This is a genomic window from Pseudomonas sp. PDM26 (assembly GCF_019219185.1).
Lineage (GTDB): Bacteria > Pseudomonadota > Gammaproteobacteria > Pseudomonadales > Pseudomonadaceae > Aquipseudomonas.
On the sequence record NZ_JAHUWC010000012.1, the window covers coordinates 1 to 112,399 of the forward strand.

At 59.6% G+C, this 112,399-nt stretch carries 114 protein-coding genes, 4 tRNA genes, 1 pseudogene and 1 riboswitch (1 of these 120 cut by a window edge); of the genes and pseudogenes, 66 read left to right on the forward strand and 53 right to left on the reverse strand.

Annotated features, from left to right (window positions below; genetic code table 11):
* The first annotated feature begins 313 nt into the window (after nt 1–313).
* Both KW849_RS21975 and KW849_RS31460 read left to right on the forward strand, forming a co-directional pair.
* Nucleotides 314–1,051: a DUF599 domain-containing protein gene (locus KW849_RS21975; protein WP_108219050.1), complete on the forward strand. Its 738-nt coding sequence runs from the start codon at nt 314–316 to the stop codon at nt 1,049–1,051.
* 9 nt (nt 1,052–1,060) lie between these two features.
* Nucleotides 1,061–1,186, forward strand: a pseudogene (locus KW849_RS31460) (MAPEG family protein); the annotation flags it as partial.
* A gap of 67 nt (nt 1,187–1,253) precedes the next feature.
* Here KW849_RS31460 and KW849_RS21980 read toward each other — a convergent pair.
* Nucleotides 1,254–1,517 carry a hypothetical protein gene (locus KW849_RS21980; protein WP_108219049.1) on the reverse strand — a complete coding sequence of 88 codons (264 nt, stop codon included), beginning with the start codon at nt 1,515–1,517 and terminating at the stop codon, nt 1,254–1,256.
* A 158-nt stretch (nt 1,518–1,675) separates the two neighbouring features.
* Here KW849_RS21980 and KW849_RS21985 point away from each other — a divergent pair, with 158 nt between their 5' ends.
* The 4 genes from KW849_RS21985 to KW849_RS22000 all read left to right on the forward strand — a co-directional run bounded on the left by KW849_RS21985 (nt 1,676) and on the right by KW849_RS22000 (nt 5,382).
* Complete coding sequence (locus KW849_RS21985; RefSeq protein WP_218431249.1) at nt 1,676–2,152, forward strand: PaaI family thioesterase; 477 nt, start codon at nt 1,676–1,678, stop codon at nt 2,150–2,152.
* Entirely contained in the window at nt 2,149–2,601 is a 453-nt protein-coding gene (locus KW849_RS21990; RefSeq protein ID WP_008017871.1) for a PaaI family thioesterase, read from the forward strand. Before KW849_RS21985 ends, KW849_RS21990 begins: the two co-directional genes overlap by 4 nt.
* 81 nt (nt 2,602–2,682) lie before the next feature.
* Nucleotides 2,683–4,587 (forward strand): molecular chaperone HtpG, encoded by a 1,905-nt coding sequence (gene htpG / locus KW849_RS21995; RefSeq protein WP_218431250.1) that lies wholly within the window; start codon nt 2,683–2,685, stop codon nt 4,585–4,587.
* Between the two features lie 66 nt (nt 4,588–4,653).
* Nucleotides 4,654–5,382 carry a dienelactone hydrolase family protein gene (locus KW849_RS22000; protein ID WP_218431251.1) on the forward strand — a complete coding sequence of 243 codons (729 nt, stop codon included), beginning with the start codon at nt 4,654–4,656 and terminating at the stop codon, nt 5,380–5,382.
* A 115-nt stretch (nt 5,383–5,497) separates the two neighbouring features.
* On the opposite strand, the gene KW849_RS22005 is transcribed toward KW849_RS22000, so the two are convergent.
* The 5 genes from KW849_RS22005 to purM all read right to left on the reverse strand — a co-directional run bounded on the left by KW849_RS22005 (nt 5,498) and on the right by purM (nt 9,410).
* The gene (locus KW849_RS22005) at nt 5,498–6,358 is read right to left on the reverse strand and encodes a pirin family protein (protein ID WP_218431252.1); all 861 of its coding nucleotides are present in this window, start codon (nt 6,356–6,358) and stop codon (nt 5,498–5,500) included.
* 62 nt (nt 6,359–6,420) lie between these two features.
* On the reverse strand, nt 6,421–6,837 hold the full coding sequence (locus KW849_RS22010; RefSeq protein WP_218431253.1) for an OsmC family protein: 417 nt from the start codon (nt 6,835–6,837) through the stop codon (nt 6,421–6,423).
* A 142-nt stretch (nt 6,838–6,979) separates the two neighbouring features.
* Nucleotides 6,980–7,693 carry a DUF3108 domain-containing protein gene (locus KW849_RS22015; RefSeq protein ID WP_108219042.1) on the reverse strand — a complete coding sequence of 238 codons (714 nt, stop codon included), beginning with the start codon at nt 7,691–7,693 and terminating at the stop codon, nt 6,980–6,982.
* 8 nt (nt 7,694–7,701) lie between these two features.
* Nucleotides 7,702–8,352 (reverse strand): phosphoribosylglycinamide formyltransferase, encoded by a 651-nt coding sequence (gene purN, locus KW849_RS22020; RefSeq protein WP_218431254.1) that lies wholly within the window; start codon nt 8,350–8,352, stop codon nt 7,702–7,704.
* Entirely contained in the window at nt 8,352–9,410 is a 1,059-nt protein-coding gene (gene purM, locus KW849_RS22025) for a phosphoribosylformylglycinamidine cyclo-ligase (protein ID WP_053156858.1), read from the reverse strand. The genes purN and purM overlap by 1 nt, the downstream gene beginning before the upstream one ends.
* 386 nt (nt 9,411–9,796) lie before the next feature.
* Here purM and KW849_RS22030 point away from each other — a divergent pair, with 386 nt between their 5' ends.
* The 7 genes from KW849_RS22030 to KW849_RS22060 all read left to right on the forward strand — a co-directional run bounded on the left by KW849_RS22030 (nt 9,797) and on the right by KW849_RS22060 (nt 15,951).
* Nucleotides 9,797–10,843 (forward strand): DUF2066 domain-containing protein, encoded by a 1,047-nt coding sequence (locus tag KW849_RS22030; protein ID WP_218431255.1) that lies wholly within the window; start codon nt 9,797–9,799, stop codon nt 10,841–10,843.
* Nucleotides 10,844–10,879: 36 nt separating this feature from the next.
* Entirely contained in the window at nt 10,880–11,953 is a 1,074-nt protein-coding gene (locus KW849_RS22035; RefSeq protein WP_218431256.1) for an AI-2E family transporter, read from the forward strand.
* A gap of 230 nt (nt 11,954–12,183) precedes the next feature.
* The gene (hda, locus tag KW849_RS22040; RefSeq protein WP_007898944.1) at nt 12,184–12,888 is read left to right on the forward strand and encodes a DnaA regulatory inactivator Hda; all 705 of its coding nucleotides are present in this window, start codon (nt 12,184–12,186) and stop codon (nt 12,886–12,888) included.
* Nucleotides 12,889–13,110: 222 nt separating this feature from the next.
* Nucleotides 13,111–13,743 carry a C40 family peptidase gene (locus KW849_RS22045; protein ID WP_218431257.1) on the forward strand — a complete coding sequence of 211 codons (633 nt, stop codon included), beginning with the start codon at nt 13,111–13,113 and terminating at the stop codon, nt 13,741–13,743.
* 165 nt (nt 13,744–13,908) lie between these two features.
* Nucleotides 13,909–14,445 carry a C40 family peptidase gene (locus tag KW849_RS22050; protein ID WP_108219036.1) on the forward strand — a complete coding sequence of 179 codons (537 nt, stop codon included), beginning with the start codon at nt 13,909–13,911 and terminating at the stop codon, nt 14,443–14,445.
* An 18-nt stretch (nt 14,446–14,463) separates the two neighbouring features.
* Complete coding sequence (locus KW849_RS22055; protein WP_218431258.1) at nt 14,464–15,138, forward strand: class I SAM-dependent methyltransferase; 675 nt, start codon at nt 14,464–14,466, stop codon at nt 15,136–15,138.
* A gap of 192 nt (nt 15,139–15,330) precedes the next feature.
* Complete coding sequence (locus tag KW849_RS22060; RefSeq protein ID WP_218431259.1) at nt 15,331–15,951, forward strand: DUF1120 domain-containing protein; 621 nt, start codon at nt 15,331–15,333, stop codon at nt 15,949–15,951.
* Nucleotides 15,952–16,067: 116 nt separating this feature from the next.
* Here the strand turns inward: KW849_RS22060 and KW849_RS31465 are convergent, their stop codons facing one another.
* Both KW849_RS31465 and KW849_RS22065 read right to left on the reverse strand, forming a co-directional pair.
* Nucleotides 16,068–16,193 carry a hypothetical protein gene (locus tag KW849_RS31465; RefSeq protein WP_256357343.1) on the reverse strand — a complete coding sequence of 42 codons (126 nt, stop codon included), beginning with the start codon at nt 16,191–16,193 and terminating at the stop codon, nt 16,068–16,070.
* A 122-nt stretch (nt 16,194–16,315) separates the two neighbouring features.
* Nucleotides 16,316–16,900: a hypothetical protein gene (locus KW849_RS22065; protein ID WP_218431260.1), complete on the reverse strand. Its 585-nt coding sequence runs from the start codon at nt 16,898–16,900 to the stop codon at nt 16,316–16,318.
* A gap of 153 nt (nt 16,901–17,053) precedes the next feature.
* Nucleotides 17,054–17,294, forward strand: a riboswitch (cobalamin riboswitch).
* Between the two features lie 82 nt (nt 17,295–17,376).
* Here KW849_RS22065 and cobO point away from each other — a divergent pair.
* The 14 genes from cobO to KW849_RS22130 all read left to right on the forward strand — a co-directional run bounded on the left by cobO (nt 17,377) and on the right by KW849_RS22130 (nt 28,814).
* Nucleotides 17,377–17,988 carry a cob(I)yrinic acid a,c-diamide adenosyltransferase gene (gene cobO, locus KW849_RS22070; protein ID WP_108219032.1) on the forward strand — a complete coding sequence of 204 codons (612 nt, stop codon included), beginning with the start codon at nt 17,377–17,379 and terminating at the stop codon, nt 17,986–17,988.
* Nucleotides 17,985–19,382, forward strand: coding sequence for a cobyrinate a,c-diamide synthase (locus KW849_RS22075; RefSeq protein ID WP_218431261.1), 1,398 nt, complete (start codon nt 17,985–17,987; stop codon nt 19,380–19,382). Before cobO ends, KW849_RS22075 begins: the two co-directional genes overlap by 4 nt.
* Nucleotides 19,379–20,029, forward strand: coding sequence for a 5,6-dimethylbenzimidazole synthase (bluB, locus tag KW849_RS22080; protein ID WP_218431262.1), 651 nt, complete (start codon nt 19,379–19,381; stop codon nt 20,027–20,029). The genes KW849_RS22075 and bluB overlap by 4 nt, the downstream gene beginning before the upstream one ends.
* On the forward strand, nt 20,026–20,934 hold the full coding sequence (cbiB, locus tag KW849_RS22085) for an adenosylcobinamide-phosphate synthase CbiB (protein WP_108219029.1): 909 nt from the start codon (nt 20,026–20,028) through the stop codon (nt 20,932–20,934). The genes bluB and cbiB overlap by 4 nt, the downstream gene beginning before the upstream one ends.
* Nucleotides 20,927–21,919, forward strand: coding sequence for a threonine-phosphate decarboxylase CobD (cobD, locus tag KW849_RS22090; RefSeq protein ID WP_218431263.1), 993 nt, complete (start codon nt 20,927–20,929; stop codon nt 21,917–21,919). Before cbiB ends, cobD begins: the two co-directional genes overlap by 8 nt.
* A complete protein-coding gene (locus KW849_RS22095) occupies nt 21,916–23,367 on the forward strand; it encodes a cobyric acid synthase (protein ID WP_218431264.1) in 1,452 nt (483 codons plus the stop codon). The genes cobD and KW849_RS22095 overlap by 4 nt, the downstream gene beginning before the upstream one ends.
* A 61-nt stretch (nt 23,368–23,428) precedes the next feature.
* On the forward strand, nt 23,429–23,950 hold the full coding sequence (gene cobU / locus KW849_RS22100) for a bifunctional adenosylcobinamide kinase/adenosylcobinamide-phosphate guanylyltransferase (protein WP_218431265.1): 522 nt from the start codon (nt 23,429–23,431) through the stop codon (nt 23,948–23,950).
* Nucleotides 23,947–25,002, forward strand: a complete 1,056-nt coding sequence (cobT, locus tag KW849_RS22105; RefSeq protein ID WP_218431266.1) for a nicotinate-nucleotide--dimethylbenzimidazole phosphoribosyltransferase — start codon at nt 23,947–23,949, stop codon at nt 25,000–25,002. Before cobU ends, cobT begins: the two co-directional genes overlap by 4 nt.
* Nucleotides 24,999–25,574 (forward strand): alpha-ribazole phosphatase family protein, encoded by a 576-nt coding sequence (gene cobC, locus KW849_RS22110; RefSeq protein WP_218431267.1) that lies wholly within the window; start codon nt 24,999–25,001, stop codon nt 25,572–25,574. The genes cobT and cobC overlap by 4 nt, the downstream gene beginning before the upstream one ends.
* Nucleotides 25,575–25,576: 2 nt before the next feature.
* Nucleotides 25,577–26,308, forward strand: a complete 732-nt coding sequence (locus KW849_RS22115) for an adenosylcobinamide-GDP ribazoletransferase (protein ID WP_218431268.1) — start codon at nt 25,577–25,579, stop codon at nt 26,306–26,308.
* Nucleotides 26,309–26,401: 93 nt separating this feature from the next.
* A complete protein-coding gene (locus tag KW849_RS22120) occupies nt 26,402–26,806 on the forward strand; it encodes a MarR family winged helix-turn-helix transcriptional regulator (protein ID WP_108219022.1) in 405 nt (134 codons plus the stop codon).
* 52 nt (nt 26,807–26,858) lie between these two features.
* Nucleotides 26,859–28,067, forward strand: a complete 1,209-nt coding sequence (locus KW849_RS22125; protein ID WP_218431269.1) for an MFS transporter — start codon at nt 26,859–26,861, stop codon at nt 28,065–28,067.
* A complete protein-coding gene (locus tag KW849_RS31470) occupies nt 28,064–28,186 on the forward strand; it encodes a hypothetical protein (RefSeq protein WP_256357327.1) in 123 nt (40 codons plus the stop codon). Before KW849_RS22125 ends, KW849_RS31470 begins: the two co-directional genes overlap by 4 nt.
* A gap of 55 nt (nt 28,187–28,241) precedes the next feature.
* Nucleotides 28,242–28,814 (forward strand): glutathione peroxidase, encoded by a 573-nt coding sequence (locus KW849_RS22130; protein ID WP_218431270.1) that lies wholly within the window; start codon nt 28,242–28,244, stop codon nt 28,812–28,814.
* A gap of 182 nt (nt 28,815–28,996) precedes the next feature.
* Here KW849_RS22130 and KW849_RS22135 read toward each other — a convergent pair whose 3' ends face one another.
* From KW849_RS22135 to KW849_RS22145, 3 genes are all read right to left on the reverse strand, one after another.
* Entirely contained in the window at nt 28,997–30,268 is a 1,272-nt protein-coding gene (locus KW849_RS22135; protein ID WP_218431271.1) for an OmpP1/FadL family transporter, read from the reverse strand.
* Between the two features lie 146 nt (nt 30,269–30,414).
* Entirely contained in the window at nt 30,415–30,897 is a 483-nt protein-coding gene (locus KW849_RS22140; RefSeq protein WP_218431272.1) for a hypothetical protein, read from the reverse strand.
* 276 nt (nt 30,898–31,173) lie between these two features.
* Nucleotides 31,174–31,398, reverse strand: a complete 225-nt coding sequence (locus tag KW849_RS22145) for a hypothetical protein (protein ID WP_007898912.1) — start codon at nt 31,396–31,398, stop codon at nt 31,174–31,176.
* 1,006 nt (nt 31,399–32,404) lie between these two features.
* Here KW849_RS22145 and KW849_RS22150 point away from each other — a divergent pair.
* Together KW849_RS22150 and rmuC are read left to right on the forward strand one after the other, a co-directional pair.
* The gene (locus KW849_RS22150) at nt 32,405–32,728 is read left to right on the forward strand and encodes a sel1 repeat family protein (protein ID WP_371319170.1); all 324 of its coding nucleotides are present in this window, start codon (nt 32,405–32,407) and stop codon (nt 32,726–32,728) included.
* 175 nt (nt 32,729–32,903) lie between these two features.
* Nucleotides 32,904–34,268, forward strand: coding sequence for a DNA recombination protein RmuC (gene rmuC / locus KW849_RS22155; protein ID WP_218431408.1), 1,365 nt, complete (start codon nt 32,904–32,906; stop codon nt 34,266–34,268).
* A gap of 173 nt (nt 34,269–34,441) precedes the next feature.
* On the opposite strand, the gene KW849_RS22160 is transcribed toward rmuC, so the two are convergent.
* Nucleotides 34,442–37,912 carry a PAS domain-containing hybrid sensor histidine kinase/response regulator gene (locus KW849_RS22160; RefSeq protein WP_218431273.1) on the reverse strand — a complete coding sequence of 1,157 codons (3,471 nt, stop codon included), beginning with the start codon at nt 37,910–37,912 and terminating at the stop codon, nt 34,442–34,444.
* Nucleotides 37,913–38,134: 222 nt separating this feature from the next.
* The gene (locus KW849_RS22165; RefSeq protein ID WP_218431274.1) at nt 38,135–38,671 is read right to left on the reverse strand and encodes a TetR/AcrR family transcriptional regulator; all 537 of its coding nucleotides are present in this window, start codon (nt 38,669–38,671) and stop codon (nt 38,135–38,137) included.
* A 148-nt stretch (nt 38,672–38,819) separates the two neighbouring features.
* Here KW849_RS22165 and KW849_RS22170 point away from each other — a divergent pair, with 148 nt between their 5' ends.
* The 4 genes from KW849_RS22170 (at nt 38,820) to KW849_RS22185 (ending at nt 43,600) form a co-directional block, all read left to right on the forward strand.
* A complete protein-coding gene (locus KW849_RS22170) occupies nt 38,820–40,010 on the forward strand; it encodes an MFS transporter (RefSeq protein ID WP_218431275.1) in 1,191 nt (396 codons plus the stop codon).
* A gap of 48 nt (nt 40,011–40,058) precedes the next feature.
* Nucleotides 40,059–40,370: a cupin domain-containing protein gene (locus KW849_RS22175; protein WP_218431276.1), complete on the forward strand. Its 312-nt coding sequence runs from the start codon at nt 40,059–40,061 to the stop codon at nt 40,368–40,370.
* 105 nt (nt 40,371–40,475) lie between these two features.
* Nucleotides 40,476–41,627 (forward strand): TDT family transporter, encoded by a 1,152-nt coding sequence (locus KW849_RS22180; protein ID WP_218431277.1) that lies wholly within the window; start codon nt 40,476–40,478, stop codon nt 41,625–41,627.
* A 98-nt stretch (nt 41,628–41,725) separates the two neighbouring features.
* Nucleotides 41,726–43,600 (forward strand): MFS transporter, encoded by a 1,875-nt coding sequence (locus KW849_RS22185; RefSeq protein WP_218431278.1) that lies wholly within the window; start codon nt 41,726–41,728, stop codon nt 43,598–43,600.
* A gap of 125 nt (nt 43,601–43,725) precedes the next feature.
* On the opposite strand, the gene sugE is transcribed toward KW849_RS22185, so the two are convergent.
* The 3 genes from sugE to rdgC form a co-directional block, all read right to left on the reverse strand.
* Entirely contained in the window at nt 43,726–44,040 is a 315-nt protein-coding gene (sugE, locus tag KW849_RS22190) for a quaternary ammonium compound efflux SMR transporter SugE (RefSeq protein ID WP_007977599.1), read from the reverse strand.
* A gap of 118 nt (nt 44,041–44,158) precedes the next feature.
* Nucleotides 44,159–45,124, reverse strand: coding sequence for a bile acid:sodium symporter family protein (locus tag KW849_RS22195; RefSeq protein ID WP_218431279.1), 966 nt, complete (start codon nt 45,122–45,124; stop codon nt 44,159–44,161).
* Nucleotides 45,125–45,260: 136 nt separating this feature from the next.
* Nucleotides 45,261–46,181: a recombination-associated protein RdgC gene (rdgC, locus tag KW849_RS22200; protein WP_007969735.1), complete on the reverse strand. Its 921-nt coding sequence runs from the start codon at nt 46,179–46,181 to the stop codon at nt 45,261–45,263.
* A 159-nt stretch (nt 46,182–46,340) separates the two neighbouring features.
* On the opposite strand from rdgC, the gene KW849_RS22205 reads away from it, so the two are divergent.
* The 4 genes from KW849_RS22205 to KW849_RS22220 all read left to right on the forward strand — a co-directional run bounded on the left by KW849_RS22205 (nt 46,341) and on the right by KW849_RS22220 (nt 46,880).
* A tRNA-Val gene (locus KW849_RS22205) sits at nt 46,341–46,416 on the forward strand.
* A gap of 19 nt (nt 46,417–46,435) precedes the next feature.
* A tRNA-Asp gene (locus tag KW849_RS22210) sits at nt 46,436–46,512 on the forward strand.
* A gap of 200 nt (nt 46,513–46,712) precedes the next feature.
* Nucleotides 46,713–46,788: transfer RNA gene (locus tag KW849_RS22215), tRNA-Val, on the forward strand.
* A gap of 15 nt (nt 46,789–46,803) precedes the next feature.
* A tRNA-Asp gene (locus tag KW849_RS22220) sits at nt 46,804–46,880 on the forward strand.
* A gap of 190 nt (nt 46,881–47,070) precedes the next feature.
* Here the strand turns inward: KW849_RS22220 and KW849_RS22225 are convergent.
* Both KW849_RS22225 and KW849_RS22230 read right to left on the reverse strand, forming a co-directional pair.
* On the reverse strand, nt 47,071–48,207 hold the full coding sequence (locus KW849_RS22225; protein WP_218431280.1) for a catalase family protein: 1,137 nt from the start codon (nt 48,205–48,207) through the stop codon (nt 47,071–47,073).
* A 28-nt stretch (nt 48,208–48,235) separates the two neighbouring features.
* Nucleotides 48,236–50,038, reverse strand: a complete 1,803-nt coding sequence (locus KW849_RS22230; RefSeq protein WP_218431281.1) for a di-heme-cytochrome C peroxidase — start codon at nt 50,036–50,038, stop codon at nt 48,236–48,238.
* Nucleotides 50,039–50,307: 269 nt separating this feature from the next.
* Between KW849_RS22230 and KW849_RS22235 the strand changes: the two genes are divergently transcribed.
* From KW849_RS22235 to KW849_RS22255, 5 genes are all read left to right on the forward strand, one after another.
* A complete protein-coding gene (locus tag KW849_RS22235; RefSeq protein WP_218431282.1) occupies nt 50,308–51,024 on the forward strand; it encodes an FKBP-type peptidyl-prolyl cis-trans isomerase in 717 nt (238 codons plus the stop codon).
* Between the two features lie 293 nt (nt 51,025–51,317).
* A complete protein-coding gene (locus KW849_RS22240; RefSeq protein ID WP_218431283.1) occupies nt 51,318–51,773 on the forward strand; it encodes a YkvA family protein in 456 nt (151 codons plus the stop codon).
* Nucleotides 51,774–51,887: 114 nt separating this feature from the next.
* Nucleotides 51,888–52,229, forward strand: a complete 342-nt coding sequence (locus tag KW849_RS22245; protein WP_218431284.1) for a helix-turn-helix transcriptional regulator — start codon at nt 51,888–51,890, stop codon at nt 52,227–52,229.
* Nucleotides 52,226–52,597 (forward strand): hypothetical protein, encoded by a 372-nt coding sequence (locus tag KW849_RS22250; RefSeq protein ID WP_218431285.1) that lies wholly within the window; start codon nt 52,226–52,228, stop codon nt 52,595–52,597. Before KW849_RS22245 ends, KW849_RS22250 begins: the two co-directional genes overlap by 4 nt.
* The gene (locus KW849_RS22255) at nt 52,598–53,005 is read left to right on the forward strand and encodes a sel1 repeat family protein (protein ID WP_218431286.1); all 408 of its coding nucleotides are present in this window, start codon (nt 52,598–52,600) and stop codon (nt 53,003–53,005) included.
* Nucleotides 53,006–53,180: 175 nt separating this feature from the next.
* Here the strand turns inward: KW849_RS22255 and KW849_RS22260 are convergent, their stop codons facing one another.
* Both KW849_RS22260 and KW849_RS22265 read right to left on the reverse strand, forming a co-directional pair.
* Nucleotides 53,181–54,953 carry a bifunctional diguanylate cyclase/phosphodiesterase gene (locus KW849_RS22260; protein WP_218431287.1) on the reverse strand — a complete coding sequence of 591 codons (1,773 nt, stop codon included), beginning with the start codon at nt 54,951–54,953 and terminating at the stop codon, nt 53,181–53,183.
* A gap of 143 nt (nt 54,954–55,096) precedes the next feature.
* A complete protein-coding gene (locus KW849_RS22265) occupies nt 55,097–57,178 on the reverse strand; it encodes a carboxy terminal-processing peptidase (RefSeq protein ID WP_218431288.1) in 2,082 nt (693 codons plus the stop codon).
* A 138-nt stretch (nt 57,179–57,316) separates the two neighbouring features.
* On the opposite strand from KW849_RS22265, the gene KW849_RS22270 reads away from it, so the two are divergent.
* Nucleotides 57,317–58,279, forward strand: a complete 963-nt coding sequence (locus tag KW849_RS22270) for a zinc-binding dehydrogenase (protein WP_218431289.1) — start codon at nt 57,317–57,319, stop codon at nt 58,277–58,279.
* Nucleotides 58,280–58,374: 95 nt separating this feature from the next.
* Here the strand turns inward: KW849_RS22270 and KW849_RS22275 are convergent, their stop codons facing one another.
* The 6 genes from KW849_RS22275 to KW849_RS22300 form a co-directional block, all read right to left on the reverse strand.
* Nucleotides 58,375–59,028: an HAD family phosphatase gene (locus tag KW849_RS22275; RefSeq protein ID WP_218431290.1), complete on the reverse strand. Its 654-nt coding sequence runs from the start codon at nt 59,026–59,028 to the stop codon at nt 58,375–58,377.
* Nucleotides 59,029–59,062: 34 nt separating this feature from the next.
* On the reverse strand, nt 59,063–60,052 hold the full coding sequence (locus KW849_RS22280; protein ID WP_218431291.1) for an ABC transporter ATP-binding protein: 990 nt from the start codon (nt 60,050–60,052) through the stop codon (nt 59,063–59,065).
* Nucleotides 60,049–60,849 (reverse strand): ABC transporter permease, encoded by an 801-nt coding sequence (locus tag KW849_RS22285; RefSeq protein WP_218431292.1) that lies wholly within the window; start codon nt 60,847–60,849, stop codon nt 60,049–60,051. Before KW849_RS22285 ends, KW849_RS22280 begins: the two co-directional genes overlap by 4 nt.
* On the reverse strand, nt 60,836–61,672 hold the full coding sequence (locus tag KW849_RS22290) for an ABC transporter permease subunit (protein WP_218431293.1): 837 nt from the start codon (nt 61,670–61,672) through the stop codon (nt 60,836–60,838). The genes KW849_RS22285 and KW849_RS22290 overlap by 14 nt, the downstream gene beginning before the upstream one ends.
* A 5-nt stretch (nt 61,673–61,677) precedes the next feature.
* On the reverse strand, nt 61,678–62,484 hold the full coding sequence (locus tag KW849_RS22295; RefSeq protein WP_218431294.1) for an alkaline phosphatase family protein: 807 nt from the start codon (nt 62,482–62,484) through the stop codon (nt 61,678–61,680).
* A 127-nt stretch (nt 62,485–62,611) separates the two neighbouring features.
* A complete protein-coding gene (locus KW849_RS22300; protein ID WP_218431295.1) occupies nt 62,612–63,676 on the reverse strand; it encodes an ABC transporter substrate-binding protein in 1,065 nt (354 codons plus the stop codon).
* Between the two features lie 362 nt (nt 63,677–64,038).
* Here KW849_RS22300 and KW849_RS22305 point away from each other — a divergent pair, with 362 nt between their 5' ends.
* Nucleotides 64,039–64,752: a UTRA domain-containing protein gene (locus tag KW849_RS22305; protein ID WP_108218996.1), complete on the forward strand. Its 714-nt coding sequence runs from the start codon at nt 64,039–64,041 to the stop codon at nt 64,750–64,752.
* 78 nt (nt 64,753–64,830) lie between these two features.
* Here the strand turns inward: KW849_RS22305 and KW849_RS22310 are convergent, their stop codons facing one another.
* From KW849_RS22310 to minC, 7 genes are all read right to left on the reverse strand, one after another.
* Nucleotides 64,831–66,990, reverse strand: a complete 2,160-nt coding sequence (locus KW849_RS22310; RefSeq protein WP_218431296.1) for a mechanosensitive ion channel domain-containing protein — start codon at nt 66,988–66,990, stop codon at nt 64,831–64,833.
* 78 nt (nt 66,991–67,068) lie between these two features.
* Nucleotides 67,069–67,245 carry a hypothetical protein gene (locus KW849_RS22315; protein WP_218431297.1) on the reverse strand — a complete coding sequence of 59 codons (177 nt, stop codon included), beginning with the start codon at nt 67,243–67,245 and terminating at the stop codon, nt 67,069–67,071.
* 260 nt (nt 67,246–67,505) lie between these two features.
* The gene (locus tag KW849_RS22320; RefSeq protein WP_108218994.1) at nt 67,506–68,795 is read right to left on the reverse strand and encodes a M18 family aminopeptidase; all 1,290 of its coding nucleotides are present in this window, start codon (nt 68,793–68,795) and stop codon (nt 67,506–67,508) included.
* Between the two features lie 200 nt (nt 68,796–68,995).
* Nucleotides 68,996–69,631: an RluA family pseudouridine synthase gene (locus tag KW849_RS22325; protein ID WP_218431298.1), complete on the reverse strand. Its 636-nt coding sequence runs from the start codon at nt 69,629–69,631 to the stop codon at nt 68,996–68,998.
* 180 nt (nt 69,632–69,811) lie between these two features.
* Complete coding sequence (minE, locus tag KW849_RS22330) at nt 69,812–70,066, reverse strand: cell division topological specificity factor MinE (protein WP_218431299.1); 255 nt, start codon at nt 70,064–70,066, stop codon at nt 69,812–69,814.
* 3 nt (nt 70,067–70,069) lie between these two features.
* Complete coding sequence (gene minD / locus KW849_RS22335) at nt 70,070–70,882, reverse strand: septum site-determining protein MinD (RefSeq protein ID WP_060541535.1); 813 nt, start codon at nt 70,880–70,882, stop codon at nt 70,070–70,072.
* Between the two features lie 202 nt (nt 70,883–71,084).
* Entirely contained in the window at nt 71,085–71,822 is a 738-nt protein-coding gene (gene minC / locus KW849_RS22340; protein ID WP_108219058.1) for a septum site-determining protein MinC, read from the reverse strand.
* Nucleotides 71,823–71,940: 118 nt separating this feature from the next.
* On the opposite strand from minC, the gene KW849_RS22345 reads away from it, so the two are divergent.
* The 3 genes from KW849_RS22345 to KW849_RS22355 all read left to right on the forward strand — a co-directional run bounded on the left by KW849_RS22345 (nt 71,941) and on the right by KW849_RS22355 (nt 77,083).
* Nucleotides 71,941–72,873: a lipid A biosynthesis lauroyl acyltransferase gene (locus KW849_RS22345; protein ID WP_218431300.1), complete on the forward strand. Its 933-nt coding sequence runs from the start codon at nt 71,941–71,943 to the stop codon at nt 72,871–72,873.
* A gap of 178 nt (nt 72,874–73,051) precedes the next feature.
* The gene (locus tag KW849_RS22350) at nt 73,052–74,221 is read left to right on the forward strand and encodes a patatin-like phospholipase family protein (RefSeq protein WP_218431301.1); all 1,170 of its coding nucleotides are present in this window, start codon (nt 73,052–73,054) and stop codon (nt 74,219–74,221) included.
* A 72-nt stretch (nt 74,222–74,293) separates the two neighbouring features.
* The gene (locus KW849_RS22355; RefSeq protein ID WP_218431302.1) at nt 74,294–77,083 is read left to right on the forward strand and encodes an RHS repeat-associated core domain-containing protein; all 2,790 of its coding nucleotides are present in this window, start codon (nt 74,294–74,296) and stop codon (nt 77,081–77,083) included.
* A 46-nt stretch (nt 77,084–77,129) separates the two neighbouring features.
* Here the strand turns inward: KW849_RS22355 and KW849_RS22360 are convergent, their stop codons facing one another.
* The 8 genes from KW849_RS22360 to puuE form a co-directional block, all read right to left on the reverse strand.
* The gene (locus tag KW849_RS22360) at nt 77,130–77,915 is read right to left on the reverse strand and encodes an outer membrane protein OmpK (RefSeq protein ID WP_218431303.1); all 786 of its coding nucleotides are present in this window, start codon (nt 77,913–77,915) and stop codon (nt 77,130–77,132) included.
* Nucleotides 77,916–78,290: 375 nt separating this feature from the next.
* A complete protein-coding gene (locus tag KW849_RS22365) occupies nt 78,291–79,076 on the reverse strand; it encodes an outer membrane protein OmpK (RefSeq protein ID WP_218431304.1) in 786 nt (261 codons plus the stop codon).
* Between the two features lie 153 nt (nt 79,077–79,229).
* On the reverse strand, nt 79,230–80,588 hold the full coding sequence (locus tag KW849_RS22370; protein WP_218431305.1) for a nucleobase:cation symporter-2 family protein: 1,359 nt from the start codon (nt 80,586–80,588) through the stop codon (nt 79,230–79,232).
* Between the two features lie 214 nt (nt 80,589–80,802).
* Nucleotides 80,803–82,104: a urate hydroxylase PuuD gene (locus KW849_RS22375; RefSeq protein ID WP_218431306.1), complete on the reverse strand. Its 1,302-nt coding sequence runs from the start codon at nt 82,102–82,104 to the stop codon at nt 80,803–80,805.
* Nucleotides 82,105–82,154: 50 nt separating this feature from the next.
* Nucleotides 82,155–82,658: an ureidoglycolate lyase gene (locus KW849_RS22380; protein WP_218431307.1), complete on the reverse strand. Its 504-nt coding sequence runs from the start codon at nt 82,656–82,658 to the stop codon at nt 82,155–82,157.
* A 140-nt stretch (nt 82,659–82,798) separates the two neighbouring features.
* On the reverse strand, nt 82,799–83,794 hold the full coding sequence (alc, locus tag KW849_RS22385) for an allantoicase (protein ID WP_007988149.1): 996 nt from the start codon (nt 83,792–83,794) through the stop codon (nt 82,799–82,801).
* Between the two features lie 87 nt (nt 83,795–83,881).
* A complete protein-coding gene (gene uraD / locus KW849_RS22390; protein WP_218431308.1) occupies nt 83,882–84,397 on the reverse strand; it encodes a 2-oxo-4-hydroxy-4-carboxy-5-ureidoimidazoline decarboxylase in 516 nt (171 codons plus the stop codon).
* Entirely contained in the window at nt 84,394–85,320 is a 927-nt protein-coding gene (gene puuE / locus KW849_RS22395) for an allantoinase PuuE (RefSeq protein WP_007988146.1), read from the reverse strand. The genes uraD and puuE overlap by 4 nt, the downstream gene beginning before the upstream one ends.
* Before the next feature lie 434 nt (nt 85,321–85,754).
* Here puuE and uraH point away from each other — a divergent pair, with 434 nt between their 5' ends.
* Entirely contained in the window at nt 85,755–86,108 is a 354-nt protein-coding gene (uraH, locus tag KW849_RS22400; RefSeq protein WP_007988144.1) for a hydroxyisourate hydrolase, read from the forward strand.
* A gap of 209 nt (nt 86,109–86,317) precedes the next feature.
* On the opposite strand, the gene KW849_RS22405 is transcribed toward uraH, so the two are convergent.
* The 3 genes from KW849_RS22405 to KW849_RS22415 form a co-directional block, all read right to left on the reverse strand.
* Complete coding sequence (locus tag KW849_RS22405; protein WP_218431309.1) at nt 86,318–86,944, reverse strand: LysE family translocator; 627 nt, start codon at nt 86,942–86,944, stop codon at nt 86,318–86,320.
* A 72-nt stretch (nt 86,945–87,016) separates the two neighbouring features.
* Nucleotides 87,017–88,366 carry an NCS2 family permease gene (locus KW849_RS22410; protein ID WP_015096117.1) on the reverse strand — a complete coding sequence of 450 codons (1,350 nt, stop codon included), beginning with the start codon at nt 88,364–88,366 and terminating at the stop codon, nt 87,017–87,019.
* A 268-nt stretch (nt 88,367–88,634) separates the two neighbouring features.
* Nucleotides 88,635–89,078 carry a MarR family winged helix-turn-helix transcriptional regulator gene (locus KW849_RS22415; RefSeq protein ID WP_218431310.1) on the reverse strand — a complete coding sequence of 148 codons (444 nt, stop codon included), beginning with the start codon at nt 89,076–89,078 and terminating at the stop codon, nt 88,635–88,637.
* Nucleotides 89,079–89,160: 82 nt separating this feature from the next.
* Between KW849_RS22415 and KW849_RS22420 the strand changes: the two genes are divergently transcribed.
* Complete coding sequence (locus KW849_RS22420; protein WP_218431311.1) at nt 89,161–90,327, forward strand: PLP-dependent aminotransferase family protein; 1,167 nt, start codon at nt 89,161–89,163, stop codon at nt 90,325–90,327.
* Between the two features lie 173 nt (nt 90,328–90,500).
* On the opposite strand, the gene KW849_RS22425 is transcribed toward KW849_RS22420, so the two are convergent.
* The 5 genes from KW849_RS22425 to KW849_RS22445 form a co-directional block, all read right to left on the reverse strand.
* A complete protein-coding gene (locus KW849_RS22425; protein WP_150724597.1) occupies nt 90,501–90,872 on the reverse strand; it encodes a glutathione S-transferase N-terminal domain-containing protein in 372 nt (123 codons plus the stop codon).
* Between the two features lie 104 nt (nt 90,873–90,976).
* On the reverse strand, nt 90,977–91,522 hold the full coding sequence (folE, locus tag KW849_RS22430; protein WP_003204506.1) for a GTP cyclohydrolase I FolE: 546 nt from the start codon (nt 91,520–91,522) through the stop codon (nt 90,977–90,979).
* 77 nt (nt 91,523–91,599) lie between these two features.
* Entirely contained in the window at nt 91,600–92,157 is a 558-nt protein-coding gene (locus KW849_RS22435; RefSeq protein ID WP_218431312.1) for a Smr/MutS family protein, read from the reverse strand.
* Nucleotides 92,158–92,237: 80 nt separating this feature from the next.
* Nucleotides 92,238–92,558 carry a hypothetical protein gene (locus tag KW849_RS22440; RefSeq protein ID WP_218431313.1) on the reverse strand — a complete coding sequence of 107 codons (321 nt, stop codon included), beginning with the start codon at nt 92,556–92,558 and terminating at the stop codon, nt 92,238–92,240.
* Between the two features lie 131 nt (nt 92,559–92,689).
* Nucleotides 92,690–93,280 carry a cysteine hydrolase family protein gene (locus KW849_RS22445; RefSeq protein WP_218431314.1) on the reverse strand — a complete coding sequence of 197 codons (591 nt, stop codon included), beginning with the start codon at nt 93,278–93,280 and terminating at the stop codon, nt 92,690–92,692.
* A 238-nt stretch (nt 93,281–93,518) separates the two neighbouring features.
* Between KW849_RS22445 and prmB the strand changes: the two genes are divergently transcribed.
* Nucleotides 93,519–94,427 (forward strand): 50S ribosomal protein L3 N(5)-glutamine methyltransferase, encoded by a 909-nt coding sequence (gene prmB, locus KW849_RS22450; RefSeq protein WP_218431315.1) that lies wholly within the window; start codon nt 93,519–93,521, stop codon nt 94,425–94,427.
* 177 nt (nt 94,428–94,604) lie between these two features.
* Here the strand turns inward: prmB and KW849_RS22455 are convergent, their stop codons facing one another.
* Complete coding sequence (locus KW849_RS22455) at nt 94,605–95,396, reverse strand: hypothetical protein (protein WP_218431316.1); 792 nt, start codon at nt 95,394–95,396, stop codon at nt 94,605–94,607.
* Between the two features lie 94 nt (nt 95,397–95,490).
* Entirely contained in the window at nt 95,491–96,489 is a 999-nt protein-coding gene (locus KW849_RS22460; RefSeq protein WP_218431317.1) for an alpha/beta hydrolase, read from the reverse strand.
* An 83-nt stretch (nt 96,490–96,572) separates the two neighbouring features.
* Here KW849_RS22460 and aroC point away from each other — a divergent pair, with 83 nt between their 5' ends.
* The 5 genes from aroC to mtnC are packed head-to-tail and all read left to right on the forward strand — an operon-like array spanning nt 96,573 to nt 100,716.
* Nucleotides 96,573–97,664, forward strand: a complete 1,092-nt coding sequence (gene aroC / locus KW849_RS22465) for a chorismate synthase (protein ID WP_218431318.1) — start codon at nt 96,573–96,575, stop codon at nt 97,662–97,664.
* A 29-nt stretch (nt 97,665–97,693) separates the two neighbouring features.
* Nucleotides 97,694–98,845, forward strand: coding sequence for an MFS transporter (locus tag KW849_RS22470; RefSeq protein ID WP_218431319.1), 1,152 nt, complete (start codon nt 97,694–97,696; stop codon nt 98,843–98,845).
* The gene (locus KW849_RS22475; RefSeq protein ID WP_218431320.1) at nt 98,842–99,462 is read left to right on the forward strand and encodes a methylthioribulose 1-phosphate dehydratase; all 621 of its coding nucleotides are present in this window, start codon (nt 98,842–98,844) and stop codon (nt 99,460–99,462) included. The genes KW849_RS22470 and KW849_RS22475 overlap by 4 nt, the downstream gene beginning before the upstream one ends.
* 20 nt (nt 99,463–99,482) lie before the next feature.
* A complete protein-coding gene (locus KW849_RS22480; RefSeq protein WP_218431321.1) occupies nt 99,483–100,028 on the forward strand; it encodes an acireductone dioxygenase in 546 nt (181 codons plus the stop codon).
* A gap of 4 nt (nt 100,029–100,032) precedes the next feature.
* Nucleotides 100,033–100,716, forward strand: a complete 684-nt coding sequence (gene mtnC / locus KW849_RS22485; protein WP_218431322.1) for an acireductone synthase — start codon at nt 100,033–100,035, stop codon at nt 100,714–100,716.
* A gap of 138 nt (nt 100,717–100,854) precedes the next feature.
* Here the strand turns inward: mtnC and KW849_RS22490 are convergent, their stop codons facing one another.
* Nucleotides 100,855–101,133 carry a DUF3509 domain-containing protein gene (locus tag KW849_RS22490; protein ID WP_218431409.1) on the reverse strand — a complete coding sequence of 93 codons (279 nt, stop codon included), beginning with the start codon at nt 101,131–101,133 and terminating at the stop codon, nt 100,855–100,857.
* Nucleotides 101,134–101,488: 355 nt separating this feature from the next.
* Between KW849_RS22490 and KW849_RS22495 the strand changes: the two genes are divergently transcribed.
* From KW849_RS22495 to KW849_RS22540, 10 genes are all read left to right on the forward strand, one after another.
* Nucleotides 101,489–103,327 (forward strand): long-chain-acyl-CoA synthetase, encoded by a 1,839-nt coding sequence (locus KW849_RS22495; RefSeq protein WP_218431323.1) that lies wholly within the window; start codon nt 101,489–101,491, stop codon nt 103,325–103,327.
* 97 nt (nt 103,328–103,424) lie between these two features.
* Nucleotides 103,425–103,943, forward strand: coding sequence for an ankyrin repeat domain-containing protein (locus KW849_RS22500; RefSeq protein WP_218431324.1), 519 nt, complete (start codon nt 103,425–103,427; stop codon nt 103,941–103,943).
* A 246-nt stretch (nt 103,944–104,189) separates the two neighbouring features.
* Nucleotides 104,190–104,720: a hypothetical protein gene (locus tag KW849_RS22505; protein ID WP_218431325.1), complete on the forward strand. Its 531-nt coding sequence runs from the start codon at nt 104,190–104,192 to the stop codon at nt 104,718–104,720.
* A gap of 82 nt (nt 104,721–104,802) precedes the next feature.
* Complete coding sequence (locus tag KW849_RS22510) at nt 104,803–104,994, forward strand: PLD nuclease N-terminal domain-containing protein (protein WP_007993066.1); 192 nt, start codon at nt 104,803–104,805, stop codon at nt 104,992–104,994.
* A gap of 254 nt (nt 104,995–105,248) precedes the next feature.
* Entirely contained in the window at nt 105,249–106,124 is an 876-nt protein-coding gene (gene speE, locus KW849_RS22515) for a polyamine aminopropyltransferase (RefSeq protein WP_218431326.1), read from the forward strand.
* Between the two features lie 187 nt (nt 106,125–106,311).
* On the forward strand, nt 106,312–106,545 hold the full coding sequence (locus KW849_RS22520; protein ID WP_218431327.1) for a hypothetical protein: 234 nt from the start codon (nt 106,312–106,314) through the stop codon (nt 106,543–106,545).
* Between the two features lie 210 nt (nt 106,546–106,755).
* The gene (locus KW849_RS22525; protein WP_108218961.1) at nt 106,756–107,100 is read left to right on the forward strand and encodes a ribonuclease E inhibitor RraB; all 345 of its coding nucleotides are present in this window, start codon (nt 106,756–106,758) and stop codon (nt 107,098–107,100) included.
* A gap of 476 nt (nt 107,101–107,576) precedes the next feature.
* Nucleotides 107,577–108,986 carry a circularly permuted type 2 ATP-grasp protein gene (locus KW849_RS22530; RefSeq protein ID WP_218431328.1) on the forward strand — a complete coding sequence of 470 codons (1,410 nt, stop codon included), beginning with the start codon at nt 107,577–107,579 and terminating at the stop codon, nt 108,984–108,986.
* A 12-nt stretch (nt 108,987–108,998) separates the two neighbouring features.
* Complete coding sequence (locus tag KW849_RS22535; RefSeq protein ID WP_034150148.1) at nt 108,999–109,949, forward strand: alpha-E domain-containing protein; 951 nt, start codon at nt 108,999–109,001, stop codon at nt 109,947–109,949.
* Nucleotides 109,946–110,755, forward strand: coding sequence for a transglutaminase family protein (locus KW849_RS22540; RefSeq protein ID WP_218431329.1), 810 nt, complete (start codon nt 109,946–109,948; stop codon nt 110,753–110,755). Before KW849_RS22535 ends, KW849_RS22540 begins: the two co-directional genes overlap by 4 nt.
* 104 nt (nt 110,756–110,859) lie before the next feature.
* Here the strand turns inward: KW849_RS22540 and KW849_RS22545 are convergent, their stop codons facing one another.
* A complete protein-coding gene (locus tag KW849_RS22545; RefSeq protein ID WP_218431330.1) occupies nt 110,860–111,681 on the reverse strand; it encodes a cytochrome c in 822 nt (273 codons plus the stop codon).
* Between the two features lie 603 nt (nt 111,682–112,284).
* Here KW849_RS22545 and KW849_RS22550 point away from each other — a divergent pair.
* Nucleotides 112,285–112,399, forward strand: partial view of an acetyl-CoA C-acetyltransferase gene (locus KW849_RS22550; RefSeq protein ID WP_218431331.1) — the beginning only. 1,091 nt of this gene lie beyond the right edge of the window; 115 of the gene's 1,206 nt are visible here — the first part of the coding sequence; it begins with the start codon at nt 112,285–112,287; its stop codon lies beyond the right edge, outside the window.

Genomic DNA, 112,399 nt, shown 5'->3' on the forward strand with positions numbered 1-112,399 from the left:
GGAACGTCAGGCGCGACTCTCATCGTGGCGCGGGGCATGCCCCAGATAGACGCCGGATAGATTTAAGCAAGCCAACCACTTCACCCATTAATCAGTATTGCAAAAATGGGGGTGACCATAGATTTTTTTGTGAGGGATGCGGTGTCTTTTCCGTTGAGCTAACGTCGAAGCACTGCAACATCCTTTGTGGGAGCGAGCTTGCTCGCGATTGCGGCGGGTCAGTCGACAAACATGTTGAATGCAATACCGCCATCGCGAGCAAGCTCGCTCCCACAGGGGGTGTGTACTTCGTAAATACATCACAAGGACCTGCATGTCGTTCATCCAAGCCAACCTGATCCACATTCTTGCCGCTATCTGGTTCGTTATCTGCTGGGGCGGCTATACCCGCTATGCCACATGGAAGGGCCGTGATACGGCGTGCCTGGCCAGCGTTCTGCACCTTTATCGCGAAGACTGGATGCGCCGCATGCTGTTGCGCGACAACCGCATCGCCGATGCCAGCGTGATCGGCAATCTGGAGCGCAACGCTTCGTTCTTCGCCTCGAGTACGCTGATTATCCTGGCCGGTATTCTCACGGTGTTGGGGGCCTCGGAGCGGGCGGTATCGTTGCTGGCGGATATCCCGATGGTGCAGCAGGCTTCCCAGGGCATGTCAGAAATCAAGTTGCTGTGCCTGGCGCTGGTGTTTGTCTATGCGTTCTTCACGTTCAGCTGGTGCATGCGCCAGTACAACTTTGCAGCGATACTGGTGGGCTCGGCGCCGATGGTCGGTGAACGCCATGTGTCCGAGCAGGAGCGCAGGGCCTTTGCCGCCCGTGCAGCCCGTGTCATCTCCATGGCCGCCAACCAGTTCAACTTTGGCCTGCGCTCTTATTACTTCGGCATGACCATGCTGGCCTGGTTCGTTAGTCCATGGCTGTTCATGTTGATGAGTGCCGGTGTGGTTTTCGTATTGTATCGCCGCGAGTTTCACTCCGACGTTCTCGATGTGATGGTCTATACCCCTACAGAGGCGCCATCGTCCGAGGTGAATAAAGAAGCTGCCTGATCGGGCGTCCGCGTTGGCTATCCAATGTGTTACTGGAAGGATCTGTCCCGGCAGCGCAGTCTGGTTTGACTGGTGGGATTAATCTGTTTTTTGTTGTTGATGATTAGTCCGACTTTTCGCACGATTTTTCTCTAATCGCTTTTTTGCAGGCAAAAGAAAACCCGCACTTGGCGGGTTTTCTTTCATCACACAAAAAAACGGATTAGTACTTAGGCGCTTGTGGAGCGGCTGGAGCGGCTGGAGCGGCCTCTTTTGGCGCTTCTGCGTTCGATTCAGTCTGATCTTTGGCGGCTTCGGCGTTTTCTTTCGCCGCGTCGTTCACTTTATCCTGAGCTTCGTTCATTTTTTGCTGGGCTTGCTCAGCATGTTGGTTAGCATCTTGAGCTTTGTCCTCGGATTTTTTATCGCAGGCAGCGAGACCGAGGGAAGCGGTCAACATCAAGGCAATAGCTAAAGTCTTACGCATGGGGTGTTTCTCCTGATGAAAAGCATCTACTGGCCTTAAGAACCCAAGTATCAGCGTTAAGTTCCTTAATTCTTTCAGATATATAAGTTTGTTCTAATGCGGAACTTTTACCCGGACCGCCACTGCACTGTACGGATTTAAACAAGGGTTTTTATCAAATGGCTGAAAATCCCGTTTTTGAGCGTGCGACGCGCTTTCTGTCGGCGCTGCGACATTGTCAGGTACTTGGACTAAGCGTTCACAGCGCCAGCAGCGAAGGGCTGACGATAGTGCTGCCGTACAGCCCGCAGATCGTCGGCAATCCTGAAACCTGCGTGATTCATGGCGGGGCACTGACCTCGCTGATGGACACGGCCTGTGGCATGGCGACGCTCTGCGTACTCCCGGAGTTCGAGGTCTGCCCGACCCTCGACCTGCGCATCGACTACATGCACGCCGCCGAGCCGCATAAGAATGTCTACGGCTTTGCCCAATGCTATCGGGTCACCACTGACGTGATTTTTGCCCGTGGCTTCGCCTATCAGGATGACCCCGGGCAACCCATTGCCCATGTGGTGGGCACTTTCATGCGCATGGGCAAGGGCATCAAAGGTACCAAGGGCTTTGGTGGCGTGGTTGCCGGAGGTGCGCAATGAGTGAATCTCTGAAGGACCAATTGCAAAAGGCCCACGAGCAGGGCGATTACGCCTCGCTGCTGGATCTGATTCCCTATGCCCGGCTGATCGGCGTCGAATGTTCACGGGTGGGAGATGAGTTGCTGTTCAAGCTGCCTGCGAACAAAGACAACATTGGTAACCCTTTGTTGCCGGCGATTCATGGCGGTGTGATCGCCGGGTTCATGGAATTGGCTGCGGCACTGCACCTGTTGGTGTTTACCGGAACGCCCGGAGTGCCGAAGATCATCGACTTCTCCCTGGATTACCTGCGTGCCGGGCAGTTTCGCGATACCTGGGCCCGATGCCAGGTTTGCCGCCAGGGCCGCCGGGTCGCCAACGTGGCGATTACCGCCTGGCAAAGCACTGAGGCCGAACCCATTGCCACGGCCCGCGCACATTTCAAACTCGAAGAGCCCTTGAAATCCTGAACTCAGCCCCAAACTCTGAGGACAACCCGCCGTCGACCCTCAAGGTCGCGGCTTAAGCCATCTGATTGGAGTTTGATAACCATGAGTGTGGAAACTCAAAAGGAAACCCTGGGCTTCCAGACCGAGGTGAAGCAACTGCTGCATCTCATGATCCATTCGCTGTATTCCAACAAGGAAATTTTCCTTCGCGAATTGATCTCGAACGCCTCTGACGCTGTCGACAAATTACGTTTCGAAGCCCTGGCCAAGCCAGAGCTGCTGGAAGGTGGCGCCGAACTGAAAATCCGCGTGAGCTTCGACAAGGACGCTAAAACCGTCACCCTCGAAGACAACGGTATCGGCATGAGCCGCGAAGACGCGATCACCCACCTGGGTACCATCGCCAAGTCCGGCACCGCCGATTTCATGAAGCACCTGACCGGCGACCAGAAGAAAGACTCGCACCTGATCGGCCAGTTCGGTGTCGGTTTCTACTCCGCATTCATCGTCGCTGACAAAGTCGATGTGTTCAGTCGTCGTGCCGGCAGCGCTGCCAGCGAAGGCGTGCACTGGTCGTCCAAGGGCGAAGGTAACTTCGAAGTTGCGACCATCGACAAGGCCGAACGCGGCACTCGCATCGTCCTGCACTTGAAATCCGGTGAAGACGAGTTCGCCGATGGCTGGCGCCTGCGCAACATCATCAAGAAGTACTCCGACCACATCGCCTTGCCGATCGAGTTGCCCAAAGAAGTGGCAGCTGCCGAGGGCGAAGAGAAGCCTGCAGTTGAATGGGAAACCGTCAACCGCGCCAGCGCCCTGTGGACCCGTCCGCGTACCGAGATCAAGGACGAGGAGTACCAGGAGTTCTACAAGCACATCGCTCACGACTTCGAGAACCCGCTGAGCTGGAGCCACAACAAGGTCGAAGGCAAGCTGGAATACAGCTCGCTGCTGTACGTGCCGGCCCGTGCGCCGTTCGACCTGTACCAGCGTGAGGCGCCGAAAGGCCTGAAGCTGTACGTGCAGCGTGTGTTCGTCATGGATCAGGCCGAGTCCTTCCTGCCGCTGTACCTGCGCTTCATCAAAGGCGTGGTCGACTCTAACGACCTGTCGCTGAACGTGTCGCGGGAAATCCTGCAGAAAGACCCGATCATCGATTCCATGAAGTCGGCGCTGACCAAGCGCGTTCTGGACATGCTGGAAAAACTGGCGAAGAACGAGCCAGAGCAATACAAAGGCTTCTGGAAAAACTTCGGTCAGGTCATGAAAGAAGGCCCGGCCGAAGATTTCGCCAACAAGGAAAAAATCGCCGGCCTGCTGCGTTTCGCCTCGACCCTTGGCGACGATGGCGAGCAGGTTGTCGGCCTGGCCGAGTACCTGGCGCGCGCCAAGGAAGGCCAGGACAAGATCTACTACCTGACCGGCGAAACCTACGCGCAGGTCAAAAACAGCCCGCACCTGGAAGTCTTCCGCAAGAAAGGCATCGAAGTGTTGCTGTTGACCGACCGCATCGATGAGTGGCTGATGAGCTACCTCAACGACTTCGACGGCAAGAGCTTCGTCGACGTGGCGCGCGGTGACCTGGACCTGGGCAACCTGGATTCGGAAGAGGACAAGAAGGCTGCGCAAGAAGTCGCCAAGGCCAAAGAAGGTCTGGTCGAGCGTCTGAAGACCGCGCTGGGCGAATCCGTTGCGGAAGTTCGGGTGTCCCATCGCCTGACCGACTCCCCGGCGATCCTGGCCATCGGCGAGCAGGACCTGGGCTTGCAGATGCGCCAGATCCTGGAAGCCAGCGGCCAGAAGGTTCCGGATTCGAAGCCGATCTTCGAATTCAACCCGGCTCACCCGCTGATCGAGAAACTCGACAACGAGCAGAGTGACGAGCGCTTCGGCGACCTGTCGCATATCCTCTTCGATCAGGCGGCGCTGGCGGCCGGCGACAGCTTGAAAGATCCGGCGGCCTATGTGCGCCGTCTGAACAAGCTGTTGGTTGAGCTGTCGGCTTAACTAGGTTGCAGAAAACCCGCTTCGGCGGGTTTTTTCATTCTGGTGTTCAAAAATCAGGAGTCAGAAATGAGCCAAATCACTGTACGTTCCGTTGCCTATCAGATCGACGGCCAGGCTTACGAAAGCCGTCTGGCCTTCGATGCCGACCATAAAGGCCCGCGCCCGGGTTTGTTGATGGCGCCGAACTGGATGGGCGTCAGCGCCGGTGCCGAGGAGATCGCCAGGTCGGTGGCCTCCAAGGGTTATGTGGTACTGATCGCAGACCTTTACGGTCAATCGGTTCGTCCGACGAACAATGACGAGGCCGGCGCGGCCATGATGCCGTTGAAGAATGACCGCCCATTGCTGCGCAAGCGCATGCAGGTGGCGTTCGAGCAGCTGCAGAGTCAGGGTGAAGTGGCTGTCGATACTTCGAAACTGGCCACTTTCGGTTTCTGCTTCGGCGGTTGCTGCGCCCTGGAGCTCGCCCGTACCGGCGCACCAGTGAAAGTGACGGTATCGTTCCACGGCACGCTGGACACACCGAACCCGGCCGATGCGAAAAACATCAAGGGTAAGGTTCTGGTGCTGCACGGTGCCTCCGATCCATTGGTGCCGAAAGAGCAGTTGCCGGCGTTCGAAGATGAAATGAACGCGGCCGGCGTGGACTGGCAGTTGCTGAGCTACGGCGGTGCGTTCCATTCGTTCACCGACCCGCACGCCAACGTGCCGGGCATGATGATGTATGACGCCAAGGTGGCTGCCCGGGCCTTCACGTCGATGCATAACTTGCTGGATGAAGTGTTCAAGGGTTGACTACCCTTAAGGTCAAAAGATCGCCCGAGCGCGGACCGAGCCTTCGGCAGCTCCTACAGGGGTCGCGTATTACCTGTAGGAGCTGCCGAAGGCTGCGATCTTTTGATTTTTTAGCTTAAGGCAATTCGATCCGCTCGCTTTCCCCCGGCACCGTCGGCCAATCCCCGGCCGCCCAACGCCGGCGTGCTTCATCAATCGCCGCCGGATCGCTCGCGACAAAATTCCAGTTGATCCGCCGTGGCCCGTCCAGCGCAGCACCGCCGAACAACACGGCGTGACTGTCGCTTTCAGCAAACAGGGTCATCTCTTCCCCGGCAGGCAGTACCACCAGCGAATGCGGCTCCAGCGGCTCGCCATCCAGTTGCACCTCGCCGCTCAGAACATACAGCGCACGTTCTTCATGCTCGGTGGGGATCAGTAATGTCGTCGCCGTTTGCAGGTGCAGTTCCGCGTACAGCGTAGGAGAAAGCACCGGCACTGGTGATTCCAGGCAAAAGCCCGACCCGGCAATCATGCGGATCTTCACCCCCAGGTTTTCGCTGACCGGCAAAGTCGACGCCGGATGGTGACTGTAATGCCCCGGACCTTGCTCTTTGTCCTTGGGCGAAGCCAGCCAGATCTGCAAGCCGTGCATCGTGAAGCCGCTTTCTTTCAAGGCCTCAGGCGTGCGTTCGACGTGGGCGATGGCGCTGCCGGCCGTCATCCAGCTGACGTCGCCAGTGCCGACCACTTGATCGGAACCGAGGCTGTCCTTGTGCTGGATCTGCCCCTGGAACAAGTAGGTGAGGGTGGACAGGCCAATGTGCGGATGCTGGCGAATGTTCATGCCTTTGCCCGGTGGATAACGGGTTTCCAGCATGTGGTCGAAAAACACGAAGGGCCCGACGCTGCGGCACTTGGCCGATGGCAGCGGGCGAAGAATCGGCTGGCCCTCGACATCTTCGGTGCGGGGGCGGATCACGAGCGGAGTGTTCATGGTGCGTTCCAGGCTGAGCGGGTGATGCGTTCGAGCATAACCCGCTTGCGCAGCCCTTGCCGCTATTGGCTGAACGCGCCTTCGGACAAATGCGTTTCTATGCTGACTTCAGACGTGGTCATCAGCTTGTGGATCGGGCAGCGATCGGCCACGCGGTGCAGCTCTTCGCGCTGGGCGTCGGTGAGTACGCCCTTGAGGGTCAGTTTGACGTGCAGCGCGTATTGGCCTTTCTGTTCCTGACTGTTGTCGCGCTTGACCTCCACGCCGACACCAGTCAGCGGGATGTTCTTCTTTTTGGCATACAGCTTCAGGGTCAGGGCCTTGCAGGCGCCTAGCGCGGCATCGAAATAATCGTGCGGTTCCGGCGCAGAGCCATCACCGCCGGCCGTGACGGGCACGTCGGCGAAGAGTTCGTGGTCATCGATTTGTACGCTGTGGCGAAAACCTTCGGCAGAAACGGTGTTGACAGTAACGGTCATGGGAAACCTCGCAGGCGACAGGAGAACTCATTCGATCAAAAAAGACCTTGTAGGTATAGAACCATCGCGCTTGTCGGGTGTTCCAATTTTCGATCCCACAAAAAAGCCCCGCGATTGCGGGGCTTCATGGCATAGATCCGGATCAGCTGCCTTTGACTTCCTTGCCGTTGACCGTGCCGTTCAGGAGCATGATGTTGTACTCCTTGCCGTCTGTTTCGACTTGTTGCAGGCGGACCAGCAGGTAATCCCAATCCTTGGCGAACCACATCACGGTAATGCGTTTGTTCTGTGTCGGGTCGCGTACACGTTCAACCTTGATTGCATCGATCTTGCCGGCCTTGGTGTCGACCTTTTCCGGGCCCAGCACGCGGAAGTCATAGGTGTCGACTTCATCGCCGTCGACTACCTGATAGCTCATGCTTTTCTTGCCGGCAGCAACGTCCTGCTGCAAGGCCAGCTGGTAGGTGGATTTGTCGACCATGCCACGGTTCAGCGCAACCTTTACCGGATCACCGCGATCGGTGCCGGTGATCATCTTGGTGTTCCAGTCGAAATCCAGATCCGATTTCTTGGCTTTGCCCAGACCGCCGCGTTCAAAGTGGTACGACACGGGAAGGAGCGTGTCCTTGTCCTGTGTCAGGGTGCTTTCCTCGGACAGGCTGGCGATCATCATCGATGCCTTGAAACTCAGTTTCCATTTGCCATCACTGGTTTTTTCGAGGTTGCGCTCGGCAGTGCCACTCATGGGCAGCTGTTTCCAGTCGGCGGTGTAGCTGGCGGAGAAAGGTTGAAGTTCTGCCGCCTGGGCGAAGGGCAAGGCGAGCAGAGCGCAAGCGAAGAGCAGGGCGCGACGCATAAAATCTCCTAGGTTCGAATCAAGTGGCCGCTGGCCGCGAGTAACTGTCCGTCCAGTAAAGCACCTTGTTCACCGAGTGATAAACGACCTTCGGCAAACCAGCGTACGGCCATCGGGTAGATCAGGTGTTCCTGAACATGGACTCGCTGCGCCAGACTCTGCGGCGAATCCTGTAACTCTACCGGTATTACAGCCTGTACGACCAGTGGTCCGCCATCGAGTTCCTCGGTGACGAAGTGCACGGAGCAGCCGTGCTCGGTGTCGCCGGCCTCCAGTGCGCGCTGATGAGTGTGTAACCCTTTGTATTTGGGTAGCAGCGAAGGATGGATATTGAGCAGGCGACCCTGATAGTGGCGTACGAAGCCAGCGCTGAGAATGCGCATGAATCCGGCCAGTACCACGAGTTCGGGGTTGAAGGCGTCGATCAGTTCGATCAGCGCGGCGTCGAAGGCCTCGCGACCTTCGAAAGCCTTGTGATCCAGGGTGCGGGTATCGATACCCGCGTCCCTGGCGCGTTGCAGGCCGTAGGCGTCGGCGCGGTTGGAGATCACCGCAGCGATGCGAACCGGGCTGTCGCCGGTCCGTGCGCTGTCGATCAAGGCCTGCAGGTTGCTGCCGGTGCCGGACAACAGCACCACCACATCACAGGTCTGGGACATCAATGAGCCTTGAGGTTCTTCAGTTCGACCTGAGCCGCGCCTTCGGCAGCGGTGGAGATCTGGCCGATGACCCAAGGCTGCTCGCCCGCTTCACGCAGCACGTTCAGCGCGGTTTCAACGTGCTCTTGAGCAACGCAGATAACCATGCCCACGCCGCAGTTCAGCACGCGGTGCATTTCGTTTTCGTCAACGTTGCCTTTCTCTTGCAGCCAGTCGAACACGGCAGGACGGGTCCAGCTCGCAACGTCAACCACGGCTTGTGCGCCCTTTGGCAGAACGCGCGGGATGTTGTCCAGCAGGCCACCACCGGTGATGTGGGCCATGGCTTTGACCGCGCCGGTTTCCTTGATCAGCTTGAGCAGCGGCTTCACGTAGATGCGGGTCGGGGCCATCAGCAGGTCGGTCAGCGGCTTGCCGTCGAGCTGGGTGTTTTCGATGTCGGCGCCGGATACTTCGATGATCTTGCGGATCAGCGAGTAGCCGTTGGAGTGCGGGCCGGAAGACGGCAGGGCGAGCAGGGCATCGCCAGCAGCAACCTTGGAGCCGTCGATGATTTCGGATTTTTCCACGACGCCGACGCAGAAACCGGCCAGGTCGTAGTCTTCGCCTTCGTACATGCCCGGCATTTCAGCGGTTTCGCCGCCAACCAGCGAGCAGCCGGACAGTTCACAGCCAGCACCGATGCCGGTCACGACCTGGGTCGCGGTTTCGACGTTCAGTTTGCCAGTGGCGTAGTAGTCGAGGAAGAACAGCGGCTCGGCGCCGCACACCACCAGGTCGTTCACGCACATGGCAACCAGGTCGATGCCGATGCTGTCGTGCTTGTTCAGGTTCAGGGCCAGGCGCAGCTTGGTGCCAACGCCGTCAGTACCGGAAACCAGCACCGGCTGCTTGTAGCCGGCCGGGATTTCGCAGAGGGCGCCGAAACCGCCCAGGCCGCCCATGACTTCCGGGCGCGCAGTGCGCTTGGCGACGCTCTTGATGCGTTCGACCAATGCTTCGCCGGCGTCGATGTCTACACCGGCGTCTTTGTAGCTCAGGGAGGGTTGCTTGCTCATGATCCAGGCCTTTAGGGGGGGATTTCTGGGTAACGACCGAGTCCGTCGGGAACGCCGAAACTGCGTAGGCGAGAGCCATGCGCGCTATTCGGACACTACCCGGCTGTTGCCGGTCTGCGAAGGCGCGCGATTTTATCAGGCTTGAGCCGCAGCGGCCATCCTCAGGCCGACAGCAGGACCATATCCGTTCAAAAAAAACCGTTAATGCGTGGTGTCGGTGGCATCCTGCATGGCTGTATAAGGTGTCGCGATTAACCGTCTATCGTTATGACAGTGCGAAAACTTACCCGGTACGTGTGAATGTTTTGCGTCGGGCAATGGTCACAGCCTTGCTCGATCGCTTTCATGCGGTCTGTTCCAGCCGCTCTTGTCGTCAGGAATCCTCCATGCGTTTTTGTAAATTCTTGCTTGTGAGTTGTTTGTCAGTGGTCAGCCTGGCCAGTCATGCCGAAACCGTCAAAGGCCTTTACCAGGTACGCGAGCCGGTGAATGGCCAATCGCCCGAGGAGCGTGAACAGGCGACCCAACGTGCGTTGGATACATTGGTGTTGCGCCTGACCGGTGACCCCAAGGCCGCTCAAAGTCCGGGGCTGGCGGCGATTCGCAAAGACCCGCAACAGATCATCAGCCAATACGGCTTTGATGCCGGGCCGCCGGAAGTCCTGAAAGTCGATTTCGATCCGGGCACCACCGAGCAGGCCTTGCGCCGCGCCGGCCTGGCGATGTGGGGGGCCAATCGGCCGTCGATCCTCGGCTGGTGGTTGAATGACTCCACCGAGGGTTCAAGTCTGGTGGGCGACGGTCAGGCCAGCGCGGCGCCATTGCGTCGGGCTGCTCAACACCGTGGTTTGCCATTGCGCTTGCCATTGGCAGACCTGAACGAACAGATCGTCGCGACCGCGCCGAATCTGGAAGGCGCAGATCCCGCGCCATTGAATGCCGCTTCGGAGCGCTACAACGCCGACGCCTTGCTCGCGGTACACGCCAAGGAGGAGGGCGGGCAGTGGCAAGCCAAGTGGCAATTGTGGCTGGGGGATAAAAAAGAGGCCGGCAGCGTGCAAGGCGCCGATCAGGCCGCCGTGGCCGATGCGGTGATGCTGGCGGTCAACGAGCGCCTGGCGCCGCGGTTTGTTGCCAGGGCCGGTGCTTCGAGTGAGCAATTGCTGGAGGTGCAAGGCATGAATCTTGAGCACTACGCGTCCCTTGGGCGCTTGCTGGAGCCATTTGGCGGGCGTGTGCAAAGTGTCGACGGCGACCGGATTGTCTATAGGGTCAATGGCAGCGCCGATCAACTGCGTGCACAACTGTCGCTGGCGAGGCTGCAGGAAGCGCCAGCTGGTCAGGCCCCAGCCCCGGCAGTGCCGGTTCAACCTGCCGCCGGTGGTGCGGTGCCTGCCCCAGCCCCGACACCGCAGCTGCGTTTTCGCTGGTAGTTTTTCTTTCTTTATATAGAAGCAATGGAGTGGTTCATGGCCGATAGGCGGTGTTGGTTCTGGCTCGGTGGGGTGGTCCTGCTCTGTGCGTTTGTCTGGTTGTTGCATCCGATCCTGACGCCGTTCCTGGTGGCGCTGCTGTTGGCCTACCTGTTCGACCCGCTGGTGGATCGGCTGGAGAAGGCCGGCTTGTCTCGAACCTGGGGTGTCGTGGCGGTGTTTACCCTGTTTACATTGATCTTCACCGCGCTGCTGTTGGTATTGGTACCGCTGCTCGCCAGGCAGTTGTTTCGTTTGTATGAGCTGGCCCCGCAGATGCTCGACTGGCTACAACACACGGCGCTGCCCTGGGTGCAATCGAAGTTCGGCCTGTCGGAAGGTTTCTGGAAGTTCGACAAGTTGAAGGCAGCCATCAGCGAGCATATGAGTCAGACCACTGATGTTGTCGGTGTCGTGTTGAGCCATGCCACGGCCTCGGGGCTGGCGTTGATCGGCTGGCTGGCGAATCTGGTGCTGATCCCGGTGGTGAGCTTCTATCTGTTGCGCGATTGGGACTTGATGATGTCCAGGATCCGCAGCCTGCTGCCCCGTGATCGTGAAGCGCGCGCGGTATCCCTGGCGGGTGAATGCCACGAAGTGCTCGGAGCCTTCGTTCGCGGACAGTTGCTGGTGATGGTGGCCTTGGGTGTGATCTACGCAGCAGGCCTGATGCTGGTCGGATTGGAACTTGGCTTGTTGATTGGCCTGATTGCCGGTCTGGCGGCGATCGTGCCGTACATGGGTTTTATCATCGGCATTGGTGCGGCGCTGCTTGCGGGGTTGTTCCAGTTCGGTGGTGATCTTTACCCGATGCTCGGCATTGTCGCGGTGTTCATGGTCGGCCAGGTGCTGGAGGGTATGGTGCTGACGCCATTGCTGGTTGGTGACCGGATTGGCCTGCACCCGGTGGCGGTGATTTTCTCGATTCTGGCCGGTGGTGAGCTGTTTGGCTTTACCGGTGTGCTATTGGCATTGCCGATCGCGGCGGTGATCATGGTGCTGGTACGTCATGTGCATGATTTGTATAAGGATTCTGAGATCTACGGGAGTGTCGACGAGCCGGAGTTGTAAGGGGCGTCGAAGGGTGATGGCGGGTTGCCCGGGTTCATGCCGGGTCAGCCTGCTTGCATCGCGCGACTGTCACATGCACCGCCAAAGAAACTGTCATAAAACCGATGCATTAACGCAAACCTTTGATTTTGCTTGTGGTCTGTCGCATTGTGCGGCCCGGCTCACGGGTATAAACTTCGCAAACTTTACACAGAGGCCACTAACGGTTCCTTTGGAACTGTTCAGTCAGGATGAAACCGATTCAGCTGCCCCTAGGTGTGCGTCTGCGTGACGACGCCACCTTTATCAATTACTACCCAGGCGCCAATGCCGCTGCACTCGGCTATGTCGAGCGGCTGTGCGAAGCCGACGCCGGCTGGACCGAGAGCCTGATATACCTTTGGGGCAAGGATGGGGTAGGGCGTACGCATCTGTTGCAGGCCGCCTGCCTGCGCTTTGAGCAATTGGGGGAGCCTGCGGTCTATCTGCCGCTGGCCGAGCTGCTCGATCGCGGTATTGAAATTCTCGACAACCTTGAACAGTACGAACTGGTCTGTCTCGATGACCTGCAGGCGGTTGCCGGCAAGGCGGACTGGGAAGAGGCGCTGTTCCATCTGTTCAATCGCTTGCGCGACAGCGGCCGACGCTTGCTGATTGCCGCGTCGACATCCCCCCGTGAGTTGCCGGTGAAGCTGGCGGATCTCAAGTCGCGCCTGACTCTGGCCTTGATCTTCCAGATGCGCCCGCTTTCCGATGAGGACAAATTGCGCGCCCTGCAATTGCGCGCATCTCGTCGCGGACTACACCTGACCGACGAAGTCGGGCATTTCATTTTGACTCGCGGTACCCGCAGCATGAGTGCGCTGTTCGAGCTGCTCGAGCGTCTCGATCAGGCCTCCCTCCAGGCTCAGCGCAAGCTGACAATCCCGTTTTTGAAAGAAACCCTCGGCTGGTAAACCCGCTGAATCCGGGGCTTTTAGCCAGTTCGGCGAATTACAGGCAGCATAAACCCCGCTTTCCTGCCCGGATGCAGGCTGCGCGTATGTTTAAAATGGGCTTAAGCGCTTAGATGTAAACGGGAAACGGATAAGTCACAAAAAGATCGATTGAATTTGCAAATGAGGATGATAGCGGGCATAGTCTCGGCTTCTTTACAACTATCAGCCACGGTCGTGCCCATGCTAAACCGCTTCGCACCCCTCGTGCCTCTCGCACTCGTCACCCTGTTGTTCGGTTGTGCTGCCCACACTCCGGTGTCCCGGCAAGCCCCGCAACAACAGGTTCAAAACTCTGCTACCGCTCAGTCTTCCGCTCTTTATCAGGAAGAGCTTGTAACCGAAAAAGAACTGGCCGACTTCGCTGGCGGCAAGTCCTACCAGCTTCCGGTTCTGGCCGACAGCATCCTCGAACGTGGCATGTCCCTGATCGGTACCCGTTACCGTTTCGGCGGTACTTCTGAAGCCGGCTTCGATTGCAGCGGTTTCATCGGTTACCTGTTTCGTGAAGAAGCGGGCATGAACCTGCCACGCTCCACCCGCGAAATGATCAACGTGGACGCTCCCCTGGTCTCGCGCAGCAAGCTTGAGCCGGGCGACCTGCTGTTCTTCGCAACCAATGGCCGTCGTGGCCGTGTCAGTCACGCCGGGATCTACCTGGGTGACAACCAGTTCATCCACTCCAGCAGCCGCCGCAGCGGTGGTGTGCGGATCGATAGCCTGGGCGACAGTTACTGGAACAAGAGCTTCATCGAAGCCAAGCGCGCCCTGGCGATGGCACCTAACGCGTCGCCAATCGTCACTGCACGTAAATAAGCGCACAGACTGTAAGGTAAACTTAAAGTCTTACTTGAAGTTTGCCATATAACCGCTAAAATCCTGATGTATGAATGATGGCAAACCGCCTGCGTCCCGCGCAGGCGGTTTTCTTTTCTGCACTCCCGGCAGAAAAAGCCGCAGCCAGATCAGGATGCTCTGCTTATGACGACGTCGGCCCGCCTCGCAATCATGTTCTTCGCAGCACTGCTCAGTGCCTGCGCCAGCCGCACACCGCCACCAGCACAGGTGGTTCGCGCTCCTATCGTATTTGGATCCCCACAAGCTTTTTCGCCCGAGGCGGAAGACGTGCTGTTTCGCGCGCTCGGCCTGGTGGGCACGCCTTATCGTTGGGGTGGTAATACGCCGGATTCCGGATTTGATTGCAGCGGCCTTATCGGTTATGTGTATCGCGATGTCGCCGGTATTTCCTTGCCGCGCACCACTCGCGAAATGATCTCCATGCAAGCGGCGAATGTGGGCAAGGAAGGCCTGCAAACCGGTGACCTGATTTTCTTCGCCACCAATGGCGGTTCCCAGGTCAGTCATGCCGGCATCTACGTGGGAGAGGGGCGCTTCGTCCACGCACCGGCCACCGGCGGCACCGTGAAGCTCGACAGTTTGTCCAAGGCCTATTGGCAAAAAGCGTATTTGAGCGCCAAGCGTGTTCTGCAGCCTGAACATCTGGCGCGCAACCCGTAATGTCCGGAGCTGCTGATCATGACTGCTCGCACGCTTAATCTCGACGACGCCCTGTACCAATACCTGCTCGATGTCTCCCTGCGCGAAACGCCACTGCTCAAGCGCTTGCGCGATGAGACCCAGGCACTGCCGATGGCACGTTGGCAGGTGGCTCCGGAGCAGGGGCAGTTTCTCGCTTTGCTGGTGAAGCTGACAGGGGCCAGGTGCTTGCTCGAAGTCGGCACTTTCACCGGTTACAGCGCCCTGTGCATGGCGTCGGCATTGCCGGCTGACGGCTCGCTGATCTGCTGTGATATCCCAGGCGACTACAACGCCATCGCACGACGGTACTGGCAGGAGGCGGGGCTCGCCGGACGAATTGACCTGCGCCTGGCCCCGGCGCTGGAAACCCTCGCCGAGCTTGAACGGCAAGGGCAGGGCGGGCAGTACGACCTGGTGTTCATCGATGCCGACAAGGCCAACTACCCGAGTTATCTGGAGCACGCCCTGCGATTGCTGCGGGTCGGCGGGCTGGCGGTGTTCGACAATACGCTGTGGAGTGGTCGTGTGCTGGAGGACAATCCCGAAAGCGCTGACACCCGTGCCATCCAGGCGCTCAATCGTGCCTTGAAGAACGATGCAAGGGTGGATTTGTCGTTATTGCCGTTAGGCGATGGTTTGACGCTGTGTCGTAAACGGCAGTTATCCTTTTGAAAGCATCGGGCCAGATCCAACGGTGAATGACTTGGTTTCCATGCTGGCGTATTACGTGTCTTGATACTAAATGCGTTGCCTTTTCGTATTTGTTGCATTCCTTCCTTTTGCTCTGCTCTCTAGATTGCGCTTATCCAGCAGTCCGGTCGTATTGGCTCGAGCTGCAATCACCCCAAATACGAAGAGCAATACATGAATAAGACACTGACCCTACTTAGCAGCGCATTCCTTCTTGCGGGAGCGTCTTGCGCTTTCGCTGCCTCCAGCACGGACCTGACGGTCACCGGCACCATCACGCCGGCTGCGTGCACGCCGAGCCTGTCGAACGGCGGTCTCGTGGACAATGGCAAGATCTCGGCAAAGGACCTCAATCCAACCCAGAATACTGAACTTGGCAAGCACCCACTGCAATTGACCGTGGCTTGTGATGCATCGACTCAATTCGCGCTGAACCCGATCGATAACCGAGCTGGTACGGCATCAACCAGCGGTTGGTTTGGCCTTGGACTCACCGACGCGAACGAAAAACTCGGTTTTGTTTACGTCGCTGTCAGAAACGCTTTGGCGGATGGGCAACCGGCAAGCGCGATCAGCTCCGAAGACGAAGGTCTGACTTGGGAATCAACCGGCTGGACGATTGCCGGCGTCCTTTTATCAGTAGGTTCCGCCTCCGACTCCAGTGCACCGATTGCAGTAAAAGACCTGACGATGGATTTTGAGGTTCAAACCTTCATCGCCCCCGCCAACAACCTGACCCTGACCGACGAGGTGGACATGGACGGCTCGGCGACATTTGAAATGAAGTACCTGTAAGTTCCCAGCTCTAAGCCGCTCGTGGTGTCCATGCGAACAATGGTTCAGTGCTGTCTCTCGTCCCTTCGGAGCATTCACTGTTAGTTGCCGAACACCGCAACCTTTTTTGCCGTTGATTATCTGGCGGCCGACACCCGCCACACCTTGTTCCCTGCGTCATCGGCCACCAACAGGTTACCCTGCCGGTCGATCACCACGCCCACCGGGCGACCCATGGCGTGGGAGATCCAGGTCTTCGGCAAAAGCGGCGAGCCCTGTGCAGAGCGCGATAACGAGAGCGTGCAGGGGTGTGCGCATGCGGGTCTTCCCTATGAGTGCCTTGTTCCAATCATAGAGAAGCGTTGTCGTGCGATGGTTTAACGCCTCAGCCGCGAGCTTCCTTGAACAGCACCGCAATGCCGGGGTGATAGTGGCCGGCTTCGTTGCGCAATTTGCGATAGGCGTATGGGAAATACCAGGCGACCGCGCAGGTGTGCTCCTTTTGCAGGTCGTCGACCATGTCCTGGAGTTCTTCCGGCGTGGCGCCCTGCTGGGCTTTTTGCGGGGCGACGAACAGGCAGCCGAGTTTCAGGTCGCTGGCATGGCTCACGCGCTTCGCATCGCTGGCGATGTCGAGCAGGGCCTGGCTCAGGTTGAGGCTGTTGACCCGTGGCCAGCGCTGGGTGGTCTGGAGGTAGGCGCGGGTTTCGGGCGAGGCGAGGAACAGGTCGGCGCGGCTGTTGCGCTCGCCTTCTTCGGTCTGTTTGCGGGTTGGCGTCTGTTGCAGCGTGACCATCTCGGCCATCCAGGCCGCGGCAGACAGCAGTCCGAGATTGGCTTTCTCGTCGTGCCAGTACGGTGTGTCGCCATCACCGCGGACGGCGTTGTAGCGGTCGATGCATTCGAACCAGCGCTCGAGCACCGGGCGCAGGAATTCCAGCTTTGGATTGCTGATGATCATGCCTTGCATGGGCTCACCCTTATTGTTGTGTTGTGAGGTTGTGGCTCTTTGATATCACTGCTGAGAGCGTGGCACAAGATTGACGTCAGTTTATTGATTGATGGCAGTCAATCGGTCGATCGCCTCCCGGCTTTAATTGACGCTCCACCCCCAACCCTCTAACCTTCGCGGCTTGTTTCAGGTGCTCTGTGGCTTGGGTCGACAGGGTGAAACAGGGAAGCCGGTGAGTGAGTTCTTCTGATGGTCGAAGGCCCGCAATTCCGGCGCTGCCCCCGCAACGGTAAATGAGTGAAAACTGTGTCTGATGCCACTGTGTCGATTCGATTCGATGCGGGAAGGCGCACAGTCTGGCCCCTTGGGCCACTCATGAGCCCGGAGACCGGCCTGATTCATCCAGCGGCATCACGGTGGGCGATGCCAGGCTTAGTTGCCTTCTATTCTTGTGCCTGCCCGCCGTTATTCCTGCCTCAACGGAGAGCTCCCCCATGACTGATACCCCCGATCGTGACGAACGCCATCTGGCGCGCATGCAGCGCAAAAAAGCCGTGATTGACGAGCGCATCGCCAATGCCCCGAACGAATGTGGCCTGCTGCTGGTGTTGACCGGCAACGGCAAGGGCAAGAGCAGTTCGGCCTTCGGCATGCTTGCCCGCGCCATGGGGCACGGCATGCAATGCGGCGTGGTGCAATTCATCAAGGGCCGCAACAGCACCGGAGAAGAGCTGTTCTTCCGGCGCTTTCCCGAGCAAGTGCGCTTTCATGTGATGGGCGAAGGTTTTACCTGGGAAACCCAGGACCGCCAGCGCGACATCGCCGCCGCCGAAGCCGCCTGGGCGGTGTCGCAGCAACTGCTGCGCGATCCGTCCATCGGTCTGGTGGTGCTCGATGAGCTGAACATCGCCCTCAAGCACGGCTACCTCGATCTCGATCAGGTGCTCAGCGACTTGCAGGCCCGGCCGCCGATGCAACACGTGGTGGTCACCGGTCGTGCCGCCAAGCCGGAAATGATCGAGATGGCTGACACCGTCACCGAAATGGGCGTGATCAAACACGCCTTTCAAGCCGGGATCAAAGCGCAGAAAGGCGTCGAATTGTGAGTCAGCCTCGGCACTGCCCGGCGGTACTGATTGCCGCGCCGGCTTCCGGCCAGGGCAAGACCACCGTCACCGCGGCGCTGGCCCGACTGCATCGCAATCAGGGGCGCAAGGTCCGTGTGTTCAAGTGCGGCCCCGATTTTCTCGATCCGATGATCCTCGAGCGCGCCAGCGGTGCGCCGGTGTATCAGTTGGACATGTGGATGGTTGGTGAGCAAGAAAGTCGCCGGCTATTGTGGCAAGCCGCCGCTGAAGCCGACCTGATCCTGATCGAAGGTGTCATGGGGCTGTTCGACGGTACGCCGTCGAGCGCCGATCTGGCGCGGCATTTCGGTGTACCGGTGCTGGGTGTGATCGATGGCACTGCCATGGCCCAGACCTTTGGCGCCCTGGCCTTGGGGCTGGCGCGTTATCAGCCGGACTTGCCGTTCGCCGGCGTGTTGGCCAATCGCGTCGGCACGTTGCGCCACGCGCAACTGCTCGAAGGCAGCCTGACTGAAGGTTTGCGTTGGTACGGCGCGCTGTCCCGGGAAACCGGGATCGAACTGCCGAGCCGGCACCTGGGGCTGGTGCAGGCCAGTGAACTGAACGATCTCGACCTGCGCCTCGATGCGGCCGCCGATGCCCTGGCCAGCAGTTGCGAGGTTGCGCTGCCGCCGGCGGTCGAGTTCGCCGCCCCTGATGTCATCGCGGTCGAACCGCTGCTGGCCGGTGTGTGCATTGCCGTCGCTCGCGATGAAGCCTTTGCGTTCACCTACGGCGCGAGCCTGGATTTGCTGCGGGCGATGGGCGCCGAGTTGTCGTTCTTCTCGCCGATCCGCGACCGTGCATTGCCGGAGGCCGACAGCCTGTATCTGCCGGGTGGTTACCCGGAGCTGCACCATGTCGCGCTGGCGCAAAACACCGCGATGCTCGATGCGATCCGCGCCCACCATCGGGCAGGCAAACCGTTGCTCGCCGAGTGTGGCGGCATGCTGTATCTGCTCGACTCCCTGACCGATGTCGAGGGCACTCGCGCCGAACTGGTTGGCTTGCTGGCCGGTGATGCGGTCATGCAAAAGCGTCTGGCCGCGCTGGCGTTGCAGGCGGTGGAACTGCCGGAAGGTTCGCTGCGCGGGCACACCTATCACCATTCGCTGACCACCACAGAGCTGGCGCCGATAGCCCGTGGCTTGAGCCCCAATGGCGGGCGCGGGGCGGAGGCGGTCTACCGTGAGGGGCGGATGACCGCCTCTTACGTGCATTTTTATTTCCCGTCGAACCCTTCGGCGATTGCCGCGCTGTTTGCGCCGGACCTTGAAGCCGCCTTCGCTGCGATGCGGCGATCCGACAAGCCAGCTCCTACAATGGATCAGCTAGCCCCTGTAGGAGCTGGTTTGCCAGCGAAACGGCCATGACGGACAACGCATTCTCTGAAGCCGAACGCGCAGCGGTCTATCGCGCCATCGCCGAACGCCGCGACATGCGCCACTTCAACGGCGGCACCGTCGAGCCAGAATTGCTGCGGCGCCTGCTCGAGGCCGCACATCAGGCACCGAGTGTCGGCCTGATGCAGCCTTGGCGCTTCATTCGCATCAGTGATCGCGCCTTGCGTGGGCAAATCCAGGCCCTGGTGGAAGAGGAGCGTATCCGCACCGCCGAAGCCCTCGGCGAGCGCAGCGACGAGTTCATGAAGCTCAAGGTCGAAGGCATCAACGATTGCGCCGAGGTACTGGTCGCCGCACTGATGGACGATCGCGAGCAGCATATCTTCGGCCGCCGCACCTTGCCGGAAATGGACATGGCCTCGCTGTCCTGTGCGATCCAGAACCTGTGGCTGGCGTCCCGCGCCGAAGGGCTGGGCATGGGCTGGGTGTCGCTGTTCGAACCGCAAGCCCTGGCCGATTTGTTGAAGTTGCCACCGGGAGCCAAGCCTCTGGCCGTGCTGTGCCTGGGGCCGGTGAAGGAGTTCTATCCGGCACCGATGCTGGTGCTCGAAGGCTGGGCGCAGGCGCGTCCGCTACATGAATTGCTGTATGAAAATTATTGGGGAGTAAGTCAATGAGTGTGGCGTTGTTGAGTGTCGCCGCGGTTGCGCTGGATGCGCTGCTGGGCGAACCCAAACGCTGGCATCCGCTGGTGGCGTTCGGCCGTTTTGCCGACCGCATCGAGCAACGTTTCAACGGCGGCGGTCGCGGTTGGCGCAGTCATGGCGTCACCGCGTGGGTGATTGCCGTGTTGCCGCTGACATTGCTGGTCACGGCATTGTCCTGGGCGCCTTACGTCGGCTGGATCGTCGAGATTCTCGCGCTCTATTGCGCCCTCGGCATGCGCAGCCTCGGTGAGCACGTCACGCCTGTGGCCAAGGCATTGCGCGGCGATGATCTTGATGAAGCGCGCAAACGCGTGAGTTATCTGGTCAGCCGTAAAACCAGTGATCTGGATAAAACCGAAGTCGCCCGTGCCGCTACCGAGTCGGTGCTGGAGAACGGCAGCGACGCAGTGTTCGCGGCGTTGTTCTGGTTTGCCGTGGCGGGTGCGCCGGGCGTGGTGCTCTACCGCCTGAGCAATACCCTGGATGCGATGTGGGGTTATCGCAATGAGCGCTTCGAACGGTTCGGCTGGGCGGCGGCGAAGGTCGACGACGTGCTCAATTACATACCTGCGCGCCTGGTGGCACTGACTTACGCGCTGCTGGGCAAAACCCGGCTGGCGTTGAAATGCTGGCGCACCCAGGGCCCGACCTGGGACAGCCCGAATGCCGGCCCGGTGATGGCGGCAGGGGCGGGCGCGCTTGGTGTCGAGTTGGGCGGGGCGGCGATTTATCATGGCGAACTGCATCAGCGTCCGCAGTTGGGCGAAGGCGTGCCGGCGGATGCCGACTCCATTGATCGGGGCTGGCAATTGGTCCAGCGCGGGGTATGGTTATGGCTGCTGATTCTCTGCCTGGGGGCCGAATTTTATGCTTGAGCACGGGGGGCGATTGCGCAAGGCGGCGCTTGAATACGGCATAGATGAAGCCGACTGGCTGGACCTGTCGACGGGCCTTGCGCCCTGGCCGTTCCCGGTGCCGGATATTCCGTTGCGGGCCTGGGCCCGTCTGCCGGAAGCGGACGATGGCCTGGAGCAAGCCGCCTGTGATTACTACGGCACCTTGCAGGCATTGCCGGTGGCCGGTTCGCAAATGGCAATCCAGCTGCTGCCGCGATTACGTCGGGCGGGCAAGGTCGGCGTGCTGTCGCCGTGTTATGCCGAGCACGCTGAAGCGTGGCGTCGTAACGGCTACATCGTGCGTGAAGTACTGGAGCACGAAGTCGACTTCTTTATCGACAGTTTTGACGTGCTGGTGGTGGTCAATCCGAATAACCCCACGGGCCTGAACCTCACCCCCAGTCGCCTGCTCGACTGGCACGCGCGGCTGGCCCAGCGCGGTGGCTGGCTGGTGGTGGACGAAGCGTTCATGGATAACACGCCGCATCTGAGCCTGGCTCCATATGCCCATCAAGTCGGGTTGATCGTCTTGCGCTCCTTCGGCAAATTTTTCGGCCTGGCCGGAGTGCGCCTGGGGTTTGTGCTGGCCGAGCGCAAGTTGCTCAAGTTACTGGCTGAACAAGTGGGGCCCTGGGCCGTGAGCGGGGCGACCCGGGTAGTGGGTCAGGCCTGCCTGCGCGATACCGAGGGGCATACGCGGCAACGGGTGCGCGCCGATGAGGCCAGCGAGCGCCTTGCGTCGTTGCTGGCGCAACACGGCTTCGAGCCTCAGGGCGGCTGTGCGCTGTTCCAGTGGCTGATCACCGAGCGCGCCGAAGAACTGCATGAATTCATGGCCCGGCGTGGCATTCTCCTGCGGCTGTTCACGCACAACAGCAGCCTGCGATTCGGCTTGCCCGGTGACGAAATCGCCTGGGTACGACTGGCGCGGGCGTTCGAAGATTTCGCGAAGGAAAACCAATGACCACGCTGATGGTGCAGGGCACCACATCGGATGCCGGTAAAAGCACGCTGGTAACCGCGCTGTGCCGTTGGGTCACACGTCAGGGCATAAGGGTGGTGCCGTTCAAGCCGCAGAACATGGCACTCAACAGTGCGGTGACCGCTGACGGTGGCGAGATCGGCCGCGCGCAGGCGGTTCAGGCCCAGGCCGCGCACCTCGAACCGCACACCGACATGAACCCGGTGTTGCTCAAGCCCAACAGTGATACCGGCGCTCAGGTGATCATCCATGGCCGCGCCGTCACGACCATGAACGCCGTCGCCTATCACGACTACAAAACCATCGCCATGCAAGCGGTGCTGGCTTCCCACGAGCGCTTGAGCGCGGCGTATCCGGTGGTGATGGTCGAGGGCGCAGGCTCGCCGGCGGAAATCAATCTGCGGGCCGGCGATATTGCCAACATGGGCTTTGCCGAAGCGGTGGATTGCCCGGTGCTGCTGATCGCCGATATCAATCGCGGCGGGGTTTTCGCCCACCTGGTAGGCACCCTCGAACTGCTGTCGCCGAGCGAACAGGCGCGGGTCAAAGGCTTCGTCATCAATCGTTTTCGTGGCGACATCGCGTTGCTGCAACCCGGTCTCGACTGGCTCGAAGAGCGCACCGGGAAACCGGTGATCGGCGTGCTGCCGTACGTGATGGATCTGCACCTGGAGGCCGAGGACGGCATCGATCAACGCCAGACCGATAAAGCTGAACAGGTGCTGAAAGTGCTGGTGCCGGTGCTGCCGCGCATCAGCAACCACACAGATTTCGATCCGCTGCGCCTGCATCCGCAAGTGGACCTGCAATTCATCGGCCCCGGCCAGGCGATTCCACCCGCCGACCTGATCATCCTTCCTGGCTCGAAAAGTGTGCGCAGCGACCTCGCGTACCTGCGGGCCAACGGCTGGGACACCGCCATCGCCCGGCATCTGCGTTACGGCGGAAAACTGCTGGGGATTTGTGGCGGCCTGCAAATGCTCGGTGAGCAGGTGCATGACCCGCTGGGCCTCGAAGGTGCGCCGGGTTCCAGTGCCGGGTTGGGGCTGCTGGCGTTCCAGACCCAGCTCGAACAAGAGAAGCAGTTGCGCAATGTGCGTGGTCGCCTGGCGCTGGAAGATGCGCCGGTATCAGGCTATGAAATTCATGCCGGCGTGACTACCGGACCGGCGCTGGAACATGCCGCCGTGCATCTGGATGACGGCCGCTGTGATGGTGCGCAAAGTGCGGACGGGCAGATATTCGGCACCTATCTGCACGGACTGTTCGAGTCCCCGGCGGCGTGCAGTGCGCTGTTGCGCTGGGCGGGTTTGCAGGAGGTGCAGGACGTGGATTACCACGCCTTGCGCGAGCGTGATATCGAACGGCTGGCGGATCTGGTGGAGAAGCATCTGGATACCGGGCTGTTGCGGCAGCTCTGCGGGATATAAGGCGCCTGCCATGGCCTCATCGCGGGCCAGTCGCCTCACCGAAGATTTCAAGGAAACAACCATGCTCCAACTGATCCTCGGCGGCGCCCGCTCCGGCAAGAGTCGCCTGGCTGAAAAACTCGCCATCGACTGCGCGCTGGCCGTGACCTACATCGCCACCAGCCAGCCACTCGATGGAGAAATGAGCGAGCGGGTGGCTCATCATCGCGCCCGGCGCCCTGCCGAATGGGCATTGATCGAAGAACCGCTGGAACTGGCCCGGGTGCTGCGCGAATCCGCCCGTGCCGACGGTTGCCTGCTGGTGGATTGCCTGACCCTGTGGCTGACCAATCTGCTGATGCTCGACGATGCCGAGCGTTTGCAAATCGAGCGCGATGCCTTGCTGGACTGCCTGGCGTCGCTGCCGGGTGAAATCATTTTTGTCAGCAACGAGACCGGAATGGGTGTCGTGCCGCTGGGCGAATTGACTCGCCGCTATGTCGATGAAGCCGGTTGGCTGCATCAAGCTCTGGCTGAGCGTTGTCAGCGTGTCGTCCTGACCGTCGCCGGCCTGCCCCTGACTTTGAAAGGAACTGCGTTATGACTCAATCCTGGTGGCTGACCCCCTGCAAGCCGGTCGATACCCAAGCGGTCGAACAGGCGCAGGCGCGGCAGCAGCAACTGACCAAACCGGCCGGCTCCCTCGGCCAGCTGGAATCGGTGGCGGTGCAACTGGCGGGTTTGCAGGGGCGGGTCAAACCGAGTCTGGAACAAGTGTGGATCGCGATTTTTGCCGGTGATCATGGCGTCGTCGCCGAGGGTGTGTCGGCGTTTCCCCAGGAAGTGACCGGGCAGATGCTGCACAACTTCGTCAGCGGCGGTGCGGCGATCAGCGTACTGGCGCGGCAGTTGGGCGCTTCCCTTGAGGTGGTGGACCTCGGCACGGTGACGCCATCGCTGAACCTGCCGGGCGTGCGGCACCTGAATGTCGGCCCGGGCACGGCGAATTTTGTCCAGGGACCGGCCATGACCGAGGCCCAGGGGCAACTCGCCATGCAGGCCGGCCGTGACAGCGTGCAGCGGGCGATTGCTACCGGTGCGCAGTTGTTTATCGGTGGCGAAATGGGCATCGGCAACACTACCGCTGCCAGCGCCTTGGCGTTTGCGCTGCTCGATTGCCCGGTGGGCCACTTGACCGGGCCAGGCACCGGGCTCAACGCTGAAGGTGTCAGCCACAAAGCCCAAGTGATCGAACGCGCCTTGGCATTGCATGGCGCGCAGCGTGGCGATGCCTTGCAGACCCTGTTCAACCTCGGCGGTTTTGAGATCGCCGCGCTGGTCGGTGCCTATCTCGCCTGTGCCCAGGAGGGTGTCGCGGTGCTGGTGGATGGCTTCATTTGCAGCGTCGCAGCGCTGGTTGCGGTGCGCTTGAATCCTGAATGCCGTGAGTGGCTGTTGTTCGGCCATCGCGGCGCCGAGCCGGGGCATCGTCATGTGCTGGAAACCCTGAAGGCGCAGCCATTGCTCGATCTTGGCCTGCGCCTGGGCGAAGGCAGTGGCGCGGCGTTGGCTGTGCCGCTGCTGCGTCTGGCTTGCGACCTGCACGGGCAGATGGCGACTTTCGCCGAAGCCGCCGTGGCAGATCGACCGGTATGACCTTGCGCGTGGATCTGTTGCGGCACGGTGAAACCGAACTCGGCGGTGGTCTGCGCGGCAGTATCGATGATGCGTTGACCGATTTGGGCTGGGCGCAGATGCGCGCCGCCGTGGTCGGCCAAGGGCCGTGGGATCGGCTGGTCAGTTCGCCGTTGCAGCGTTGTGCGCGGTTTGCCGAGGAACTCGGTGCGCAGCAGGGTTTGCCGGTGCACCTGGATAAAGACCTGCAAGAGTTGCATTTCGGCGCCTGGGAAGGGCAGAGCGCGGCGGCGTTGATGGAAACCGACGCGCAGGCGCTGGGCTTGTTCTGGGCCGATCCGTATTCGTTCACGCCGCCTCAGGGTGAGCCGGTAGCAGACTTTTCGGCGCGGGTGCTGGCGGCGCTGGAGCGTTTGCACGCGACCTGTGCCGGTGAGCGCGTTTTGCTGATCAGCCATGGCGGTGTGATGCGCCTGTTGCTGGCACAGGCTCGCGGGCTGCCACGAGAGCAACTGCTCAACGTTGAGGTCGGGCATGGCGCAGTGTTTTCGCTGACGCTGGACTCTGCTGGCGTATTGAAGGAAGTGCTCTGACCATGCTGCCATTCTGGATCGCCCTGCAATTTCTCAGCAGCCTGCCGATTCGCCTGCCCGGCATGCCTGAGCCCCGGGAACTGGGGCGGTCGTTGCTGTTTTATCCGCTGGTGGGATTACTCTTTGGCGCGATTCTGTGGGCAGTCAACTGGCTGCTGCTGGGCACGCCGACCTTGCTGCACGCGGCGTTACTGCTGAGCGTTTGGGTACTGATCAGTGGCGGGTTGCATCTGGATGGCCTGGCGGACAGCGCCGATGCCTGGCTCGGCGGTTTTGGCGACCGCGAGCGTACGCTGACCATCATGAAAGACCCGCGCAGCGGGCCGATCGCGGTGGTGACGCTGGTGCTGGTGCTGTTGCTCAAGTTCACCGCGTTGCTGGCGCTGATCGGGCAACAGCATTCGTTGGCATTGATCATCGTGCCGTTGATAGGGCGCAGTGCATTGCTCGGCTTGTTCCTGACCACGCCCTATGTGCGCGCCGGTGGCCTGGGCCAGGCATTGGCCGATCATCTTCCGCGTTCGGCGGGCAGGCAGGTGCTGGCGGTCAGCGCGCTGGCTTGTGTGCTGATTGCCGGTTTGAGTGGTGTGGTGGCGGTGATGCTGGCGGCGCTGGGGTTTGTCTGGCTGCGCCAGGTGATGCTGCGGCGCCTGGGCGGCACGACGGGGGACACGGCGGGCGCGATGCTGGAGTTGATGGAGGTTGCGGTGCTGGTAGGCTTGGCGCTGGCCTGACAGTCCCCGATAGCGATCTTCAGGACGCCATCCAACCACTGAACAAAACCCAAGTAACTTGATTTAACCGACTCGCGGGTATATACACGCACCATGCTCGATTCCCAATGTTTATGCATCAACCTGCGTCGCGCCGCCCGCGGCGTCAGCAGGCATTACGACGGCGCTCTCGATGGCTTCGGGATCAACGTTGCGCAGTATTCTTTGCTGTGCAACCTGCAACGCCTGGATCAACCGAGCATCTCGACCCTGGCCGAGGCCATGGGCCTGGATCGCAGTACCTTGGGGCGCAACTTGCGGGTGCTGGAGGGTGATGGCCTGGTGACGCTGGTCGAGGGCGAGGACATGCGTAACCGCATCGTCCTGCTGACCGAGGCCGGGGCAGAGCGTCTGAAGGCTGCCTTGCCGGCCTGGGAAGCCGCTCAGCAACGTTTGATCGATCGCTTGGGCCCCGAGAAGCGCGAAACCTTATTGAAGCTGCTGGACGAACTGGCATGATGCCGGTTTTTTCGATCATAAGCGGGTATATACCCGCAACCGGAGAACAACAATGACATCGATGTGGCGTACATGTGGCTGGGTTCTGTTGGGGAGTGCGCTGATCCTTGCGTTGTCTCTGGGGGTTCGACATGGCTTCGGGCTGTTTCTGGCACCGATGAGCGCCGAGTTCGGCTGGGGCCGTGAAGTCTTTGCCTTCGCCATCGCCTTGCAGAACCTGATCTGGGGCCTCGCTCAGCCATTCACTGGCGCGCTGGCCGACCGCTTCGGCGCGGCGAAAGTGGTGCTGGTCGGTGGCGTCCTGTACGCGGCCGGGCTGATTTGCATGGGGCTCTCCGACTCGGCGGTGACCCTGTCCCTGAGTGCCGGCCTGCTGATCGGCATCGGACTGTCCGGTACTTCGTTCTCGGTGATTCTGGGTGTGGTCGGCCGCGCGGTGCCGCCGGAAAAACGCAGCATGGGCATGGGGATCGCCAGCGCTGCCGGTTCGTTCGGCCAGTTCGCGATGTTGCCCGGCACCCTCGGTTTGATCGGATGGCTTGGCTGGTCCGCGGCGCTGCTGGCGCTGGGCTTGCTGGTGGCGCTGATCGTGCCGCTGGTGAGTATGCTCAAGGACAAGCCGCTGCCCGTCCTGGGCCACGAACAGACCCTTGGCGAAGCATTGCATGAAGCCTGCTCCCACTCCGGATTCTGGCTGCTGGCGTTCGGCTTTTTTGTGTGCGGGTTCCAGGTGGTGTTCATCGGTGTGCACTTGCCGGCCTATCTGGTGGATCAACACCTTCCGGCGACGGTCGGCACCACGGTGCTGGCGCTGATCGGCCTGTTCAACATTTTTGGCACCTATACCGCCGGATGGCTCGGCGGGCGCTTGTCCAAGCCGCGTCTGCTCACCGGTCTGTACTTGCTGCGGGCGGTGGTCATTGCGTTGTTCCTGTGGGCGCCGGTGACGACCACCACGGCTTACCTGTTCGGCATGGCCATGGGCTTCCTGTGGCTGTCGACGGTGCCGTTGACCAACGGCACGGTGGCGACCTTGTTTGGTGTGCGGAACCTGTCCATGCTCGGCGGGATTGTTTTCCTGTTTCACCAGCTCGGTTCGTTTCTGGGCGGCTGGCTGGGTGGCGTGGTGTATGACCGTACCGGCAACTATGACTTGATCTGGCAGGTCGCGATTCTCCTGAGCCTGTTGGCTGCCGCCCTGAACTGGCCGGTGCGTGAACGGCCGGTGGCGCGCCTGCAAACACAAATGAGTGCGACATGAACAGTCTCTGGCCTCGTATCACGATTTTCGCTGTCTGCGCCTTGCTGCTTGCCCTGACGTGGTGGGGCTGGCATCAGGGCGGGCTGGCGCTTTTGCAGTTGGGCATGGGGACTTGCTAGCGTGCGGCGAGGGCGAGTAACGTTGCTTTTGACAAGTTTTCAAGGATGCACCGACATGCTGATGCGCGCGATTGCAGTCCCCGCGTTGCTGGTGGCGTTTACCGGGCTGGCCTACGCGGCCGAGTGCCCGGAGCTGTTGCAAGGATCACTGCAAAAGCTGCGCGCCAAGGAATCCATCGACCTGTGCCAACGGTATGAAGGTAAGCCGCTGGTGGTGGTCAATACGGCGAGCTTCTGCGGTTTCGCCCCGCAGTTCAAAAGCCTTGAGGCGCTGAATCAGCGTTACAAAGGGCAGGGGCTGGAGGTGCTGGGTGTTCCATCCAATGACTTCAAGCAGGAGTCCAGGGACAGCGCGGAGACTGCGAAGGTGTGCTATGCCAACTACGGCGTGACCTTCACCATGACCGAACCGCAAAAGGTTCGTGGCGACGACGCAACGCATTTGTTCAGAGTCCTGGCCAGTCAAACCAGCGCACCGAAGTGGAATTTCTACAAGTACGTGGTGGATCGCCAGGGCAAGGTGATCGCCAGTTTCTCCAGCCTGACCAAGCCGGATGATCCCGAGTTCATCGCCGCGGTGGAAAAAGCCCTGGCTTCGCCACCGCTCGTTTCACCCCCTGACCTGTAGGCGCGAGCTTGCTCGCGAAAACCTCAAGGCGCCTCGTTCATCCTGAAAGCACGCATCATCGTTCGCGTCCATCGCGAGCATTCGAGCGTCGACCGGCTGCTCCTACAAAAAGCCCCGCCTCTGTGAAGAGCGCGGGGCTTTTTTGATTCGGCTGGCGAGCGGTTCAGGCTCGCCGGGAATCATCAGAAGCGGTAGGTCGCACCGACACCGAAACCGTTGGCGCTGTTTTCGTACTTGGCGCTGTAACTGTCTACCAGATTGGAGCGATCCACCTTGACCGCTTCTTCCTTCAGGTAGGAGTAGGCGACGTCGATGGTCAGATCATCGGTGACGTTGTAGCCGGCGCCAAGGCTGAAGATTGTGCGGTCACCTGTAGGAATACGTGGGGATCGGTCGGTATTGTTGGTAGGCGACTGGTCAATGCTCAGGCCGGTGCGCAATACCCACTGCTTATTCAGCTGGTAGGAGGTACCGATGGCGTAGGCCCAGGTATCGTGCCAGTTCTGCTCTTCCGTAATGGTGCCGAACAGGGCCGGGGACAATGCACCGCCTTGTGCCGCCGTTACGCCGTCGTTGTTGACGGTGATGTCTTTCAAACGGCTCCAGCGAGTCCAGGTGGAACCTGCATAAAGGGTCCACGCATCCGTCAGCTGTTGTGTCACGGAGAAGTCGACAGATTCAGGTGTTTCGATTTTCAGCGAAGCATCGTATCGATTGCTTTTCAGGAAGGCGGAAGGTGAATTTGCGCCTGCGCTGATATCGGTATGACCTTCAATCTTGTATTTCACTTTCGAGTGATAGGTCAGGCCGACACGAGTGGTGTCTGTTGCTTGTACCAGGACCCCGAAGTTGTAGCCAAGAGCGACATCATCCCCTTTGATTTTGACGTGGGTATCGCCAAAAAGAGGTACATCCGACTCCAGAGTGCCGCCAATGCGGTTGATGGTCGGGCCGAAACCAATCGATACTTTGTCGTTAAAGGCGTAGCTGACGGTAGGCTGGAAGGTGACAACCTTGACTTCACTCTTGCTGCCGAAACCGGCACCCTGGAAGCCATTTTCATAGTCGGTAATCAGACCAAAAGGTGCGTAGACACCGAGGCCGAATGCCCAGTGATCATCAATCGGCTTGACGTAATAGCCCATCGGAACGGCTGTGAATGGCACCATGTCGCCTTTGTTGGTACCCGGGTGGGCGCCTTGGGCGTCTTTGATATCAGTCGAGGCATCGATAGCTGCGATCCCGCCAGTGACTTCCTGGCGCTTGATTCGCGACATGCCGGCAGGGTTGCCAAAAACAGTGCTTGCATCATCGGCAGATGAAGAGCGTCCCGCAAAACCAGTCCCCATTCCACTGATGCTCTGTTCGTTGAGGGCAAAGCCACTCGCGAAGATTTGGGTGGATGCCAAGGCAACGGCGAGGCTAATGGTGGTTTTGAGCATTACTTTTTTCATTATTAGAATTCCTGATGATCACCGGGGCGAAAATTACCAACATTTTCGTCCCGGCGCCATAGGCTGTATCGCTTGATTTAGAGCGGTTTTGTAGGACAATCCGACCAGAATCGCGACATGTTGCGCGATCTTTGGATCCAGATGTGTCAGCAGGCGACCTGATTCAGCGGTGAAACACAGATTTGCCAGGCGCTGGTGAAATCACGCAGACGTCCCTGGGGCTGAAAGGTCTGGCGCCAGATTCTGGCCATACCCAACAAATCATCAGGGGCGGGGAGGGGGGTATTCTGTTCTTCCACCAGCAGCCAGGCGATGGCTGTGGCGTAACGCAGGTTGACGGTCAATTCGAGGTGCGGGCCACTCAAAAACGCATGCTGACTGGCCAGGCCGCGGACCAGGCTTGCACGCTCCGGATCAAGGGCCAGGTAATGGTCCCAAAGGGCCTGGTGGCGGGGCTCGGCAATGCGATACAGGCCGTGCCCGCGGCGGTCATGCAGGGCGGAACCAAGAGCGGACTGGCTGGCGGCAATGCCCAGCAGCAGGGATTCGGCAGTAGCGCTATGACGTCCGAGGTAGATCAATGTCGGACGAATCACATAACGGCACAGTTCGCTGGCAGCGATACCCATAAAACCCTCGAGACCTGAATTGGACGGCGATACCTGAAGGGGGGGCTTGGCAGCTGTGAATCGGCTCAGGCTCGCCGCAAGCGGGTCAAGCCGCTTGAGTTGAAGTGTAGTGTCATATTCGCGCTGTAAAGGCCTGTTTTTAAAATATTTCCAGCGACCAGTTATAACCGTTATATCGGATCGTGCTTAGTCGTTGCGCGGGGGATGGGAAACATGGGGCAATAAAAAGCCCCGCTTTTCAGCAGGGCTTTTGAGGTTTTCAGCCTTTCTGGCGTCTCAGGCAACCAGTGCCTGGCGAGTACGCTCGATCACAGCCTGCAGCGGTTCTGCGCTGGAGTATTGATCCGGGTACAGGCGTTCGCTGTGACGAGCGATGCCGTGTTCGTTAACCAGAGTGAAGCTGAAGCAGCCTTTGCGAGCGGCCATGATCAGGCAGTTCATTGGAGCAAAAGCGTTGGTTAGGGTGCGGATGGCATCCTGAGTGTGGATTTGAGTGGACATAATTGGTGTTCCTACAAGCGACACGGATAAGAACCGTGCAAAGTTAAAACGTTCCAGTGACGACGACCACCATTGGTCGAACGAAGAACCCGACTGGAACAAAGCAGCCAGTTTGAAGCGCTGACAAGTTGGCGCGCTTGGGCTGGCAGGTAGGTACTTAGGAGGGCAGGCAACACATCGAGGGCAAAGGTTCTGGGCCCGGGGTGAAGATCCTGATCAATTTGCAGGTTGGTTCGAGCAGAGTAAGCAGGCGGAGCAACACCCTTTGCTTTCGATTCAAAGGTTGTGTCGGCGCAAGATTTACCTGGAAACCATCGAGGTGGTCGATCCCGCTTGCTCGGTGGAGGCTTCCGTTGGGAAGGCTGACCGGGGGATTTGTTCGACCAGAATTGACTTTCAGCTTGGTACTAACGCCGCGGATACTAACGGATTGAACTGGCCAAGGGAAGTGTGTTAGCAAAAAGAATTTCCCAGCAGGTGCCCGACCGGGCTGTTTTTATCTTGTAGCCAAGCGTATGAAGCTACGGTGCCTGCGATTGCTACGCCCTGTAGCAGAACAAAACCCGACCGTCGGTCATCGACCTTGGTAGCAACGCGGCCGTCTAAACACCGGGTTTGCCAAGGCTTATCCCCAGGCATGACCAAATAACGCGCCGAAAAAGTGCATCGATATAACCGTCGCGAAGGCACTTGTGCACATTAGTTGCGCACTCTGTCACCCCGCTGTCATCTCACGTTCAAGCGCGGTAGCTGCCTGTATCCAAAATTTAAGTCAATGAAAAACATCGCTTTTTTTTACTGGTGAAAAAATCGTCAGTTTGACTGCGAGCCCCATTCCACAGGGCTTTGAGCGGGTTCAGGAGCGGTTGTCCACTGAGTTATCCACAGCTTCTGTGGATTGTCCCGAGCGCTTGCTCTAGGACGGGCGTGCCGGGATATTTTCAGCTTTACCTGTAAGAAAAAGAGAGTAAAGTTGCGCGCCTTCCGATCTGCCCCACAGTGCTTTATGAAGTTTCGCTCAGCCTCTGTTTCCTCTTCCTCCACAGCACCTTCTGTTGCCCCTACCAAGCGCTTTTCCATGCGCGTGGCGGAGTGGCTGTTGGACAGTCCGCACCTGGGCGAAAACCCTAACGTCAAACACATCGCCGGACGTCTGCTCAAGCAACCGGCCCGTGAAGGCGTGGTGGCTGCACAAAGCCGTCTTGGCCAGTTGATGTGCCGCGAATGCGGGAATGCCCGGGACCGCCGGATCGGCCAGGACCTGCTGCGTCAGGCCGCTCGGGCAGGCGATCGCCGCGCTCAACAGGAACTGGGGCTGATCGAAGACTGAGCTGTCCAAGATCTGGCGCCTTGGTTAACCTTCAGGCTTTATCGGAATGGCAGGAGTGGCTATGGCAATGGACTTGACCAGCGTATTGCTGGGTCTGGCAGGGGCAGCGTTGCCGTTGCTGGTATTGGCCTGGCAACTTCAGCGTCGGGCCAGCGCCACGCAAGCCGATGTTGCACTGCTGCAAGAACGCCTGGCCATGGCGCAACTGGCGCAGGACGGATTGAATGCTCAGCTTGAGTCCAGTCGCGATGAAGCGGCTGATCTGACCCAGGCCAACGCCGCCAAACAGGCTGATCTGGCGGCGCTGCGTCGTGAAGTCGAGCTGCTGCAGATCGAGCGCGACGACGCCCGGGATGCCGCCCATGCGTGGAATATCGAACGCGCCGGCAAAGAAGCCGAATTGCGCCGTCTGGATGCCCAGGCCGCGTCGCTCAACGCCGAATTGCGCGAGCAACAGGACAGTCATCAGCAACGCCTCAACGACCTGCAAGGTTCGCGGGACGAGTTGCGCGCGCAGTTCGCCGAGCTGGCGGGGAAAATTTTCGATGAGCGCGAGCAGCGTTTTGCCGAAACCAGCCAGCAGCGCCTGGGGCAGTTGCTCGATCCTTTGAAGGAACGCATCCAGTCCTTCGAAAAGCGTGTCGAGGAAAGCTATCAGAACGAGGCGCGTGAGCGTTTCTCCCTGGCCAAGGAGCTGGAGCGCCTGCAACAGCTGAATTTGCGCTTGAGCGATGAAGCCACCAACCTGACCCGCGCCTTGAAAGGGCAGAAGACCCAGGGCAATTGGGGTGAACTGATTCTGGAGCGCGTGCTCGAGCATGCGGGACTGGAGAAGGGCCGCGAGTACCAGACGCAGGTCAACCTCAAGGGGCCGGACGGCGAGCGCTTCCAGCCGGACGTGATCATTTATCTGCCGGGCGACAAGCAGGTCGTGGTCGACTCCAAGGTCAGCCTGACGGCCTATCAGCAATACGTGGCGGCTGAGGACGACGCCATCGGCCAGATCGCCATCAAGCAGCACGTGCTGTCATTGCGCAATCACGTCAAAGGCCTGGCCGGCAAGGATTACAAGCGCCTCGATGGCTTGCACAGCCTGGATTTCGTGTTGCTCTTCGTGCCGATCGAGGCGGCGTTTTCTGCCGCGTTGCAGGCTGAGCCGACACTGTTTCAGGAGGCATTCGACCGCAACATCGTGATCGTCAGCCCCACCACGTTGTTGGCGACCCTGCGTGTCATCGACAGCCTGTGGAAGCAAGAGCGTCAGAGCCAGAATGCCCGGGAGATCGCCGAGCGGGCCGGGTGGCTGTACGACAAGTTCGTGCTGTTCATTCAGGATCTGGACGAGGTCGGCAATCGCCTGCAGCAACTGGACAAGGCCTACAGTTCGGCACGCAACAAACTGACAGAAGGGCGTGGCAACCTGGTCAGTCGCAGTGAACAGCTCAAGCTGCTGGGCGCACGGGCGAGCAAGAGCCTGCCGGCGGACTTGCTGGAGCGAGCGATGACGGATGTGGATGGATTGGTCGAATTGCCGGAGTAGCCCCGATTGAGCGTGGACCCTGTGGCGAGGGAGCTTGCTCCCGCTGGGCTGCGCAGCAGCCCCAATACCGAGCAATGAGTCTCTTCAGGTTAAGCGCATTGCCTGATTGACGACTGCTGCGCAGCCGGACGGGAGCAAGCTCCCTCGCCACAGGTTTTTTGAGTTGATCTTCGCTACAACGGCAGATACCGGCTCAACAACGCGCGCAACGCCGCCGGTTTCACCGGTTTGGCCAGATAGTCCAGCCCCGCGGCATGCACCTGGTCGACCGTTTCCGGCCGGCCATCGGCGCTGATCACCACCCCGGGAACCGGCTCGCCCATTTGCGTGCGCAACCAGGCCATCAAATCGGTTCCGGTCTCGCCATGATCGAGGTGGTAATCCACCAGCGCCAATTGCGGGCGCACGCCTTCGCCCAGCAGCGCTGCGCACTCCTCGCGATTGCGTGCGGTCCAGACCTGGCAACCCCAGCGGCTGAGCAGGCTGTTCATGCCGATCAGGATGCTGTCTTCGTTGTCGATGCACAGCACCTGCGCGCCATTGAGCAATTTGCCATTGAGCTCGGCGACCTTGACCGGCACTGCAGTTTGCGTCCGGGCCAGCGGCACGTTGACGCTGAACACGCTACCGCGTCCCGGCCAGGAGCGTACGCGCAAGGTATGACCGAGCACGCGACATAGCCCGTCGGCAATCGCCAGCCCCAGGCCGAGGCCTTTTTCGGCACGTGTCTGGTGGCTGTCGAGGCGCTTGAACTCTTCGAAAATCACCTGCTGTTTGTCTTCCGGAATACCCGGGCCACGGTCCCAGACTTCCAGGCTCAATCCTTCCTTGTGCCGACGAACCCCCAACAACACCGGCCCTTTGCCGTAGCGGAAAGCGTTGGTCAGGAAGTTCTGCAAAATCCGCCGCAGCAATTTGATGTCGCTGTCGACCCGCAACGTGCTTGCGCGAACCCGGAACTCCAGCCCTTGTTCCTGCGCCAGCACCTTGAACTCGGTACCGAGGGTGTCGAACAGTTCGTTGAGAGCGAACGGCTGGCGATTCGGGTTGATCTTGCCGTTCTCCAGGCGGGAAATATCCAGCAGGTCGCTGATCAAGTCCTCGGCCGAGCGTAGCGAGCTGTCCAGGTGCTCGACCAGTTTCTGCGCTTCGCCGGACAAACCATCGTTCTGATGGGAGAGGGCGGCGGAGAACAGCCGCGCCGCATTCAGCGGCTGCATCAGGTCATGGCTGACGGCCGCGAGGAAGCGGGTCTTGGACTGGTTGGCCGCCTCGGCGGTGCCCTTGGCGTCGGTCAGGGCGACGTTGAGCTGCGACAATTCGTGGGTCCGTTCGGTGACCCGTTGCTCCAGGCCTTCGTTGGCCTCGGTCAGCGCTTGCTCGGCTTCGCGGAACGCGGTGATGTCGGTGAAACTCATGACGAAGCCGCCGCCAGGCATCGGGTTACCGATCAGTTCGATCACCCGGCCGTTGGGGAACAGGCGCTCGGAGGTATGCGCGCGGCCCTGGCGCATCCAGTGCAGGCGGCGCGCGACGTGTACTTCGGCCTCGCCGGGGCCGCACAGTCCACGCTCGGCATTGTGACGGATGATGTCGGCAATCGGCCGGCCGACTCTGATCAGGCCATCCGGGTAATTGAACAAATCCAGATAGCGACGGTTCCAGGCCACCAGTTTCAGCGACTGGTCGACCACGCTGATGCCCTGGGTGATGTTCTCGATGGCGCCTTGCAGCAAGGCACGGTTGAATTGCAGCACTTCCGAGGCTTCGTCGGCGATGCGCACGACGTCTTCCAGTTGCATCTCCCGCCCTTCAATGGCGGCTTTTACCACCGCGCGGGTCGAAGAGGCACCGAGCACACCGGCCAGCAAGCGTTCGGTATGGGCGATCCATTCACTGTCCGCGTTCTGGTTCGGGTTGAAGCCTTTGCCCTGGCGATAGGCAAAACGGATGAAGCTTTGCCGGGCGCGTTCTTCGCCGACGAAGCGTGCCGCCAGTTGCAGCAGGTCGTCGATCTGCACTGCCAGCATCGAGCGTGAGCTGGGGCGGGCACTGATTTCCTGGCCGATGAAGCGGCCCGCTTGCCAGTGTTCGGAAACCCGGGTGCGGGACAGCACCGAGACCCAGGCGAACAGCGTGAAGTTGCCTGCCAGCGACAGCACCACGCCTTGGGTCAGCGGGGTGATCGGCAGGTTCAGTGGATTGCTGTGCAACCAGGCCAGGCCCGGGAATGTGCTCAGAGACAAACCGAGGCTATTGGCAGCAATCGGCAGGATCAGGGTGTAGAACCACAGGAAGGTGCCTGCGGCGAGGCCGGCGAACACGCCGCGCCGGTTGGCCTGTTTCCAGTACAGCGCACCGAGCATGGCGGGGGCCAGCTGGGTCACGGCAGCGAAGGCGATCTGGCCAATGGTCGCCAGGCTGGCGGTCGAGCCCAGCAGGCGATAGCTGACGTAGGCCAGCAGCAGAATGACGACGATGCTGACGCGGCGCACCGACAGCATCCACTGGCGGAACACTTCGAACGGGCGCTCGGCGTTGTTGCGCCGCAGCAGCCACGGCAACAGCATGTCGTTGGACACCATGGTCGACAGCGCCACGCTGGCCACGATCACCATGCCGGTGGCCGCCGATGCGCCACCGATAAATGCCAACAAGGCCAGCGCCGGGTGCGCCTGGGCCAGGGGCAGGCTGATGACGAACGAGTCTGGCAACACCGAGCTGGGCAGCATCATCTGCCCGGCCAGTGCGATTGGCACGACAAACAATGCCGCGAGGGCGAGGTAGGCCGGGAATACCCACTTGGCCAGGCGCAGATCCTGGGGCTCGATGTTCTCGACAACGGTCACATGAAACTGCCGCGGCAGGCAAATGATCGCCATCATCGCCACACCGGTCTGCACCACCATCGATGGCCAGTTGATGGTTTCCTTCCAGTACTGTTCCAGCCGCGGCGCAAGCATGGCCTGGTCGAACAGGTCGTCGAAACCGTCGTACAGGCCGTAGGTCACGAAGGCGCCGACGGCGAGAAACGCGAACAGCTTGACCAATGATTCGAAGGCAATCGCAAGCACCATGCCGCGGTGGTGCTCTGTGGCGTCGAGGTTACGGGTACCGAAGACGATGGTGAACAGCGCCAATACCAGCGACACAATCAGCGCGGTGTCCTGGGCGCGGGTGCCCATGGCGTCGGCGCCGGCACCGATCAGCAGGTTCACACCGAGCACGATGCCTTTGAGCTGCAGCGCGATGTAGGGCAGCACACCGACCAGGCAAATCAACGCCACCACCACCGCCAATGACTGGGATTTGCCATAGCGCGCAGCGATGAAGTCGGCGATGGAGGTGATGTTCTCCTGTTTGCTGATCATCACCATTTTTTGCAGGACCCACGGCGCGCCGACCAGCAACAGGATCGGCCCGAGGTAGATCGGCAGGAACGACCAGAGCTGTTCGGCGGCCTGGCCCACGGCGCCGAAGAAAGTCCAGCTGGTGCAATAGACCGCCAGCGACAGGCTGTACACCCAGGCACGCACTCGCGGCGGCAAGGGCGCGCTGCGACGGTCGCCATAGAAGGCGATGGCGAACATGATGGCCATATAGGCCAGGGCGACGGCGGCGATCAGCCCGGTGGACAGCGACATGGGGACTCCAGACAAAAGACTCCCGGGACTCCCGCCCGGACAGACAGTCTCGCACGACCGCCAGCGTTAGTCAGTGTCGACCAAGGTCGTGGCGTGGCGGGGTGTCGCAGGAGGATTTTCAGTGTCTGGACTGGCCCCTTCGCGAGCAAGCCCGCTCCCACAGGGGGGGGGGGGCGGCGAACACGGTCGATGTGGGAGCGGGCTTGCTCGCGAATGGCGGTATTACTGACTGAATGCAATCTCGATCAACCGATGCAACTCTTCAACCTCCAGCGGCGCCTCGGCAAACAGGATGCGAAACACCGTCGGTGCGGCGATCAGATTGATCAGCCGATCGACACTGGGCTTGGGCTGATCCGGATAGCGATCCAGAATCGTCTGCAGTTGCCCGCCAATGATGGTCGCGCAATAACTCGGCTTCAGCGCCGCCTGCACGTCGTACAGCATGTTGCGGCCGGGTTCGGAGCTCATCTCGTCCAGGTACTGCTCAGCCCAGGCCCGCACGTCACCGTGAAGGCTGCCGGTATTGGCCGGCTCGTTGTCGGGCTGCATGCGGGCGAGGGCGACGTCGGCCAGCAGCGCCGACACATCGCCCCAGCGTCGATAGATGGTGGACGGTGTGACACCCGCGCGCGCCGCAATTTGCGGCACCGTCACGCTGGCGCGGTCCTGCTCCTCAAGGAGTTGACGCACGGCCGAATGAATCGACTCTTGTACCCGGGCACTGCGGCCGCCGGGGCGTAATGTAGGGGCTGTCATCTTGTGTTTCCTGTATTGCGCCGGGTCTTGCGGCTGGCATCCGGTCCTGAAAGCCATGCATCGGACCTTAACACAAAGAATTTGCTTTAAGAGGGATCCAGTAGCACACTCCGCAAAAGCAAAAAATTAGCTTTTGTGGAGTGTGTCTATGCCCGATTCTCCTTCAAATCGTGCCAGCCTGTGGTTTCTGGCAATAACCTTACTCAGTTTTCTGGCGGCTTCCACCGCGCCGACGCCGCTTTATCACCTGTATCAGGAGCAGATGCAGTTTTCGCCAGCGACCCTGGCCCTGATTTTTGCCGTGTACGCCCTCAGCCTGTTGGCAGCGTTGCTGACGGTCGGCTCGCTGTCGGATTACCTGGGGCGCAAGCCGGTGATTTTTACGGCGGTGCTGCTGAACATCCTGGCGATGTTGCTGTTTATCTACGCCGACAGTGTCCCGTGGCTGATCAGTGCCCGGGTCCTGCAAGGGTTTGCCACCGGCATGGCGACTGCCGTGTTGAGTGCAACGTTGCTGGACACCGATCGCCAGCAAGGCCCGCTGGTCAATAGTGTCGCGCCCTTGCTCGGCATGGCTCTGGGCGGAATGGGCTGCGGTTTGCTGGCCGAGTTTGCTCCGGCGCCGTTGCACCTGACCTATTGGCTGCTACTTGCTCTGTTCGCAATGCAGGCCGTATTTGTCTGGTGTTTGCCGGAGAGCGTCACGCGCCAGCCCGGGGCTTGGGCATCATTGCGGCCCACCCTGCATGTGCCGGTCCAGGCGCGCGCGACGTTATGGCGGGTGTTGCCGCTCAACACGGCGACCTGGGCGCTCGGCGGTTTTTACGCGTCGCTGGCACCTTCATTGGTGCGCACGGCGACGGGTTCGACCTCGAACCTGATTGGCGGGGCGACCGTCGCCGCATTGACGGTGACCGGTGCCCTGATGATTTACACCCTGCGCAATCAGGCGGCGACCAAGGCGCTGCAGCTGGGCGCCAGTTCGTTGCCGGTGGGAGTAGGCCTGATTCTACTGGGCGTGCACAGTGCCAGTTTGCCGCTGTTTTTCCTCGGCACGCTGGTCGCCGGTTGTGGCTTCGGCGCCGGTTTCCTCGGGGCGGTGCGCAGTCTGGTGCCACTGGCCTTGCCCCATGAGCGCGCCGGGTTGATGTCGGCGTATTACGTGCTGAGTTATCTGGCGTTCTGCCTGCCGGCGCTGCTGGCCGGGAACCTGGCGCGGACCTTTGGTCTGGTGGCAACCACCGATGGTTATGGTGCAGTGCTGATGGTGCTGGCCCTCAGTGCAATGGCGGGTTTACTGCGATCACGTTCGGCCAGGGTCTGCGAGGCCAACCGGTAGAATAGAGTTAGCCTTGGCACCCACTCAGCTCACTCGAAGGATCGGACCATGAAGATCATCCGCAGCAAATCGTTCACTGGCGAGCGTGCCTGGGCCGCGCTGGATATCGCCAGCATGAACGGCATCACTACGCGGCTGCACTGGACCGATCAACCCTACAAGTGGCACGTCAACGATGGCGAGGAAGTGTTCGTGGTGCTCGATGGCCAGGTGCAGATGCGTTATCGCGAAGAGGGTTTAGAGCGGGAAGCTTTGCTGGAGGTCGGTGACATTTTTTATGCCTCGGTTGGCACTGAGCATGTGGCGCATCCGGTAGGACCTGCCCGGATATTGGTGATCGAATCAGAAGGGAGTGTCTGACGCTATATAAGTGATATCGATAATATATAGAGATATTACCCGTTATATAGATATTCGATTCGGATCTAACATGGGCTCTACCTCACGAGAGGACAGGAGTTCGCTATGACATGCGCCAATAGCATCAAGCCCGGTATCAAACCTTTCAGTCACCTGCAGCATCCCCGCGAGGTGATTCGCCAGTTCACCCCCAACTGGTTCGCGGCCACCATGGGCACCGGGGTGCTGGCGTTGGCGTTGGCGCAATTGCCGGTCGCCATGCCCGCCTTGCACGCCTTTGCCGAAGCTCTCTGGCTGTTCAACATCGCCCTGTTTCTGCTGTTTACGGCGGTATACACGGCGCGTTGGGTGCTGTTCTTCGACGAAGCACAACGGATCTTCGGCCACTCCACGGTTTCGATGTTTTTCGGCACCATCCCCATGGGCCTGGCGACCATCATCAATGGCTTCCTGGTGTTTGGCCTGCCGCGTTGGGGCGACGGTGTGGTTCACCTCGCCGAGGTGCTGTGGTGGCTGGATGTGGCCATGTCGCTGGCCTGCGGGGTGCTGATTCCCTACATGATGTTCACTCGTCAGGAACACAGCATCGACCAGATGACCGCTGTCTGGTTGTTGCCGGTGGTCGCGGCAGAAGTGGCGGCCGCCAGTGGGGGCCTGTTGGCGCCGCATCTGGCCGACGCGCATTCGCAACTGGTGGTGCTGGTGACCAGCTACGTGCTCTGGGCCTTTTCCCTGCCGGTGGCCTTCAGCATCCTGACCATTCTGTTGCTGCGTATGGCCCTGCATAAACTGCCCCACGAAAACATGGCCGCCTCGAGCTGGCTGGCCCTCGGCCCGATCGGTACCGGCGCGCTGGGCATGCTGGTACTGGGCGGCGATGCACCGCTGATTTTCGCGGCCAACGGTTTGCCGGGCGTCGGCGAGATTGCTTCAGGATTGGGGCTGGTGGCCGGCATCACCCTGTGGGGCTTCGGATTGTGGTGGATGTTGATGGCGTTGCTGATCACTGTGCGCTACTTGCGTGCCGGCATTCCGTTCAATCTCGGCTGGTGGGGCTTCACCTTCCCGTTGGGCGTCTATTCTCTGGCGACGTTGAAGCTGGCCAGTACCTTGAACCTGACGTTTTTCAGTGTGTTTGGCTGTGTGTTGGTGGCGTTGCTGGCCGTGATGTGGCTGATCGTCGGCAAGCGCACGGTGCTGGGCGCCTGGCGCGGCGAGCTGTTTGTCTCGCCGTGCATTGCCGGATTGAAGAAATAACCGGCAAAGATTAGGTAGTGTGTGGCCTGGATCGACGTTCGATACTCCAATTACAGTATCCAGGCCACTCGCTACCTATCATCAGGGACACATGGAAGATGAGTCACCCTTCACAGTTCACCTTGTTGCGCACCCGGCGCTTCCTGCCGTTTTTCATCACCCAGTCCCTCGGGGCGTTCAACGACAACGTGTTCAAGCAGTCGTTGATCCTCGCCATTTTGTACAAGCTGACCATCGAAGGTGACCGCTCGATCTGGGTCAACCTGTGTGCGCTGCTGTTTATCCTGCCGTTTTTCCTGTTCTCGGCCCTGGCCGGGCAATTCGGGGAAAAGTTCGCCAAGGACGCGCTGATCCGCCTGATCAAGCTCGGTGAGATCGCCATCATGGCGGTCGGCGCCGTCGGTTTCATGTTCGATCACCTGTCGTTGATGTTGGTGGCGCTGTTCGCCATGGGCACCCACTCGGCGCTGTTCGGGCCGGTGAAGTACTCGATCCTGCCGCAGGCGCTGCGTGAAGACGAACTGGTCGGCGGCAACGGCCTGGTGGAAATGGGCACCTTCCTGGCGATCCTCGCCGGCACCATTGGCGCTGGGGTCATGATGTCTTCGGCGCATTACGCACCGGTAGTGTCCATGGCGATCATCGGTATTGCCGTGCTCGGCTACCTGGCCAGTCGCAGTATTCCCCGGGCGGCGGCCGCCACGCCACAAATGCGCCTGAACTGGAACATTTTCAGCCAGTCCTGGGCCACGTTGAAACTGGGCCTGGGGCAAACGCCGGCAGTGTCACGCTCGATTGTCGGCAACTCGTGGTTCTGGTTTGTCGGGGCGATTTATCTGACGCAGATCCCGGCCTATGCCAAGGAATGGATGCACGGCGACGAAACCGTGGTGACGCTGATTCTGACAGTGTTCTCGGTCGGAATCGCGTTGGGGTCGATGCTGTGTGAGAAATTGTCCGGGCGTAAAGTCGAAATTGGGCTGGTGCCGTTCGGATCGTTCGGCCTGACCGTTTTCGGTCTGTTGCTGTGGTGGCATTCCGGCTCAATACCGGACAGCGCCGCCGGCCATGGCTGGATCGAAATCCTCGGTTTCGGCCACGCCTGGCTGGTACTGCTCGACATCCTCGGCCTGGGCGTTTTCGGTGGTTTCTACATCGTGCCGCTGTACGCACTGATCCAGTCACGTACAGCGGAAAACGAACGGGCGCGGGTGATTGCCGCCAACAACATCCTCAATGCGTTGTTCATGGTGGTGTCGGCGATTGTCTCGATCGTCTTGCTGAGCGTGGCCAAGCTGTCGATCCCGCAGCTGTTCCTGGTGGTGTCGTTGCTGAACATCGGCGTCAACGCCTACATCTTCAAGATCGTCCCCGAGTTCACCATGCGTTTCATGATCTGGCTGCTCAGCCATTCCATGTACCGCGTCGAGCATCGCAATCTGGATCTGATTCCCGATGAAGGCGCGGCGTTGCTGGTGTGCAATCACGTGTCATTCGTCGACGCCTTGCTGATTGGCGGTGCGGTGCGCCGGCCGATTCGCTTTGTGATGTATTACAAGATCTACAACTTGCCGGTGCTGAACTTCATCTTCCGTACCGCGGGGACGATTCCGATTGCCGGGCGCCAGGAAGACATCCAGATATATGAACAAGCCTTCACACGCATTGCCCGGTATCTGAAGGACGGTGAACTGGTGTGCATCTTCCCCGAGGGTAAATTGACCGCCGATGGCGAAATGAATGAGTTCAAGGGCGGGCTGACGCGGATTCTCGAAGAGACGCCGGTGCCGGTGATTCCGCTGGCCTTGCGGGGGTTGTGGGGGAGTTTCTTCAGCCGCGATCCGGGCAAGGGGCTGTTTCACCGGTTGTGGTCACGGGTGACATTAGTTGCAGGGCCGGCGGTGGCGGTTGAAGTGGCGGAGCCGGCGAAGTTGCAGGCGATGGTGGGGGAGTTGCGCGGGGCAGTTAGATAGCGGTTGTTTGTGCGGGCCTTTTCGCGAGCAGGCTCGCTCCTACAGGGATCGTGGGTATGGTGAAAATTTCCGACACACCATAAAACCTTGTAGGAGTGAGCCTGCTCGCGATTGGCGGTAGTGGCTTAAGCGCTGACCTTCAGGCCAACCAACCCGGAAATGATCAACGCCACACTCGCCAACCGCACCAGTGCCATGGACTCGCCAAACAGGATGATCCCGGCGATCACCGTGCCCACGGCGCCGACCCCGGTCCAGATCGCATAGGCCGTACCCAGCGGCAATTCCTTCATTGCAAGGCCGAGCAAGCCAAGGCTGATAGCCATTGCCGCAACGGTCAACACGGTGGGGAGCGGGCGAGTGAAGCCGTCGGTGTACTTGAGGCCGACGGCCCAGCCGACTTCGAACAGGCCGGCGAAAAACAGAATGATCCAGGACATGAAGACCTCCATCGTCTGACGGGGTCGTCCCCTGATTAATGACTCGATCGAGCCGCGAGGTCGTCCTCGCGATGGGCAATAGAGTGCCCAGCATTAACCCGGGGATCAAGTTTTTGAATCAGTCAGTCGCCTGCTGTGCAGCCATTTCCCGATCTTGCTTTTCACTCATACGGCGGAAATACGTGGAGAGCAGTGCCCCGGAAATGTTGTGCCAGACGCTGAACAATGCGCTGGGCACTGCCGCCAGTGGCGAGAAGTGCGCGCTGGCCAGGGCCGCGCCCAATCCGGAGTTCTGCATGCCTACTTCCAGGGCCAGGGACTTGCGCTGCGCCAGAGGCAACTTGAACAGGCGCCCGGTGAAGTAACCCAGCAGGTAGCCAAAGCTGTTGTGCAGCATGACCACGGCCATGATCAGCAAGCCGGACTCGGCAATCTTCGCCTGGCTGGCGGCCACCACCGCCGTGACGATGATCACGATGCTCACCACCGACACCAGCGGCAGCACGTCCACGGCGTGGCGAACCTTGTCGCCGAGCACCCGTTGGGCAACCACGCCCAGCACGATCGGCAGCAGCACCACTTGCAGGATCGACCAGAACAACTCCATGAACGATACCGGCAACCAGGCCGAGGCCAGCAGCCAGATCAGGGCAGGGGTCAGCAGTGGGGCGAGGAGGGTGGTGACAGCGGCGATGGCCACCGACAGCGCCAGGTCGCCACGGGCCAGCCAGGTCATCACGTTCGACGAGGTGCCGCTCGGGCAGCAGCCGACCAGAATCACACCGACGGCGATTTCCGGCGGCAAGTGGAACACCTGGCAGAGCAACCACGCCACGCCCGGCATGATCACAAAATGTGCAACCACGCCCAGGGCCACGCGCCATGGATGGCGAGCGACTTCGGCGAAGTCTTCGAGTTTGAGGGTCAGGCCCATGCCGAACATCACCAGCCCCAACAAGGGCACGATGGCGCCTTTGAGGCCGAGGAACCACGCCGGCTGCAGAAACGCCACGACAGCGAAAATCAGTACCCAGTAAGCGAAAGTGTTGCCGACAAAACGACTCAATGCAGCCAGTGCGCGCATGGCTTGATCCTTATTTTAAGCGACGCTACAAAACCCCTGTAGGAGCGAGCTTGCTCGCGATGGTGTGTCAGACAAAGAGGGGCTACTGACACTCCATCGCGAGCAAGCTCGCTCCTACAGGAGAGATCACAAGGCTTTAGATGCCTTGCGGAGTCTCTTCCCCGCCCAGCGCTTCTACCAGCGCCGGCAGGAAGTCGCCGAAGGTCAGCATCATCAGGGTGAAGCTGGCGTCCAGTTGGCCCAAGGCTTCGTCGCCGCCGTCCTGTTCCGCCTGGTCTTGCAGCAGATCTTCGAACTTCAGGCGCTTGACCACCATTTTGTCGTCGAGGACGAACGACAGTTTGTCCTGCCAGGCCAGGGACAACTGAGTGACCACTTTGCCGGTGCTCAGGTGCAACTGGATTTCTTCGCTGGTCAGGTCCTGGCGCTTGCAACGCACAATGCCGCCGTCTTCGTGGGTGTCGCGCAGTTCGCACTCGTCCAGCACAAAGAAGTCGTCTGCGGCTTTCTGCGTGGTGACCCACTCGGTCATGGTCGCGGTCGGGGACATTTTCACGGTCAGCGGACGCACCGGCAGCGTGCCGATCACTTCGCGCAAGGTTGACAGCAAGTCTTCGGCGCGTTTCGGGCTGGCCGAGTTGACCAGGATCAGGCCCTGTTTCGGCGCGATGGCGGCGAAGGTCGACGAGCGGCGGATAAAGGCGCGAGGCAGAAAGGCCTGGATGATTTCATCCTTGATCTGATCGCGTTCCTTCTTATAGACCTTGCGCATTTGCTCGGCTTCGATCTCTTCGACCTTTTCCTTGACCGCATCACGCACGACGCTGCCCGGCAAAATACGTTCTTCCTTGCGCGCGGACACCAGCAGGAAGTCACCGCTGACATGCACCAGCGGCGCATCTTCGCCTTTGCCGAATGGCGCGACGAAGCCGTAGGTGGTCAACTCCTGGCTTGCACATGGGCGCGCCAGTTTGGTGGCCAGTGCAGTTTCCAACGCCTCGGCATCAACAGGCAGATCTTGGGTCAGGCGATAGATAAGCAGGTTTTTGAACCACATGGGGTGAGTCTCTCCTTTATACAAAGGCGGGCATTATTGTCTTCGCCGTGCCATAGGCCAACCTTTCTCTAAGCCTTTGGAAGGCCTGAGAAAATTATTTTAAAAAGTGCTTGCCAGAGGTTGGGTCGCTCCGTAGAATGCGCGCCACACCGAAGCGAAGGGTGATTAGCTCAGCTGGGAGAGCGTCTGCCTTACAAGCAGAATGTCGGCGGTTCGATCCCGTCATCACCCACCATTCGTTTTCAGTGTTACGCGCAGCGGTAGTTCAGTCGGTTAGAATACCGGCCTGTCACGCCGGGGGTCGCGGGTTCGAGTCCCGTCCGCTGCGCCATATTCGGTAACCTGGAACACTGAACGCCAGGTCACCACGGAAAAGCCCGCTTAGGCGGGCTTTTTTCTGCCTCAGGTTTGACTGTTGTTCCTGTGGGTTGCATCGTTTCACCGGTTTTTAGATTTTTTTGAAAAAAAACTTCAAATAAATCAACACTTTATAAAAACCTGTGGCATAATGTGCCCCGCAACGAAGGTAAAGGGTGATTAGCTCAGCTGGGAGAGCGTCTGCCTTACAAGCAGAATGTCGGCGGTTCGATCCCGTCATCACCCACCACTTTCAACGCTACGCGCAGCGGTAGTTCAGTCGGTTAGAATACCGGCCTGTCACGCCGGGGGTCGCGGGTTCGAGTCCCGTCCGCTGCGCCATATTCGGTAACCTGGAACACTGAACGCCAGGTCACCACAGAAAGCCCGCCTTGTGCGGGCTTTTTGCTGTCTGGGGTTTGGCTTTCCTCGCTCTCTGCAGGAGCGAGCTTGCTCGCGAAGGTCGTGAACGATAACGCGTAAATCCAGATACCCAGCGGCGCCCATGGGTTTTTCGCGAGCAAGCTCGCTCCTACAGTCCGGTGTTGCGCCTGTGTCGGTAGTCGCTGACGGCTTCATACACGGCCTTGCGCAGGCGATTGATACCGCCGATGGGGCGGTGTGCTTCTACGCCGAACCAGGGATTGAACGACTGGTTGTCGCATTGCAGGTTCAGCGCCGGTGTATCGAAGTCCTGCGCCGGCACGTTGATCCGCGCCACGGTCTCGAAGGGCGCATCGCTCTCGCGCCACTCAATGCTGGTGTCTTCAATCGGCATGTACTTGTTGGCGTCCTGTCGCTGGATTTGCAAGACGAAACACGCGGGTACCCGATCGGTTGACAGCTGTTGATTCAGCGCATTGCGCAGGAAGTTCGGCAACTTGCGATTTTGTTCCGGCAGGCTGTAGGCCGGGCAATTGTCCGGATCGGGTGCAACCCGGAACTTCGCATTGGCTTCACCGAATTTGTAGGGCGAAACCGAAAAGTATGTCGTCCGGGTTGGGCTTGGCGGGGCAGGGGACAGCGTCGCCAGGGCGATAAACAGATGGCGAACCTGCCAGGTGCGTGGATCCCGGCCGGGGAAGAAAGCCATCATCTTTTTACCGTCGGCTTGAGCGGCGACGTTCTGACGGTATTCGGCGACATTACTGACAAAGAAGTTCGGGTGGCTGAACATTACAAAGTCCTGTTCGCCTCGCCCCTGCTGATCGCTCAACAGTTGTTTGCCTGGAACATCGAGCAGTTTGATCGCCATGCCCCGGGCGTCGCGGATGCTGTCGAACTGCGGGTAGGCATTGCCGTTGGACAGGCGCATCGTCGCTTGCCAGGTTTTTCCCGGTTCGCTGAACACGCCCTGACGCAGCTCGCCTGGCAGTTCCGGCAGCACCTGAACCTCGGCCTTCACGCAGCCGTGGGCCTTGGCGTGGGCGTCGCGCAGGTAGCGGGTGCTTTCGCGGTGCTGATCGACGATGCGCACGGCGGTCTGGATGATGTCCTGGGTCATCGCGGCTTCGTCGTCCGCAATCAGCTCCTGCGCCGAGACCGGCCCGCGCTGCTGCCAGGCAAACCAGGCGCTGGCCAGGGCCCAGCCCAGCACGCCGAGACCCAGCAACCACAGCAACAGCTTGGCAAGGAAGGCGCCCAGGCGCAGCCAGAGTGTAATCAGCATGGGAAAGTCCTTTTGACTGAGGCTGTGATCATGGCAATTGCGCCTCCAGCGGGCCGCCCAGCACTTTCAGGTATTCCAGCAGTGCCCAGCGTTCTTGCGGCTGCAACCCGCGGCCGATCACGCCATTGCCGAGTTTGCCGGCACGGAATTCATGACCGCTGTTGTGGTTGCCGGTGATTTGCGTGTCGAACAGAAATGCGTTGTTGAAGGCTTCGGTGCGATATCCCAGATGCTGTGGGTCGAATTCGAAAGTGCCTTTGTAGAACGTGGTCGCACGCTCATCCTGGGGCGACAGCAATTGATAAATGCTCGGCACCGAACCGTTGTGCAGAAACGGCGCTGTCGCCCATACGCCCGCCAATGGCCTGGCCTTGTACGAACGCAATTCGCGCACGCCGATCGGCAGGCCGAAACCGTCCATTTCAGCACGCTCGGCAGGGGCGACATCGGCGTCTTGATACGCACGGTCCTGGACATAGGCGGTGACATAGGCCAGCCCCTTGGTCACGGACATTTTGCTCAGGTCCATTGGTTCGGTGGGTTTGGGCTCCACATCAAGTTTTTCCAGCTCCGCCTGCTTCCATTGCAGCGCAGTCAGGTCGAAGCGGTGGTCGGCGATGTTGTTGGCCGCGCCGGGGTCTGTGCCAATGTATTCCACCGGGATCATTTTCAGGTGTTGAACGTATCGCCCGTCGCCCTGGGTGGTGTGCGGTACGTGACAACCCGCGCAGTTTTCGACGAACAAGGCGCGCCCCTTCGCTGCCAGAGGTTTGTCGATCGCACCCAACAGATCTTCCGGCCAGGCTGGAGGCTTGAGTCGTCGCAGGGTTTCTTCGATCAGGTGCAGGTCGCGCACACGGACGCTGGAGGGATAGCGGGCATCGCCCATCAGTGGCTGGTCGTTCTCGTCGAAGAAGTTCAGCGTAGCGCCGACACCCAACGCTTCGCCGATGTTGCGTGCCATCGGTTGTTTCGCCGAACCGTTCCACTGCACCCATTCGAACGTCCACATGTCCCACAACTGCGGATAGTCAACGGGGGCATTGGCCACGCGGTAGTTGTCGGGGGAGATCGCATCACCGAAGCTGGCGTTGGCAATGCGCCCGAAGGCGTCTGTGCGCCCCGGGCCTTCCTCGGTCGGATAGAGCCCGCGATGGGTGTCGTTCCAGGCCACCTTGAGGAACGTATCGAGTGAGGATTTGAATTCTTTGCGCAACTGTTGATGGCGGGCGTCGTAGTCCTGGCCCAGCACGTCGCGTGCGAAACGTTCGAACTTCCACGGGTTGTAGTAAGTCGAGGCCAGGCTGGCCACCAGTGCTTGTCCGAAACTACCCCCTTTGAGTGTAGGAACACTGGACGGCAGGACGTGCTGCGCCGAGCCGCCGTCGATACGCACGGCTTGACCCTTGAAACGCAGTTCACCGGTGTGGCAGGCCGCGCAGGTGACATCCAGAAACACATCCGGGCTCCCCGTATTCTGGTGCCGGGTAAAGCCTGTCGGGAGGTTGCCGGGGTTATTCGGAGTCGGTTTCTGGCCGGGGTCCACCAGGAAGCCGAAGCGTGCGAGGTACTCGGGGGTGGCGAAGCGTTGCTGCGAGAAGGGCAGTTCGAGGGCGGTGAACCAGTCATAGCGCAAGCCTTTGACCTGAGTGCCCTGGGGTGTGAAGTAATAAGTCTCTCGATCGGCGGCGCTCCATTGGTCCAGGTAATGCACCTGTTGTGGAGGCGACCAGGCCGGCAATTTCGGGTTGGCGACGTAGTAAAGAACCACGGCCAGGACCAGCCCGAGCAGTACTACGATAAGAACCAGTAAGCGAAAGAAGAGGCGCAAGATAAACGTCCTTGTCGAATGATCATGCCGTTATGCCCGAGTACCCAAGGTGCGGCAAGAGGCCATTACACCAGATGTTGTGGGTTCAGGAATCAGTCTGCGTCGGAACAAGATGAAAGAAGCTTCATCAGCCGAATGGTGAAATGCGTTTAAACACCTGAACTTATCAATTGTTTCCGGCTCTCATGCCGGTAGCCATTGGTCGTGGCGGCCTGATAAGCTCGCGGCTTTACTCGATTGCCCTTTAGGCGCATGAACAAGGAAATAGCATGAAACAGCATCGGTTGGCGGCGGCGGTGGCCCTGGTTGGCCTGGTACTCGCGGGTTGTGATTCGCAGACCAGCGTAGAGCTGAAAACTCCGGCGCAAAAAGCTTCCTACGGCATTGGCCTGAACATGGGCAAGAGCCTGGCTCAGGAAGGCATGGATGACCTGGATTCCAAAGCTGTAGCCCAGGGCATCGAAGACGCAGTCGGCAAGAAAGAGCAGAAGCTCAAGGACGAAGAACTGGTTGAGGCGTTCGCCGCGCTGCAAAAGCGTGCCGAAGAACGCATGGCCAAGATGAGCGAAGAGTCGGCCGCTGCCGGCAAGAAATTCCTCGAAGAAAACGCCAAGAAAGCCGGCGTGACCACCACCGCTTCGGGCTTGCAGTACGAAGTCGTGCAGAAAGCCGATGGCCCTCAGCCAAAGCCGACTGACGTAGTGACCGTTCACTACACCGGCAAGCTGACCAATGGCACCGTATTCGACAGTTCCGTCGAGCGCGGCAGCCCGATCGATCTGCCAGTCAGCGGTGTGATCCCGGGTTGGGTCGAAGGCCTGCAACTGATGCACGTTGGCGAGAAGTACAAACTGTACATCCCTGCTGATCTGGCTTACGGCGCTCAAAGCCCGAGCCCGGCGATTCCGGCCAACTCGGTGCTGGTATTCGACCTGGAACTGCTGGCCATCAAGGATCCGGCAAAAGAAGACGACGCAGCCAAGTAATCGGCGTCTGCTTCGATAACAACGCCTCGCTCATGCGGGGCGTTGTTGCATCTGGCGTCTGGCACGGGTAAACAAAACGAACAGACGCTCCAGGCCGGAGTCTCAGGCATAGCAGGCGTTGGCATTAGCCGCACAAGGCCGCCAAGTCAATGAAATTATAGGTTTTTTTTGATGGGTGAAAAACGCCCGATCTGAACGCAGGCCTTGTAAAACGGGGCTTACAGCGATGAAAAGCAGCTCTGTTCACAAGGTTATCCACAATTTGTGTGGATAACATTTTAACGGGAGGCATCATGAAAACACCCTGGAATTTCGCTCGTTTCCTGCCGCTGGCCGGACGCCTGCTGGCACGCGGCCGATTGCCGACCCTGTTGTTCGCAGTCGCCAGCAAGTTTGCGAGCCAAGGCAACCGACTGGGCAAGCTCAAGGATGACTTGAAGCTGCTGCAGGCACTCTGCCTGGCCTACTGGCGTGGTGAATATCGCGCCATCAGCCCCAGGGCGCTGGTTTCGGTCGTCGCGGGCCTGATGTACTTCCTCAGCCCGGTGGATGCGATCCCGGATTTCATTCCGGTGTTCGGCATGCTCGATGACATCGCGGTATTGGCGTGGCTTATGAAAGTGCTCGACGACGAACTCAATGCCTTCCGCACCTGGCGCAAACGGCAGGTGCCGGAGAAGCTCGCGGTGGTTGAGCGCCTGCCTGATACCCCCGAGCAACTGCAACTTCAAGGTCCGAAAAAACACTGAGTCGATTACGACCTGTTCACAGATTGATGCCCCCCGCGACCTTAGCCGCTGTTAGGATTACACTTCTAGGGAAAAGTGCCGACTCGCTAAGTGTTGTTGTCCTACGGGGTAGTCATGGATATTCAGATAATTACACGCGAAGGCGAGCCCGAATATGCGGTTCTGCCATGGGCTCAGTATCAGGCGTTACTGAAAGCAGCAGGCATCAAGGAGCAAGCGTCGCCTGAGGCCACGAAGCTTCAGACGGCAACACCAGACGCGATTCTTCCGGGTCTGGATCAACTACGCAGTTTGCGCGAAGGAAAGGGCATCGCCATCGAGGCGCTGGCCCGCACGGTAGGCATCAGCCCGTCTTACCTGGCCATGATCGAGAGTGGCGAGCGTCTGCCCGACGCCGCGATTCGGCGCAGCTTGGCCTGGGAATTGACGGTGCCAGGGTGGAGGGATGAATCGTGAGCGTACGCATCAGTCGTCAACATTGGGACGGATTGCTGGGCGAACTGGATCAGGCGCGTCGTCAGCGCCATCTCCTGACTTATCGGGCATTACTGGAACGTTTGCAGTTGCCGACTCCGGCCATGCAAACCCTGACAGTGGCCCTTGAGCATCTCGCGGCGCTGGACGCCAGGGCGGAGCAGCCATTGCGCAGTTCACTGGTGATCAGTCAGGGCGCCAGCCGCTTGCCGCGCACCGGATTCTTTGAATGTGTCGAGCGTCTCGGGCGTTTTTCCGGGCCGTCGGACGGCGTTGCCGCCGCGTCCTGGCATGCTTCGGAAGTGGTCCGGGTATTCGAGTACGAATACCCGGAATCGGCCGAGGCCTGAGTGTTTTTGCGACTCAAGGCGCGAGCCGGATACTGGCTCGCGCGCCGGTTGTTTCACTGGTCGTGGTTTGTCCGTCAGCCACGTGGCTGGCGCTGGCTCGAAGGTCAGTTCGCACGCATGGCCAACCTGGGCGATGTCGGCGCCCAGAGCTTCTATGGGCACATCCTGACGTTTCGCGGCGTCGGCCTCGGTGCTCGTGAGGAGGGTGTACGTTTGTTGCGCCTGGCGGCATTGGCGGGCGATGGCAAGGCGGCGTATCAAGTGGGCGTGATCAGCCTGGCCGGGACGGCGAGCAAGGCTCCGGACCCGGTTGAAGCAGTGCGGTTCTGGGAGATTGCAGCGAAGGCCGGGCATCCGTTGGCGGCGATCAAGTTGCAAGAGCTGGTGTTTCGCGAGCCTGACTTATAACCCCAAGGCTGCGGGGTGATGGTTGTGATGTGATCGGGCAGTGGTTGTGGGCGGGGTTTTCTTGAAGGATATAGGCGGGGATCAAATCGAGATTCAGGTTGTTTGATCTGGCGTCTTCGCTGGCAAGCCAGCTCCTACAGGGGGGGCGTCAGATCAATCAGCGCTGCCCTGTCAGTCAAACCCCTTCGGGCTCCGGCACCACCAGGCTATCAATCACATGCACGCTATACCCTTGCACATTCTTCGCATGGTGCTTGGCCTGTGATGCCATCTCGGCCAACTGGCTCGCATCGAGTTGTCCGCAGGCCTGTGGATGCAGATGCACCACCCCGATCGACAGTGACAACAGCGCAAACTCCTGGCGCTGGCCCTGGCGATTCGGTGCGATGAAGCAGCCGGCTTCCAGGTGTTCGCTGCGGTAGAAGCGCCGGCACTGGCTCTGGAAGTCGTCGAGCAACTGGTTCAAACGTTTGCGCCAGTCTTGCGGGCCGAGCACCAGCAGGAAGTCATCACCACCGATGTGGCCGACAAAGTCGCGGGCCGGGTCGACGCGGTCGTTCAGGCATTGCGCCAGGCACAGCAGGACTTCGTCGCCGCGGCCGTAGCCGTAGATGTCGTTGAAAGGCTTGAAATTGTCGATGTCCACGTAGCAGATCACCGATTCCCGTTGCTGTTGCAGCAGCCGTGTCAGGCATTGCTGGATCGGCACGTTGCCCGGGAGCAAGGTCAGCGGGTTGGCGTAGCGGGCCTGCTGGATCTTCAGTTCCGTAATCAACTTGAGCACGTCAATCACCCGGCCAAGCCCGAGATAGCCGCCATTGAGCGTGATGATGAAATCTTCTTCGATGCGCTGGCGGGCACGGCTGGTGATCCGGCGGCTGACTTGTTGCAGTGACTGACTCAGCTCGACGGCGAGGAAGTCATCGCTCATCAAGCGGCTGATCGGTTTGCGGGCGAACAGGTCGGTGGCAAAGGGCTTGAGCAGGACGTCGGAGAGCGAATGACGATGAACAATGCCGCAGGGCTGACTCTGTTCATCCAGGACCGCCAGCGAGTTCAGGTTGACCTGGCGGCGAAAGGCTTCGAGCACCGTGGCGGTCGGGGTGTCGCGGTTCACCGCGGGTTGCTCGTTGAGCAGGGCGCTGAGGTCACTGCCGTCCTCGCACAGTACAACGGCGATGCTGTCCTGTCGGGGCGTCATTGCCCGGGCATCCCGCGGTGGGTGTTCCTGGGGGCGGCAGAGCAGATAGCCCTGCACCAGGTCCACGCCCATTTCGGTCAGCACCGTGAGCTCTTCCGGTAGTTCGATACCTTCGGCGATGACTTGCGCCCGCGAGGCCTTGGCGATTTGCAGGATCGAACCGACGAATTCTCGCTTGAGCGCATCCTGATGAATGCCATCAATGAAGTGCCGGTCAATTTTCACGTAATCCGGCCGCAGTTCAGACCACAACCGCAAACTCGAATAGCCCGCCCCCAGATCATCCAGTGCAATCGAAAACCCCATCGCCCGATAGTGATGCAGGGCGGTTTGTAGCAGCTGGAAATCATCCGTTGGCGTTTGTTCAGTCAACTCGATGACCACCTGGCTCGCAGGGATGCCGAAGTCTTGCAGCAGTTGCAAGGTGCGCCCCGGTTGATGGGCCGCTTCAAGCAGGGATTCCGGGGATACGTTAAGGAACAACAGGCCAGGCAATTGCTGTTCATTGAAGCTTCGGCAAGCGCTCTCGCGGCAGGCAATTTCCAGCTCGCTCAGACGTCCGGCCTGACGGGCGACGGCGAACAGGGCGACAGGGGAGTGCAGAGGGTTGTTGGACGGGCCGCGACTGAGGGCTTCGTAGCCGAGAATTCGCCGTTCAGAGAGGCTGATGATCGGTTGGAACAGGCTGTGCAAACCGCTTTGAGTCAGGATTGAGCTCAATGCACTCAGCTGTTCGGTTGTGGTCATGGCGATCTCTGGCGATAAATAAAGGACCGGGCGTGCCCTTGGTAAAGAGCACGCCCGGTCCTTTATTTCACGACAGAACGATGACTGTTTGATGACGCTCCGGGGGCGTCAGCATTAAATTGCCATCAGCTGTTTGTAAAAACTCAGTGCTTGGCCACTGCCGTGTTGAGTTTCAGGTAATCCAGCAGAATCCGCCCGGTTTCGCTGAGGTAGGCATCGTCTTCCGGTTTGGTCTTGTCAGCTTCGGCCGCAATAACGTCCTCGTCTTCTTTCTTCAGCTCTTTGAGTGGTTCTTCACCCTTGGCCTTGCGACGGATGTTTTCCATGGTCAGCTGTTTGGCTTCAATGTCTGCGTGTTGGGCACGACGCTCGGCTTCATTGAGGCTGACGGTTTTTTCCAACATCAGTTTCTGCGCCAGGGCCAGCTTGTCGCGGATGAACACGAACTCTGCATCCTTGGCTGTACGCACGTCATGCTCGGACTTGAGCTGCGAAATGTACGGCTTGAACGGATCCATTGCAGGCTTGATGGCGGCCTTGATGGTGTCCCATGGCATGGCTTCCGGCAGGGCGCTTTCACCGATTTCCTTGGTGTCGATGATCGACGGGTAATCGATGTCCGGCAAGACGCCCTGATGCTGGGTGCTCTGCCCGGAAACCCGGTAGAACTTGGCCAGGGTCAGTTTCAGTTCGCCATGGTTGAGCGGCTGAATGGTCTGCACGGTGCCTTTGCCGAAGGTCTGGCCACCAATGATCAGTGCGCGGTGGTAGTCCTGCATGGCGCCGGCAAAAATCTCCGATGCCGAGGCGGACAAGCGGTTGACCAGCAATGCCATCGGGCCTTTGTAGAATGCACCCGGGTTTTCATCTTCCAGGACATCGACGCGGCCATCGGCGTTACGCACGAGCACGGTCGGGCCTTTGTCGATGAACAGGCTGGTCAGCTCGGTGGCCTCTTGCAAGGAACCGCCGCCGTTGTTACGCAGGTCGATGACCACGCCGTCGACTTTCTCTTTTTGCAACTCGGTCAGCAGTTTCTTGACGTCGCGGGTGGTGCTCTTGTAATCCGGATCGCCGGCACGGAAGGCCTTGAAGTCCAGATAGAACGCCGGGATTTCGATAATGCCGAGCTTGTAGTCTTTGCCGTCCTGCTTCAGGTTCAGTACCGATTTCTTCACGGCCTGGTCTTCAAGCTTCACCGCTTCACGGGTGATCGGCACGATCTTGGTGGTCTGGTCGTTCGGCGCATTGCTGGCCGGGATGACTTCCAGGCGCACAATGGTGCCTTTCGGGCCACGGATCAGCTTGACCACTTCGTCCAGGCGCCAGCCCACCACATCGACCATTTCCTTGTTGCCCTGGGCAACGCCGATGATCTTGTCGGCCGGTGCAACCTGCTTGGTCTTGTCCGCCGGACCTGCCGGCACCAGGCGTACGACTTTCACCTGGTCGTTATCGCTCTGCAACACGGCGCCGATGCCCTCGAGGGACAGGCTCATGTTGATGTCGAAGTTCTCCGCGTTATCCGGCGACAGATAGTTGGTGTGCGGGTCGTAGGACATGGCGAAGGTATTGATGTACGCCTGGAAGATGTCTTCCGCGCGGGTCTGGTCCAGGCGTGCCAACTGGTTCTTGTAGCGCTTGGTCAGGGTTTCCTGGATCTGCTTGGGCTCTTTGCCGGCGATCTTCATCCGCAGCACTTCATCCTTGACGCGTTTGCGCCACAGGTCGTCGAGTTCTGCGGTGGATTTGAGCCAAGGGGCGTCCTTGCGGTCGATCAGCAAGGTTTCCTTGGTGGTGAAGTCGATCTTGTCGACGCCTTTGCCCAGCTCGGCAAGGGCGAAGTCCAGACGCGCCTTTACGCGGTCCAGGTAGCGCTTGTAGATGGTGAACCCGGCGTTCAGGTCGCCACTCTTGAGGAAGTCGTCGAACTGCGTCTTCCACTTGTCGAATTCGGCAATGTCGCTGGCCATGAAGTAGCTGCGCGACGGATCCAGCAGCTTGAGGTAGCTGTCGTAGATGATCACCGAGCGCGCGTCATCGAGTGGTGGCTTGCTGTAGTGGTGGCGTTTGAGCAACTCCACGACGTTCAGACTGGCGATCACTTCGTCACGATCGGGTTGAAGCTTGTCCCAGCTATTGGCTGCGAATGTATTGCTCGACATCGGCAGCAAGCCGATACCGATGAATAAGGCGAGGGCAGTGCTGGGGAACAGATGCTTCATGCTGATTCGACGCGGGGACAATTGATAACGCATATTAGGCCGTCTTTGAAGTCGCCGGCTCTTTGGGAGCCGGTCGCATAATGCAAAAAGCCCGGCGCTATAGCTTCGGGCTCAGTCCAGACTCACTATGGAGGCACTGTGAAAGCATTGCAAGGCGTTGACGGTCAAGTGGTATGGGTTGATGAGCCGAGTCCTGCATGTGATGTAGGACAAGTTCGTATTCGAGTGTCGGCAGCGGGCCTCAATCGCGCCGATTTATTACAGAAAGCCGGGCTTTATCCGCCGCCGCCAGGGGCCAGCCAAGTGCTTGGTCTAGAGTGCTCGGGCGTGATCAGCGAGGTGGGCGCCGGGTCCTCCTGGCAGATTGGTGATCGGGTTTGCGCCTTGCTGGCCGGGGGCGGCATGGCCGAAGAAGTGGTTGTCGACGGGCGGCACGTGCTGCCGGTTCCCGATGGAGTATCACTGGTCGAAGCGGCAGCACTGCCCGAAGTCTATGCAACGGTCTGGCTGAATTTGTTTCAACTGGCTGCGCTCAAGCCGGGTCAGAAAGTTCTGCTGCACGCCGGAGCAAGTGGAATTGGTTCAGCGGCTATTCAGCTGTGCAAGGCCTTCGGTAACCCGTGCTGGGTCAGCGTCGGCTCCGCCGAGCGACTGGCGTACTGCGAAGCGCTGGGCGCCCAGGGCGGCGTGGTGCGCAATGGCGATCTGGAGAGTCTGCGGGATCTGGGGCCGTTCGACGTGATTCTCGACCCGGTGGGTGGTAATTACGCGGCATTGAACCTCAAGCTGCTCGCGCAGGATGGCCGTTGGGTGTTGATCGGCCTGATGGGCGGTCGCGAGGCCAAGCTGGATCTGGCCCAGGTGCTGGCCAAGCGTGTGCAGTTACTGGGCTCGACCCTGCGCAGTCGTGATGAGCAATTCAAGGCCGATCTGTTCAGCGATCTGAGTCAGCACGTGTGGCCGTTGTTCGCTGAGGGGCGCTTGAGCCCGCAACTGGCCAAAGCTTTTCCGATCAAGGATGCCGAGGCGGCGTTTGCCGAACTGGCAAGCAACACCGTGGCGGGGAAGGTGGTGTTGGTGATTGATGAAAGCTTGAGCTGATATCGGGTTGGCTTTGAAAAGATCGCAGCCTGCGGCAGCTCCTACAGGAGATTGCATTCCCATGTAGGAGCTGCCGCAGGCTGCGATCTTTTCGGTTACTTCCAGAGATGTATCGGCCAGCCAGCCTTTTCAGCCTGCTCGCGCAGCACTGGATCCGGGTTCACCACATGCGGAAAGTCCACTTTCAGCAACAGCGGCAAGTCGTTGCGTGAGTCGGAATAGAAGCTCGCGCCTTCGAGGTTTTCCTCCTCTGCATCCAGCCATTCCAGCAAGCGGGTGATCTTGCCTTCGCGGTAGGTCAGGGTGCCAACGGTGTGACCGGTGTAAACGCCGTGGGCGACTTCCAGTTCGATGCCCAGTATCTCGTCGATGCCCAGTCGCTCGGCGATGGGGCCGACCAGGTGGGTGCCCGAAGCGGATATCACCAGAATCCGGTCGCCGGCCTTGCGGTGGGCGGCGATGGCTTTGGTGGCATCGCTGAAGATGATCGGTTCGATGAAGTCTTCCACCCATGGGCCAACCAGATGCTCGACCTCTTGCGGCGTGCGGCCGATCATCGGCTCCAGGCTGAAGGTCATGTAATCCTCCATGCGCAATTTGCCGTGGCTGTAGGCATCCATCAGCTCGTTGTTCTGCCGCATGAACGATTCGGGATCGACCCAGCCCAGGCGGCCCATCTGTTCGCTCCAAAGGGTGGCGCAGTCGCCGTGGATCAGGGTTTCGTCCAGATCAAAAATTGCCAGGGCCATCAGTGCAGTTCTCTCTTCAGCGTCAGCAAAGTCATCAGGCTACCTCACACAGGGCCGTCGGATCGATGGAAAGCGCCAGACGTTGACCGTCGGGATGCAGGTCGGCCGCCGAGCGGTTCAGAACGTCCACAACCAATTCCACGCCCCGGGCTTCGATCCGGTAGCGAATCACGTTGCCCAGCAGGCTGTGGCTACGCACCTGCGCTTCCAGTTCGCCATTGAGGCTCAGTTCGATGGCTTCCGGGCGGATGGCGATGCGCTTGCTGATCGGTCGCTGCAACAGCTTCGAAGCACTGTCGGCATCCAGCAGGTTGTAGTTGCCGATAAACCCGGCGGCGAACACATCCACCGGCGCGGTGTAGAGGGTTTCGGCGTCGCCGCTTTGTACGATCTTTCCCTGATTCATCAGGAAAATCCGGTCAGACATGGTCAGGGCTTCTTCCTGATCGTGTGTGACGAAAATCGTGGTCAAGCCCAGCTCGCGCTGGATCTGACGGATCTGTTCGCGCAGGTGCTTGCGAATCCGCGCGTCCAGGGCCGACAACGGTTCGTCGAGCAGCAACAGACGCGGGCGGGTCACCAACGAGCGGGCGAGAGCCACGCGCTGGCATTGGCCGCCGGACAATTGATGCGGATAACGCGAGGTGAAGTCGTTCAGTTCCACCAGTTTCAACACTTCGGCGACGCGCTTCTGACTGTCGTCGGCGTTGACCTTCTGCATACGCAGGCCGAAGGCGACGTTTTGCTCCACGCTCATGTTGGGGAACAGGGCATAGCTCTGGAACACCATGCCGATTCCGCGTTTTTGCGGGCTCAGGGGCACGATGTCCTGATTGTCCAGGAGGATCTTGCCACCATCCACCGAGGTCAGGCCGGCGATGCAGCGCAGCAGGGTGGATTTGCCGCAGCCGGATGGGCCGAGCAGGGTGACGAATTCGCCTTTGCGGACTTCGCAATTGATGTCGCTGAACACCGTGGTGCCCGCGTAGTTTTTCTGAAGATGTTGGACGCTGACATAGCTCATTCGCTTTTGTCCTTGTTCAAGATATTGGCGATCCAGGTCAGAACCAGCACAAAGAAGAAGTAGGAAATCACCAGCGCACTGGTGAAATGACCGCTGCTGTTGCGCATGTTGTTGAGGTAGACCTGCAGTGTTTCGTAGCGGGTGCCCACGAGGATGTTGGCGAACACGAACTCACCGAACAGGAACGAGAACGACAGCAGCAGTGCCACCATCAGGCCCTTGCGCAGGTTCGGCAGCACCACCAGGAAAGCCGCCTGGAAGGTGCTGGCGCCGAGCAATTGGGCGGCGTCCATCAGGTCGCGCAGGTTGATCGCTTGCAGGTTGTTGGTGATCGCCCGGTACATGAACGGCAGCGCCACGGTGAAGTAGCAACCGATCAGGATCCACGGCGTCCCGACCATGGCGAACGGTCCGGAGCCGTAGAGCTGCAACAGCCCCACCGACGACACCACCGGCGGCACGGCGAAGGGCAGCAGGATCAGGATATTCATCAGCGCGTCGAGTTTCGGGAAGTGGTAATGCACCACGAACAGCAGTGGCAGAATCAGCACCACGGAAAGGATCAACGAACCGACGCAGACCAGCAACGATTGCCCGAACGCATCCAGGAAGCGTGGATCGCTCCACAGCTGGATGTACCACTTGAGGGTGAAGCCACTGGGCAGTATGGTCGCCGACCAACTACTGGCGATCGAGTAGATCAGCGTGCCGGCCAGCGGCAACAGCAGGATGGCAAACAGCAGGTACACCACGATGCGGTGGTAGACACCGACAGGTCCCAGTTCAGCGCGAGACATGGTAACTCCTCTTCAACAGCAACTGATGCACGATGGTCACCAGGGTCATCAAGGCCACCAGCACCACGGCCAGGGCGCTGGCCAGGTTCGGGTCCAGGGAAATGTCGCCGGACACCATCGCCGCGATGCGGATCGGCAGCACGTTGAAGTTGCCGGTGGTCAGTGCGTACACCGTGGCGTAGGCGCCGAGGGCGTTGGCCAGCAGGATCACGAAGGTGCCGAGCAGCGCCGGTGTCAGCACCGGCAGACCGATGTGCCGCCAGAACTGCCAACCACTGGCACCGAGCAGCGCGGCGGACTCGCGCCAGTCTTCGCGCAAGGCATCGAAGGCCGGGTACAGCAGCAGTACGCCGAGAGGGATCTGGAAGTAGGTGTAGAGGATGATCAGTCCGGTTTTCGAGTACAGGTTGAAATCCTGAATGATGCCGGCCTGCTTGAGCATGATGGTGAAGCTGCCGTTGAAGCCGAGCAAAATGATGAACGCAAAGGCCAGGGGCACGCCGGCGAAGTTGCTGGTCATGTTGGCGAAGGCATTGACGAAGTTGCGCAGTTTCGAATCGACCCGGCGCAGGGAGTAGGCGCCCAGTATCGCGATGAAGATCCCGAACACGCTGGACCAGAAGCTGATCTCAAGGCTGTACTGGATGGCCTGCAGGTAGAACTTCGAGCTGAAGATTTTGCTGAAGTTGGCCAGGCCCCAGCCGAATTCTTCCGATTGCAGGCTGTTGATCATCACCCAGGTCAGCGGTGCGATCTCGAATACGATGAAGAACAGCGCGAACGGGAGCAGGCACAGGGCGGCGAGCCATTTACTGCGGGTCATGGAGTTCACTTCAACAACTCCCGGCAGACCGGTTTGTCGTGGGGCACGCCCAGCAATTCGCAGACGGTGCCGCAGATCTCGGTCTGTTTCGGCGCGGCGTCCACGTTGAGGCTGAATGCATCACCGAGAACGAACAGCGGCACCTCACGTTCTTCCGGCAGCAGGCCGTTGTGGGAGCGGTCGTTGTTCATGCCATGGTCGGCGGTGACCAGCACCTGATAGCCGGCATCGAGCCAGCCTTGCAGGTAGTCGGCCAGGATGATGTCGGCCGAGCGGGCACTGTTGCGGTACTGCGGGGTGTCGAGGCCGTGCTTGTGCCCGGCGTCGTCGATGTTCATCGGGTGGATCAACAGGAAGTTCGGCGCATGGCGCAGGCGCAGGCTTTCAGCGTCGGCGAACAGGTGCGAATCGGGGTAGTGATCGTTCCAGTAGAAATGCCCATGCTGGATCGGCAGTTGCGGATCATCGGTGTGGCGATCCCGGGCCGCCACGAAGGGCGAACGGTTGTACAGCTCGCTGACCCAGTGATAAGCCGCTGCGGCAGTCACAAGACCTGCGTCGGTGGCGTAGTGATAGATACTGCGCTGGTTGGACAGGCGCGAGACATTGTTGTGGACAATGCCGCTGTCGATGGGCGCAACGCCGGTCAGGATGCATTCGTACAGCGGGCGGGACAGGGCCGGCAACTCGCACTCCAGTTTGTAGAGTGCGGCGCGTCCGGCGCCGACGTAAGCCTGCAGGTGCCCCATGGCGTGGCGGGCGACCTCATGGTTGAGGCCGTCGAGCACGACAAGGATGACGTTGTGCTTCATAGGGGATAGGACTCCGCAATCAAAACCGGATGGCGTAGGAGCTGCCGCAGGCTGCGATCTTTGGACCTTGCCTATGAAAAGCAAAATCAAAAGATCGCAGCCTGCGGCAGCTCCTACGGATGCAGCATTACTGCATATTGATGATGACTTCTTCCTGCCACTTCTGCGGAAGGGCCTTGGAGGTCTTTTCCCAGGCGTCCGCGTCCTTGATCGGTGTGACCTTCTTGTACTGCTCGTTAGGCAGCAGCTTGGCCTGCACCTCGGCTGGCAGGGTCAGGTGCTCGGCACGGATCGGACGGGCATTGCCCTTGGCCAGGTTGATCTGGCCGGCGTCGCTGAAGATGTATTCGCGGGACAGCTTGGCGGCGTTCGGGTTTTTCGCGTACTTGTTGATGATGGTGGTGTAGCCGGAAATCACCGAGCCGTCGGACGGGATCAGCACCACGTAATCATCCGGATTGGCCATCTTGGCCTTGTAGCTCAGGCCGTTGAAGTCCCAGACCACGCCGACTTCGATTTCGCCTTTTTCCATGGCACCAATGACCGGGTTGGACATCGACAGGCGACCCTGCTTGGCGATGTCGGCGAACAGATCCAGGGCAGGCTTGAGGTTTTTCTCGTCGCCACCGTTGGCCAGTGCCGCGGCGAGTACGCCGTTGGCGGCCTGGGCTGCGGTGCTCACGTCGCCGATAGAGACTTTGTATTTGCCACCCTTGAGGTCAGCCCACTTGGTCGGCACTTCGGAACCGTGCAGCAACTTCTTGTTGACGATGAACGCGATGGTGCCGGTGTAGGCCAGTGCCCAGTTGCCGTCCTTGTCCTTGGCCCAGGCTGGAATCTGATCCCAGGTCGAAGGCTTGTAAGGCTGGACCACGCCTTGCTTGACCGCGATCGGGCCGAACGCCGCACCGACGTCGCCGATGTCGGCGCTGGCGTTGTCTTTTTCCGCTGCGAACTTGGCGATTTCCTGGGCCGAACTCATGTCGGTGTCGATGTGCTTGAGGCCGTACTTGTCGCTCAGGTCTTTCCAGGTGCCGGCCCAGTTGGCCCAGTCATTGGGCATGCCGACGCTGTTGACGGCGCCTTCCGCTTTTGCAGCGGCTTCCAGGGTTTTCAGATCATCGGCCGCCATGGCGGCGGTGCACATTGCGATGGTCGAGCCTAACAGTGATGCCAGGAAAAACTTTTTCATTCCGAAGCTCCTTGGGTCGTGTTCAACGCTGCGATTGCGGTTTGTGTTGGTCTAGGTCAGCAATACCTGAGCCAATTTAAGGGGGCTGGATGACACTTTGATGTCGTTCGTCGCCCGGGATGACTTTTTGTTCGGCGGTATCGCGGGTGGCTTGCTAAGCGTAGACCATGGTCAAAGCCCCGGCTGGGAAGGGACTTGGCCGATGAATTGCAGGTTCTTGAAAGCCGGGAGTGGCGACCGTTGGGCGCCTTTGTCACACCTCGGTCATCTGCACTGCCTACGCTTGCAGCTATTGAATGAGCCGGTTTGCGCTGCTGTTCTGCCCTGAATTGGTGCTGGTCTAGTCCAGAAAGGAAACGTTGATGCGTGAAGAGGCAACAAAAGCGGTAACAGCCATTGGCCAGGTACTCCAGGAACAGATCGACCACGGTCTGTTGGCTCCTGGCAGCAAATTGCCGGCCGAACGCAAGCTCAGTGAACTGTTCGGCACCACGCGGATCACTTTGCGTGAGGCGTTGTTGCAGTTGGAATCACAAGGGCAGATTTACCGCGAGGAGCGGCGCGGCTGGTTCGTCTCGCCGCCGCGCCTGGCGTACAACCTCATGCAGCGCAGCCACTTTCACGCGATGGTCAGCGCCCAGGGGCGGATCCCGTCCACCGAGGTGATTTCAGCGCGATTGCAACCGGCATCGGCGGCGGTCTGTGCCTGGCTGCAATTGCCAGCGCTGTCGAGCGTGATCCAGATCTGCCGCTCGCGACGGATCGACGGGCGACTGGTGCTGTATGTGGAGCACTATCTGAACCCGCAGTACTTTCCCGGGATCCTCGATTTCGATTTGAATCAGTCGATCACCGAGTTGTATGCGCGGCATTACGACTTGCACTACGGGCGGGTGCGCTTCGAGATTGTGCCCACGGCGTTGTCGGTGGATGCGGCGGCGGCGTTGAAGGTGTCGGTGGGCAGCCCGGGCCTGCGGATTGCCCGGGTCAACTATGACCAGCATGAACGATTGATCGACTGCGACCTGGAGTTCTGGCGGCATGATGCGATTCATGTCGGGGTGGATGTCGTCTGATACTGCTTTTCGTAGGAGCTGCCGCAGGCTGCGATCTTTTGATCTTGATTCTTGAAAGATCGCAGCCTGCGGCAGCTCCTACAGGGGTTGTTCCGGGGAGCCACCCGCGGTCATCACCTGAATACTCATCCGCGGTGTCGCCAGATCCAGCCCGGCTTCATCCATGTGCCGCTTGAGTGACAGATTGAACGCTCGCGACACTTCCCACTGCTTGATTGGCGCGGTCTTGAAGCGGGCGCGAAGGATCGCATTGCCCGACTCGAAACTTTCCACCCCCTGAAACTCCAGTGGCGACCAGATATTGCGCCGTTGCAGCGGGTCGGTGCGCATTTTCTGACCAACTTCGCGCATCAGTTTGATTGCGTTGTCGATCTCCATGCTGGCCGGCACCGCGACCCGGAAGATCGCGTAACCGAATTCCCGGGAGTAGTTCTTGATGCTTTTGATTTCGCTGAATGGAATGGTGTGGACGATGCCGTCGATGTCCCGCAGGCGCACGGTGCGGATGGTCAGGCCTTCGACCGTGCCGAGGTGGCCGCCGACATCCACGTAGTCGTCGATGGCCAGGGAGTCTTCGATGATGATGAACAACCCGGTAATCAGGTCGGCTACCAGCGACTGTGCACCAAAACCGATGGCCAGACCGATCACACCGGCACCGGCCAGCAGTGGCGTGACGTTCATGCCCATGTTCGCCAGGGCAACGATCAGCGCGATGATGAAAATCGCCACAAACAGCACGTTGCGGATCAGCGGCATCATCGTCTGTGCGCGGGCATTGGCCAGGCCTTTGCGCGAGCGGGTCAGCGCGTGATGCACGGCGGTGTCGCTGAGAATCCAGATCAGCCAGGCGAACAGCAGCGTGCCGGCGAGGCTGAACAGTTTGACGCTGACTTCGTGGCCGTCGCCTTCGGTGAAGCGGATCAACGACATGCCCCAGACCCGCAGGCCAAGCTCGATGAAGGCCAGCCACACCAGCAGATGAACGATGGCGTAGAAAAAGTTCTTCAGCCGTTCCGAATACACGGCGTAACGCCGGATGCCTTGCTGGGGATTGAGGGCGTAGCGGCGTACCAGACCGTTGATGACCATGCACAACACCAGCAAAACGGTGCAGATCAGCGACTGGCGCAGGGCTGTGCTGGTGTCGCCAGCGGAAATAAAGGTGGCGAACAGGGAGATGGCCACCAGCACCAACGCCGGCACGTACCAGAAGGTGCCGAGGATCGACAGGGTGTCATTGAGGGCACGGCGGGTCAGGCGCCGGGACAGCGGCTGATTGCGGATCAGGTGAGCGATCGGTCGGCGGAAGCGCAGGATGAATCGCCCTGTGGACAGCGCTGCCAGGACATTGGCGACAGTCGCAGCGGTATGGGACAGATGGCTGCCGAGGCTGTCGACCAGTCGCGGGTCGCTCAGCGCTTCGCCAAACGCGGCGAAGCTGCCGATCAGCCACAGCGGCCGAAACGCTTGGTGCCGCAGGATGTACAGGGCACGGTGGCGGTGCGGGCCGTCGAGCAGGGAAAAGGCAATCACGCAGATGGCCGAGAAGCAGGTGCCGACCACCAATGCATAGGCCAGCACCATCGCCAGGCTCTTGCCCAGGGACGAGGGCAGGGCGTAGCTCATGTAGACCGTGATCACCAGAGCGATCAGCCATGGCCCGAGTTTGCGCAAGGCGAAGCGCAACATGTCGAGGGCCCTGGGATGTTGCGGCAGTTCTTCGGTCAGGCCGAAACGCATCCGCACGCGATGGCTGATCCAGATCAGGGCGGCGGCCAGCAGGCTCCAGACCATCAGGATCATGGCAAAGGCGAACAGCATGGGCAGCCATTCATTGGTCGGCAGCGCCAGCGCCACCAGTTCTTCCCTGGCCTGGTCGAACTCACTGGACCAGCGCGTGAGCGGACTGTCGTCGCCGGAAAATTTCTTCTCGATGTTGGACAGGGTTCCGCCAATCAGGCCCAGCACGCCTTCCTCGGTCGTTGGTTGAGCCTTTTTGGTGGTGTCACGGAGCTTTTTCAGATCGGTCAGCAGCTTGGTGCGTTGCTGATCGTTCTCCAGAGACTTGATCACTTCGTCCAGGGATTGCCCCAGCGGTTCCTGTGCTTCGGGCTGGGTCTTGGCCTGGCTGCCGAGCAGGCCTGGCAGGCCGGCCGCCTGGGCAGGCGCCACTGACAGCAGCGCCATCAGGCAGGCAAGGAAAATACACGGCAGGGCAAAAAGACGAGCGAACACTAGGCGGTCAACCTCGCAGGGAGCGGATCGGCCGAGTGTACGAGCCTGTCAAAATCAATGCGAGCCAAGGGCGATGAATTATTCGTTGAGTTTGGCGAGGATCTTGATCACCACGGTTGCGAGAATGGTCAGCATGCCGATCCACATGCCGAACACGCCGGCGTTTTTATCGCGGAAGTTGAAGCCGACGGCCAGCATGATCATCCCGGCAAGGATCGGGATCAGCATGGCGTGGAAGGTAGACATCGAGATCATGGTGACGGCCTTGTCGAAGGGATGCTTGAAGTCTAGGCGGCTTTTGAAGCAGCTGGTGTGATGTGTATCAGAAGTGAGTCGTGCGCAGCGCATTTATTGTGGCGAGGGAGCTTGCTCCCGTTGGGCTGCGAAGCAGCCCCAAAACCAGCTAAGGCGATCTTTCAGGAAGATCGCATGCAACGGATCTGCGACTGCTGCGCAGTCGAGCGGGAGCAAGCTCCCTCGCCACAAAGGTGACTCGCCTTCAGCATTGCTCCAGGTTACGGCAACTCGCGGCAGGCGTAGAACGCGCTCAGCACCTTGACCAGATGCGCCAGGTCATGGCTGCCGCACAATTCGCGGATCGAGTGCATGGCGAACGTCGGCAGGCCGATGTCCACGGTGCGCACGCCCAGGTGGCTGGCGGTGATCGGGCCGATGGTCGAACCACAGCCCATGTCGCTGCGCACCACGAAACTCTGCACCGGCACTTCTTCAGCCATGCACAGGTGACGGAAAAACCCGGCGGTTTCGCTGTTGGTGGCGTAGCGCTGGTTGCTGTTGACCTTGATCACCGGGCCGGCGTTGAGTTTCGGGCCGTGGTTGGCATCGTGTTTGTCGGCGTAGTTGGGGTGTACGCCGTGGGCGTTGTCAGCCGAAACCAGCAGGGATTTCTGAATGGTGCGTACCAATTCATCACCTTCAGGCAGCAGGCGACGCAAGGTTTGCTCGAGCATCGGGCCGTCGGCACCGCACGCCGAGCAGGAACCGACCTCTTCGTGGTCGTTGCAGACCAGCACGCAGGTTTCGTCGGTGTCGGTCGTCAGCAGCGCTTGCAGGCCGGCGTAGCACGACAGCAGGTTGTCCAGGCGCGCGCCGGCGATGAAGTCGCCATGCAAGCCAATGACCGCCGCGCTTTGGGTGTCGTAGAAACTCAGCTCGTAATCGAGCACCACGTCGGCATTCAGGCCGTGTTCGCGGGCCAGTTGATCGGTGAGCACCGCGCGGAAGTCCACGCGCTCGTCACCGGCAAATTGCGCGAGGATCGGCGGTAATTCGGTCTGGGCGTTGATGGCCCAGCCCATGTTGGCTTCACGGTTGAGGTGAATCGCCAGGTTCGGAATGATCGCGACCGGAGCCTTGAAGTCGATCAACTGGCTTTCGACCTTGCCATCACGACGGAAGGTTACGCGGCCCGCCAGAGACAGGTCACGGTCGAACCACGGCGCCAGCAGCGCGCCGCCATACACTTCGACGCCCAATTGCCAGAAGCCCTGGCGTTGCAGTTCCGGTTGCGGCTTGACCCGCAGGCACGGGCTGTCGGTGTGGGCGCCGACCAGGCGAATGCCACCGTGTAACGGTGAATGGCGGCCCATTTTGATCGCGACAATCGAAGAGTCGTTGCGGGTGACGTAGTAGCGACCGTTGGCTTCGGTATTCCACGGCTCACGCTCGTCGAGGCGTTGATAGCCCGCCGCTTCCAGGCGCTGAACAAGGCTGGCGGTGGCATGGAACGGGGTAGGGGAGGCCTTGAGGAAATCGATCAGGCCTTGGTTCAACTCTTCGCGCATAAAGTAGCTCCAGACAGCAGTGGCGCCAGTTTAACGTATTGGCCATTGAATTGGCGGTGGAGTGCGGGTGGAGTGGCGCAATCCCCTGTAGGAGCGAGCTAGCTCGCGATGGTCGTCAACGATAACGCGGGAAGCCTGGCGCCCCGTGGCGTTCTCGGGATCATCGCGAGCTAGCTCGCTCCTACAGGGTTCGCTTTCGCTTAGAACGGCGCCGGGCACTCGAAGCGCAGGCGCTCACCGGTCTGCGGGTGGGTGAAGCTGAGCATGCTGGCGTGCAGGCACAGGCGTGGCCAGGCCGCCAAAGCCTGTTCATGGGCATAGAGCCCGTCACCCAGCAGTGGATGACCAATCGAGAGCATGTGCACGCGCAACTGGTGGGAGCGGCCGGTGATCGGTGTCAGCTCAACGCGGCACCAGTCGCTGCAACGTTCGAGCACGCGCCAGAAGGTCAGCGCATGTTTGCCGAATTCGTGATCGACCACATGCCGTGGCTTGGTCGGCGGGTCGTAGCGCAAGGGCAGGTCGATACTGCCGCTGTCCAGTTCCGGCTGGCCCCAACACAGGGCGGTGTAGGCCTTTTCGGTTTCCCGGTCGTGAAATTGCCGGGACAGCTCGCGATGGGTATCCGGGTCGCGGGCCAGCAGGATAATGCCGGAAGTCTCCCAGTCCAGCCGATGGACGATGCGCGCTTCCGGGTAGCCGTTTTCTTGCAGACGGGTAATCAGGCAGTCCTTGTTGTCATCGGCCCGGCCGGGGACGGAGAGCAACAGGGTCGGTTTGTTCACCACCAGTACGGCGGCATCCTGATGGATGATGTGGATGTTGGACAACGGCATTAAAACAGCCTCGTAACAAACGCCAACGGCGGCTCGGGCTTCCCTGATCCCCGTGCAGGAGCTGCCGCAGGCTGCGATCTTTTGATCTTGTTCTTAAAACAAAGTCAAAAGATCGCAGCCTGCGGCAGCTCCTACGCCAAGGTTGGAAACCCGAGCCTCCGTGGCTCCTGGCGAATCGACTCAGCGATCAGGCAGGGTGATGTTGAGTTCCAGAATCGAGCAGCTGCCCTGGGCTTCCAGTGCGACATGCACGTCATCGGACCCGATATTGACGTACTTGCGGATCACCTCGACCAATTCTTTCTGCAAGGCCGGCAGGTAGTCCGGGGTGCTGCGTTGGCCGCGTTCGTGCGCCACGATGATCTGTAGACGCTCTTTCGCTACCGACGCGGTGCTTTGCTTTTTGTTGGCACGAAAGAAGTCAAAAAGGTTCATTGCTTAGTTGCCTCCAAACAGGCGCTCGAAGAATCCCTTCTTCTGTACATCAAGGAATCGATGATCCACGGTCTTGCCCAGCAGGCGGTCAACGGTATCGCTGTAGGCTTGGCCGGCATCGCTCTGGTCGTCGAGAATCACCGGAACACCCTGGTTGGATGCCTTGAGCACCGCCTGGGATTCAGGGATCACGCCGAGCAGGGCCACCGAAAGGATTTCCTTGACGTCTTCTACGCCGAGCATTTCGCCTTTGCTCACACGTTCCGGGTGATAACGGGTAATCAGCAGGTGTTCCTTGATCGGGTCTTCGCCGCGTTCGGCACGACGGGACTTGCTGGCCAGCAGGCCGAGCATGCGGTCCGAATCTCGTACCGAGGAGACTTCCGGGTTGGTCACGACGATCGCTTCATCGGCGAAGTACATGGCCAGGTGGGCGCCTTTCTCGATGCCTGCCGGGGAGTCGCAGACCACGAACTCAAAGTCTTCCTTGAGTTGCATCAGGACTTTTTCCACGCCTTCGACGGTCAGCGCGTCTTTATCGCGGGTCTGGCTGGCGGCCAGCACGTAGAGGTTTTCCAGGCGCTTGTCTTTGATCAGGGCCTGTTGCAGGTTGGCTTCGCCGTTGACCACGTTGACGAAGTCATACACCACGCGGCGCTCGCAGCCCATGATCAGGTCGAGGTTACGCAAACCCACGTCGAAGTCGACGATAACTGTTTTGTGGCCGCGCAAAGCGAGGCCGGTACCGATAGCGGCGCTGGTGGTGGTCTTACCCACACCACCCTTGCCGGATGTAACCACGAGAATCTTGGCCAAGGTGTTTCACCCCTAAGGAAGAAGGACTTTTCAGTCCCTGAAAAACATCTCCTGAAAAACTACTGCAGTCGGACAGCCTTGGCTGGAATCCGGTTTTGAGCGGCGTTTACCCCCGGTAAACACTGCTTTCGGCCTTTTTCCTACTTCGTTTGAGCCGTTTTCGCTACGTTTTAGAGATGCTTGGAAAATGCGGCAGTATCCGTTAAAGCCGAATGATGTTCAACACGTCGCCGGACAGGCTGACCTGCACGCCCGAACCCCATAGAGGATCGCGGCGCAGGTCTTCGGAAACCTTGTAATGCCCGGCGATGGAAATCAGTTCAGCACTCATTTGCTGACAGAAAATCCGCGCCTTGGTGTCGCCCTTGACGCCGGCCAACACGCGACCGCGCATCGGGCCGTATACATGGATGTTGCCATCGGCGAGAAGTTCCGCCCCCGGGCTGACCGAGGAGATCACCACCAGATCGCTGCCCTGGGCATAGATCTGCTGGCCACCACGTACTGGCGAGGTGATGATTTTCGTCGGTTTGATGCTCGGCTCGGGCGGTTTTTCCGGTTTTTTCTTCGGTTCGCCTTCGGTCAGGTCCAGTGGACGCTCCCGGGCGCCGGACGGTGGCAGCACCGGCAGGTCGACAGCAATGGCGGCGGCAATGTCTTCGATGCGGCTGGCGCGGATCGCCAGGGTACGCAGGCCATGCTGGCGGCAAACGCGCATCAGCCCTGGCAGATCGACCGCGCCTTCGTTGGCCGGGAGTTTGTCCAGGGCCAGTACCAGCGGCGCGTTGCTGAAGAAGTTGGGCGCCAGGGCGACCTTGGCGGCCAGTTGCCGATCGAGGCTTTCGAGGTCGTTACGGGCCAGTTCCAGCACCGTAATGGCCAGCATGCTGCCCTTCAACTGGAACACGGGATCTTGGTCTAGCGGTTCGGTTTGGCTCATGGTCGGCATACAACGACTTGTCACTAAAAGTGCCGAGACTTATAACGAGAACGCCCGCAGGCCGCAAGCCGGGTCGAACGATGTAGAATGCGCGGCCATTGTCATTCCGGAAGCATTAATGGACCGCCCGCGTTTTCGAAAAGCATTTCTATCTCCACGTTTCTGGCCGCTGTGGTGTGGCCTGGGGCTCTTGTGGCTGATCGTCCAGTTGCCGTATCCGGCACTGCTGGGAATCGGCCGTGTACTGGGCTCATTGATGTATCGCGTGGCCGGCGACAGACGGCGCATTGCCAAGCGCAACCTGGAACTGTGTTTTTCTGAAAAAACCGCCGCCGAACGCAAGCGCCTGCTCAAGGAGAACTTCGCCTCCACCGGCATCGCTTTTTTTGAGATGGCGATGAGCTGGTGGTGGTCGCGCAAGCGCCTGGCGACCCTGGCTCATGTCGAAGGGCTGGAGCATTTGCAAAAGGCTCAGCGCGAAGGCAAGGGCGTGATCCTGATGGCGCTGCACTTCACGACGCTGGAAATCGGTGCCGCGCTGCTCGGCCAACAGCACACCATCGACGGCATGTACCGCGAGCACAAGAATCCGCTGTTCGACTACATCCAGCGCCAGGGCCGCGAGCGGCACAACCTCGATTCGCTGGCGGTGGAGCGCGAAGACGTGCGCGGCATGCTCAAATTGCTGCGCTCGGGCCGGGCGATCTGGTACGCACCGGATCAGGACTACGGCGCCAAGCAAAGTGTTTTTGTGCCGCTGTTCGGCATTCAGGCTGCGACCGTCACCGCCACGAGCAAGTTTGCGCGGCTGGGCAAGGCGCTGGTGGTGCCGTTCACCCAGGAGCGTCTGGCGGACGGCAGCGGATATCGCCTGGTGATCCATGCGCCGCTCGAAGGTTTCCCCGGCGAAACCGAAGAAGACGACTGCATCCGCATCAACCAATGGATCGAAAGCGTTCTGCGGGAGCATCCCGAGCAATACCTGTGGGCTCATCGTCGCTTCAAGAGCCGTCCACCGGGCGAGCCGAAGCTGTACGCCAAACGCGGTTGAATCCCGATACCCTGTAGGAGCGAGCTTGCTCGCGATGGTCGTGAAAACGCCGCGGGGTGTCAGGTGCCCCGCGTTATCGTTGGCTACCATCGTCGGAACGCCGCCCGGAGCAAGCTCGCTCCTACAAGGGAATAGGTCGAAACAACGAAATCCCATCAAGCACCATGGAGAGTTGTGCATGAGTCCAGGCGAACCGGTTACAGGGTTGATTCTTTCCGGTGGCGGGGCTCGGGCGGCCTATCAGGTTGGCGTGCTGGCGGCGATTGCCGAATTGCTGCCACCGGGGGCGAGCAACCCGTTTCCGGTGATCGTCGGCACCTCGGCCGGCGCGATCAACGCCGTCAGCCTCGCCAGCGGGGCAATGGACTTTCGTAACGCCATCGAACACCTGACGGCTTTCTGGCAGGGCTTTCGCAGTCACCTGGTGTTGCGCAGTGACTGGCCCGGGGTGATCCGCCAGGCCAGCCGTTTTGTCAGCCACAGTTTGCTCGGCATCGGTAAGCACATGCCGGTGGCCCTGCTCAACAGTACTCCGCTGCGGGACTTGCTCAACGACAAGCTGCATATGGGCGGCATCGCCGAAGCGATCGCACAGCAACAATTGCATGCAGTGGCAGTCACCGCGTTCGGCTATGAGTCTGGCCAGGCCGTCACCTTCTATCAGGGCGGCGGCAAGATCGATGCCTGGTTGCGCCATCGACGCATCGGCGTTCCCACCCAACTGTCCGTGGAACATCTACTTGCCAGTTCGGCCATTCCGCTGCTGTTCGCCCCGGTGAAAATCGGCGAAGAGTATTTCGGTGATGGCGCGGTACGTCAGTCGGCGCCGATCAGTCCGGCGCTGCATCTGGGCGCCAGTCGGGTGCTGGTGGTGGGTGTCAGCGGCAACCCCCGCGGCGTCGACCCGCAACAACCCTTGCAGCGCAGCTACTCCGGTCAGCAGCCGACCCTGGCGCAGATTGGCGGGCACATGCTCAACAGTACGTTCATTGACAGCCTGGAAAGCGACATCGAGTTGTTGCAGCGCCTGAACCAGTTCAGTCACCTGATGCCCGACGGCACGCCGACCCGCACATTGGGCGTGGCGCCGGTGGACGTACTGGTGATTTCACCAAGCCAGCCAATCGATGAGATTGCCGCGCGACATCGTCAGGAATTGCCGGCGGCACTGCGCCTGTTTCTGCGCGGGCCGGGCGCGACCAAGACCAGCGGGGCCGGGGTTTTGAGTTACCTGCTGTTCGAGGCAGGGTATTGCAGCGAGTTGATCGAACTTGGGCGGCGCGATGCGTTGGCCAAGCGCGGGGAGTTGTGCAGGTTTCTCGGGATCTCGGTGTCTGAGGCCGTTTGAACTGTCAGATCTGACAGTAGATGTGCTCAGGTTTTTCCATCAGATTGAACCCCTCAGGCAGAGGGTTCGAAGATGGCGGCTGCGCAATGGATTGATGCTCACACACCGACCTTGTCGGTGGCAGATTCGCGCGGTTTGGCTGTGCGAAATGTCGCCTATTGCCGTCATCCGCTGAACCCGTCCATTGAGACTCGTATCACCCGCAATCACTTTGACGCTGGCGGACGGTTGATGGCTTCCTGGGATCCACGATTGCGGGGCACCGCGCCAAAGCCGAACCTCGCCACGACGCACAATCTACTAAGTCAGCCTCTGCTGGTGGACAGCGTCGATGCCGGTTGGCAACTGGGTTTGCTGGATCAGGCCGGTATGGTGCGCTCATTCTGGGACGGTCGCGGGAGTCAGCGGCACACTGAATACGATGAGCTGCAGCGTCCGACGATCGTGACGGAGCAGATAAAGGATGACTCGCCGCGCGTCTCCGAGCGTTTTGCTTACGCGGGGGGCGGTGATGAGTTTGCGGTGCATAACCAGTGTGGCCAACTGATCCGCCATGACCATCCGGCGGGCAGGCGCAGCCTTTGCGAATATGGTGTGGGTGGTTTGCTTCTGGCGGAAGAAACCCGTTTCTTGCTTGATCTGGCTCCGCCGGACTGGTCGTCCGAATTTGCCGATGCACGCTTGGAGGACGAGGTATTCAGGACTGCTCAGCAGTATGGGCCTTCAGGGGAAATGCTCCGCCAGACCGACGCCAGGGATAACCTTAGAGCATTCGCTTACAACCAGGCCGGTGAGTTGCAGGAAACCCGACTGAGGTGGGCTCGCGCATCCGGCTCTCCTCAAGTGCTGGTGGGTGACATTCGTTACGACGCCCTTGGCAAGGTTGAACGTGAACGGGCCGCTAATGGCGTCGTAACCACTGCCCGGTATGCGGCTGAAGATGGGCGACTGGCCGGATTGCTGTCTTGCGATGCCCGAGGCACGCCGCTTCAGCAGTTCGAATATGCCTACGACCCGTTCGGCAATATCTCAAGCGTCGAGGACAAGGTGGCGTTGATACGGTATTTCAATCAACAGCGTATCGAACCGATCAACCGCTATCGTTATGACAGCCTGTATCAACTGATTGAAGCCACTGGCCGGGAAGTGAACCAACCAGGTTATGGTCCCGCATTACCTGCCTGGCAAACCACACCGCTGGACCCCAATCAGTTGCGCAATTACACCCAATCCTTCAATTACGACGCCGCCGGGAATCTGCAAACCCGCCACCACAGCGGCGTGGAAACCTTCGAGATGTTTACCTCGACCGACAGCAATCGCAGCGTTGCGCAGGAAGGCAATCTGGCGGATGGCTTCGATGCCAATGGTAATCAGCTGGAACTGTTGCGTGGCCAGAATATGAGTTGGGACATTCGCAATCAGTTGAGTCGAGTCACGATGGTCAGTCGCGAAGATGGCCCTGATGATACCGAATGCTATTTCTACGACAGTCCCGGGCATCGACTGAGAAAAGTCCGACTCTCCGAGACGGCTAGTCGCACGCTGCATGCGGAAGTTCGTTACTTGCCGGGGTTGGAGATCCATCGGGATACGGCTACCGGCGAAGAGCGGCATGTGTTGAGTGTCGAGGCGGGGCTTAGCCATGTGCGCGCCTTGCACTGGGTTGAGAAGCTGCCCAAGGATGTACGCAACGACCAACTGCGTTATTGCCTGAATGACCATTTGAATTCGTGCACGCTGGAACTGGATGAGCTGGGAGCGTTGTTGAGTCGGGAGATTTATTACCCGTTTGGCGGAACAGCGGTGTGGGCTGGTACCAGCGAAATCGAGGCTGAATACAAGACGATTCGTTATTCGGGCAAAGAGCGGGATGCGACGGGGTTTTATTATTATGGCTATCGCTATTACGCACCTTGGTTGCAGCGGTGGGTGAGTGCGGATCCTGCAGGTGAAGTGGATGGTCTCAATCAGTTTCTAATGCTGTTCAATAACCCAGTCAATTGGCTAGACGCACAAGGCCAAAATGCATTGCCTGCGATCGCTCACTTTTTTTGGGGCGGCAAGGATATCCATCCCGTTTATCTCAGCAATGTGCTGATCTTTAAAATGCATAATCCGGATTATTTAATGAATGTATGGACGGACAGGCCATCCCACATCCTGAATACACTGTCTGCAATGGAGAGCGGCGATGATTCGGCGCATCGTGCGCTGGCACGTCGATATGGGCAAGAGTTGCAGATAAACAAACCCGATGGGCTGTTTCAGGACCTCACAAAGATATTGCCTGGCGCCTCTAAAGTAGAGTCAATGTTTCATCGTGAACTGAATGGTTCTTACCGAAACCTGGCTGCTGCGAGTGATATTTTGAGAATGGCCGCTACATATGTATATGGCGGCTTATACATGGATGTTGATGTTGCCGTTCGCTCTGCTGTCCACTCTTTGGAGGCACCTAAAGGCTTTCTGGCCCACGTCATGGGTTGGTTGGTCGGAAATTCGGTAATAGCGGCAACGCCTCAATCTTCACTCGGACTCGATTTTTTGGAAAACATGATTGCCAACTACGAAAAATACGATGAAGAAAGCTGGGCTAAAAAAAGAAATCACCCATTCTGGCGTCGCGAAGATACGCTTTATTGGACGGGCCCGGGCTTGATAAAAGAGTCTGTTCTCGATTTGAAGTTGAGCATTCCAGTGGGAATGTTTTCACACCGAGTACCCTCAGAACTGGAAAGTGGAGTGATTGACAGCGAGGGGGGGATCCCCAATCTATTCAATAGAGGCATTTATCCCGGAATCGCTGTTACCGGGGATTGGCCAAAAATAAAGCCTGGCCGCAGATCCTCGATTGCATAGCGAGTCCCAACCTGCCTTATCCGACAGATTGGGACACTGCATTCCGTCAGAAATGAACCTTGACCAGGAAACTGGTCACACTCTGATCAGTCTTGAAGCCCTGGCTGTCTTCAATACCGTACTTGTTTTTCCAGTAGTCGTACTCGACACCGACGTACAGCTGCTTGGCACCCAGGTTCAACGCCTTGCCCAGGTCATATTTGACTTGCGGATTGAAGTGCAGGTTGGCGTGGTATTCGCCTTTGTCGTTGACGTCGTTGTCGACGACCCAGTCCATGAAACCGTCGATCAGCACATCCGAGCCACCCACCGGAATGGTGTAGGACCAGACCGGCGAGACCTGCCAGATGTTGTCGCCCGGGCGGTCGCCTTCGGTGTGACGGTTGTAGAAGTTCAACTGGAAGTAATCGAAGCCCGGAATGGCCAGGTCGAAACCAGGACCGATCAGGTACGACTCGGTATCGTCTTCACCGAACTCGTAGGTCATGGCCAGCAGCACGTCCTTGATCGGGCCGAACTCGAACTTCTGGTCGAAGATCTTGTTGAACGACAGGCGCGGGCTGAGCTCGCCGTAATGGCTGTTCTCGCCCGCGAAATGGTCTTCCTTGCCGTTGTAGAAGATCTTGTCGATGAAGAAGAAGTTGTCGCCGTACTTCCAGCCATCGGCGTGTTCGAAGGTCACCGTCTGCTGAATGCGCGGGTTGACCTGGAAGTCCTTGCCATAGAGGTAGCTCAGGCTGTTGTTCTGCCATTGCAGCAAGTCGCCGGCCATGGCCTGACCCCCCGCCAGCAATGATCCCGCCAGCATCAGGCTAGTGCACGTACGTTTCATTCGGTTGCTCCCAAAAAGTAGGTGGTTCCACGTTATTTTTTTAAGTCAGCGCTCTGGTGTGGCGCCTGTTTCTGTAGCGCTAAAAATCATCCATTCGGTCAGCTTTAGTGCTGTTAGCAAGAGCTGAGCCAAGGCTTTCAAAAAGCCAAAAAACTCCCGTTCGGCGGCTCAAGAGCGGTCGATTGAGAGGGGTTTTGGAGTGCCTTGGTGCCTGCCAGAGCCGGGATAAGTTGGCTTTATGGTCAGGTTTTATATCCGGGCTTTTTTTTAAACCGGATTCGGGCGGCCGCGGAGAATACTGACTCCTCGGCCAGGTCTCAAGTGCTCCGCAACGGCGCACCAACGACAGGTTTGGGGCACGGTTGCGGGGCAGCATCAGAAATGCACCTTCACCAGCAGGCTGGTGGTGTTTTCATTGGTGTCGAAGCTGGAATTGTTTTCGATGCCGTACTTGTCTTTCCAGTAGCTGTATTCGACGCCGACGTACACCTGTTTCTCCCGCCAGCTCAGGGCCTTGCCCAGGTCGTACTTGATCTGCGGGTTGAAGTGCAGGTTGGCGTGATAAGTGCCATGGGAGTTCTGGTCGTTGTCCACGACCCAGTCCATGTAGCCGTCGATCAGCAGGTTCGAGTTGCCCAGTGGCAGGGTGTAGGACCAGGCCGGTGTGATCTGCCAGACATCGTCGCCGGGACGCGAGCCTTCGGTCTGACGGTAATAGAAGTTCAAGGTGAAAAAATTGAAGCCCGGTACCGCGAGATCGAAACCGGGGCCGATCAGGTAGGCCTCGGTGTCGTCTTCGCCGTTCTCGTAGGTCATCGCCAGCAGAACGTCCTTGATCGGGCCGAATTCGAAACGGCGGTCGAGGATCTTGCCGAAGGAGAGGCGCGGGCTGAACTCGCCGTAGTAGGCGTGAGCACCTTTGTTGCGGTCTTTTTCGCCGTTGTAGTAAGTGCTGTCGATGAACATGAAGTTGTCGCCGTACTTCCAGCGGTCGGCGTGTTCGAAGGTAATCGTCTGCTGGATCGACGGGTTGACCACGAAGTCCTTGCCGTACAGGTAGCTCAGGCTGTTGGTCTGCCACAGCAGTAAATCGCCGGCCATGGCCTGACTCGCGGCCAGCAGGCTGCCGCTCAACAACAAGTTGGTTAGTGTCCGAATCATCTGTTGCTCCCTCTTGTTTTTATTTTTGAGGCGCATGTAGGAGCGAGCTTGCTCGCGATGGGCGTTAACGATTACGCGTGTTATCTGGATTAACGCGGTGTGTTTACGTCCATCGCGAGCAAGCTCGCTCCTACAGGGTTCGTGTTTTCGGTATTAATGCGGGTGAGCCTGACAGTCGTTGATGGCCGCGCGTTCGGCGCCACCCAGAATGTTGAACAACAGGTTCAGCGTCAGCGCGCTGAGGGTGGCCATGGCGATGCCGCTGTGGGTGATCGGGCTCATCCACACAGGCAGGTGGGCAAAAAACTCCGGGCGTACGACCGGGATCAGACCCATGCCGATGCTCACCGCCACCAGCAACTGGTTGCGACGGTCACCGATGTCGGCTTCCTGCAGGATCTTGATCCCGGTAGCGGCGACCATGCCGAACATCGCAATCGCTGCGCCACCCAGTACTGCCGGAGGAATCGAAGCCACCAGGAACGCGGCTTTGGGCAGCAGGCTCAGGACAATCAGCAACCCGCCGGCAACGATGGTCACCGAGCGGCAACGCACGCCGGTCATCTGCACCAGGCCAATGTTCTGGGCGAAGGAGGAGTGGGTGAAGGTGTTGAAGAACCCGGCGAAGAACGAAGCGCCGGCATCGCACAGCAGGCCGCGACGCAGCATCCGTGGGCAGACTTCCTGGCCGGTGATCTTGCCCAGCGCGAGAAACATCCCGGTGGACTCGACGAAAATGATCACCACCACCAGGCACATCGACAGGATCGGCGCGAGTTCGAATTTCGGCATGCCGAAATGCAGTGGAGTGACGAATTGCAGCCAGGGTGCCTGAGCCATGCCACTGAGGTCGACCATGCCGAGCAGGCCGCAGAGCACGTATCCCAGGCACATGCCGATCAGCACGGAAATATTGACCCAGAAACCACGCATGAAGCGGTGCACCAGCAAAATGGTGCCCAGTACCAGGGCGGCGATGGTCAGGTAGATCGGCGAACCGAATTGAGCGGCGCCAGTACCGCCGCCCGCCCAGTTGACGGCCACGGGGAACAGCGACAAACCGATCGAGGTGATGACCGTGCCGGTCACCAGCGGCGGGAAGAAGCGCACGACCTTGGACATGAACGGCGCGATGAGCATGCCGAAAAAGCCGGCGGCGATGGTCGCGCCGAAGATCCCTTGCAGGCCGATGCCAGGCATGCCGGCCATGGCGACCATGCTGCCGACGGCAGCGAAACTGGCGCCCATCATCACCGGCATGCGAATGCCCATGGGGCCGATGCCGAGGGACTGGACGATGGTGGCAATACCCGCCACCAGCAGGTCGGCGTTGATCAGGAAGGCGATTTCTTCACGACTCAGGCCAGCGGCCTGTCCGATGATCAGCGGTACCGCGATGGCACCACCGTACATCAGCAGAACATGTTGCAAACCGACCAGGATCAGTTGCAAGAAGGGCAAACGCTGAATGGCGGGTGCGTCGGGGATGCGCGCTGTGGATAGCTCGGACATGCAACACCTCGGATCTTTTTATTCTTTTGATTTACAGCTGCAGTGCTGCCGGCAGCTGTATTCGAATCAGGTGGATTTGTGGCGAGGGAGCTTGCTCCCGCTGGGGCGCGAAGCGGCCCCGCTCTTTACCTTAAGAGCAGGGGACTGCTGCACAGTCCAGCGGGAGCAAGCTCCCTCGCCACAAAAGCCCGTTAGACACAGGCTTTTGTGTTGCTTAGTTGGTCTGGGCTCCCTGCACAATCCAGGCACCGATCAGGTCACGTTCCTGCTGGGTCATCTGCGTGATGTTGCCCAGTGGCATGATCTGGCTGGTGACGGCTTGCGCCTGAATCCGCGGTGCGTTCTGGCGGATCTGCTCGGGAGTGTCCAGCATCACACCGGCCGGGGCCGCGCTGAACAACGGGCTGGTTGGCTTGGCCGAGTGGCAGACCGCGCAACGCTCCTGAATCACGCTGTGCACCTTGTCGAAACCCGGGCCGGCATTGGATGCCTGAGCCGGAGCGGCTGGCGCTTCTGCAGGTTTGGCTTCAGCAGGTTTCAATCCACCGCCCACTGCGGTTTCCGGCAGCGGCTGGTATTCGATTGCAGCTGGTGCCTTGGCCACTTCAGGGGCACTGGACATCGGCTTCGGACCGGTCACATAAGCCAGGCAGATCATGCCCACCGCTGCCACCGGCAGGGTCCAGGCAAACTTGTGGCTGTCGTGACGGGTGTTGAAGTAGTGACGCACCAACACCGCCAGTACCGCGATCCCGGCCAGGATCAACCAGTTGTACTGGCTGCCGTAGGTGCTCGGGAAGTGGTTGCTGATCATGATGAACAGCACTGGCAAGGTGAAGTAGTTGTTGTGACGCGAACGCAGCAGGCCTTTGGCTGGCAGCGCCGGATCCGGCGTGCGGTTCTCGGCGATCGCTGCGACCAGTGCGCGTTGCGCCGGCATGATGATGCGGAACACGTTGCCGACCATGATGGTGCCGATGATCGCGCCGACGTGCAGGTACGCACCCCGACCGCTGAACACTTTGCTGAAGCCGTAGGCCGCGCCGATGATCAGGACGAACAGGATTGCGCCTAGCAGGGCAGGGCGTTTGCCCAGGGCCGAGTCGCACAGGAAGGAGTAGATGAACCAGCCAATGAACAGCGAGCCGAGACCGATGGCCACGCCTTCAGGACCGCTCAGGGTGCTGCCCGGAGCCAGCAGGTAGAGCGTCGGGTTGGAGTAGAACACCACGCACAGCAGTGCGACCCCCGACAGCCAGGTGAAGTAGGCTTCCCATTTGAACCAGTGCAGGTTGTCCGGCATGGTCGGTGGGGCCAGTTTGTATTTTTCCAGGTGGTAGATACCGCCACCGTGGATTGCCCACAAATCACCGGCCAGCCCGTTTTTCGGATTGACCCGATTGAGGTTGTTTTCCAGCCAGACGAAATAGAACGACGCACCGATCCAGGCCACGCCAGTAATCATGTGAACCCAGCGCACGCTAAGGTTCAGCCATTCCAACAGATGTGCTTCCACAGTCTTTACCTCTCGCCTGTCACTCTGTTGTCGAGTGATCAGGCCTTCTCTTATTGGTGGGGGGCGAGGATCAAACGCTCATCCTCTTTGAAAAAATGCTCATCGCAGTTATTGCCTGTGCCACTGCGATCAACCACCAGGAAGTCATCCCGCTTTTCGATCGTCAGCACCGGGTGGTGCCAGACGCCGCGATGGTAATTAATGCCCTGCCTGCCGTTGGTGACGAAGGCGCGGACCAAGCCTGATACAGGTTCATCGCCAACTGGCGCGACCACGATCAGAAAGGGGTTACCGAGCAGCGGAATGAAAGCCTGGCTGCCCAGCGGGTGACGCTCCAGCATGCAGACGGTCAGCGGCATGTCCTGCGCGTCGGCGCGGAAGATGCTGATGATCGCCTTGTCCTCTGGCGTAGCGGTTTGCACCGTCGCCAGTTTATGGAAGCGCATGGTCGAACCGTTGTTGATCATGAAGTGATCGCTGCCGTCGGTTTCGATCACGTCACCGAAAGGGGCGAAGGCTTCTTTGGTCAGCGGTTCAATCGTCAGTGTGCGCATGCTGGTCTTCTTTTCTTCAAATGTATGTTCGGTTTACCGCATTCCCTGTAGGAGCTGGCGAAGCCTGCGATCTTTTGACTTTGCTTTTTAAGATCAAGATCAAAAGATCGCAGCCTGCGGCAGCTCCTACGGGCTCAGCATTACTTCGCGACCTTGCCCAGTACGCGCAGGCGGCTCACGCCCCCATCCGGGAACACGTTCAGGCGGATGTGGGTGATCGGGCCCAGTGCCTTTATCTGCTCGGCGAAGGTGTGTTCGGCGTGCATTTCCAGCTTCTGGCTTGGCAGCAGTTCGCGCCAGAACAGCGACTGGGTTTCGATCTGGCTGTCGGTACCGCCCTTCACGAAGGCGCCCTGGATCGAGCAGCTGTCCGGGTAGTTGCCCTTGAAGTGCAGGGTGTCGACGATGACTTTCTCGACTTCACCGGCATGGCCCAGCGCGACGATCACCCAGTCATTGCCCGGGGTACGGCGACGCGCGGTTTCCCAGCCGTCGCCCATGTTGATGCCACGGCCCGGGTTGAGGATGTTGCTCATGCGACCGAAGTGTTCGTCGGAGCAGGCGAGGGCACGGCCACCGTTGAGGGCTGCGGCCAGGTCGACCTGCTCGTTGTCGCCGATCGCCGACCAGTCGCGGAACGGCACACCGTACACGCGCAGACGGGCCACGCCGCCATCCGGGTAGATGTTGAAGCGCAGGTGGCTGAACGCCTGGTCGTTGTTGATTTCGTGATAGTGGTGGCTGTTGCCCTGCAGCTCGACGGCGGACAGCACTTCAGTCCACTGGGTGTTTTCATCAGGCTCGCCCGAGGCCAGGAAGCAGGCTTCCAGGGAAGCCGAAGGCGGGAAGTTGCCGGTGAAGAATGAAGTGTCGATGTCGACGCCCTTGATCGAACCCGGCACACCCAGGCGGATCACTGCGCTGTCGAAGCCTTCGAAGCGCTTGCGGCGCGACTCCCAGCCGTCCATCCACTTGCCGTTGTCATCGAACACGCCCTCCTTCCATACGGCCGGGGTCGGTTGGAACAGACGGTTGGCGTCTGCGAACCAGTCATCGGTGACCGAGATGATTTTGGTACCCAGGCGGGCATCGGCCAGGTTGACGAACTTCTCGAAAGGTACGGCGTAAGCTTTCATTCTTCTTGTCTGCCTTTAAATAAGTGGCTTGGGATGCTTGCAAGGCCCTGGGCGTTTTTTGCGTTCATCAACGTCGGGCCAGGCTTGCTATAGGGTCAGTAATCGGAACAGGGCGATCTTGTTGATCTCCGCCAGCGCGCACTTGAACTCGGTGTCGACCGGGTTGTGGATGCGCGTTTCGAACGCTGCGAGGATCTGATGCCGGTTGCTGCCTTTTACCGCCATGATGAAGGGAAACTTGAACTTGGCTTTATAGGCGTCGTTCAGCTCGGTGAAGCGAGAAAACTCTTCGGCCGTGCATTGGTGAATACCGGCGCCAGCCTGTTCATGGGTGCTGGCTTCGGTCAAATGGCCCTGGACAGCGGCTTTGCCGGCCAGGTCAGGGTGAGCGTTGATCAGGGCCAGTTGGCTTTGGTGATCGGCGCGGAGCAGGATGTCGCTCATGCGCTGGTGCAGGGTTTCAATCTCGTTGATCGAGGCATCCTGGCCCAGGTCGAAGGCTTTCTCGGCCACCCATGGCGAATGTTCGTAGATGTCGGCGAAAGTGGCGACGAAGGCGTCGCGGCTCAGGCTCGAAGGTTTGACGGTTTGAAAGGTGCTCATTTGGCAGCCCCTTGGTACGGGTGGGTTTCTTGCCAGTGGCGCGCAATGTCGACGCGACGGCTGAACCACACCTGTTCATGACTTTTAGCGTATTCGATAAAGCGCTTGAGTGAAGCCAGGCGCGCCGGACGGCCGATCAGGCGGCAGTGCAGGCCGATCGAGAGCATTTTCGGGGCCTCGGCGCCTTCGGCGTAGAGCACGTCGAACGCGTCCTTGAGGTATTCGAAGAAGTCGTCGCCCTTGTTGAAACCCTGGACCTGGGTGAAGCGCATGTCGTTGGTGTCCAGGGTGTACGGGATCACCAGGTGCGGCTTGCCGGTCGGGTTGTTCGGTTCCCAGTAGGGCAGGTCGTCATCGTAGGTGTCGCAGTCGTAGAGGAAACCACCTTCTTCCATCACCAGGCGACGGGTGTTCGGGCCGGTGCGGCCGGTGTACCAGCCCAGCGGGCGTTCACCGGTGATTTCGGTGAGGATGCGGATCGCTTCGAGCATGTGCTCGCGTTCCTGGGCTTCGTCCATGTACTGGTAGTCGATCCAGCGATAACCGTGGCTGCAGATCTCGTGGCCGGCATCGACCATGGCGCGGATCACGTCCGGGTGACGCTGGGCGGCCATGGCCACGGCGAAGATGGTCAGCGGAATGTCGAATTCCTTGAACAACTTCAGGATCCGCCACACGCCGGCACGGCTGCCATACTCGTAGAGGGATTCCATGCTCATGTTGCGCGCGCCTTGCAGCGGCTGGGCAGAAACCATTTCCGAGAGGAACGCCTCGGATTCTTTGTCGCCGTGCAGGATGTTGCGCTCGCCGCCTTCTTCGTAATTGAGTACGAACGACAGGGCAATACGGGCATTGCCCGGCCAGTGTGGGTGCGGAGGGTTACTGCCGTAACCGACCAGGTCGCGTGGGTAGTCAGCGCTCACTGCAGGCTTCCTTCTTGTTCGATGATGACGGTTGGTGTGACGCAGCTGAAAACTGGATGGCAGGCTGGCGTCACAGCGATGGGCTGATTGTATACAACTTCATATTCACTTTGTAAGCCTGAATTTTCGCATTTTTCACCGACTGTCATCTTTTACTGCTATTGGCGTGAGCCTGCAAGAAATCTGCCTCATTGGTCAGTAATTTGATGAAGGGGTCATAGGCTGTGCGGTTCGGCGGGAAATCGACAGTAAATAGGCAGATGGTGAGGGTAAAGCGAAAAATGTCGTTTTTATTGTGTACAATATTTTTGAAAAGTGTCTTAATTAGTCGCTCGCCGCAGCTTTTCGTGCTCCGAATCGGTGCGGTCTCCTTTTCAACTGACTTCGGGAGGCGCGAAGTCTGACTGCTCCACGCAGGCAGGCGCGCAGAATCAATGGGACGTTTGACTACACACGTTTTGGACGCAGCACACGGTTGCCCGGGCAGCTCGATCAAGGTCGAGTTGTACCGCGTTGAAGGATCGCAGCTGGAATTGGTCGCCAGCGCGATAACCAACAGCGATGGTCGTGTCGATGCACCGCTGCTGCAAGGCGATGACTACCGCACCGGGGTCTATCAGGTTCAGTTTCATGCCGGCGATTACTACCGCGCCCGTGGCGTCAAGCTGCCGGAACCTGCTTTTCTGGATGTGGTGGTGCTGCGTTTTGGCATCTCCGCCGAGCAGGATCACTACCATGTGCCGTTGTTGATTTCGCCTTACAGCTATTCCACGTACCGCGGCAGCTGATCCCCCAGGCAGCAGCTGCACCCTGGAAGCGATTGCGCACATAGCTTCTTTGGTCTTTCGCCCGCTCACACTGCGGGCTTTTTTTCGTCTTCTGTAGGAGCAGCCGGTCGACGCTCGATTGCTCGCGATGGAGGTGCAGACAGCGCGATAATTCATACTGCACGCGTTATCGTTGACGTCCATCGCGAGCAAGCTCGCTCCTACAACTGTTAACGGCTCAGCAGGGAAGCAGCACCCGCACCACTGAACAACCCGGCACTGATCCGGTTGAACCAGCTCTGCCCCTTGCCGCTGCGCAGATACCGCGCCGCACCATGGGCACCGAGCCCGTAGGCCAATTTGCACAGCAGATCGAGCACCGTCCAGGTCGCAATCATCACTAGCAACTGCGGCAGGAACGGCTGTTCGGCACTCAGGAACTGCGGCAGGAATGCGGCGAAGAACAGAATGTCCTTCGGGTTGCTCGCGCCCAACATGAACGCACGCCCGAACAGTGCACGAAAGCGTGGCACCGGCGCGGCTTTTGGCACTTGCGCGCCGTGGGAAGGCTGGCGCGATTGCTGCCAGCTCTGCCAAGCGAGGTAGAACAGGTACAGTGCGCCGACGATTTTCAGTGCGCTGAACAGCTGTTCCGACGCCAGCAGCAGGGCGCCCAGACCCAAAGCCGAGGCACTCAGCAGGCAGATCGAGGCAATCACGCCACCGAGAAACGCCGGGTAAGAACGGCGCAGGCCGTAGTTCAGGCTGTTGCTGATCATCAACAACGACAATGGCCCCGGGATCAGGATCACTACCAGCGCAGCGCCGCTGAACAGCAGCCAGGTTTCCAGACTCATCACTTTCCTCCATTTGCACAAAAGCCCCACCCGACGGGGTGAGGCTGTTTTGAAGCGGGTCCCGCGTAAGGTTTACAGGAAGATGAACTTGGCGATGAAGATCGCGCAGAGCACCCACAGGCTCACGGAAATTTCCTTGTACTTGCCGGTACCGGCCTTCAACGCCACGTAGGTGATGAAACCCAGCGCGATGCCGTCGGCGACCGAGAAGGTCAACGGCATCATGATCGCAGTGACGATCGCCGGAATGCTGTCGGTCGCTTCGTCCCATTCGATGTGGGCCATGCCGCCCATCATCAGCATTGCCACATAAATCAGTGCGCCAGCGGTGGCATAGGCGGGAATCATGCCGGCCAATGGTGCGAAAAACATTGCGGCTATAAATAGCACACCAACGGTGACTGCGGTAAGACCAGTCCGACCACCAGCGGCCACGCCGGCAGCACTTTCCACATAGCTTGTGACCGGCGGAACACCGACCACTGCACCGAATACGCTGGACGCACTGTCGGCTTTCATCGCGCGGGAGAGGTTTTCGATCTTGCCATCAGCGCCCACCAGGTTGGCGCGCTGGGCAACGCCCATCAGTGTGCCGGCGGTGTCGAACATGTGCACGAAGAGGAACGCCAGGACCACGCTGATCATGCTGACGTTGAACACGCCGGCGACGTTCATGGCCATCCAGGTCGGAGCCAGGCTAGGCGGGGCCGACATGATGCCCTCGTAATGCACGAGCCCAAGGCCCCAGCCGGCGAGGGTCACGGTGATGATGCTGATGAGGATCGCGCCGAACACCTTGTGGTAGCTGAGGATGGCGATCATCAGGAAGCACACGGCGGCGAGCAGCGGGCCGGGTTCGCGCAGGGAACCGAGCTTGATCAGGGTGGCCGGGCTATCGACGACGATACCCGCGGTTTTCAAACCGATCAGCCCCAGGAACAAGCCAACACCAGCGCCCATGGCGAAGCGCAGGCTGACCGGGATGCTGTTGAGCAGCCATTCGCGGATCCGCGAAAAGGTCAGGATCATGAACAACACACCGGACACAAACACCGCGCCGAGGGCGGTTTCCCAGTTGTAGCCCATGGTGCCGACCACGGTGTAAGTGAAGAACGCGTTCAGGCCCATGCCCGGCGCCAGGCCGACCGGCCAGTTGGCGTAGAGGCCCATCAACAGGCAACCGAGTGCGGCAGCGATGCAGGTGGCGACGAACGCGGCACCGTGATCGATCCCGGCGTCGGCCATGATGTTGGGGTTAACGAAAATGATGTAAGCCATGGTGATGAAGGTTGTCAGACCGGCAATCAGCTCGGTCTTCACCGTGGTGCCGTGCAAGCTGAGTTTGAACAGACGCTCCAGCAAGCCATTGCGTAATGGCGGCGAGAGATCCAGCGTCGATGCTTCGGATTTGCGGCTTTCCACAGCGAATACTCCTCAAGAGTTTTATTGTTATTTCCAGGGCCGGATCCGAGAGGGGTGGCAGCGGCCCTTTGAGGTACTTGCGAATTTGTTGACTTGCTGGTCAGGAACTCGCACGAAGTGGATTATGCTTTTGTATACAAAGAATGCAAATAATGTTTTTGGTTTTGTTTACGATTTTTTTGGAGAAGGGGATATATCGTCTGTTCGGACGCCATCGAAAGCCGGCTTGCGCGTCCGACCGTAGGAGCTCCTACGGCAGAAACGCCGGTCAGATTTTTTGTTGGTTCTCCCCCAACGCCAGATTCACCGCCAGCCACCCATTCACCGCCGTCTCCCCAGCCTCGGCAAAAACCCGCTCCAGCAATTTCACCTGCTCACGCCGCAATGCTTGCTCAAACCGCGCGCCTTCTGCCGTCAACTCCAGCAGACGCTTGCGCTTGTCAGTCTCGGACGCGACGCTGTCGACCAGGTGCATCTCCAACAATTGCCGCAACGGCATGTTCAGCGCCTGCTTGCTCACGCCGAGCAACGCCAACAGCTCCTTGACGCTCAGGTTCGGATAGCGGGCGATGAAAAACACGATGCGCTGATGCACCCGACTCAGGCCGCGACGTTCGAGCATTTCATCGGCCTTGGCAGTGAAGGCCTGGTAGCCAAAGAAAAACGCTTCCATGGCTTGCTGCTGGGAAAGCGGGTTTTTAAGGTCAAGCATGTTGACGTATCCGTTCGAGAAGGCGTAATTTCGGTCAACAAGTTTGACTCATTTCCCACATGCCTCGCTACCGGTGATCCCCATGGCTTTTTCCGAACGTGTCTCACGCCTTAAAAGTTCTTTGATCCGTGAAATACTCGCCGCGGCCCAGCGTCCGCAGATGATGTCGTTTGCCGGCGGACTGCCGGCCGAAGCCATGCTGCCGAAGGTCGAGTGGACCGAGATGCCGGTGTCCATCGGCCAATACGGCATGAGCGAAGGCGAACCGGCGTTGCGTGAAGCGTTGGCCGCCGAGGCGCGGGCGTTGGGAGTGCCATGTGAGGCAAGCCAGGTGCTGGTGGTCAGCGGCTCACAGCAGACCCTCGACCTCGCCGCCAAGCTGTACATCGACAAAGGCACCGAAATCCTGCTCGAAGCGCCGACTTATCTGGCGGCACTGCAGATTTTCCAGCTGTTCGGCGCCGATTGCCTGACCGTCCCGCTGGAGGCTGACGGGCCGAACCTGACGGAGCTACGCGTTTGTCTGGAACAACACCGACCGGCTTTCATCTACCTGATCCCGACCTTCCAGAATCCATCGGCGGTGCGTTACAGCGAAGCCAAGCGTGACGCGGTGGCGGCGTTGCTCGATGAATTTGGCGTGACGCTGATTGAAGACGAGCCTTACCGCGAACTGACCTTCGACGGTGGCAGCGCCAAGCCGATTGTCAGTCGCTTGAAGAAGGCCAGCTGGATCTACACCGGCACCGTGTCGAAAACCCTGCTACCGGGTTTGCGCGTTGGTTACTTGATTGCCAGTCCGGACCTGTTTCCCCATCTGTTGAAACTCAAACAATCGGCGGATTTGCACACCAACCGGGTCGGCCAATGGCAGGCACTGCAATGGATCGGCAGCGAGAAATATCAGCAACACCGCAGTGAGTTGCGTGATTTTTATCGGGGGCGTCGGGATGCGTTTCAGGCTGCGCTGGAAACTCACTTCTCGGATCTGGCGGACTGGAACGTACCGCAGGGCGGGTTGTTTTTCTGGTTGAAACTCAAGCAGCCGCAAGACACCCGCACCTTGCTCAACGCCGCGCTGGCCAATGACGTAGCGTTTATGCCGGGTGAGCCGTTTTTCCCTGAGCCGGATAACCATCCGGGGTATTTGCGGTTGAACTTCAGCCACATTGATCCGGCGCGGCTGGATGAAGGGCTGAGGCGGTTGGCGGCGGTGGTGCGACAGGGGCAAGCGGCGCAAGCGGCCTGAAAACAAATAAACCGGCGCAAGGGCCGGTTTATTTTTGTCCGAGATTTGCGTCGTGAGGGCCGGCCTCATCGTCGGAACGCCGCCCGGAGCCGGCTCACTCCTACAATTGGAATGCGTTCCCCTGTAGGAGCGAGCCTGCTCGCGATGGCGTCAGTCAGATCACCACATAAACATCAGGCTGCTGCAAACCGCTTGTCCAGATAATCAATGATCACCTTGGACTCGTACATCCAGGTGGTCTGGCCATTCTCTTCGATGCGCAGGCATGGCACCTTGATCTTGCCGCCTTGCTCCAGCAAGGTCTGGCGATCCTGTTCGTTGTTCTTCGCATCGCGAAGGGCCACCGGCACATTCAGGCGGCGCAGGGTGCGGCGGGTCTTCACGCAGAACGGGCAGGCGTGGAATTGATACAGGGTCAGACCCTTGGCGGCGGATTCGACCTGAGCCTGAGCAGCGGCGGGGCGCTTCTTCTTGCTTGGGCGAGTAATGAAGTCGATGAAGATGATCAGTTGGCCAAGGCCGACACGAAGCGCTTTTACGAACACGTTGGAAGCCTCACGGTGCAAACGAAGAAGGGCGCGCAGCTTACCTGATTTTTTGCGGACGAAAAAAAACCGGCGATGAATGCCGGTTTTCTTCGTGCCGCGAATTACTTGATGAGGCTGAGGAATTCGCTGCGCGTGGCGGCGTTCTCGCGGAACTCACCGAGCATCACCGAGGTGATCATCGACGAATTCTGCTTTTCCACACCGCGCATCATCATGCACATGTGCTTGGCCTCGATCACCACCGCAACGCCCAGGGCGCCGGTGACCTGCTGGACAGCGTCGGCGATCTGGCGGCTGAGGTTTTCCTGGATCTGCAGGCGACGGGCGTACATGTCGACGATCCGCGCCACCTTCGACAGGCCCAGGACCTTGCCGCTCGGGATGTAGGCGACGTGAGCCTTGCCGATGAACGGCAGCAGGTGGTGTTCGCACAACGAGTACAGCTCGATGTCCTTGACCAGCACCATTTCGCTGTTGTCGGAGCTGAACAGGGCACCGTTGGTGACCTCTTCCAGTGTCTGTTCATAGCCGCGGCAGAGGTACTGCATGGCTTTGGCGGCACGCTTGGGCGTGTCGAGCAGGCCCTCGCGGGAGACGTCCTCGCCCAGTTGGCCAAGGATCGCGGTGTAATTCTGTTCCAGGGACATGAAACTACCTGTGGGATTTTACGCAAAGGGCAAGGGTACGGTGGCGGACACGACGCTGCAAGCGTGGCGCAACAGCTTTACTCGTCGCGACCTTCCATCATGGTGCGTTTGAGCATCACATAAACGGCTCCCGCACCGCCGTGTCTGGCCTGGCAGGAGGTGAAACCGAGCACTTGTGGATGCTGGCGCAGCCAGGTATTGACGTGGCTTTTGATCATCGGCCGCTTGCCATCCAGGCGTACCGCCTTGCCATGGGTGACGCGTACGCAGCGGATTTCGAATCGGGTGGCTTCGGCGAGGAACGCCCAAAGGGTTTCCCGGGCCTTTTCCACGCTCATGCCGTGCAGGTCGAGGCTGCCTTCGAACGGAATCTGTCCGATCTTGAGCTTGCGCATCTGGCTTTCCTGCACGCCGTGACGCGCCCACATCAACTCGTCTTCAGGGCCGACGTCGATGACGAACTGATCGGACAACCCGTCTACGGTGGTGGATTCGGTGCGCACGGTGGCCGCTTGGCGCAGCATGGCGATCTGCGCGCGGTCAGCCTTGGGTTTGCCGGTTTCGGCGCGATCGTGCCTGATTGGCTTGACGCCTTGGATCGCGCTTTTGAACAGAGAAAAATCGTTGTCTTGCATGTCAGCCTCCGCGAAGGGCGGCCAGTTTACCCAACTCGAAGCGAATCGGGCGCGACAAATTAACGCGCGCGACGCTTGGCTCAGTCGTGTTTTTTCATCAGGTGCGGCGACATGGCCAGTTCCCGCGACTGGCGCGAGCGACGACGGCAACGGCGCCATAGCCACACGCCGAGGTACAGCACGAACAGGCCGATGACCAGAATCACGGCAGCACCGGTGCGGCTGGTGTTCAATTCACCCAGGGCGGGTGCGTGGCCGAACAGGCTGGCGGCACCGGCCATGGTGAGCAACACGCCGCACATCGCCAGCAATGCCGCGAACGTCACGCCGATTCGAAAACGCCAGTTGCTTTGGCCTTTGGGTCGCAAGCGGCGAGCGTCAAAACCATCGGATAACTTCATTCCGACCTTCCTCAATGGGTATCGGCCCTTCGACCGGGAGTTGACCGGGATGTTCCTGAGGCTAAGACAATTATGGCAGTTGAGAGGCTTTTGCGGATGAGCGGCATTCCAGGCCGCTCATTGAGCGTCGATCAGATCAGTTCACGGGTCAGCGCGAGGGTGGCGAAGTTGTCGCCCATGATCGCCATTTCCGTCTGATGAACGTGTTCGGCACTGAGCACGCCGCCCTTGTAAGGCAGGTCGCGGGTGGCGCAGGCATCTTCAATGAGAGTGCAGCGAAAGCCAAGGTTCTTCGCTGCGCGTACGGTGGTGCTGACGCTGGAGTGACTCATGAAACCGCAGACGATCAGGTCGAGGGCGCCGAGGTCTTCCAGGCGTTTGGCCAGTTCGGTGCCGTGGAACGCGCTTGGCAGCAATTTACCGATGACGGTTTCGTCACCTTGCGGCTCCAGGCCCGGAATGAATTCACCACCGACGCCTTGCGGGTTGAACATTCCGCCGAGGGTGCCGAGATGACGGACATGCACGATCGGCCGGCCGGCGGCACGGGCAGCGGCGAGCAATTGCTTGATGTTCGCGACGGCCTCATCCATGCCGCTGAGGGCAAGTGGCCCGCTCAAATATTCTTTCTGGGCATCGATGATGATAAGGGTCGCATGGCTCAGTTTGGCTGCCGGATAACCGCGGCCGCTGAGTTGAAACATCGTTTTTGGAACGGACATTCTGGGGCTCCTTGGAGTGGGGCTTTTGCGACATTGTCCTCTGGCTGAGCGGTTCTGTGAATCGCTACGATCGTAGGTGCCGTCATTGCTGGCCTGTAGCCTTGTCAATAGTCGCGATTTGTTCAATAGCCTGGTGAAAAAACGGATAACTCCTACATTTGAATCGGTAGTTTCCCGCGTCGTCGTGACGCCGTTTGACTGGTAGAATCGCCCGTCGATTTTTCTGGAGTTTGCCGTCGTGATCACTTCCCGCCTTCGCACCCTGCGTGACCATATCCGTTGGGCCGTCAGCCGCTTCCATGGGGAGGATCTGTTTTTTGGCCATGGCACCGACAATGCCTGGGACGAAGCCCGGCAATTGGTGTTGGGTGCGCTGCACCTGCCATGGGAAATCGCCGACAGCTACCTCGACTGCAATCTGGAAGAAGACGAAGTGGTTCACCTGCAGCTTTTGCTCAAGCGCCGCATCGAAGAGCGGGTGCCTACGGCGTATCTGTTGGGCGAGGCGTGGTTCTGCGGCATGTCGTTCATCGTCGATGAGCGCGTGCTGATCCCGCGTTCACCCATCGGCGAGTTGATCGAAAACCGGTTTACCCCGTGGCTGGCTACCGAGCCTGCGCGGATTCTCGACCTGTGCACCGGTTCCGGTTGCATCGGCATCGCCTGCGCCTACGAGTTCCCGCGTGCCGAGGTGGTGTTGGCGGACCTGTCGTTCGAAGCGCTGGAAGTGGCTAACCAGAACATCGAGCGCCACGGTGTCGATGAGCGTGTGTACACGGTGCAGGGCGACGGGTTCGAGGGCTTGCCGGGACAACGTTTCGATCTGATCGTGTCGAACCCGCCCTACGTCGATGCGGAAGATTTCGCCGACATGCCGGACGAATACCAGCACGAACCGGAACTGGGCCTGGCCTGCGGCGATGACGGTTTGAACCTGGTGCGGCGCATGCTCGCCGAAGCGGCGGATCATTTGACCGAGAAGGGCTTGCTGATAGTCGAAGTGGGCAACAGCCAGGTGCACGTCGAGGCGTTGTACCCGGAAGTCGACTTTGCCTGGCTGGAGTTCGAGCGTGGCGGCCATGGTGTGTTCATGCTGAGCGCGCAGCAATGCCGTGAGCATCAGGCGTTGTTTGCTTCACGCGTTTGACTGGGCATTTGTGGCGAGGGGGCTTGCCCCCGTTGGGCTGCGAAGCAGCCCTGAACCCTCACACCAGATTTATCCAGATATGTCTGTGGTAGCTGTTTTGCGACCGCTTCGCGCTCGAACGGGGCGGTTCGGCGCTCCGACAAGCCCCCTCGCCACAAAGTGCAGTAACTCAAGCCTTCAGCGGTGCGTGGCAATCCAGATCAGCAACCCCGCCTGAAACACCGCGAACGCCACCAGGCAGGTGATGGTGAAACGCAGCCCGGTGTCTTCGCGTTTGTACTTGCTGACTTTCTCTTCGTGTTTCTTGAGTTTGACTTCCTGCTCGGCCAGATTCTGCTCGGCTTGCTGGAGCATCTGCGCCGCCTCGAGAATCTCCACGACCTGCAGTTTTTCGCTGTTCCAGTCGCCAGAAAGGTCGCCGACCTTGACCGGCTTGACGCTGCCTTTCAAATGTTGGGCATCGGCATACACCACGTCGAAACCGTGCACGCGTAAAAAATGATCGCGGCGCAGACGGGTGTCTTCGTTCAGCGCATCCTTGTTGTTCAGGTCAAAGCCGTCGACGGTGTAGGTCGGCCAGCGTTTCTTCGCCCAGTTGATGCCCTGGGCCGCCAGGTAGCGGCCAATGCCACGGTTCAGCGGTTCAACCTGCAATCCGCTGTCCGGGCCGAAATGCACGCGCTTTTCGGCGTGATCGACCCACACGTCCAGATGATTCTGTTCCTTGCGCACACGCTGGCCGGGCAGGGTGATGCTCATGCGCATCAGGCTGCGCGCCTTGTCGTTGCGCTCGGCATAGCCTGATTCGACAAAACGCAATGGGCGCCCGCCCGTGTTGCGGTCAGTCTGCAGCGGCGCCAGACGGAGCATCTTGTGGTGCTCGACGTGGACGTCCGCCCAAGGCAGCTCGACCGCTGGCGGTGCGTCTTTTTCAGCGCTGGTGTCGGGTGAAGTCTGGGTGTCGGTCATAACGGCGAGATCCTGTCCAAGCTCAGCTTGTCGCCAACCAACGTGGCGGCGACAAAGGCTTATCGGCCGTTTTTCCCCGGACTGGAGGGTAAAGTTAACTGGCGCGAAGTCCGTCAATAAACCCGAGGATTCGTGTGCCCAGTTCCGCCGCCAGGGGTAATTGCGGATCTTTATAGGAGGCCAGTTGGCGTTTGACATCGTTGGGCACGATGCGCATGACGTGGTTCATGCCCTCGATCAGCGCCAGTTCGGCGTCCGGTTTGGCGGCCTTGAGCAGTCTTGCGTCATTGACGCCGACCTGGATGTCGTTGCTGCCCTGGATGATCAGCGCCGGCATTTTCAGCTTGGCAAACGCCGCGGCCGGGTCCTGGCGGAACAGGGAAATCAGGTACGGCTGCACGCTCGGGCGGAAAATCGCCTGCAACGGTGGCGGCACATTGTCGTCGGGTTTCCCGGCCTTGAGGCTGTCGAGCAATTCATTGCTGCGCAGCATCAGCGGGGGAGGCAGGCGATTGCCCAGTTGCTCGCGGATGACCTGATCGACCGGCCTGGCGCTACCTGAGACAGAAATCACCGCGTCGGCATCGATGCCCGGCGCAGCGAGGCTGGCAATCAAGGCGCCTTCGCTGTGCCCCAGCACAATCAGCTTGCCGAAACGCGGATCGGTCTTGAGCTTCTTGCCCCAGGCTTCGGCATCGGCCACATAGGCTTCCACTGTCAGATTGCGTTCGTCCGGCGTGGCGGCCAGGCTTGCGGCCACACCGCGCTTGTCGTAACGCACGCTGGCGATGTTGTGTTTGGCCAGCACCCAGGCCAGGCGCTTGAGGCTGTCATTGCGCCCGCCATCGACGTTGTTTCCGTCACGATCCGTAGGGCCGGAGCCGGAAATGATCAGGACAACCGGCACGGGGTCGTCGGATTTTGGCAGCAACAGCGAGCCGAAAAGCTCGCCGGTGCCGGTATCCAATGTGATCGGTCGTTGCAGGACAGTCGCCTGGGCGAAGCCGGAAATCAGGGTAAGGCTCAAGGCAAGAACTCGCAGCATCATCGCGCCATTATCCAGAAGATGCCGGTTGGACTCACAGGCACCCATAAGGTTCGAGGATGAACTACTTGGGTAGCCTGCGTATACTGGCGCGCATTACGTATTCAGGTTCATTTCACGGAGCGTCCTGCATGTCCGGCAATACCTACGGCAAGCTGTTCACTGTCACCACCGCGGGCGAAAGCCATGGTCCGGCGTTGGTCGCCATTGTCGATGGCTGCCCGCCGGGGCTGGAGATATCCCTGGAGGATCTGCAGCGTGACCTGGACCGCCGCAAGCCCGGCACCAGCCGCCACACCACCCAGCGTCAGGAAGCCGACGAAGTCGAAATCCTCTCCGGCGTGTTCGAAGGTCGCACCACTGGCTGCTCGATCGGCCTGCTGATCCGCAACACCGACCAGAAGTCCAAGGACTACTCGGCGATCAAGGATCTGTTCCGCCCGGCCCATGCCGACTACACCTACCACCACAAATACGGCGAGCGCGACTACCGTGGCGGTGGTCGCAGTTCGGCCCGCGAAACCGCAATGCGCGTCGCGGCCGGTGCGATTGCGAAAAAATACCTGGCCAGCCAGGGCATCGTCATTCGCGGCTACATGAGCCAGCTCGGGCCGATCGAAATTCCGTTCAAGACCTGGGATTCGGTGGAGCAGAACGCCTTCTTCAGCCCGGACCCGGACAAAGTGCCTGAGCTGGAAGCCTATATGGACCAGTTGCGCCGAGACCAGGATTCGGTCGGCGCGAAAATCACCGTGGTTGCCGAAGGCGTGATGCCGGGCCTGGGCGAGCCGATTTTCGACCGCCTCGACGCCGAACTGGCCCATGCGCTGATGAGCATCAACGCGGTCAAGGGCGTGGAAATCGGCGCCGGTTTCGCCAGCGTCGCCCAGCGTGGCACTGAGCATCGCGATGAAATGACCCCGCAAGGTTTCCTCAGCAACAACGCGGGCGGCATTCTCGGCGGTATTTCCTCCGGTCAGCCAATCGTTGCGCACCTGGCGCTGAAGCCGACGTCGAGCATCACTACGCCGGGCCGTTCCATCGACATCCATGGCAACCCGGTGGAAGTGATCACCAAGGGCCGTCACGACCCGTGCGTCGGCATCCGCGCCACGCCGATTGCCGAGGCGATGATGGCCATCGTGCTGATGGATCACCTGCTGCGTCACCGCGGGCAGAACGCCGATGTGCGTGTGAGCACGCCGGTGCTGGGTCAGCTGTAAATGGCTGGCCTCATGGTCGCAGCCGTCTGATGGCGGCTGCGATGCTCCCGTACTGGCGGCTTTCCAGTTTCTATCTGTTCTATTTCGCCTTGCTCGGTTCGACAGCGCCGTTTCTGGCGCTGTACTTCGATCACCTCGGATTCAGCGCCGCGCGCATCGGCGAGCTGGTGGCGATCCCGATGCTGATGCGCTGCGTGGCGCCGAATATCTGGGGCTGGCTGGGCGACTACACCGGTCGGCGGCTGGCCATCGTGCGCTTCGGCGCGGTGTGCACGCTGCTGACCTTTTCGCTGATTTTCGTCAGCAAGAGCTATGCCTGGCTGGCGATGGTCATGGCCTTGCATGCGTTCTTCTGGCACGCGGTGCTGCCGCAGTTCGAAGTCATCACCCTGGCGCACTTGCAGGGCCAGACCTCGCGCTACAGCCAGATTCGCCTGTGGGGCTCGATCGGTTTCATCATCACCGTGGTCGCGCTGGGCCGGCTGTTCGAATGGCTGAGCCTGGACATCTACCCGGCGGCGCTGGTGTTGATCATGGCCGGCATCGTGCTCAGCAGCCTGTGGGTGCCCAATGCCCAACCGGCGCCGGGCAACCGGGTGGCGGGGGAGGGCTTCCTCAAGCAACTGCGCAACCCCGGCGTATTGGCGTTTTATGCGTGCGTGGCGCTGATGCAGATGAGCCACGGACCGTACTACACGTTTTTAACCCTGCACCTTGAGCGACTGGGTTACAGCCGTGGCGTGATCGGCATGCTCTGGGCGGTCGGCGTGGTCGCCGAAGTCCTGATGTTTCTGGCCATGAGCCGGATTTTCGCGCGCTTCTCGCTGCGCCGGGTGCTGATGGCCAGTTTTCTGCTGGCGGCGTTGCGTTGGCTGTTGCTGGGTTCGCTCGCGGAGTTTCTTTGGGTGCTGTTGTTTGCCCAGGTGCTGCACGCGGCGACGTTCGGCAGCTTTCACGCCGCTGCCATTTCATTCGTGCAACGTAGTTTCGGTGCGCGCCAGCAAGGCCAAGGTCAAGCGTTGTACGCCGCACTGGCCGGCACCGGCGGTGCATTGGGCGCGTTGTATTCCGGCTACAGCTGGAATGCCCTCGGCGCGGCATGGACATTTAGTATTGCCAGTCTCGCAGCCGTCGCGGCTGCCGTTATCATTGCCACACGTATGCAAGAGGACAGGCCATGAGCCTTACCCGTGAACACCTCGCCCAGGAAATCATCGACGCCGGGCGTTTTCTGTATGGCCGCGGCTGGTCGCCGGCCACCAGCAGCAATTATTCGACCCGCCTGTCGCTGACCGAAGCCTTGCTGACCGTGTCGGGAAAGCACAAGGGGCAACTCGGCATGGACGATGTGCTGGCCACTGACCTGTCAGGCAACAGTCTGGAACCGGGCAAGAAACCGTCCGCCGAAACCCTGTTGCACACCCAGCTCTACAGCTGGCGCCCGCAGATCGGTGCGGTGCTGCACACCCATTCGGTGAATGCCACCGTGCTGTCGCGCCTGACGCCGCAAGATTTCATCGAGTTCGAAGACTACGAACTGCAAAAAGCCTTCAGCGGTGTGACCACCCACGAATCCCGGGTGCGGGTGCCGATTTTCGACAACGATCAGGACATTGCGCGCCTGGCCGCCAAGGTGCAGCCTTGGCTGGACGCCCACCCCGATTGCGTCGGCTACCTGATCCGTGGTCATGGCCTCTACACCTGGGGGGCGCGCATGAGCGATGCCCTGCGGCAGATCGAGGCCTTTGAATTTTTGTTCGAGTGCGAGTTGAAGATGCGCTCGCTCTTTAAAGCATGAACCGTTAAGGAGTTGCCCTGATGAGCAGCCTGTCCGTTTATCACGTCTCCAGCCCTGAAATCCCCAACAAGGTGCTGACCCATTTCGAAGACATTGCCTCGACCCTGGCCGAGCAGGGCGTGCGTTTCGACCGCTGGCAGGCCGCCACAAAACTCCAGCCGGGCGCCAGCCAGGATGAAGTGATCGCCGCCTATCAAGAGCAAATCGACAAGCTGATGACCGAACGCGGTTACATCACCGTCGACGTGATCAGCCTCAATAGCGATCACCCGCAAAAAACCGAATTGCGTGCCAAGTTCCTCAACGAACACCGCCATGGCGAAGACGAAGTACGATTTTTCGTCGCCGGTCGTGGCCTGTTTACCCTGCACATCGACGATTACGTCTACGCGGTGCTCTGCGAGAAAAACGACCTGATTTCGGTGCCGGCGGGCACCAAACACTGGTTCGACATGGGCGAGCACCCGCATTTCATTGCGATCCGCCTGTTCAACAACCCGGAAGGCTGGGTGGCCAACTTCACCGGCGAAGACATCGCCAATCAATTCCCGCGTCTTGAGGACTGAGTCGATGCCGATCAAAGCGATTCTCACCGACATCGAAGGCACCACCAGTGCGGTGAGTTTTGTGTTCGACGTGCTGTTTCCTTACGCGGCCAGGCATCTGCCGGACTTCGTTCGTGAGCACGCCGGGCGCGTAGACGTGGCGGCACAGTTGGACGCCGTGCGCCGAGAAAGTAATGAGCCGGGCGCCGATGTCGAGCGCGTTGTCGAGATTCTGCTGGGCTGGATTGCCGAAGACCGCAAGGCCACGCCGTTGAAAGCGTTGCAGGGAATGGTCTGGGAGCAGGGCTATCTGGCCGGGCAGTTGAAGGGGCACGTGTACCCGGACGCCGTTGAAGCGCTCAAACGCTGGCACCAGGATGGTTTTCAACTGTTTGTTTATTCCTCCGGCTCGATCCAGGCCCAGCGGTTGATCTTCGGCTGCTCCGAGGCGGGAGACCTGACGCCGTTGTTCAGTGGCTACTTCGATACCACTTCAGGGCCCAAGCGCGAGGCGCAGTCCTACGCCAACATTACGCAGGTAATCAACATCGAGGCGGGGCAGATTCTGTTCCTTTCTGACATCGTCGAAGAACTCGACGCGGCGCGTGCGGCGGGGATGGCTACTTGCGGGCTGGCCCGCGAAGGCGGCGAACTGGCAGGGCATGTCACCGTGGACAGCTTTGCGCGGATCGATCCCTCAACGTTCTAAACACCGATTTCAGAAGTTACCGCACAACCTGTGGGAGCGAGCTTGCTCGCGAAAGCGGTGTGTCATTCAACATTGATATTGACTGACTCTCCCTCTTCGCGAGCAAGCTCGCTCCTACAGTGTTTTTCCACATTATTTTTACATCGAGTGATAGGTCGGCAAGGCAAACCGTTGCTGGCTCTGCAGCATGGAAATCTGCGGCAATTCGCTGGCCTGTTCAGCGAGGTCACGGCGAATCGCGCTGATGACCCAGGACAGTTGATCGCCATTGTGCAATTGCTGGTAGGAGATCGAGCGCATGAATTCTCTGCCGTCGGCGCTGCGCAAGGTCAGCAGAATCCCACCATCAGGGCGGTCCTGGGTAGTGACTGCGAAGTTGGAGAACAAGGACGAAAATTTTTCCTGGATAAGGCTCATGTCGTTCAGCTCCATGATGACTTGAATGGCAAGCATGGAGAGACTGTTGCAGCCTTTGTGCCAGTATTTTCAGTTGTTAAATGTCAATAAAATCAATAGCTTACTATTTTAGTGATTTTTGCTTTCGTGCAATCTGCATGAATGGCCATCGTGCATCCTGCATTTTGCAGGTACGTCGGCGACTCGATGGAACCAATTGGCGCGCACGGGATCATCTTCGCGCAGCGCTATCGCGGATCAAGATCGCGGATACAAAACATTTCAAAAACCGCGTGTACAGCTCAAGAACCGTTGACGTATTTTCGGGCTCAGTCATCGCCGCCCGACAATAAGAAAAGATCGAACGGGAGCAATCATGAGCCGTACGTCGAACGACACGATTACCTGGGGCATGATGCTCCGCAAGTTGCCTTCCATCGCCAAAGCCATCCCCCGGGTGGTGAAGGGAATGAAGGCCGCCAACGTCAAGGACCCGACCCAAGCGTGTGGTTTGGGCTGGAGTTTCGAGCAAGCCACATTGCGCAACCCGAAGGGGCCGGCGCTATTGCAAGGCGAGGTAACGCTCAGTTACTCCGAGGTTAACCAATGGGCCAACCGCATTGCCCATCACCTTATCGGCCAAGGCATCGGCAAGGGTGATGTGGTGGCGGTCTTTATCGAGAACCGTCCGGAACTGCTGGTGACGATTCTCGCGGTGGCCAAGGTCGGCGCGATCAGTGCGCTGCTCAATACCTCGCAGACCCGCGACACCCTGGTGCACAGTGTGAATCTGGTGGCGCCGGTGGCGATCATTGTCGGTGAGGAGTTGGTCCCTGCATACGTGGCGATACGTGATCGGGTGTCGATCAAGGCTGACCGAACCTGGTTCGTCGCCGATCAGGACACCTCTCTCCAACCCGGTATCGCGCCTGAAGGTTTCATCAACCTGATGACCGTCAGTCTCGACGACGCCAGCGACAACCCGGTCAGCAGCCGGCAGATTTTCTTCGATGATCCCTGCTTTTATATCTACACCTCGGGCACCACGGGGCTGCCCAAGGCTGGGGTGTTCAAGCACGGACGCTGGATGCGCAGCTCTGCGAGCTTCGGCATGATTGCCCTGGACATGCGCCCGGACGATGTCGTCTATTGCACCTTGCCGCTGTACCACGCCACGGGCCTTTGCGTGTGCTGGGGGTCGGCCGTCAGTGGGGCCAGCGGGTTCGCGATCCGCCGCAAATTCAGCGCCAGTCAGTTCTGGAGCGATGCGCGCAAGTACCGGGCGACCACCATCGGTTATGTCGGCGAACTGTGCCGCTACCTGGTCGATCAACCGCCCTGCGTCGACGACAGTCGGCACGATGTGAAGAAAATGATCGGCAACGGCTTGCGTCCCGGTGCCTGGAACGAGTTCAAGACCCGCTTTGCGGTGAATCACATCTGCGAGCTGTACGCCGCCAGTGACGGCAATATCGGCTTCACCAATATTCTGAATTTTGACAACACCATCGGTTTTTCCCTGATGTCCTGGGAATTGGTCGCGTACGACCACGACAGCGGCGCGCCGATTCGTCAGGCCAACGGCCTGATGCGCAAGGTCGCCAAGGGCGAGCAGGGGTTGTTACTGGCAAAAATCGATGACAAGGCACCGTTGGACGGCTACACCGATCCGCAGAAAACCGCCAAGGTCGTGTTCCAGGATGTGTTCGAAAAGGGTGACCGCTACTTCAACACCGGCGACCTGTTGCGCAACATCGGTTTCGGTCATGCGCAGTTTGTCGACCGCCTGGGTGACACCTACCGCTGGAAGGGCGAAAACGTCTCGACCACGGAGGTCGAAAACATCCTCCTGCAACATCCGCTTATTTCCGAAGCCGTGGCCTATGGCGTGGAAATCCGCAACACCAATGGCCGCGCCGGGATGGCGGCAATTACCCCCGCCGAATCCCTGGCAACCCTGGACTTCAGTGAGCTGTTGGCCTTCGCCCGCGAGCAAATGCCGGCCTATGCGGTGCCGTTATTCCTGCGGGTGAAAGTGAAAATGGAAACCACCGGGACGTTCAAATATCAGAAGACCCGACTCAAGGACGAGGGCTTCGACCCGGGTAAAACCGGAGATGACCCGATCTATGCCTGGTTGCCGGGGACGCAGACTTACGTAAAGGTCACGGAGCGGTTGTTGACCGACATTCACGGCGGCAAGTACCGCTATTGAATCTGGCTATGGCGGCCCATGAGAAAAAACAAGTGACAGTGCCGGGGGCGCTCGGGAAACTGTCGGCTTTTACGAATGACAGAAAAGGGAGTGCCCAATGTCAGACAAAAGCCGCCAGATGACCCCCGAAGAAGCCGCCGAATTCACCGAACAGGTATTCAACAAGGCACGGGAGGGCGATGCGGCAATGATGGCTGCGCTGCTGACCAAGGGTTTGCCGCCGAACCTGCGTAACCACAAGGGCGATACCTTGCTGATGCTGGCCGCGTACCACGGCCATGTGGACACGGTAAAAGTCCTGCTGGAACACAAGGCCGACCCGGAGATCCGCAACGACAACGGCCAGAGCCCGATTGCCGGCGCCGCCTTCAAGGGCGACCTCGCGGTAATCAAGGCCTTGGTCGAGGGTGGCGCACAGGTTGAAGGCTCGTCCTTCGATGGCCGCACGGCGCTGATGATGGCGGCAATGTTCAACCGCGTTGAGGTGGTCGATTACCTGATCGGCAAGGGCGCCGACCCGCAAGCCAAGGACGCCAATGGCATCACCGCGCTGGAAGCGGCTAAAACCATGGGCGCTTCCGATACGGTTGCTCAGTTGGAAAAACTGTTGGGCTGACGTTGAGCTTTGTGGCGAGGGGGCTTGTCGGGACGCCGCACCGCCCCGTTCGGCTGCGAAGCAGTCGCAAATCCATTCCGCGCGGTCTGTCTGACAAATCACATCGTCTGAATTTGGGGCCGCTTCGCGACCCAACGGGGGCAAGCCCCCTCGCCACAGGGATTGCATCGCCACAGGTCCGCATTTCACTCATTAATGCGCTATCCTTCGCGCCCTCAAAACTCCCCTCGCTACAGGATCCGCCCCATGAAAGCCGCACTCGTCGAACTCATCAGCAAAATCAGCTCCGGGTGCATGGGCGAAGACGAAATCCTCAAGGTCGCAGACGAAGCGGCCCAGGCCTACGCCGATCAGGATGCTTTTCTGACGGCCAATCCGGACATCAACTACGACGAAACCTTCCCGATCCCGTTGGGTGAGTGGGTGGTGGTCGGCAGCCTGCCGGAAACGGTGCTGTTCCAGGCTGACACCTACATGGACCTGTTCGCGCAAATCGTCACGTCGTTCGGCCCGGGCGTGGAATTCAACCTCAAGCCCAAGCAACTGGCCAAGACCGAAGCCCTGACCGCGCTCAATCGCATCCAGGTGCAGATGAGCAGCCTGAACAAGGAAAACGGTGGTTATACGCTGATGAACTTCAGCCAGTTGCTCGATGACGAGTTGCAGGTGGTGCTGGTCTACGGCAATGACGTGCCACGCGTGCTGGAATTGTGCGCAGAAGTCGGCATCGTGGCCGTGCCATCCCTGGAAGCCCTGAAAGTGGCGATCCACGTCTGAGAGCCAAACACTGTCAATAAAAGGGAACCCTCGCGACGACCGTCTATCCTGAGAGGGCAAATCATTCTTCAGGAGCGTCACCATGGGTTCCACGTTCAACAGCCTGGTTGCCTTGATTATTTTTGCCCTGGACATCTGGGCCATCATCAACGTATTCAAAAGTAGCGCCGAGACCGGGATGAAAATCCTCTGGGTGCTGCTGATTGCGCTGTTGCCGGTGCTGGGACTGATCATCTGGGCCATCGCGGGGCCGCGGGGTAACGTCAAGTTCTGAACAAGCGACACTAAACCTGTGGTAGCGAGCCTGCTCGCGAAGAACGATGACGCGCAGCCGCTGAAACAGCGCATCGCCTGCTTCGCGAGCAGGCTCGCTCCCACAGTGTTCTGCGGGGCCTTTGATGACGAAGGTTCGACCTGTCATCTTCCGCGACGTAGAATGCGCGCCTTTCCCGGTCAATCGAGACGATCGAATGGCCATCATGGGCGGGTAACCGTCCGTTGCCACCCGCATTCATCGGAGCACTTCCCATGAGCATCACCCCGACCAGCGACTACCTGGAAACCCTCTACGAAGGCTACGGCCAGCGTTTTCGCATGGAAAAACTGCTGCACGAAGTGCGCACCGAACACCAGCACCTGGTGATCTTCGAGAACCCGCGCATGGGCCGGGTGATGGCGCTGGACGGCGTGATCCAGACCACCGAAGCCGACGAATTCATCTATCATGAAATGCTGACTCACGTGCCGATCCTCGCCCATGGCGCTGCCAAGCGCGTGCTGATCATTGGCGGCGGCGATGGCGGCATGTTGCGTGAAGTGGCCAAGCACCGCAGTGTCGAGCACATCACCATGGTCGAGATCGACGGCACCGTGGTCGACATGTGCAAGGAATTCCTGCCGAACCACTCCAAAGGTGCATTCGAAGATCCACGCCTGAACCTGGTGATCGATGACGGCATGCGTTTCGTCGCCACCACCACTGAAAAATTCGACGTGATCATTTCCGACTCCACCGACCCGATCGGACCGGGCGAAGTGCTGTTCTCGGAAAACTTTTACCAGGCCTGCCGCCGCTGCCTGAACGAAGGCGGCATCCTGGTGACCCAGAACGGCACGCCGTTCATGCAGATCGAAGAAGTGAAGACCACCGCCGGTCGCCTGCGCAGCCTGTTCCCGGACTGGCACTTCTACCTGGCCGCCGTACCGACCTACATCGGTGGCTCGATGACCTTCGCCTGGGGCGCGACCAATACCGCCTATCGCAAGTTGTCCCGCGAAACCCTGCAACAGCGCTTCACGGGCAGTGGCATCGTCACCCGCTACTACAATCCTGAAATCCACATTGGCGCCTTCGCCTTGCCGCAATACGTGTTGCAGGCGGTAAACAAGCCAAGCAACGACTAAAACCCTGTAGGAGCGAGCCTGCTCGCGATGGCGTCAGACCAGTCAATATGGATGTTGAATGTTCCTCTGCCATCGCGAGCAGGCTCGCTCCTACATGGATTGCGGCGGAACAAGGCGGAACAATCAGCCAGTTAACAAGGTCGAGATAGGGGTAAACCCATCCATGGGTTTTACCGAGGAGGCACCAATGCAAAAGTGGAAAGTCACTTTCGTGGATGATCATGGCGAAACCATCAACGAAGTCTTTGAGTGCACCGAACGCCCGGACAACGAGCGTGCCGCCAGGCTCATCAAGGCCCGACTTCTTCCTGTCGCCGCCAAACTGGATCTGAACGATCTGGAAGGGCGGACCGCCAATGCGAGCGTCAAAGAACTCAAGTCCCAGAACAGCATTCAAATCCTCGGCATTACTCCAATCTGAACGACACCTGTCGCATTCACATCCAGGCCTTGGCAGAGGCTCTATCTTGAGGCTACTCTGCAAGCGAGATCAGCGAACGGATCGCTAAGGTCTGGTCTTGTCAGCTCCATGCTTGTTTCCCGCCGGCACATCGGTTGCCGTCGCTCGCGCTATTCGGTTGCGAGTGAGGGAGTACGGAAAGTCTATCCATCGTATTGAGGAGGACGTTTCATGAGCACAGCCTATCAAGAAGACATCAGCAGCAGCGTTCTGCGCCGCATGAAAGAAGGCGGTTTTGACTTTTCACGGTTTCATCCCATCGAGTTCTACGCCATTTTCCCGGATGAGGAGCGGGCACGCAGGGCGGCAGGTCATTTCCACCGTGGTGAATCCCTGAATGCGCAAGTCAGTGTGCGTGACGATGGCGCCTGGGCGCTGGAGTTGTGCAAGGTCATGTATGCCACCTACGACGACATCGGCGATTTCGAACAGGGTTTCGAAGCGGTGGTCGAGCCGTTGGGCGGCATCATCGAAGGCTGGGGTGTGAAACAGGAGGTACGAGGGCGACTCGCATAACTTATGAACAGTGACAACCAGCATTGACGGCTGACCTTCGGGTTGGCCGTTTTCGTTTGCGGGCTTGAAGATTAAAAGATTGCAGCCTGCGGCAGCTCCTACATTTGAATGGCGTACATCCTGTAGGAGCTGCCGCAGGCTGCGATCTTTTGACGTTGTTTTTATTTCGCAATATTTCGCGAAGGCAAAAAAAACCGCCCAAAACGGGCGGTTAAAAGGGAAGTTCGGTCAGCTTTTCAGCGAATAGACGGATTATCCGCCGCGTTAACCGGGCAGTGAAATCAACTCTGACTATGCTGGTGATAGGCGATCACAGCGCCTTGCAATGAAGCGGGGGCAATCAGGTTGGGGCATTTGTCGCACAGGATTGGTGCGGCGCGTGCGTCTTGATTATCCAACCGATTGAAATTTAAGCGTTTATGCCGATGGCACGGGCCTTGCGAAGGTCTGGACGTCCGAGTGACAAGGAGTACGGCATGATCCGCACCTATTTTGATGAGATGTACGATGCCGGCGGCCTGGTCCGCCCGCATTATCGGGAGTTTGCCCGTTGGCTGGCCGAGACGCCTGACGAGCTTCTGGCACAACGGCGACGCGAGGCCGATCTGTTGTTTCATCGCGCCGGGATAACCTTCACGCTCTACGGTGATGAGCAGGGGACAGAGCGCCTGATTCCCTTCGACACCATTCCCCGCAGCATCCCCGCCAGTGAATGGCGGGTCGTCGAGCGCGGCTGCATCCAGCGGGTCAAGGCGTTGAACATGTTCCTCGCCGACCTCTATCACGAGCAGCGCATCATCAAGGCCGGCATCATTCCGGCCGAGCAGGTGCTGGCCAACGAGCAGTACCAGTTGGCGATGCAGGGCCTGGATTTGCACCGCGATATCTATTCGCACATTTCCGGCGTCGACCTGGTACGCGACGGCGACGGCACCTACTACGTGCTCGAAGACAATCTGCGTACACCGAGCGGCGTCAGTTACATGCTCGAAGACCGCAAGATGATGATGCGCCTGTTCCCCGAGTTGTTCTCGGCCCAGCGCATCGCACCGATCGACCACTATCCGAATCTGTTGCTCGACACCTTGAAAAGCTCCAGTCCGCTCGACAACCCGAGTGTGGTGGTGCTGACGCCGGGGCGCTTCAACAGCGCGTTTTTCGAACATGCGTTTCTGGCCCGGGAAATGGGCGTTGAACTGGTGGAAGGCGCGGACCTGTTCGTGCGCGATGACAAGGTGTTCATGCGCACCACGGACGGGCCGAAAGCCGTCGACGTGATCTACCGTCGCCTCGACGATGCCTTCCTCGATCCGCTGGCGTTCAATCCGGATTCGATGCTTGGCGTGCCAGGGCTGCTGTCGTCCTACCGCTCCGGCAACGTGGTGCTGGCGAATGCCATCGGCACCGGGGTCGCGGACGACAAGTCGGTATACCCCTTCGTCACGGACATGATTCGTTTCTACCTGGATGAAGAGCCGATCCTGAAGAACGTGCCGACATGGCAGTGTCGTAATCCCTCGGAACTGTCCCACGTGCTGGCCAATCTTCCAGAGCTGGTGGTCAAGGAAACCCAGGGCTCCGGCGGGTACGGAATGCTGGTGGGACCGGCGGCGACGGCGGCGGAAATCGAAGCCTTCCGCGCGCGCATCATCGCCAAGCCCCATGCCTATATCGCGCAACCGACGTTGTCGTTGTCGACCTGTCCGACCTTTGTCGAAAACGGCATCGCGCCACGCCACATCGACTTGCGGCCGTTTGTCTTGTCGGGCCGCGAAACCCGGGTCGTGCCCGGCGGTTTGACCCGGGTTGCCCTGCGCGAAGGCTCCCTGGTGGTCAATTCCTCCCAAGGCGGCGGAACCAAGGACACCTGGGTGGTCGAGGATTAAAGGAAGCCTGTCATGTTAAGTAGAACCGCCTCGGATTTGTATTGGATGTCGCGTTACCTGGAGCGGGCGGAAAACCTCGCCCGGATGCTCGACATCAGCTATTCGCTGTCGCTGATGCCGCAGGACGGACGTGGCGATGGTTTGCACGAATTGGCCATGCCGCTGTTGATCACCGGTACCCTGGACGACTACCTGGAGCGCCATGGTGAATTGCATGCCGAACGGTTGCTGCACTTCTTCGCCCTGGATGCGGCCAACCCGGCGAGCATCTACAGCTGCCTCGGTGCCGCACGGGCCAGTGCTCATGCGGTGCGTGGGCGCATCACCGCCGACATGTGGGAAAACATAAACGCCACCTGGCTGGAAATTCGCGGCATCGCCGAACAGGGCTTGAGTCGCTACGGCATGAGCCGTTTCTGTGAGTGGATCAAGGAACGTTCCCACCTGTTCCGGGGCGCGTCCTACGGCACCATCATGCGTAACGATGCGTTTCGCTTCATTCGTCTGGGGACCTTTATCGAGCGGGCGGACAACACCTTGCGCCTGCTCGATGCCCGCTACGAAATGGCTGGCGATCAGGCCGAAGCGGTCAGCGATGGCACGGCTCACGCCTATTACCAATGGAGCGCATTATTGCGGGCGTTGTCGTCGTTCGAGGCCTACACGGAAATCTACCGTGACGCCCCCGGCGCCCGGCATGTGGCGGAGTTGCTGTTGCTGCGGGCCGATGTGCCGCGATCCCTGCGCGCCTGCACCGAAGAGATCGACCAGATCCTCGCGCAATTGCCGGGGGCCAACGGTCGCCCTGCACAACGCCTGGCGGCAGAAATTGACGCACGCCTGCGCTACACCGGCATCACCGAAATTCTTGACGAAGGCCTGCACGCCTGGCTGACCGAGTTCATCCCGCTGGTGCGCCAGTTGGGTAACGCGATTCACAGTTCTTATCTGGAGGCCGCATGAGACTTTCCATTAGCCACGAAACCACCTATCACTACGAAGACAAGGTGCGGGCGAGCATCCAGTACCTGCGACTGACTCCCCACGACAGCGAGCGCCAGCACGTGCTCAGTTGGCAACTCGACCTGCCGCGCCCGGTGCGCGCGCAACTCGATCCGTTCGGCAACATCCTGCATGTGCTGACCATGGACGAACCGCACGAAGCGATCATCATCGGTGCCCGTGGCCAGGTCGATATTGACGAAATGCGTGAGGCCGAACACGAGAGTCAGTCGGCGCTGCCGTTCCTGCGATTCACCCGTTTGACCGAAGCCGACGTCGCCCTGCGTGCGTTCGCCGAGAAGGCATGCAAGCAACGCCGCGATCGCACGGCGCTGATCGATCTGATGCATGGCCTCAACCAGCATATGACCTACACGCCGGGCTCCACGGAAGTCGACACCAGCGCGGCCAAGGCCTTTGCCGGGCGCTCCGGCGTGTGTCAGGACCACACTCACGCGTTTCTCGCCTGCACCCGCAGCCTGGGCATTCCTGCGCGTTATGTGTCGGGCTATCTGTACAGCGAAAACAGCGAACACCTGGCCAGCCACGCCTGGGCCGAAGCCTGGCTGGATGATGCCTGGTACAGCTTCGACGTGACCAATGAACTGGCGCGGCCGGAACGTCACCTGAAGCTGGCGGTGGGCCTGGACTACCTGGATGCCTGTCCGGTGCGCGGGATGCGCCGGGGCGGCGGGTGTGAGCAGATGCACGCCAAGGTGCTGGTTTCACCGACGCTCGCGCCGGTGATTTCTGTGCAGCAGCAATAATCTGATGGATCACCCTTGTAGGAGCTGCCACAGGCTGCGATCTTTTGATTTGATAATAAAGATCAAAAGATCGCAGCCTATGGCAGCTCCTACGGGGACGTGTGTCAGGGCTTAACCTTGCGCCCGACCATATGCTGCAAATACCCCACAAGCATCTGCAGATCCCCATCCGGCAACACCTCGGCCGAGAACCCGGGCATCTTCGCCTGCGGCCACTGGCGCAAACTCTGTGGATCGCGAATGTAGCGCTTGAGGAAGTCCGCGCCGAAGTACTCGGTCGGGTTGTACGGAATATTCAGGTCCGGCCCGAATTGCGCGTCCCCGGCGCCGTTGAGTCGATGGCAGGCCAGGCAATTCTTCTGGAACAACGCAAATCCCTTGTTCACCGGATCATCCGCCTTCAACGCCGGATCGGGCAGCAGGGCAGGAAAGCGCTCGGCTACGGACGCCAGGCGTTTGATGCTCGCCACCTGGAACGGCCATTGTTCGGGGCTGATGTTGCCCGCCTGAGGATTGCTCCAGACCAGATAGAACGGGCCGGCGCCTGGCTTGCCTTCCGACAGCGGTGGCCAGGGTTTGGCCGGGTCTTCAATCGCCAGCCACGCCTGTGCCCCCTGGGTATTGAGCAACGGCGCCGCGGCCATTTCGGCGGCAAAGCCATCCAGGGCCACGGCTTGCAGATGGTCCTCAGGCTTGATGCCGTTCAGCAGCGCGGACAACGGCACGGCGCGGTAACTCATGTCCCGCTTGTAGGAAACGTCGTTGCTGATGTTGATGGTTTGAGCCTGAGGATGCTTGAGCAATTGCTCTGTCTGCCAGGTGCGACTGTTCGCGCCCAGCTCCAGGTTCAGCTGTGCGGCATACAGGGGCGAGCCGAACAGCATGGCCCCGAGCAGAATGAGCATTTTCAAGTGATCGCCGTCCATGTCGTGCAAGTGCCGCAAAGATTGGCACAGCCACGCTGGCCCGGCTAGCGGGCCAGTCACATTTTGATGGTGGCCATTCAAAAACTGTGACGCCGAATCTTTTAGACGCGACTAGCCGATCACCTTGGTCAGGTTCGGCAATATCAACAACAGCGTGGTGGCGAAAAGGATGAGCCCGGCTTGACGTACTTTCGATTGTTTGAACATGGCTTGACCGCCTTTTTTGTTATTTCCTGATGCCTGCCTGCATATCTCCATGTTGGCAGCGCGTTGCACTTCCTGTAGTGACGAGCGTCTCGGCAAAACCCGACGACAACTTCGTACAAGTGAACCTTAGAGCCCGCGCTGTGCTTGGTTTAGATCCATTTCATATGGAGTTGTTACGATTCGCTTTAAAAAAGGTATGAGGCCTATTGCCAGCTTCTTTGGCGCCCGTTGGCTAGACAGCTTGGTGTCTTGAATCGGTTAATCCGGTAGCTGACTACCGTCCGTCTGAGCGTGAGCGTCAACGTCTGTGAGCGCTAAGGTCATTGAATCAATCGCGGCTCGGGCCAAGAGTGAGCGCTCGGTATTTACCCACCTGCACTGTGGTTCGAGGACGTCATGACCCAAGCATTGATTTTCGACGCGTTACGCACGCCCCGTGGTAAAGGCAAGGCCGACGGCGCCTTGCACAGTGTCAAACCGGTGAATCTGGTTGCCGGTTTACTCACCGCAC

Coding starts and splice junctions, on each gene's coding strand:
- hda (WP_007898944.1), top strand. CDS start 12,184: ATGAAACCGATTCAGCTGCCCCTAGGTGTGCGTCTGCGTGACGACGCC.
- KW849_RS22445 (WP_218431314.1), bottom strand. CDS start 93,280: ATGTCCGTTCCAAAAACGATGTTTCAACTCAGCGGCCGCGGTTATCCG.
- KW849_RS22275 (WP_218431290.1), bottom strand. CDS start 59,028: ATGGCCCTGGCAATTTTTGATCTGGACGAAACCCTGATCCACGGCGAC.
- KW849_RS22420 (WP_218431311.1), top strand. CDS start 89,161: ATGGCTTTTTCCGAACGTGTCTCACGCCTTAAAAGTTCTTTGATCCGT.
- KW849_RS22265 (WP_218431288.1), bottom strand. CDS start 57,178: ATGAAGCATCTGTTCCCCAGCACTGCCCTCGCCTTATTCATCGGTATC.
- KW849_RS22225 (WP_218431280.1), bottom strand. CDS start 48,207: ATGCTGATTACACTCTGGCTGCGCCTGGGCGCCTTCCTTGCCAAGCTG.
- KW849_RS22030 (WP_218431255.1), top strand. CDS start 9,797: ATGCGTTTTTGTAAATTCTTGCTTGTGAGTTGTTTGTCAGTGGTCAGC.
- folE (WP_003204506.1), bottom strand. CDS start 91,522: ATGTCCCTGGAACAGAATTACACCGCGATCCTTGGCCAACTGGGCGAG.
- KW849_RS31470 (WP_256357327.1), top strand. CDS start 28,064: ATGAACAGTCTCTGGCCTCGTATCACGATTTTCGCTGTCTGCGCCTTG.
- KW849_RS22480 (WP_218431321.1), top strand. CDS start 99,483: ATGAGCAGCCTGTCCGTTTATCACGTCTCCAGCCCTGAAATCCCCAAC.
- KW849_RS22300 (WP_218431295.1), bottom strand. CDS start 63,676: ATGAAAAAGTTTTTCCTGGCATCACTGTTAGGCTCGACCATCGCAATG.
- KW849_RS22000 (WP_218431251.1), top strand. CDS start 4,654: ATGAGCCAAATCACTGTACGTTCCGTTGCCTATCAGATCGACGGCCAG.
- KW849_RS22370 (WP_218431305.1), bottom strand. CDS start 80,588: ATGTCCGAGCTATCCACAGCGCGCATCCCCGACGCACCCGCCATTCAG.
- KW849_RS22005 (WP_218431252.1), bottom strand. CDS start 6,358: ATGAACACTCCGCTCGTGATCCGCCCCCGCACCGAAGATGTCGAGGGC.
- KW849_RS22350 (WP_218431301.1), top strand. CDS start 73,052: ATGAGTCCAGGCGAACCGGTTACAGGGTTGATTCTTTCCGGTGGCGGG.
- KW849_RS22175 (WP_218431276.1), top strand. CDS start 40,059: ATGAAGATCATCCGCAGCAAATCGTTCACTGGCGAGCGTGCCTGGGCC.
- mtnC (WP_218431322.1), top strand. CDS start 100,033: ATGCCGATCAAAGCGATTCTCACCGACATCGAAGGCACCACCAGTGCG.
- KW849_RS22455 (WP_218431316.1), bottom strand. CDS start 95,396: ATGACCGACACCCAGACTTCACCCGACACCAGCGCTGAAAAAGACGCA.
- KW849_RS22490 (WP_218431409.1), bottom strand. CDS start 101,133: ATGAGCCTTATCCAGGAAAAATTTTCGTCCTTGTTCTCCAACTTCGCA.
- KW849_RS22440 (WP_218431313.1), bottom strand. CDS start 92,558: ATGAAGTTATCCGATGGTTTTGACGCTCGCCGCTTGCGACCCAAAGGC.
- KW849_RS22315 (WP_218431297.1), bottom strand. CDS start 67,245: ATGATCTCGATGTCTACCTTCCACGCCATGCTGATCCCGATCCTTGCC.
- KW849_RS22035 (WP_218431256.1), top strand. CDS start 10,880: ATGGCCGATAGGCGGTGTTGGTTCTGGCTCGGTGGGGTGGTCCTGCTC.
- KW849_RS22280 (WP_218431291.1), bottom strand. CDS start 60,052: ATGAGCTATGTCAGCGTCCAACATCTTCAGAAAAACTACGCGGGCACC.
- KW849_RS22545 (WP_218431330.1), bottom strand. CDS start 111,681: ATGGACGGCGATCACTTGAAAATGCTCATTCTGCTCGGGGCCATGCTG.
- KW849_RS22095 (WP_218431264.1), top strand. CDS start 21,916: ATGACCACGCTGATGGTGCAGGGCACCACATCGGATGCCGGTAAAAGC.
- KW849_RS22525 (WP_108218961.1), top strand. CDS start 106,756: ATGAGCACAGCCTATCAAGAAGACATCAGCAGCAGCGTTCTGCGCCGC.
- rdgC (WP_007969735.1), bottom strand. CDS start 46,181: ATGTGGTTCAAAAACCTGCTTATCTATCGCCTGACCCAAGATCTGCCT.
- sugE (WP_007977599.1), bottom strand. CDS start 44,040: ATGTCCTGGATCATTCTGTTTTTCGCCGGCCTGTTCGAAGTCGGCTGG.
- cobC (WP_218431267.1), top strand. CDS start 24,999: ATGACCTTGCGCGTGGATCTGTTGCGGCACGGTGAAACCGAACTCGGC.
- KW849_RS22345 (WP_218431300.1), top strand. CDS start 71,941: ATGGACCGCCCGCGTTTTCGAAAAGCATTTCTATCTCCACGTTTCTGG.
- KW849_RS22510 (WP_007993066.1), top strand. CDS start 104,803: ATGGGTTCCACGTTCAACAGCCTGGTTGCCTTGATTATTTTTGCCCTG.
- KW849_RS22185 (WP_218431278.1), top strand. CDS start 41,726: ATGAGTCACCCTTCACAGTTCACCTTGTTGCGCACCCGGCGCTTCCTG.
- KW849_RS22495 (WP_218431323.1), top strand. CDS start 101,489: ATGAGCCGTACGTCGAACGACACGATTACCTGGGGCATGATGCTCCGC.
- KW849_RS22015 (WP_108219042.1), bottom strand. CDS start 7,693: ATGCGTCGCGCCCTGCTCTTCGCTTGCGCTCTGCTCGCCTTGCCCTTC.
- KW849_RS22355 (WP_218431302.1), top strand. CDS start 74,294: ATGGCGGCTGCGCAATGGATTGATGCTCACACACCGACCTTGTCGGTG.
- KW849_RS22320 (WP_108218994.1), bottom strand. CDS start 68,795: ATGCGCGAAGAGTTGAACCAAGGCCTGATCGATTTCCTCAAGGCCTCC.
- uraD (WP_218431308.1), bottom strand. CDS start 84,397: ATGAGCACCTTTCAAACCGTCAAACCTTCGAGCCTGAGCCGCGACGCC.
- KW849_RS22165 (WP_218431274.1), bottom strand. CDS start 38,671: ATGACAGCCCCTACATTACGCCCCGGCGGCCGCAGTGCCCGGGTACAA.
- purN (WP_218431254.1), bottom strand. CDS start 8,352: ATGTCCCAGACCTGTGATGTGGTGGTGCTGTTGTCCGGCACCGGCAGC.
- KW849_RS22460 (WP_218431317.1), bottom strand. CDS start 96,489: ATGGGTGCCTGTGAGTCCAACCGGCATCTTCTGGATAATGGCGCGATG.
- KW849_RS22180 (WP_218431277.1), top strand. CDS start 40,476: ATGACATGCGCCAATAGCATCAAGCCCGGTATCAAACCTTTCAGTCAC.
- KW849_RS22160 (WP_218431273.1), bottom strand. CDS start 37,912: ATGTCGCTGTCCACCGGGCTGATCGCCGCCGTCGCCCTGGCCTATATG.
- aroC (WP_218431318.1), top strand. CDS start 96,573: ATGTCCGGCAATACCTACGGCAAGCTGTTCACTGTCACCACCGCGGGC.
- KW849_RS22235 (WP_218431282.1), top strand. CDS start 50,308: ATGAAACAGCATCGGTTGGCGGCGGCGGTGGCCCTGGTTGGCCTGGTA.
- KW849_RS22260 (WP_218431287.1), bottom strand. CDS start 54,953: ATGACCACAACCGAACAGCTGAGTGCATTGAGCTCAATCCTGACTCAA.
- KW849_RS22415 (WP_218431310.1), bottom strand. CDS start 89,078: ATGCTTGACCTTAAAAACCCGCTTTCCCAGCAGCAAGCCATGGAAGCG.
- cobT (WP_218431266.1), top strand. CDS start 23,947: ATGACTCAATCCTGGTGGCTGACCCCCTGCAAGCCGGTCGATACCCAA.
- KW849_RS22240 (WP_218431283.1), top strand. CDS start 51,318: ATGAAAACACCCTGGAATTTCGCTCGTTTCCTGCCGCTGGCCGGACGC.
- cbiB (WP_108219029.1), top strand. CDS start 20,026: ATGAGTGTGGCGTTGTTGAGTGTCGCCGCGGTTGCGCTGGATGCGCTG.
- cobD (WP_218431263.1), top strand. CDS start 20,927: ATGCTTGAGCACGGGGGGCGATTGCGCAAGGCGGCGCTTGAATACGGC.
- KW849_RS22475 (WP_218431320.1), top strand. CDS start 98,842: ATGAGCCTTACCCGTGAACACCTCGCCCAGGAAATCATCGACGCCGGG.
- KW849_RS22065 (WP_218431260.1), bottom strand. CDS start 16,900: ATGCAAGGCATGATCATCAGCAATCCAAAGCTGGAATTCCTGCGCCCG.
- KW849_RS22380 (WP_218431307.1), bottom strand. CDS start 82,658: ATGCGCACACTGACGATTGAACCGCTGACCAAAGAAGCCTTCGCCCCT.
- KW849_RS22170 (WP_218431275.1), top strand. CDS start 38,820: ATGCCCGATTCTCCTTCAAATCGTGCCAGCCTGTGGTTTCTGGCAATA.
- KW849_RS21990 (WP_008017871.1), top strand. CDS start 2,149: ATGAGTGAATCTCTGAAGGACCAATTGCAAAAGGCCCACGAGCAGGGC.
- KW849_RS22010 (WP_218431253.1), bottom strand. CDS start 6,837: ATGACCGTTACTGTCAACACCGTTTCTGCCGAAGGTTTTCGCCACAGC.
- KW849_RS22145 (WP_007898912.1), bottom strand. CDS start 31,398: ATGTCCACTCAAATCCACACTCAGGATGCCATCCGCACCCTAACCAAC.
- KW849_RS22405 (WP_218431309.1), bottom strand. CDS start 86,944: ATGAGTCTGGAAACCTGGCTGCTGTTCAGCGGCGCTGCGCTGGTAGTG.
- KW849_RS22115 (WP_218431268.1), top strand. CDS start 25,577: ATGCTGCCATTCTGGATCGCCCTGCAATTTCTCAGCAGCCTGCCGATT.
- KW849_RS22050 (WP_108219036.1), top strand. CDS start 13,909: ATGACGACGTCGGCCCGCCTCGCAATCATGTTCTTCGCAGCACTGCTC.
- bluB (WP_218431262.1), top strand. CDS start 19,379: ATGACGGACAACGCATTCTCTGAAGCCGAACGCGCAGCGGTCTATCGC.
- purM (WP_053156858.1), bottom strand. CDS start 9,410: ATGAGCAAGCAACCCTCCCTGAGCTACAAAGACGCCGGTGTAGACATC.
- KW849_RS22290 (WP_218431293.1), bottom strand. CDS start 61,672: ATGACCCGCAGTAAATGGCTCGCCGCCCTGTGCCTGCTCCCGTTCGCG.
- minC (WP_108219058.1), bottom strand. CDS start 71,822: ATGAGCCAAACCGAACCGCTAGACCAAGATCCCGTGTTCCAGTTGAAG.
- KW849_RS22045 (WP_218431257.1), top strand. CDS start 13,111: ATGCTAAACCGCTTCGCACCCCTCGTGCCTCTCGCACTCGTCACCCTG.
- KW849_RS22325 (WP_218431298.1), bottom strand. CDS start 69,631: ATGCCGTTGTCCAACATCCACATCATCCATCAGGATGCCGCCGTACTG.
- KW849_RS22435 (WP_218431312.1), bottom strand. CDS start 92,157: ATGCAAGACAACGATTTTTCTCTGTTCAAAAGCGCGATCCAAGGCGTC.
- KW849_RS22195 (WP_218431279.1), bottom strand. CDS start 45,124: ATGCGCGCACTGGCTGCATTGAGTCGTTTTGTCGGCAACACTTTCGCT.
- KW849_RS22055 (WP_218431258.1), top strand. CDS start 14,464: ATGACTGCTCGCACGCTTAATCTCGACGACGCCCTGTACCAATACCTG.
- KW849_RS22125 (WP_218431269.1), top strand. CDS start 26,859: ATGACATCGATGTGGCGTACATGTGGCTGGGTTCTGTTGGGGAGTGCG.
- KW849_RS22140 (WP_218431272.1), bottom strand. CDS start 30,897: ATGGGTATCGCTGCCAGCGAACTGTGCCGTTATGTGATTCGTCCGACA.
- KW849_RS22535 (WP_034150148.1), top strand. CDS start 108,999: ATGTTAAGTAGAACCGCCTCGGATTTGTATTGGATGTCGCGTTACCTG.
- KW849_RS22130 (WP_218431270.1), top strand. CDS start 28,242: ATGCTGATGCGCGCGATTGCAGTCCCCGCGTTGCTGGTGGCGTTTACC.
- KW849_RS22295 (WP_218431294.1), bottom strand. CDS start 62,484: ATGAAGCACAACGTCATCCTTGTCGTGCTCGACGGCCTCAACCATGAG.
- KW849_RS21980 (WP_108219049.1), bottom strand. CDS start 1,517: ATGCGTAAGACTTTAGCTATTGCCTTGATGTTGACCGCTTCCCTCGGT.
- KW849_RS22505 (WP_218431325.1), top strand. CDS start 104,190: ATGAAAGCCGCACTCGTCGAACTCATCAGCAAAATCAGCTCCGGGTGC.
- KW849_RS22520 (WP_218431327.1), top strand. CDS start 106,312: ATGCAAAAGTGGAAAGTCACTTTCGTGGATGATCATGGCGAAACCATC.
- KW849_RS22150 (WP_371319170.1), top strand. CDS start 32,405: ATGAAGTTTCGCTCAGCCTCTGTTTCCTCTTCCTCCACAGCACCTTCT.
- KW849_RS22285 (WP_218431292.1), bottom strand. CDS start 60,849: ATGTCTCGCGCTGAACTGGGACCTGTCGGTGTCTACCACCGCATCGTG.
- KW849_RS21985 (WP_218431249.1), top strand. CDS start 1,676: ATGGCTGAAAATCCCGTTTTTGAGCGTGCGACGCGCTTTCTGTCGGCG.
- speE (WP_218431326.1), top strand. CDS start 105,249: ATGAGCATCACCCCGACCAGCGACTACCTGGAAACCCTCTACGAAGGC.
- minE (WP_218431299.1), bottom strand. CDS start 70,066: ATGAACCTTTTTGACTTCTTTCGTGCCAACAAAAAGCAAAGCACCGCG.
- KW849_RS22365 (WP_218431304.1), bottom strand. CDS start 79,076: ATGATTCGGACACTAACCAACTTGTTGTTGAGCGGCAGCCTGCTGGCC.
- KW849_RS22245 (WP_218431284.1), top strand. CDS start 51,888: ATGGATATTCAGATAATTACACGCGAAGGCGAGCCCGAATATGCGGTT.
- KW849_RS22470 (WP_218431319.1), top strand. CDS start 97,694: ATGGCGGCTGCGATGCTCCCGTACTGGCGGCTTTCCAGTTTCTATCTG.
- uraH (WP_007988144.1), top strand. CDS start 85,755: ATGGGACGTTTGACTACACACGTTTTGGACGCAGCACACGGTTGCCCG.
- KW849_RS22060 (WP_218431259.1), top strand. CDS start 15,331: ATGAATAAGACACTGACCCTACTTAGCAGCGCATTCCTTCTTGCGGGA.
- KW849_RS22540 (WP_218431329.1), top strand. CDS start 109,946: ATGAGACTTTCCATTAGCCACGAAACCACCTATCACTACGAAGACAAG.
- KW849_RS22120 (WP_108219022.1), top strand. CDS start 26,402: ATGCTCGATTCCCAATGTTTATGCATCAACCTGCGTCGCGCCGCCCGC.
- KW849_RS22305 (WP_108218996.1), top strand. CDS start 64,039: ATGCGTGAAGAGGCAACAAAAGCGGTAACAGCCATTGGCCAGGTACTC.
- KW849_RS21975 (WP_108219050.1), top strand. CDS start 314: ATGTCGTTCATCCAAGCCAACCTGATCCACATTCTTGCCGCTATCTGG.
- KW849_RS22500 (WP_218431324.1), top strand. CDS start 103,425: ATGTCAGACAAAAGCCGCCAGATGACCCCCGAAGAAGCCGCCGAATTC.
- htpG (WP_218431250.1), top strand. CDS start 2,683: ATGAGTGTGGAAACTCAAAAGGAAACCCTGGGCTTCCAGACCGAGGTG.
- cobO (WP_108219032.1), top strand. CDS start 17,377: ATGACTGATACCCCCGATCGTGACGAACGCCATCTGGCGCGCATGCAG.
- alc (WP_007988149.1), bottom strand. CDS start 83,794: ATGAAAGCTTACGCCGTACCTTTCGAGAAGTTCGTCAACCTGGCCGAT.
- cobU (WP_218431265.1), top strand. CDS start 23,429: ATGCTCCAACTGATCCTCGGCGGCGCCCGCTCCGGCAAGAGTCGCCTG.
- KW849_RS22135 (WP_218431271.1), bottom strand. CDS start 30,268: ATGAAAAAAGTAATGCTCAAAACCACCATTAGCCTCGCCGTTGCCTTG.
- KW849_RS22530 (WP_218431328.1), top strand. CDS start 107,577: ATGATCCGCACCTATTTTGATGAGATGTACGATGCCGGCGGCCTGGTC.
- KW849_RS22360 (WP_218431303.1), bottom strand. CDS start 77,915: ATGAAACGTACGTGCACTAGCCTGATGCTGGCGGGATCATTGCTGGCG.